Origin of the sequence: Thalassovita taeanensis, from assembly GCF_900110775.1 — a bacterium.
Lineage (GTDB): Bacteria > Pseudomonadota > Alphaproteobacteria > Rhodobacterales > Rhodobacteraceae > Litorimicrobium > Litorimicrobium taeanense.
In genome coordinates this window covers 1-115343 of sequence record NZ_FOEP01000003.1, presented here as the reverse complement: position 1 = coordinate 115343, position 115343 = coordinate 1, and the positions used below count along the sequence as shown (strand labels likewise).

At 60.0% G+C, this 115343-nt stretch carries 103 protein-coding genes; 62 read left to right on the top strand and 41 right to left on the bottom strand.

The window, feature by feature from the left end:
* Positions 1 to 55 precede the first annotated feature (55 nt).
* The 3 genes from BSF79_RS05315 to BSF79_RS05305 are packed head-to-tail and all read left to right on the top strand — an operon-like array spanning position 56 to position 5523.
* Positions 56 to 1438 (top strand): hypothetical protein, encoded by a 1383-nt coding sequence (locus tag BSF79_RS05315; RefSeq protein ID WP_090268825.1) that lies wholly within the window; start codon positions 56 to 58, stop codon positions 1436 to 1438.
* 3 nt (positions 1439 to 1441) lie between these two features.
* Entirely contained in the window at positions 1442 to 2773 is a 1332-nt protein-coding gene (locus tag BSF79_RS05310) for a glycosyltransferase family 4 protein (protein ID WP_090268824.1), read from the top strand.
* On the top strand, positions 2770 to 5523 hold the full coding sequence (locus tag BSF79_RS05305; protein WP_175545265.1) for a calcium-binding protein: 2754 nt from the start codon (positions 2770 to 2772) through the stop codon (positions 5521 to 5523). The genes BSF79_RS05310 and BSF79_RS05305 overlap by 4 nt, the downstream gene beginning before the upstream one ends.
* Here the strand turns inward: BSF79_RS05305 and epsE are convergent.
* Positions 5520 to 6713: an exopolysaccharide biosynthesis GT4 family glycosyltransferase EpsE gene (gene epsE, locus BSF79_RS05300; RefSeq protein WP_245776325.1), complete on the bottom strand. Its 1194-nt coding sequence runs from the start codon at positions 6711 to 6713 to the stop codon at positions 5520 to 5522. The genes BSF79_RS05305 and epsE overlap by 4 nt on opposite strands.
* Before the next feature lie 221 nt (positions 6714 to 6934).
* Between epsE and BSF79_RS05295 the strand changes: the two genes are divergently transcribed.
* The 7 genes from BSF79_RS05295 (at position 6935) to BSF79_RS05265 (ending at position 23680) form a co-directional block, all read left to right on the top strand.
* The gene (locus BSF79_RS05295; RefSeq protein ID WP_090268823.1) at positions 6935 to 7759 is read left to right on the top strand and encodes a glycosyltransferase; all 825 of its coding nucleotides are present in this window, start codon (positions 6935 to 6937) and stop codon (positions 7757 to 7759) included.
* On the top strand, positions 7756 to 9132 hold the full coding sequence (locus BSF79_RS05290; RefSeq protein WP_090268822.1) for an oligosaccharide flippase family protein: 1377 nt from the start codon (positions 7756 to 7758) through the stop codon (positions 9130 to 9132). Before BSF79_RS05295 ends, BSF79_RS05290 begins: the two co-directional genes overlap by 4 nt.
* Before the next feature lie 127 nt (positions 9133 to 9259).
* On the top strand, positions 9260 to 15685 hold the full coding sequence (locus BSF79_RS05285) for a type I polyketide synthase (RefSeq protein WP_090268821.1): 6426 nt from the start codon (positions 9260 to 9262) through the stop codon (positions 15683 to 15685).
* A 2-nt stretch (positions 15686 to 15687) separates the two neighbouring features.
* The gene (locus BSF79_RS05280) at positions 15688 to 16701 is read left to right on the top strand and encodes a glycosyltransferase family 2 protein (RefSeq protein ID WP_090268820.1); all 1014 of its coding nucleotides are present in this window, start codon (positions 15688 to 15690) and stop codon (positions 16699 to 16701) included.
* A 21-nt stretch (positions 16702 to 16722) separates the two neighbouring features.
* Positions 16723 to 21336 carry a MupA/Atu3671 family FMN-dependent luciferase-like monooxygenase gene (locus BSF79_RS05275; RefSeq protein WP_090268819.1) on the top strand — a complete coding sequence of 1538 codons (4614 nt, stop codon included), beginning with the start codon at positions 16723 to 16725 and terminating at the stop codon, positions 21334 to 21336.
* Positions 21333 to 22046, top strand: coding sequence for a 4'-phosphopantetheinyl transferase family protein (locus BSF79_RS05270; protein ID WP_090268818.1), 714 nt, complete (start codon positions 21333 to 21335; stop codon positions 22044 to 22046). The genes BSF79_RS05275 and BSF79_RS05270 overlap by 4 nt, the downstream gene beginning before the upstream one ends.
* Positions 22047 to 22363: 317 nt before the next feature.
* Positions 22364 to 23680: a Wzz/FepE/Etk N-terminal domain-containing protein gene (locus BSF79_RS05265; protein WP_090268817.1), complete on the top strand. Its 1317-nt coding sequence runs from the start codon at positions 22364 to 22366 to the stop codon at positions 23678 to 23680.
* A 9-nt stretch (positions 23681 to 23689) separates the two neighbouring features.
* On the opposite strand, the gene BSF79_RS05260 is transcribed toward BSF79_RS05265, so the two are convergent.
* The 6 genes from BSF79_RS05260 to BSF79_RS05235 all read right to left on the bottom strand — a co-directional run bounded on the left by BSF79_RS05260 (position 23690) and on the right by BSF79_RS05235 (position 31184).
* The gene (locus tag BSF79_RS05260) at positions 23690 to 24607 is read right to left on the bottom strand and encodes a CpsD/CapB family tyrosine-protein kinase (RefSeq protein WP_090268816.1); all 918 of its coding nucleotides are present in this window, start codon (positions 24605 to 24607) and stop codon (positions 23690 to 23692) included.
* Positions 24608 to 24775: 168 nt separating this feature from the next.
* Positions 24776 to 26872 (bottom strand): NAD-dependent epimerase/dehydratase family protein, encoded by a 2097-nt coding sequence (locus BSF79_RS05255; protein WP_090268815.1) that lies wholly within the window; start codon positions 26870 to 26872, stop codon positions 24776 to 24778.
* Between the two features lie 17 nt (positions 26873 to 26889).
* Positions 26890 to 27858 (bottom strand): glycosyltransferase family 2 protein, encoded by a 969-nt coding sequence (locus BSF79_RS05250; protein ID WP_090268814.1) that lies wholly within the window; start codon positions 27856 to 27858, stop codon positions 26890 to 26892.
* Positions 27855 to 29108: a glycosyltransferase family 4 protein gene (locus BSF79_RS05245; RefSeq protein ID WP_090268813.1), complete on the bottom strand. Its 1254-nt coding sequence runs from the start codon at positions 29106 to 29108 to the stop codon at positions 27855 to 27857. Before BSF79_RS05245 ends, BSF79_RS05250 begins: the two co-directional genes overlap by 4 nt.
* Positions 29101 to 30072: an NAD-dependent epimerase/dehydratase family protein gene (locus BSF79_RS05240; RefSeq protein WP_090268812.1), complete on the bottom strand. Its 972-nt coding sequence runs from the start codon at positions 30070 to 30072 to the stop codon at positions 29101 to 29103. The genes BSF79_RS05245 and BSF79_RS05240 overlap by 8 nt, the downstream gene beginning before the upstream one ends.
* Positions 30060 to 31184 carry a Gfo/Idh/MocA family protein gene (locus BSF79_RS05235; protein ID WP_090269085.1) on the bottom strand — a complete coding sequence of 375 codons (1125 nt, stop codon included), beginning with the start codon at positions 31182 to 31184 and terminating at the stop codon, positions 30060 to 30062. Before BSF79_RS05235 ends, BSF79_RS05240 begins: the two co-directional genes overlap by 13 nt.
* A gap of 197 nt (positions 31185 to 31381) precedes the next feature.
* Between BSF79_RS05235 and BSF79_RS05230 the strand changes: the two genes are divergently transcribed.
* Entirely contained in the window at positions 31382 to 32134 is a 753-nt protein-coding gene (locus BSF79_RS05230) for a WecB/TagA/CpsF family glycosyltransferase (RefSeq protein ID WP_245776324.1), read from the top strand.
* Here BSF79_RS05230 and BSF79_RS05225 read toward each other — a convergent pair.
* From BSF79_RS05225 to BSF79_RS05215, 3 genes are read right to left on the bottom strand one after another with little or no spacing between them, the layout of a single operon-like run.
* Positions 32131 to 32907 carry an SDR family oxidoreductase gene (locus BSF79_RS05225; RefSeq protein ID WP_090269083.1) on the bottom strand — a complete coding sequence of 259 codons (777 nt, stop codon included), beginning with the start codon at positions 32905 to 32907 and terminating at the stop codon, positions 32131 to 32133. The genes BSF79_RS05230 and BSF79_RS05225 overlap by 4 nt on opposite strands.
* The gene (locus tag BSF79_RS05220) at positions 32894 to 34480 is read right to left on the bottom strand and encodes a GMC oxidoreductase (protein ID WP_090268811.1); all 1587 of its coding nucleotides are present in this window, start codon (positions 34478 to 34480) and stop codon (positions 32894 to 32896) included. The genes BSF79_RS05225 and BSF79_RS05220 overlap by 14 nt, the downstream gene beginning before the upstream one ends.
* Positions 34470 to 36485 (bottom strand): acyltransferase family protein, encoded by a 2016-nt coding sequence (locus BSF79_RS05215; protein ID WP_090268810.1) that lies wholly within the window; start codon positions 36483 to 36485, stop codon positions 34470 to 34472. Before BSF79_RS05215 ends, BSF79_RS05220 begins: the two co-directional genes overlap by 11 nt.
* 279 nt (positions 36486 to 36764) lie before the next feature.
* On the opposite strand from BSF79_RS05215, the gene phnC reads away from it, so the two are divergent.
* The 5 genes from phnC to BSF79_RS05190 all read left to right on the top strand — a co-directional run bounded on the left by phnC (position 36765) and on the right by BSF79_RS05190 (position 41482).
* A complete protein-coding gene (phnC, locus tag BSF79_RS05210; protein WP_090268809.1) occupies positions 36765 to 37577 on the top strand; it encodes a phosphonate ABC transporter ATP-binding protein in 813 nt (270 codons plus the stop codon).
* 58 nt (positions 37578 to 37635) lie between these two features.
* Complete coding sequence (gene phnD / locus BSF79_RS05205) at positions 37636 to 38538, top strand: phosphonate ABC transporter substrate-binding protein (RefSeq protein WP_090268808.1); 903 nt, start codon at positions 37636 to 37638, stop codon at positions 38536 to 38538.
* A 65-nt stretch (positions 38539 to 38603) separates the two neighbouring features.
* A complete protein-coding gene (gene phnE, locus BSF79_RS05200) occupies positions 38604 to 39482 on the top strand; it encodes a phosphonate ABC transporter, permease protein PhnE (protein ID WP_090268807.1) in 879 nt (292 codons plus the stop codon).
* Complete coding sequence (phnE, locus tag BSF79_RS05195) at positions 39479 to 40786, top strand: phosphonate ABC transporter, permease protein PhnE (protein WP_090268806.1); 1308 nt, start codon at positions 39479 to 39481, stop codon at positions 40784 to 40786. Before phnE (BSF79_RS05200) ends, phnE (BSF79_RS05195) begins: the two co-directional genes overlap by 4 nt.
* 81 nt (positions 40787 to 40867) lie before the next feature.
* Positions 40868 to 41482, top strand: a complete 615-nt coding sequence (locus BSF79_RS05190) for a DapH/DapD/GlmU-related protein (RefSeq protein WP_090268805.1) — start codon at positions 40868 to 40870, stop codon at positions 41480 to 41482.
* 159 nt (positions 41483 to 41641) lie between these two features.
* Here BSF79_RS05190 and BSF79_RS05185 read toward each other — a convergent pair whose 3' ends face one another.
* The 3 genes from BSF79_RS05185 to phnF all read right to left on the bottom strand — a co-directional run bounded on the left by BSF79_RS05185 (position 41642) and on the right by phnF (position 44906).
* Positions 41642 to 42850, bottom strand: coding sequence for a glycerophosphodiester phosphodiesterase family protein (locus tag BSF79_RS05185; protein ID WP_425443228.1), 1209 nt, complete (start codon positions 42848 to 42850; stop codon positions 41642 to 41644).
* An 87-nt stretch (positions 42851 to 42937) separates the two neighbouring features.
* Positions 42938 to 44119 (bottom strand): alpha-D-ribose 1-methylphosphonate 5-triphosphate diphosphatase, encoded by a 1182-nt coding sequence (locus BSF79_RS05180; RefSeq protein WP_090268804.1) that lies wholly within the window; start codon positions 44117 to 44119, stop codon positions 42938 to 42940.
* Between the two features lie 79 nt (positions 44120 to 44198).
* Positions 44199 to 44906 (bottom strand): phosphonate metabolism transcriptional regulator PhnF, encoded by a 708-nt coding sequence (gene phnF, locus BSF79_RS05175; RefSeq protein ID WP_090268803.1) that lies wholly within the window; start codon positions 44904 to 44906, stop codon positions 44199 to 44201.
* A 97-nt stretch (positions 44907 to 45003) separates the two neighbouring features.
* On the opposite strand from phnF, the gene phnG reads away from it, so the two are divergent.
* From phnG to phnN, 7 genes are all read left to right on the top strand, one after another.
* On the top strand, positions 45004 to 45459 hold the full coding sequence (gene phnG / locus BSF79_RS05170; RefSeq protein WP_090268802.1) for a phosphonate C-P lyase system protein PhnG: 456 nt from the start codon (positions 45004 to 45006) through the stop codon (positions 45457 to 45459).
* Positions 45459 to 46028 carry a phosphonate C-P lyase system protein PhnH gene (gene phnH / locus BSF79_RS05165; RefSeq protein ID WP_090268801.1) on the top strand — a complete coding sequence of 190 codons (570 nt, stop codon included), beginning with the start codon at positions 45459 to 45461 and terminating at the stop codon, positions 46026 to 46028. The genes phnG and phnH overlap by 1 nt, the downstream gene beginning before the upstream one ends.
* On the top strand, positions 46028 to 47113 hold the full coding sequence (locus tag BSF79_RS05160) for a carbon-phosphorus lyase complex subunit (RefSeq protein WP_090268800.1): 1086 nt from the start codon (positions 46028 to 46030) through the stop codon (positions 47111 to 47113). Before phnH ends, BSF79_RS05160 begins: the two co-directional genes overlap by 1 nt.
* 79 nt (positions 47114 to 47192) lie before the next feature.
* Entirely contained in the window at positions 47193 to 48062 is an 870-nt protein-coding gene (locus BSF79_RS05155; protein WP_090268799.1) for an alpha-D-ribose 1-methylphosphonate 5-phosphate C-P-lyase PhnJ, read from the top strand.
* Positions 48059 to 48829, top strand: coding sequence for a phosphonate C-P lyase system protein PhnK (phnK, locus tag BSF79_RS05150; protein WP_090268798.1), 771 nt, complete (start codon positions 48059 to 48061; stop codon positions 48827 to 48829). The genes BSF79_RS05155 and phnK overlap by 4 nt, the downstream gene beginning before the upstream one ends.
* Positions 48830 to 48870: 41 nt before the next feature.
* Positions 48871 to 49551, top strand: a complete 681-nt coding sequence (phnL, locus tag BSF79_RS05145) for a phosphonate C-P lyase system protein PhnL (protein ID WP_090268797.1) — start codon at positions 48871 to 48873, stop codon at positions 49549 to 49551.
* Entirely contained in the window at positions 49548 to 50093 is a 546-nt protein-coding gene (gene phnN, locus BSF79_RS05140; RefSeq protein ID WP_090268796.1) for a phosphonate metabolism protein/1,5-bisphosphokinase (PRPP-forming) PhnN, read from the top strand. The genes phnL and phnN overlap by 4 nt, the downstream gene beginning before the upstream one ends.
* Here phnN and BSF79_RS05135 read toward each other — a convergent pair.
* A complete protein-coding gene (locus tag BSF79_RS05135; RefSeq protein WP_245776323.1) occupies positions 50075 to 50764 on the bottom strand; it encodes a DUF1045 domain-containing protein in 690 nt (229 codons plus the stop codon). The genes phnN and BSF79_RS05135 overlap by 19 nt on opposite strands.
* A gap of 55 nt (positions 50765 to 50819) precedes the next feature.
* Between BSF79_RS05135 and BSF79_RS05130 the strand changes: the two genes are divergently transcribed.
* The 11 genes from BSF79_RS05130 to BSF79_RS05080 all read left to right on the top strand — a co-directional run bounded on the left by BSF79_RS05130 (position 50820) and on the right by BSF79_RS05080 (position 61267).
* Positions 50820 to 51965: an alpha-D-ribose 1-methylphosphonate 5-triphosphate diphosphatase gene (locus BSF79_RS05130; protein WP_090269081.1), complete on the top strand. Its 1146-nt coding sequence runs from the start codon at positions 50820 to 50822 to the stop codon at positions 51963 to 51965.
* A gap of 89 nt (positions 51966 to 52054) precedes the next feature.
* On the top strand, positions 52055 to 52906 hold the full coding sequence (locus BSF79_RS05125; protein ID WP_090268794.1) for a flagellar motor protein MotB: 852 nt from the start codon (positions 52055 to 52057) through the stop codon (positions 52904 to 52906).
* A gap of 105 nt (positions 52907 to 53011) precedes the next feature.
* Positions 53012 to 54316: a flagellar hook protein FlgE gene (locus tag BSF79_RS05120; protein WP_245776322.1), complete on the top strand. Its 1305-nt coding sequence runs from the start codon at positions 53012 to 53014 to the stop codon at positions 54314 to 54316.
* A gap of 51 nt (positions 54317 to 54367) precedes the next feature.
* A complete protein-coding gene (gene flgK, locus BSF79_RS05115; RefSeq protein WP_090268792.1) occupies positions 54368 to 55816 on the top strand; it encodes a flagellar hook-associated protein FlgK in 1449 nt (482 codons plus the stop codon).
* Complete coding sequence (locus BSF79_RS05110; RefSeq protein ID WP_090268791.1) at positions 55813 to 56802, top strand: flagellin; 990 nt, start codon at positions 55813 to 55815, stop codon at positions 56800 to 56802. Before flgK ends, BSF79_RS05110 begins: the two co-directional genes overlap by 4 nt.
* On the top strand, positions 56799 to 57905 hold the full coding sequence (locus BSF79_RS05105) for a flagellar basal body P-ring protein FlgI (RefSeq protein WP_090268790.1): 1107 nt from the start codon (positions 56799 to 56801) through the stop codon (positions 57903 to 57905). Before BSF79_RS05110 ends, BSF79_RS05105 begins: the two co-directional genes overlap by 4 nt.
* 216 nt (positions 57906 to 58121) lie before the next feature.
* Positions 58122 to 58721 carry a TetR/AcrR family transcriptional regulator gene (locus BSF79_RS05100; protein ID WP_175545264.1) on the top strand — a complete coding sequence of 200 codons (600 nt, stop codon included), beginning with the start codon at positions 58122 to 58124 and terminating at the stop codon, positions 58719 to 58721.
* Position 58722: 1 nt separating this feature from the next.
* Positions 58723 to 59382 carry a DNA-3-methyladenine glycosylase I gene (locus BSF79_RS05095; protein ID WP_090268788.1) on the top strand — a complete coding sequence of 220 codons (660 nt, stop codon included), beginning with the start codon at positions 58723 to 58725 and terminating at the stop codon, positions 59380 to 59382.
* A gap of 362 nt (positions 59383 to 59744) precedes the next feature.
* A complete protein-coding gene (locus BSF79_RS05090) occupies positions 59745 to 60050 on the top strand; it encodes a hypothetical protein (protein WP_139246386.1) in 306 nt (101 codons plus the stop codon).
* A 20-nt stretch (positions 60051 to 60070) separates the two neighbouring features.
* Positions 60071 to 60796: an SDR family oxidoreductase gene (locus BSF79_RS05085; RefSeq protein WP_090268786.1), complete on the top strand. Its 726-nt coding sequence runs from the start codon at positions 60071 to 60073 to the stop codon at positions 60794 to 60796.
* A gap of 57 nt (positions 60797 to 60853) precedes the next feature.
* Positions 60854 to 61267: a GFA family protein gene (locus tag BSF79_RS05080; protein ID WP_090269080.1), complete on the top strand. Its 414-nt coding sequence runs from the start codon at positions 60854 to 60856 to the stop codon at positions 61265 to 61267.
* A 318-nt stretch (positions 61268 to 61585) separates the two neighbouring features.
* On the opposite strand, the gene BSF79_RS05070 is transcribed toward BSF79_RS05080, so the two are convergent.
* From BSF79_RS05070 to BSF79_RS05030, 9 genes are all read right to left on the bottom strand, one after another.
* Positions 61586 to 61978 (bottom strand): FAD-binding oxidoreductase/lyase, encoded by a 393-nt coding sequence (locus BSF79_RS05070; RefSeq protein WP_139246385.1) that lies wholly within the window; start codon positions 61976 to 61978, stop codon positions 61586 to 61588.
* Positions 61914 to 62087 carry an FAD-dependent oxidoreductase gene (locus tag BSF79_RS05065; RefSeq protein WP_090268783.1) on the bottom strand — a complete coding sequence of 58 codons (174 nt, stop codon included), beginning with the start codon at positions 62085 to 62087 and terminating at the stop codon, positions 61914 to 61916. The genes BSF79_RS05070 and BSF79_RS05065 overlap by 65 nt, the downstream gene beginning before the upstream one ends.
* A gap of 1 nt (position 62088) precedes the next feature.
* Entirely contained in the window at positions 62089 to 62934 is an 846-nt protein-coding gene (locus BSF79_RS05060; RefSeq protein ID WP_217650047.1) for an MlrC C-terminal domain-containing protein, read from the bottom strand.
* A gap of 212 nt (positions 62935 to 63146) precedes the next feature.
* Positions 63147 to 63359: an ATP-binding cassette domain-containing protein gene (locus BSF79_RS05055; RefSeq protein ID WP_090268782.1), complete on the bottom strand. Its 213-nt coding sequence runs from the start codon at positions 63357 to 63359 to the stop codon at positions 63147 to 63149.
* A 1-nt stretch (position 63360) separates the two neighbouring features.
* Positions 63361 to 63870: an ABC transporter permease gene (locus BSF79_RS05050; RefSeq protein ID WP_175545263.1), complete on the bottom strand. Its 510-nt coding sequence runs from the start codon at positions 63868 to 63870 to the stop codon at positions 63361 to 63363.
* A 10-nt stretch (positions 63871 to 63880) separates the two neighbouring features.
* The gene (locus tag BSF79_RS19720; RefSeq protein ID WP_175545262.1) at positions 63881 to 64048 is read right to left on the bottom strand and encodes a hypothetical protein; all 168 of its coding nucleotides are present in this window, start codon (positions 64046 to 64048) and stop codon (positions 63881 to 63883) included.
* Positions 64049 to 64110: 62 nt separating this feature from the next.
* Positions 64111 to 64386 (bottom strand): ABC transporter permease family protein, encoded by a 276-nt coding sequence (locus BSF79_RS05040; RefSeq protein ID WP_139246383.1) that lies wholly within the window; start codon positions 64384 to 64386, stop codon positions 64111 to 64113.
* 90 nt (positions 64387 to 64476) lie between these two features.
* Positions 64477 to 64932 (bottom strand): periplasmic substrate-binding domain-containing protein, encoded by a 456-nt coding sequence (locus BSF79_RS05035; protein ID WP_090268778.1) that lies wholly within the window; start codon positions 64930 to 64932, stop codon positions 64477 to 64479.
* A 90-nt stretch (positions 64933 to 65022) separates the two neighbouring features.
* Entirely contained in the window at positions 65023 to 65376 is a 354-nt protein-coding gene (locus BSF79_RS05030) for an ABC transporter substrate-binding protein (protein WP_090268777.1), read from the bottom strand.
* 190 nt (positions 65377 to 65566) lie between these two features.
* On the opposite strand from BSF79_RS05030, the gene BSF79_RS05025 reads away from it, so the two are divergent.
* The 3 genes from BSF79_RS05025 (at position 65567) to BSF79_RS05015 (ending at position 66944) form a co-directional block, all read left to right on the top strand.
* On the top strand, positions 65567 to 65809 hold the full coding sequence (locus BSF79_RS05025) for a hypothetical protein (RefSeq protein ID WP_217650046.1): 243 nt from the start codon (positions 65567 to 65569) through the stop codon (positions 65807 to 65809).
* 399 nt (positions 65810 to 66208) lie between these two features.
* Entirely contained in the window at positions 66209 to 66469 is a 261-nt protein-coding gene (locus tag BSF79_RS05020) for a hypothetical protein (RefSeq protein WP_090268775.1), read from the top strand.
* 22 nt (positions 66470 to 66491) lie between these two features.
* Positions 66492 to 66944: a hypothetical protein gene (locus tag BSF79_RS05015; RefSeq protein WP_090268774.1), complete on the top strand. Its 453-nt coding sequence runs from the start codon at positions 66492 to 66494 to the stop codon at positions 66942 to 66944.
* Positions 66945 to 66964: 20 nt separating this feature from the next.
* Here the strand turns inward: BSF79_RS05015 and BSF79_RS05010 are convergent, their stop codons facing one another.
* The 3 genes from BSF79_RS05010 to BSF79_RS05000 are packed head-to-tail and all read right to left on the bottom strand — an operon-like array spanning position 66965 to position 71282.
* On the bottom strand, positions 66965 to 68017 hold the full coding sequence (locus BSF79_RS05010; RefSeq protein WP_090268773.1) for an AI-2E family transporter: 1053 nt from the start codon (positions 68015 to 68017) through the stop codon (positions 66965 to 66967).
* Positions 68017 to 70272, bottom strand: a complete 2256-nt coding sequence (locus BSF79_RS05005) for a glycosyltransferase (protein ID WP_090268772.1) — start codon at positions 70270 to 70272, stop codon at positions 68017 to 68019. The genes BSF79_RS05010 and BSF79_RS05005 overlap by 1 nt, the downstream gene beginning before the upstream one ends.
* Positions 70269 to 71282, bottom strand: coding sequence for a lysylphosphatidylglycerol synthase transmembrane domain-containing protein (locus BSF79_RS05000; RefSeq protein WP_090268771.1), 1014 nt, complete (start codon positions 71280 to 71282; stop codon positions 70269 to 70271). The genes BSF79_RS05005 and BSF79_RS05000 overlap by 4 nt, the downstream gene beginning before the upstream one ends.
* A 668-nt stretch (positions 71283 to 71950) precedes the next feature.
* On the opposite strand from BSF79_RS05000, the gene BSF79_RS04995 reads away from it, so the two are divergent.
* The 7 genes from BSF79_RS04995 to kce all read left to right on the top strand — a co-directional run bounded on the left by BSF79_RS04995 (position 71951) and on the right by kce (position 79434).
* A complete protein-coding gene (locus BSF79_RS04995; RefSeq protein WP_090268770.1) occupies positions 71951 to 73384 on the top strand; it encodes a hydroxymethylglutaryl-CoA synthase family protein in 1434 nt (477 codons plus the stop codon).
* 10 nt (positions 73385 to 73394) lie between these two features.
* Positions 73395 to 74594: an acetyl-CoA acetyltransferase gene (locus tag BSF79_RS04990; RefSeq protein ID WP_090268769.1), complete on the top strand. Its 1200-nt coding sequence runs from the start codon at positions 73395 to 73397 to the stop codon at positions 74592 to 74594.
* A gap of 76 nt (positions 74595 to 74670) precedes the next feature.
* The gene (locus BSF79_RS04985; RefSeq protein ID WP_090269078.1) at positions 74671 to 75147 is read left to right on the top strand and encodes a MaoC family dehydratase; all 477 of its coding nucleotides are present in this window, start codon (positions 74671 to 74673) and stop codon (positions 75145 to 75147) included.
* Positions 75144 to 76037 carry an HpcH/HpaI aldolase/citrate lyase family protein gene (locus tag BSF79_RS04980; RefSeq protein WP_090268768.1) on the top strand — a complete coding sequence of 298 codons (894 nt, stop codon included), beginning with the start codon at positions 75144 to 75146 and terminating at the stop codon, positions 76035 to 76037. Before BSF79_RS04985 ends, BSF79_RS04980 begins: the two co-directional genes overlap by 4 nt.
* Positions 76038 to 76041: 4 nt before the next feature.
* Entirely contained in the window at positions 76042 to 77199 is a 1158-nt protein-coding gene (locus BSF79_RS04975; RefSeq protein ID WP_090268767.1) for an acyl-CoA dehydrogenase family protein, read from the top strand.
* Positions 77200 to 77235: 36 nt separating this feature from the next.
* A complete protein-coding gene (locus tag BSF79_RS04970) occupies positions 77236 to 78483 on the top strand; it encodes an acetyl-CoA hydrolase/transferase family protein (RefSeq protein ID WP_090268766.1) in 1248 nt (415 codons plus the stop codon).
* An 18-nt stretch (positions 78484 to 78501) separates the two neighbouring features.
* Complete coding sequence (gene kce / locus BSF79_RS04965) at positions 78502 to 79434, top strand: 3,5-dioxohexanoate:acetyl-CoA acetone transferase (protein ID WP_090268765.1); 933 nt, start codon at positions 78502 to 78504, stop codon at positions 79432 to 79434.
* Between the two features lie 55 nt (positions 79435 to 79489).
* Here kce and BSF79_RS04960 read toward each other — a convergent pair whose 3' ends face one another.
* On the bottom strand, positions 79490 to 80548 hold the full coding sequence (locus BSF79_RS04960; protein ID WP_090268764.1) for an NADP-dependent oxidoreductase: 1059 nt from the start codon (positions 80546 to 80548) through the stop codon (positions 79490 to 79492).
* Positions 80549 to 80672: 124 nt separating this feature from the next.
* Between BSF79_RS04960 and BSF79_RS04955 the strand changes: the two genes are divergently transcribed.
* The 7 genes from BSF79_RS04955 to BSF79_RS04925 all read left to right on the top strand — a co-directional run bounded on the left by BSF79_RS04955 (position 80673) and on the right by BSF79_RS04925 (position 88368).
* Positions 80673 to 81833: an acyl-CoA dehydrogenase family protein gene (locus tag BSF79_RS04955; RefSeq protein WP_425443231.1), complete on the top strand. Its 1161-nt coding sequence runs from the start codon at positions 80673 to 80675 to the stop codon at positions 81831 to 81833.
* A 160-nt stretch (positions 81834 to 81993) separates the two neighbouring features.
* Positions 81994 to 83559, top strand: a complete 1566-nt coding sequence (locus BSF79_RS04950) for an AMP-binding protein (protein WP_090268762.1) — start codon at positions 81994 to 81996, stop codon at positions 83557 to 83559.
* A gap of 67 nt (positions 83560 to 83626) precedes the next feature.
* On the top strand, positions 83627 to 84478 hold the full coding sequence (locus BSF79_RS04945) for a MaoC/PaaZ C-terminal domain-containing protein (protein WP_090268761.1): 852 nt from the start codon (positions 83627 to 83629) through the stop codon (positions 84476 to 84478).
* A gap of 26 nt (positions 84479 to 84504) precedes the next feature.
* A complete protein-coding gene (locus BSF79_RS04940) occupies positions 84505 to 85320 on the top strand; it encodes an enoyl-CoA hydratase/isomerase family protein (protein WP_090268760.1) in 816 nt (271 codons plus the stop codon).
* Between the two features lie 202 nt (positions 85321 to 85522).
* Positions 85523 to 86542, top strand: coding sequence for a TRAP transporter substrate-binding protein (locus tag BSF79_RS04935; protein WP_245776321.1), 1020 nt, complete (start codon positions 85523 to 85525; stop codon positions 86540 to 86542).
* Positions 86543 to 86548: 6 nt separating this feature from the next.
* Positions 86549 to 87091 (top strand): TRAP transporter small permease, encoded by a 543-nt coding sequence (locus tag BSF79_RS04930; protein WP_090268759.1) that lies wholly within the window; start codon positions 86549 to 86551, stop codon positions 87089 to 87091.
* On the top strand, positions 87088 to 88368 hold the full coding sequence (locus BSF79_RS04925) for a TRAP transporter large permease (RefSeq protein WP_090268758.1): 1281 nt from the start codon (positions 87088 to 87090) through the stop codon (positions 88366 to 88368). The genes BSF79_RS04930 and BSF79_RS04925 overlap by 4 nt, the downstream gene beginning before the upstream one ends.
* A 28-nt stretch (positions 88369 to 88396) precedes the next feature.
* Here the strand turns inward: BSF79_RS04925 and BSF79_RS04920 are convergent, their stop codons facing one another.
* Positions 88397 to 89911 (bottom strand): class I adenylate-forming enzyme family protein, encoded by a 1515-nt coding sequence (locus tag BSF79_RS04920; protein WP_175545261.1) that lies wholly within the window; start codon positions 89909 to 89911, stop codon positions 88397 to 88399.
* 149 nt (positions 89912 to 90060) lie between these two features.
* Here BSF79_RS04920 and BSF79_RS04915 point away from each other — a divergent pair, with 149 nt between their 5' ends.
* Positions 90061 to 91263, top strand: coding sequence for a CaiB/BaiF CoA transferase family protein (locus BSF79_RS04915; protein WP_090268756.1), 1203 nt, complete (start codon positions 90061 to 90063; stop codon positions 91261 to 91263).
* Here the strand turns inward: BSF79_RS04915 and BSF79_RS04910 are convergent.
* The 5 genes from BSF79_RS04910 to BSF79_RS04890 all read right to left on the bottom strand — a co-directional run bounded on the left by BSF79_RS04910 (position 91260) and on the right by BSF79_RS04890 (position 96762).
* Positions 91260 to 92675 (bottom strand): hypothetical protein, encoded by a 1416-nt coding sequence (locus tag BSF79_RS04910; RefSeq protein ID WP_139246382.1) that lies wholly within the window; start codon positions 92673 to 92675, stop codon positions 91260 to 91262. The genes BSF79_RS04915 and BSF79_RS04910 overlap by 4 nt on opposite strands.
* Positions 92676 to 92838: 163 nt before the next feature.
* Positions 92839 to 93255, bottom strand: a complete 417-nt coding sequence (locus BSF79_RS04905; RefSeq protein ID WP_245776320.1) for a MarR family winged helix-turn-helix transcriptional regulator — start codon at positions 93253 to 93255, stop codon at positions 92839 to 92841.
* A gap of 446 nt (positions 93256 to 93701) precedes the next feature.
* Complete coding sequence (locus BSF79_RS04900; protein WP_090268753.1) at positions 93702 to 95033, bottom strand: TRAP transporter large permease; 1332 nt, start codon at positions 95031 to 95033, stop codon at positions 93702 to 93704.
* Between the two features lie 33 nt (positions 95034 to 95066).
* Complete coding sequence (locus BSF79_RS04895; RefSeq protein ID WP_090268752.1) at positions 95067 to 95606, bottom strand: TRAP transporter small permease; 540 nt, start codon at positions 95604 to 95606, stop codon at positions 95067 to 95069.
* A gap of 109 nt (positions 95607 to 95715) precedes the next feature.
* Entirely contained in the window at positions 95716 to 96762 is a 1047-nt protein-coding gene (locus tag BSF79_RS04890) for a C4-dicarboxylate TRAP transporter substrate-binding protein (protein WP_090268751.1), read from the bottom strand.
* Positions 96763 to 97077: 315 nt separating this feature from the next.
* Here BSF79_RS04890 and BSF79_RS04885 point away from each other — a divergent pair, with 315 nt between their 5' ends.
* Positions 97078 to 98544, top strand: a complete 1467-nt coding sequence (locus BSF79_RS04885; RefSeq protein ID WP_090268750.1) for an AMP-binding protein — start codon at positions 97078 to 97080, stop codon at positions 98542 to 98544.
* A 168-nt stretch (positions 98545 to 98712) separates the two neighbouring features.
* Positions 98713 to 99612, top strand: coding sequence for an SDR family NAD(P)-dependent oxidoreductase (locus tag BSF79_RS04880; protein WP_090268749.1), 900 nt, complete (start codon positions 98713 to 98715; stop codon positions 99610 to 99612).
* A gap of 116 nt (positions 99613 to 99728) precedes the next feature.
* Here BSF79_RS04880 and BSF79_RS04875 read toward each other — a convergent pair whose 3' ends face one another.
* Complete coding sequence (locus tag BSF79_RS04875) at positions 99729 to 101264, bottom strand: AMP-binding protein (protein ID WP_090268748.1); 1536 nt, start codon at positions 101262 to 101264, stop codon at positions 99729 to 99731.
* Positions 101265 to 101588: 324 nt separating this feature from the next.
* Between BSF79_RS04875 and BSF79_RS04870 the strand changes: the two genes are divergently transcribed.
* Positions 101589 to 102500: an SDR family NAD(P)-dependent oxidoreductase gene (locus BSF79_RS04870; RefSeq protein ID WP_175545260.1), complete on the top strand. Its 912-nt coding sequence runs from the start codon at positions 101589 to 101591 to the stop codon at positions 102498 to 102500.
* 3 nt (positions 102501 to 102503) lie between these two features.
* Here BSF79_RS04870 and BSF79_RS04865 read toward each other — a convergent pair whose 3' ends face one another.
* Positions 102504 to 103364, bottom strand: a complete 861-nt coding sequence (locus tag BSF79_RS04865) for an SDR family oxidoreductase (protein WP_217650045.1) — start codon at positions 103362 to 103364, stop codon at positions 102504 to 102506.
* A gap of 103 nt (positions 103365 to 103467) precedes the next feature.
* Here BSF79_RS04865 and BSF79_RS04860 point away from each other — a divergent pair, with 103 nt between their 5' ends.
* The 7 genes from BSF79_RS04860 (at position 103468) to BSF79_RS04830 (ending at position 108630) form a co-directional block, all read left to right on the top strand.
* Entirely contained in the window at positions 103468 to 104616 is a 1149-nt protein-coding gene (locus BSF79_RS04860; RefSeq protein WP_090268746.1) for an acyl-CoA dehydrogenase family protein, read from the top strand.
* A 167-nt stretch (positions 104617 to 104783) separates the two neighbouring features.
* The gene (locus tag BSF79_RS04855; protein ID WP_090268745.1) at positions 104784 to 105395 is read left to right on the top strand and encodes a ribonuclease D; all 612 of its coding nucleotides are present in this window, start codon (positions 104784 to 104786) and stop codon (positions 105393 to 105395) included.
* Positions 105396 to 105443: 48 nt separating this feature from the next.
* Positions 105444 to 106040 (top strand): LPS export ABC transporter periplasmic protein LptC, encoded by a 597-nt coding sequence (gene lptC / locus BSF79_RS04850; RefSeq protein ID WP_090268744.1) that lies wholly within the window; start codon positions 105444 to 105446, stop codon positions 106038 to 106040.
* Between the two features lie 17 nt (positions 106041 to 106057).
* Positions 106058 to 106546, top strand: a complete 489-nt coding sequence (gene lptA / locus BSF79_RS04845; protein WP_090268743.1) for a lipopolysaccharide transport periplasmic protein LptA — start codon at positions 106058 to 106060, stop codon at positions 106544 to 106546.
* A gap of 3 nt (positions 106547 to 106549) precedes the next feature.
* A complete protein-coding gene (gene lptB, locus BSF79_RS04840) occupies positions 106550 to 107308 on the top strand; it encodes an LPS export ABC transporter ATP-binding protein (protein ID WP_090268742.1) in 759 nt (252 codons plus the stop codon).
* Between the two features lie 246 nt (positions 107309 to 107554).
* Positions 107555 to 108121: a ribosome hibernation-promoting factor, HPF/YfiA family gene (gene hpf / locus BSF79_RS04835; RefSeq protein ID WP_090268741.1), complete on the top strand. Its 567-nt coding sequence runs from the start codon at positions 107555 to 107557 to the stop codon at positions 108119 to 108121.
* Between the two features lie 44 nt (positions 108122 to 108165).
* A complete protein-coding gene (locus BSF79_RS04830) occupies positions 108166 to 108630 on the top strand; it encodes a PTS sugar transporter subunit IIA (RefSeq protein WP_090268740.1) in 465 nt (154 codons plus the stop codon).
* On the opposite strand, the gene BSF79_RS04825 is transcribed toward BSF79_RS04830, so the two are convergent.
* The 6 genes from BSF79_RS04825 to BSF79_RS04800 all read right to left on the bottom strand — a co-directional run.
* Entirely contained in the window at positions 108618 to 110054 is a 1437-nt protein-coding gene (locus BSF79_RS04825) for a nodulation protein NodH (protein ID WP_090268739.1), read from the bottom strand. The genes BSF79_RS04830 and BSF79_RS04825 overlap by 13 nt on opposite strands.
* Positions 110055 to 110060: 6 nt before the next feature.
* The gene (locus BSF79_RS04820; protein ID WP_090268738.1) at positions 110061 to 111758 is read right to left on the bottom strand and encodes a DUF5927 domain-containing protein; all 1698 of its coding nucleotides are present in this window, start codon (positions 111756 to 111758) and stop codon (positions 110061 to 110063) included.
* Positions 111759 to 111774: 16 nt separating this feature from the next.
* A complete protein-coding gene (locus BSF79_RS04815; RefSeq protein WP_090268737.1) occupies positions 111775 to 112761 on the bottom strand; it encodes a glycosyltransferase family 2 protein in 987 nt (328 codons plus the stop codon).
* 196 nt (positions 112762 to 112957) lie between these two features.
* Positions 112958 to 113995, bottom strand: a complete 1038-nt coding sequence (locus BSF79_RS04810) for a glycosyltransferase family 2 protein (RefSeq protein ID WP_090268736.1) — start codon at positions 113993 to 113995, stop codon at positions 112958 to 112960.
* A gap of 1 nt (position 113996) precedes the next feature.
* A complete protein-coding gene (gene galE, locus BSF79_RS04805; RefSeq protein ID WP_090268735.1) occupies positions 113997 to 114980 on the bottom strand; it encodes a UDP-glucose 4-epimerase GalE in 984 nt (327 codons plus the stop codon).
* A gap of 18 nt (positions 114981 to 114998) precedes the next feature.
* Positions 114999 to 115343 (bottom strand): sugar phosphate nucleotidyltransferase (locus tag BSF79_RS04800; protein ID WP_245776319.1); only part of this gene is annotated, 345 nt, incomplete at its 5' end.

Below are 115343 nucleotides of genomic sequence, written 5' to 3'. Positions count from 1 at the left end.
GAAAGATCCGCTCGGCCAACAAGAGCGCAGCCACGGCACGAAATACGGGCGTTGAATGCCAAACAGTTTTGCCTTTCTGGTTCTGGGGCTGTGGCCCCTGATGACGGTCGTCATCTTCATGCGGTTGCCCGTGGGGCGTGCCGTATTGACCAGCCTGATGGTGGCCTATCTGCTGCTGCCGCCGCCCCCCGCCGCCTTTGACTTTCCGCTGCTGCCACCGCTGAACAAGGAAACGCTGCCCAGCCTTGCCGCCCTGCTGGTCTGTCTGGTGCTATACCGGGACCGGATCAAGCTTCTGCCACAGCAGCCAATGGCACGAGCGCTGGTGTTGCTGTTCATCTTCTCGCCGCTGGCCACAAGCCTGACCAATACGAACCCGGTGTTCTTCGGGCATTTCGGGCTGCCCGGCCTGGGCCTCAAGGATGCCGTTTCAATCGTGGTGCAGCAGTTCATACTGGTCGTTCCGTTCCTGCTGGCGCGAAACTTCTTGAATACCGCCAATGATCAGCGCGACCTGCTGCTGGCGCTCAGCCTTGCCGGGTTGGTCTATTCCCTGCCAATGCTGATCGAGGTCCGGCTAAGCCCGCAACTGAACATCTGGATATACGGCTATTTTCAGCACAATTTCGAACAGATGATCCGTCAGGGCGGCTTCCGCCCCATCGTCTTTCTGTACCACGGGCTTTGGGTCGCGTTTCTGGCGATGATGTCACTGGTCGCCACCGCGATCCTGCTGCGCACCGAAACCGGCAAAGCGCGCGCAACAGCGATCGGTGCGGTGTTTTACATGGTCGTCGTGCTGGTGCTGTGCAAATCTCTGGGCTCGCTACTCTATGCGATGTTCCTGCTGCCGGCTGTCGTGCTGCTGCCCAAGGGGCTTCAACTGCGAATCGCACTGGTTCTGGCGCTTCTGGCTGTCGGATATCCGGTGCTGAAAGGCGCAGGGCTGGTGCCCGAACAGGCAATGCTGGAGCAAGCCACCAAGATCGATACCGAGCGCGCAGGATCATTGAAGTTCCGCTTTGATAACGAAAATACGCTACTTGATCGCGCCAATGAAAAGCCGCTATTCGGCTGGGGCAGCTGGGGCCGCAATCACATCCTCGATCCCGACAGCGGCAGAATCATGACCGTCACAGACGGGCGCTGGGTCATCCTGATCGGGATGTTTGGCTGGGTCGGGTTTCTGGCTGAATTCGGCCTGCTGGCGCTGCCAATCGTGCTGCTGTGGGCCAAGACCCGAGGGTCGCCAACCCCAGTCTGGTCGCCCTATATCGGGGGATTATCCTTGTTGCTTGCGGTCAATATGGTGGATCTGTTGCCGAATGCCACGCTGACACCACTGACTTGGCTGATCGCAGGCGCGCTTCTGGGCTATGCAGAGACAGCAAAACCGGCGGAAAAAGTGGCCAAGATGAAACTGCGCAGTATCATGTAACCGATGACAGCCCCAACCCCGCCTTTCCGCCCGCGCGTCCTGATCATCGCCGAGGCCGCGAACCCCGAATGGGTCAGTGTCCCGCTGGTCGGCTGGTCGCTGGCGCGGGCGCTGAGCGACGTGGCCGATGTTCATATCGTCACCCAGATCCGCAACCGCGAGGCATTTTTGCGCGCCGGTCTGACCGAGGGGCAGGATTTCACCGCCATCGATTCCGAGGCTCTGGCCCGCCCGCTCTGGGCCATCGGCAAGGTCCTGCGGATGGGCGAGGGCAAAGGCTGGACCGCCCTGCAACTGATCAACGCGCTGTCTTATCCGTACTTCGAACGCCTGATCTGGCGAAAATTTCGCACCCCGCTGCGGCAGGGTCAGTTTGACATCGTCCACCGCATTACCCCGCTTAGCCCGACCATCTCAAGCCCGCTGGCGGCCAAATGCGCCCGCATCGGCGTGCCCTTCGTGCTTGGGCCCCTGAATGGCGGCGTGCCGTGGCCCCGTGCCTTCGCCGCCGAACGTCGGCGCGAGCGCGAATGGCTGTCCTACTTGCGCGCGGCCTACAAGCTGCTGCCGGGCCGCCGTCGCACCCTGCGCGCCGCTGCGGCCGTGATCGTCGGTTCGCGCCACACCCAATCCGAACTGCCCGCCAAGCATCAGGCCAAGGCGGTCTATATCCCCGAAAACGCCATTGACCCGGCCCGGTTTTCCCACGTCGCCCCGCCCGCGACCACGCCCTTGCGCGCCTGCTTCATCGGGCGGATGGTGCCCTACAAAGGCCCCGACATGCTGCTCGAAGCCGCGCTGCCGCTTCTGCAAGCCGGGCGCCTGCATCTGGATCTGATCGGCGATGGCCCGCTACTGCCCGGCCTGCGCACCTTCGCCGACACCCACGGCATCACCGATGCGGTCACCTTCCACGGTTGGCTCGCCCATGATCAGGTGCCCAAGGTCGCGGCGCAGTCGCAGGTGCTGGCCTTCCCCTCAGTGCGCGAATTTGGTGGCGGTGTGGTGCTCGAGGCCATGGCTCTGGGCCTTGTGCCGCTGATCGTCGATTATGCCGGCCCCGGCGAGCTGGTGATCCCCGGCACCGGCGTCAAAGTCCCGCTTGGCACCCGCGCGCAAATCATCTCCGGTTTTCAGAAGCGCCTGACACAGATGGCCGACGACCCCGGCGCCCTGCCCCCGATGGCCGATGCCGCCCGCACCCGCATCGCCGATCTGTTCACCTGGCAGCAAAAGGCGCATCAGGTGCTTGCGGTCTATCGCTGGGTGCTTGGCCAAAGCCCCGACAAACCCGCGTTCTTCGATCCCCCCAACACCCCGCAGGACAGCTCATGATCAGCATCTGGCCCCGCATCCTCGTCCTGCTTCTGGCCCTGCTGCCCCGCGCCGCCATGGCACAAGACACCCCGTTCAAGGCGTTCTTCTTTGGCAACAGCCTCGTCCACCATCTGACCGAAACCCCGGAAACCTCGGTCCCGCACTGGCTTGACCTGCTGGCGCGCGCCAACAACCATCCCTTCGCAGCTGACGGCACATGGGGCTTTCTGCGCAACTTCGCCCAAACCCTGCCGCCTGTGCCCAACTGGTCCTTTCGCGACCTGCCCCGCGCATGGGACCCGGCGCAGGAAACCTTCGCACAGGCCGGATTCAACGCCATCGTCATCACCCCCGCCAATTTCATTCAGTATCAGGCCGCGAACGCCCCCTATGACGGCGACAACCCCACCGACCAATCCCCCCTCGGCGCCACGCTGTCCCTACTCGACTGGGCCGCACAAACTGCCCCCGACACGCAGATGTTCCTCTACGAAGGCTGGGCCGAAATGGGCGGCACCTTCCCTCCCAACGCCCAAACCCTCAGTACCTATCAGGCCCGCAACCAAGGCGCCTATCACGACTGGTATCAAACCACGCTCACCGCCCTGAACGCCGCCCGCCCCGATCAACATATCCGCCTGATCCCGGTCGCCTCGGTGCTGGCGCGGCTGCTGCGCGAAACCGACCTAAGCCGCCTCGCCGCCACCGATCTTTATACCGATGACGCCCCGCACGGCACGCCGACGCTCTATTTCCTCGCGGCCCTTGTCACCTATGCCACGCTGTTCGATCACCCGCTGCCGCCGATGCTGGACCTGCCGCAGACCATCCACCCGCTGGTGCGCGAAACCTACGCCGAAACCGCCCGCTTCATCACCGCCGCCACGCACCCGACCCCATCGCTGGGCATGGGCCTGAACGGCATCGCCGACTGGTCGACGCAATCACCCTTCATCGACGTGATGAAAACCGCCCGCCCATGGATCGGCCACCTTCCCAACCAGTGGGGCGGATGGGAGGCTGACCGCCTGCGCGCCGAAGGCTATCTTGACCCCAACGGCTGGCCCACGCACCTGCCCCCCGACGTCGACCGCCTCGAAAGCTTCATCCTCACCGATCTGCCGCCACAGGCGCGCAACTTCGCCGGGCGCTACCGGCTAAGCTATAAGGGCGAAGGCCGGATCGAGGTCACAGGCCGGGCGCAAAGCATCCGCTATGCCCCGGGCGAGGTCTGGTTTTCCTTCGATCCCGGCGAGGGGCTGGTCGCCATCACGATCCGCAAAACCGACCCCAACGGCACCGGCAACTACCTGCGTGATATCGCCGTGGTGCGCGAGGATCACATCCCGTTGTTTGAGCTGTCCGAACGCTTCAATCCCGACTGGCTGGCGCTCATCACCGACCTGCGGGTGCTGCGCTTCATGGATTGGATGAACACCAACGCCTCGCCGGTATCGCACTGGGATCAACGCCCGCAACCGTCCGATTTCACCTACGCCTGGCGCGGCGTCCCGCTCGAGGTGATGGTCGATCTTGCCAACCAAACCGCCACCGACCCGTGGTTCACCATCCCGCACATGGCCGACGATACCTTCGTGAAAAACTTCGCACTTCAGGTGAAACAGTCCCTGAATCCACGCCTGAAAGCCTATGTTGAATACTCCAACGAGCTGTGGAATTTCGGTTTCCCCCAAACCCAATGGGTTGCCGAACAGGCCACCGCGCGCTGGGGTCGCAAGGCCGGGCGTGACGGCTGGATGCAATGGGCCGGAATGCGCGCCGCCCAAGTCGCTGCCATCTGGACCGACACCTTCGGCCCCGACGCCCCCGACCGCCTGATCCGCGTCATCGCCACCCACACCGGCTGGCCGGGACTCGAGGAACCTTTGCTGACCGCCCCGCTCTGGGTGGCCGAGGATCGCCGCGCCAACCCGGCCCCCGCCACGCTGTTCGACGCCTACGCCATCACCGGCTATTTCGGCATCGAAATGGGCGGCGACGATCACGCCCCGCAGGTGCTTGACTGGATCGCCCAAGGCCACCCCGACGCGAAACTGGCCAAGGCCCTGCGCACCGGATCGCTGGCCGACCTTACCACGCGGCTGTTCCCTTATCACGCCAGCGTCGCCGCGCGTTACGGCATGGATCTGGTGATGTACGAGGGCGGAACCCATCTGGTTGGGCAGGGCGCATGGGTCAACAACCCCGCCCTGACCGATCTTTTCACCCGCTTCAGCTATGGCCCCGAAATGGCTGCGCTCTATGCCGATCTGCTGCACGGCTGGCAGGCTGCGGGCGGCACGCTGTTCAATGCCTTCGTCGATGTCGCCAAGCCGACCCAATGGGGCAGCTGGGGCGCAAAACGGTATCTTCAGGATGACAACCCGCGCTGGACCACCCTGATGACCAGCAACGCCACCCGCTCCGGCACGTGGGAACAGCGCGCGCCCGGCACCTTCGCCAACGGTGAGGTCCTGCGCGGCAGCTCTGCCGCCGATCGGATCACCGGCACCGCCCAGCGCGACGTGCTTGTCGGGCTAGAGGGCGACGATACCCTCGTCTCAAACGGTGGACCCGACGGCCTGCACGGCGGCGATGGAACAGATACGGCGGTCCTGCCCGGTCATGCCGCTGACTACAGCTTTGCCCGCCTCGGCGCGCAGCTTCTGGTCACCGGCCCGCAAGGCGTGCTGCGGCTGGTTTCAATTGAGCGGCTGAAATTTGATGCAGCCCCCGAACAGACCTATGCTGTTCCGCCCGCCAATTAACGCCCTGCCTCGTGGATCAGCGTCTGCGCCCCGACCGCCGCGTTGAATCTGCGCACCACTGTCGCGCGCCCGGCGGCGCTGAACCGCAAACAGCGCTCAGGGTCCGCCGCCAGCCCGGCAATCGTTTCGGCCAAAAGCGCCGGTTGCTGCGGGTCCAACAACAGCCCGTCAACCCCGTCGTCAATCAGCTCACCCACTCCGCCCACAGTCGTGCCGATTGTCGGAACCCCACAGCTCATCGCCTCCATATAGGCCACGCCAAGCGCCTCGCGCCAACTGGGCAACACAAACAGATGCGCCGCCTGCAACTTGTCACGAATGGCTCCGGCATCCACCGCCCCCAGCAGCGTGACCTGTTGTTGCAGGCCCAGCGCCACGACCTGCGTCTCCAGTTCCTTGCGATACCCATGCCCGCCCAGATCATCCTCGCCCGCGATCTCCAGCGCGACATTCACACCGCGATCCAGCAACAGACGCACCGCCTGCATCGTGTCCTGATGCCCCTTGGCCATGTTCAACCGCCCGCAGGAAAACAGCCTAAGCTGTTCGTCAGGGCGCGGCGGCACATAGGGCGCGTCCCGTGTCAGAATATCGGTATCCACTCCCATCGGCTGAATCACCGTCCGCTCTGGCATGTCAGCGCCGATCACCGGCATGATGTCCGCCATAAGCGCACGCGTGATCACCGTGGCAAACTTCGCCCCGCGCCACTTGAACCCCTGCCCCGGCCCGTAATCCGACAGCGCCCCATGCAGCGTCAGGCTATAGCTCAGCCCATACAGCTGATGCGCCAGCGCCACGATCAGCGCCGCCCGCCCGCACGAATGCGCATGCACATGGGTGATCCCCTGCCGGGCACAGCTTTGCGCCAACCGCCGCGCCGCAGGCGCACTGATCAACACATCGCGCCAAAACGCTCCGCCCCCAGCCTCGCGGGCAAGCTCTGCAACCGGTAGCCGAGGCAGCGTTGCCAAGGCGTTACCAAGCGTCGGCGCGCCCAGATACTCGGTCCGCGCAATCGCCTCCTTTGACCAACGATGAGAGATCAACCCCGGCGGCGGCTTCCTTGTGCTGAACAGACAGACCTCAACCCCCGCCTTTTCCATCGCAAGGATCTCTCGCCAGAAAAAAACATGGGTCTGGCCGGGGAACTGCGGCACCAGATAACCGATCTTTTCAAGCTCTGGCACGGGTGTCTCTTTCCTGAATACGGGGTGCGTTAAATTACCTTTCCCAAAGATAAGTAAGCCTGCTGTCAAATTTAAACCACAAACACATGGTTGATGGCGCGGGCATGGTCTTCGCCCGGCAGCTGTTGCAATATTGGATCAAACCAGACAGCACAAAGGCGCTCTTGGCCCGGTTGTTATGCGTTTGGTAAATGGGCTGATTGTTACTTGGACGATATTGAATGATCTCTGTCATTATCCCCGCCAGCAACGAAGCGGCCCTGATCGGCCCTTGCCTGTCCTCGATCCTTGCCTCGGATCCGCCTGCGGGTGGTGCCGAAATTCTGGTGATCGCCAACGGCTGCACCGATGCCACCGCCGACCGCGCCCGCAGCTTTGCGGATCAGGCACAGGCACGCGGCTGGCCCCTGCATGTGATCGAGCTTCAGCAGGGCGGCAAACTCAACGCGCTCAACACCGGTGACGCCGCCGCAACTGGCGATATCCGCGCCTACCTTGATGCCGATGTCACCCTCAGCCCGCCACTGCTGGCGCAGATCGCGCAAGCACTGGCCGCCCCCGGACCACTCTATGCCAGCGGTCAGGTCAACATCCCGCGCCCCGCCAGCGCCGTCAGCCGCGCCTATGCCGCGTTCTACCGCAACGTGCCGTTCCTGCGCCACGGCGTGCCCGGCTGTGGCCTGTTTGCTGTCAACGCCGAGGGCCGCGCCAAATGGAGCGCCTTCCCCGATATCATTTCCGATGACACCTATGTCCGGCTGCTGTTCACGCCCGCACAACGGATCGGCGTGCCTGCCCGCTATGACTGGCCCATCGTCGAAGGCTTCGCCAATCTGGTCCGGGTGCGCCAGCGTCAGAACATCGGCGTCGCCGAGGTGGCGCGGCGTTACCCGGACCTGATGCGAAACGATGACAAACCCCGCTTTTCACCGGGGCAGGTCCTGCGCCTTGCCCTGCGCCACCCGATCGGGTTCGCGGTCTATGGGGCCGTGACACTGGCGGTCAGACGCGCGCGCCCTGACCAAGGCTGGACCCGCGGCAGATGAGCACACAAACACCCCTCAGCGCCCGCCTGCGCGGCCTGACACTGGGCAACAGCCTGACCGCCCGCGCCGCGCGCAGTTCGGCCATCACGGTGATGGGTTTTGGCGTCTACCAGATGCTGCGCCTCGCCTCGAACCTGATCCTCACCCGCATCCTCTTCCCCGAGGCGTTCGGGATGATGGCGCTGGTGTCGGTCTTCCTGATGGGGCTGGCGATGTTCTCCGATGTCGGCGTCGGCCCCGCCATCATGCAAAGCGACCGCGGCGATGACGAGGATTTCCTCAACACCGCCTGGACCATCCAGATCCTGCGCGGCGCGGGCCTGTGGCTGGTCGCCTGCGCGCTGTCCTATCCGATGGCTCTGTTTTACGCTGAACCAGACCTCGCGCTGCTGCTGCCCGCCGCCGCCATCACCCTGCTGATCAACGGTTTCAACCCGACCCGCCTTGAAACCGCCAACCGCCACCTGCGCGCCGGTCGCGTCACCCTGATCGAGATCGCCACGCAGTTCGTCGGCCTCGTGGTCGCCGTCGCGATAGCCTGGGCCACCGGCTCGGTCTGGGCGCTGGTGATCAGCGGCATCGCCAGCGCACTGGCCCACCTGCTGTTTCTCAACCTGTTCCTGCCCGGCGCCCCGAACCGCCTGCGCTGGGAAAAACCCGCCGCGGACGAGTTGATAAACTTCGGCAAATGGATCTTCCTCAGCACCGTCTGCGGGTTTTTCATCGGTCAAAGCGATAAGGTCTTTATCGGTAAATACCTCAGCCTCGACCACTTCGGCGTCTACAATATCGGCTTTTTCCTCGCCAGCTTCCCGCTGCTGCTTGGCGGGGTCGTCACCCGCCGCGTGCTGATCCCGCTCTACCGCGAAAGCCCGCCTTCGGCCTCGGTCGAAAATTTCCTGCGCCTGCGCAAAATGCGCTGCGCGGCCACCGCTGCACTGCTGGCGATGATGATGACCGTGGCGCTCAGCGGTGTCTGGCTGGTGAACTTGATGTATGATGCGCGCTATGCCGCCGCCGGGGCGGTCGTCGTGGTGATCGCCTGCATGCAGATCCCGCAGGTTATCGTGCTCACTTACGATCAGGCCGCCCTCGCCGCAGGCGACAGTCGCCGCTTTTTCGTGCTGGCCGCCACCCGTGCGGCCCTGATGATTGCGGGGCTGCTGGTCGGGCTTGAACTGGCCGGGCTGCTCGGCGGTCTGATCGGACAGGGGGCGGCCTATCTGGCGGCCTATCCTGTGGTGGTCTGGCTGGCGCGGCGCCAGGGCGCATGGGACCCGCTGCACGATGCGCTATTTGCGGCATTGGGCACGGCGCTGGCTGCGCTTGCGCTTTGGCTGCACTGGGATCAGGTGCTAGCCCTTGCGCTGTGATCGCGCCATACTGCGACCATCCGAAACGCCGCAGCGGTCAGACTGAAACCGTGTGATCGCCGTAAAAGCACCTTATTTTATTGACAATATGCCCACGTATCTACCGGTGTGAAACGAGTTTTGATTTATGACTGATGCCCAGGACACCCCTTTGGCGCCTGCCGCCGATATCGCCATTGTTGGCATGGCCGCGCATCTGCCCGGCGCGCCAACAATCGAGAAGTATTGGGAAAACCTGAAGGCAGGCGTTCAATCAATCCGCCGTCTGAGCGAAGCTGAATTGCTCGACGCGGGCGAAGCGCCGCATCTGATCGGCCGCCCTGATTACGTGCCTGCGGCCGCCACTCTTGATGGCTTCAAAGAATTCGACGCCGAGTTTTTCGGCTTCTCCCCCAAAGAAGCCGCAATCATGGACCCGCAGCACCGTCAGTTCCTCGAAGTCGCTTGGGAGGCGCTTGAAAACGCCGGTCACCCGCCCGAAAATTTCCCCGGCCCCGTCGGCGTGTTCGGCGGCTGCGGCATGGGCAGCTATTTCTATTTCAACATCTGCTCCAACCCCGACCTGGTCGAAAACACCGGCATGTTCCTGCTGCGCCACACTGGCAACGACAAGGATTTCATGACCACCCGGCTCAGCCACATCTTCGACCTCAAAGGCCCCTCGGTAAACGTGCAGACCGCCTGTTCCACCTCGCTGGTTGCGACTCACTACGCCTGCCAGTCGCTGCTCAACGGCGAATGCGACATGGCCCTCGCCGGCGGCGTCACGATCGAGCTGCCCCACGCCCGTGGCTATCTGTTCAAAGAGGGCGAAATCCTGTCGCCCGACGGCCAATGCCACGCCTTCGACCACCGCGCCCAAGGCACCGTTTTCGGCTCCGGTGCGGGCGTCGTCGTGCTGCGCCGCCTTCAGGATGCCGTTGATGACGGCGATCACATCTGGGCCGTCATCAAAGGTTCCGCCGTCAACAACGATGGCGCCGCCAAAGCGGGCTACCTAGCCCCTTCTGTCGATGGCCAAGCCGCCGCGATTGCCGATGCCATGGCGCTGGCCGACGTGCCCGCTGACACCGTCGACTATGTCGAATGCCATGGCACCGGCACCTATCTGGGGGATCCGATCGAGGTGGCCGCCCTCACCAGCGCCTTCCGCGAAACCACCGAGGCCACGGATTTCTGCCGCATCGGCTCGGTCAAGACCAACATCGGCCACCTCGATACCGCCGCCGGCGTCGCCAGCCTGATCAAGGCCAGCCTCGCGCTGCACAATCGGCAAATGCCGCCCAGCCTTGGCTATGACAAACCCAACCCCGCCATCGACTTCGACAACAGTCCGTTCCGCGTCAATGACACCCTCACCGACTGGCCGACCCGCGCCGCGCCGCGCCGTGCCGGGGTCAACTCGCTCGGCGTCGGCGGCACCAACGCCCATGTCGTCCTCGAAGAAGCCCCCGCGCAAGCGCCCTCCGACCCAAGCGACTGGCCGTTCCAGATCCTCACCCTCTCTGGCCGCAGCAAATCCGCGCTTGATGCCAACACCGCCGCCCTCGCCAACCACCTGCGCACCCACCCCGAACAGCCCCTCGCCGATATCGCCTGGACCCTAAAACAAGGCCGCCGCGCCTTTGAACGCCGCCGCGTCGTTGTTGCCGAAACCCACGCCGAGGCCGCAGACCTTCTGAAGCAAAACGACCCCCGCCGCGTCTTCACCCACACCGCGCTTGATGCGCCCGAGGTCGTCTTCATGTTCCCCGGCGGTGGCGCGCAATACGCTGGCATGGCCCGCGACCTCTATGAAACTGAACCGGTCTTCGCCGAATGGATGGACCGTGGCCTCGACGTGTTGCAAACCAAACTCGACTACGACATTCGCGCCCTCTGGCTGCCCGATCCAGAAGATCAGGACGCCGCAAACAAGCGCCTGCAAACCCCGTCGGTGCAACTGCCCCTGATCATGATCGTCGAATACGCGCTGGCGCAACTGTGGATCTCGTGGGGCGTCAAACCGGCCGCCCTTACCGGCCATTCCATGGGCGAAAACACTGCTGCCTGCCTCGCGGGCGTGCTCAGCTTCGAGGATTGCATTGGCCTTGTGCACCTGCGCGGCCAACTGTTCGATACGGTGCCGTCTGGTTCGATGCTCAGCGTCAGCCTGCCCGCCGACGCCCTGCGCCCCCACCTTGCCCCCGACCTTGATCTTGCCGCCGTCAACGCGCCCAACCTCAGCGTTGCCACCGGGCCGCAGGCCGCCCTTGACCGCCTGCAATCCACCTTGCAGGCACAGGATATCGACTGTCAGCGCATCCCGATCGACATCGCCGCGCATTCCCGCATGCTCGACCCGATCCTCGACCGCTTCCGCGCCTACCTGAACACGATCACGCTGAACCCGCCGCAAATCCCCTTCACCTCTAACCGTACGGGGGCGTATATAACCACTGCGCAAGCCACCGATCCGGCGTACTGGGTCGACCACCTGCGCAACACTGTGCACTTCGCTGATTGCATCACCACGCTCAGCACCGACGCCGATCGCGTCTTTCTCGAGGTTGGCCCCGGCAAAGCCCTCAGCGCGCTGACCGGGCAGCACCCCGACGTCACCCCCAATCAGGTGATCGGCACCCTGCGCCACCCGCAGGACACGATCCCCGATGACACCTATTTTGCCGCCATGCTGGGCCGCATGTGGGCCGTTGGTGTGAACATCGACTGGGCGCAGATCTGGGGCGAGGCGCGGCGCAACCGCGTCACCTTGCCCTCCTATGCCTTCCAACGCGCGCCCTATTTCATCGAACCCGGCACCGCTGCCGCCGCGCCGCACTCCAACTGGCTGATGCGCAGCGATGACATCGACAGCTGGGGCTATCGCCCGGTCTGGACCCCGCATTATGCCGCCTGCGATGTCGACACCACTGGCGATCTGTCCGACAGCACGCCGCAAACCTGGCTGTTGTTCCAAGACGACGCTGGCGTCGGGGCCGCTCTCGCCACCCGCCTGCGCACCGCCGGACACGAGGTGATCACCGTCATCCCCGGCGACAGTTTTGCCAAACAGCCCGGCGGCTATACCATCGCCCCCGAGCGCGGCCGCGAAAGCTATGATCAGCTTCTGCATGATCTGTCACTGACCGGCAAACTGCCGACCCGCATCGCGCATTTCTGGCTGCTGACCGATCACGAAACCTTCCGCCCCGGCAGCAGCTTTTTCCACCGCAATCAGGAACACGGTTTCTATTCGCTGTTCTTCCTCGCTCAGGCGCTCAGCGATCAGAACGTGCCACTGCCGCTGCACGTCAGCGTCATCACCTCCGGTGCCGCGCAGGTCCGGGCCGAACCGCTGCCCTATCCCGACAAAGCCACCGTCATCGGCCCGGCAAAGGTGATCCCGCAGGAATTCCCTGGCCTCACCGTATCTACCCTCGACATCACGCTGCCTGCCCGGCCAAAATCGCGCCGCGCGCCGGATGCCGCACGGCTTGATCCGCTGGTCACCCAGATCCTCGACGATCTGCTCGCGACCCCTTCCAACGTGACTGCGGCCCTACGCGGCGAAAAGCGGTTCGAGCTGTCGTTCAAGCCCACCGATCTGCACCGACGTAATACCGACGTAATACCGACGCGAAACAGAGGCACATATTTGATCACCGGCGGCTTCGGTGGCATCGGTCTGACCATCGCCGAGGCGCTGATCACGCAGGCCGAGGCGAACATCGTTCTGCTCGCCCGAAACCCCCTGCCGCCGCGCCCGACATGGCCCGAGTACCTTGCCAAAACCGCGCCAAACGACCCCCTCTCGCGCCGCATTCTGGCGGTTCAGCGGTTGGAGCAGATGGGCGGCCAAGTGCTGGTTCTGCCCGCCGATGTCAGCAATATCGAAGACATGCGCAACGCCCTGTCCAAGGCGCACGAAACCTTCGGTGAAATCCACGGCGTCATCCACGCCGCCGGGGTAATTGCCGACGCGCCAATCGTGGGTAAGTCATTGACAGACATCGAAGATGTCTTCACTCCCAAGATCCACGGCACGCAGGTTCTGGACACGCTTTTCCCGGATGGAACGCTCGATTGGATGGTGCTTTTCTCCTCCAGCTCGACCGTGACCGCGCCCGCCGGGCAGGTCGATTATGTTGCCGCGAACGAGTATCTAAACGCCTTCGCCAAGGCACGTTCGGGCGGCAAAACCCGCGTTGTGGCTATCGACTGGGGCATCTGGTCCGACGTTGGCATGGCCGCCGACGCCATGGCTGCCCGCACCGGCACGCAAACGCCCGCAGCCCCACAGCCCGCCAACACCGCCCTGCTCGATCAGATGAGCTTCGCCCCCGACGGCACCCGGATCTTCACCGCCAACTATACGGTTGCGGATCGTTGGGTCCTGAACGAACACCGCACCAAAGCAGGCAACGCACTGCTCCCCGGAACCGGGTATCTTGAGCTGATCGCCGAAGCCTTGCACGCGCAGGGCGAGGCAAGTCCGTTCGAAATTCAAGACCTCTATTTTCTGTCGCCATTTCAGGTAGATGAAGAAGGCGGAAAGCATCTGAAAGTGCAGCTGCCGCGCGCGGATCAGGGCTATGACTTTGAGCTGCACAGCGCCGATTTCACAACGCCCGAACAATATGAAATCAATGCACAGGCCAGCGTGTCCCTACTGCCAGTTCCCGCGCCTGAACGGCTGGATATCGCAAAAATTACACGTCGTTGTGCGGGCAAAGTACAAATCGCCGAAGGCGAAGCCCTGCACTCGCCACAAGAAGCGCACCTAGCCTTTGGCCCGCGCTGGCGCGTGCTCCGGTCAGTCGCGTATGGCGATCAGGAAGGCATCGCAACCCTGCGCCTGCCCGCCACGTATCAAAGCGATCTCGAAAGCTACTCCCTGCACCCCGGCCTTCTGGACTTGGCGACCGGTTGGGCAATGGAGCTGATCGAGGGATATCAACCGACGCATCTGTGGGTGCCCGTCTCCTATGCACGTGTCCGCGTCCATCGTCCGCTTGGCGACGAGGTGGTCAGTTGGGTCCGCAACGCCGGGCGCAATCAGGCCGAGGGGCCGATGGCCAGCTTTGACGTCACGCTTTGCGCCCCCGATGGCACGGTCTGTGTTGAAATCGAAGGGTTCTCGATCCGCCGTCTTGACCGTGCCGACAGCTTCGCCAGCACGCCAGTGAAAACCGCGCCGCAAATCACGGGCCCCCGCCCGCTCTCGCCCGCCGAAGAGCGGCTGCAACATAACCTTTCGCAGGGCATCCGCCCGGACGAGGGAGCCGATGCATTCTTCCGTGCTCTGTCCGGCGATCAGTCGCAAATTGTGGTTTCGTCACTGAATCTTAGCGGGCTGATCCAGCAAACCGCCGCCAGCAGCGCGGTCCAAAGCAGCGCCGAACAAACCTTCCAGCGCCCCGAGCTGGATCAGGATTACGTCGCGCCAGACTCAGAGGTGGAACACCGCCTCGCCGGGTTCTGGCAGGACTTGCTGGGTGTGGATCAAGTCGGGGTCGAAGACAGTTTCTTTGACCTTGGTGGCCATTCCCTGATCGCAGTGCGGCTGTTTGCCAAGGTAAAAAAAGCGTTTGACGTCGATTTCCCGATCTCGGTCCTGTTCGAGGCGCCGACGATCCGCAAAATCGCGGCGTTGATCCCCGATCAGGGCAGCACGCCCGACGCCCCACAAACGCCAAAACAGCCCGCGCGCCGCTTCACCCATGTTGTACCGATGCACAGCGGCGAAGGTGGAACGAAAACGCCATTTTTCCTTGTCGCGGGCATGTTTGGCAATGTGCTGAACCTGCGCCATCTGGCGCATCTTCTGGGGGCAGACCGGCCGTTTTACGGGCTTCAGGCGCGGGGACTTTACGGCGACGCCACCCCGCATACCTCGCTGGCCCAAGCGGCGCGCGACTATATCGCCGAAATGCGGCAGGTGCAGCCGCACGGCCCCTATATGCTGGGCGGATTTTCGGGCGGGGGGATCACCGCCTATGAGATTGCGCAGCAGTTGAAAACCGCTGGCGAAGAGGTATCGATGCTGGTGATGCTGGATACGCCGCTACCGGTGCGCCGTCCGCTTTCCAGACGGGACCGCGCGGTGATCCAATGGCAAGAGTTGCAAAGCAAAGGTCTGGGATACGTCAGCCAATGGGCGGTCAATCGCCTCCGCTGGGAGATCGCAAAACGGCGCAGTGGCCCCTCGCCCGAGCAAAGTGCCGCGCAGTTCCACAATGCCGAGATTGAGGCCGCATTCATGCAGGCGGCAGACAGCTATGAGCTGAAGCCCTGGGCCGGGCCGCTTTGCCTGTTCCGCCCGCCTTTGGTGGGCAAGTGGCAGGTGGCACCGGATCGTCTGGTGAATTCGGAACGCGCCTATGTGTTGGCCGACAATGACTGGACCACCTGGGCGCCTGCGCTGGAGGTCTACGAGGTGCCGGGTGACCATGACTCGATGGTATTGGAACCGAATGTGCGGGTTCTGGCCGCACGGATGAAAAGCCGCATCGAGGATGCAGAGCGTCAGCAGGCGGCATCGGGCTGGGTCCGTGACAAGGCGGCGGAATGACCATGACCGCACCACTTTTACAGACGGTTATCTTGAACTACCGCACGCCGGATATGACGATGCGCTCTGTCGCCGCCGCGCTGCGCGAAATGCAAGGCATCGCGGGCGAGATTACGGTGGTCGACAACGCCTCGGGTGATGGCTCGTTCGAGGCGATGCAGACCCATGCGCAAGCGCAGGGTTGGACGCAGGGCAGCCGCGTGCGAGTGCTGCAATCCGGGCACAACGGCGGATTTGGTGCCGGAAATAACTTTGGTATTCGGGCGGGGCTAAGCACCGGTCAGCGGCCTGATTTCATCTATGTCCTGAATTCCGACGCCTTTCCCGATCCGGGATCAATCCGGGCGCTGATGGCGCATTTGCAACTCCATCCCGAAACCGGATTTGCTGGCAGTTATATTCACGGCGAGGATGGCGCGCCGCATCTGACAACCTTCCGCTTCCCCTCGATCCTCAGCGAATTTGAAGGGGCTATCAGGTTCGGTCCGGTCAGTCGCTTGTTGAAAAACCGTGCCGTGCCGCGCCCGACCCCGGATCACACCACACGCGTCGATTGGCTGGCCGGGGCCAGCATGATGATGCGCCGCGAAGTGCTGGATCAGATCGGCCTGTTTGACGAGGTGTTCTTCTTGTATTTCGAGGAAACCGATCTTTGCCTGCGCGCCCACCGCGCCGGGTTTCAGACGGTATTTGTACGCGACAGCGAGGTAACCCATATCGGTTCGGTTTCCACCGGAATGAAGGAATGGAAACGCGTGCCCGGCTACTGGTTTGACTCGCGACTACATTATTTCACCAAAAACCACGGTGCGGGCTATGCCGCCGGTGCAACGATGGCCCATGTCACGGGTGGAATATTGAACCATTTGCGGCAGCTTATCCAACGCCGCCCGCGCACCGATCCACCGCGGTTTCTACGCACGCTGCTGGCGCATAACCTTTCCGCACTTCGGCATATCCGCCGCGCGCGGCCGACCCCTCTGCCTGATCCGGCATCCAGCCGGGACAGGAGTTGATTTCGTATCGGAGTTTTCCCAATGACCCAGTTTTCCAGTGTTCTGATTGGCAATGAATCACTTCTCGTTCAGTGTGGTGAAATCCTGATGAGCCAAGGCCATACGATCCGCGCCGTGGTGACCCGCAACCCGGATATTCAGCACTGGGCGCGGGGGCGTGACCTGCGGATCGAGTTGCCGGGCAAGGATCTGGGCGCGCGGCTGTCTGGTACCCAGTTCGACTGGCTTCTCAGCATCGCCAATCTGGATATCATCCCGCAGGATGTTCTGGGCATGCCCACCAAAGGCGCGGTCAATTTCCATGACGGCCCGCTGCCGCGCTATGCCGGGTTGAACGCCCCGGTCTGGGCGCTGATAGCGGGGGAGGAACGGCACGGTATCACCTGGCATATGATCGAGGGCGGCATTGACGAGGGCGATATTCTGCAACAGCGCCTGTTCGACATTGCCCCGACCGATACCGCGCTGACCCTGAACACCAAATGCTATGCCGCCGCGATCGACAGCTTTCCGGCGCTGGCAGAGGCGCTGACTACCGGCACCCCTGCGCGGCAGGCTCAGGACCTGAGCCAGCGCAGTTATTTCGGGCTGCACACACGCCCGGATATCGCCGGTCGGCTGGATTTCACGCGCCCGGCCACCACGCTAAACGCTCATATTCGTGCGCTGGATCACGGCGATTACTGGAACCCGCTGGTACAGCCCAAGTTTGAGCTGGCCGGGCGGGTGGTCCTGACCACTAAGGCCGCGCTGGCCGAGGGGCAAGGCGCCCCCGGCACGGTCCTGTCAGTTGGCGATGGGCAGATCACCGTCGCCACCGGCGCGGGCGCGCTCAGCGTGTCGCGGATCACCGATTGCACCGGCGTGCCGGTCGCGATCGAGCGGCTGGTAAAACCGGGTGACATCCTGCCATCCGCCACGCCGGAACAGGCCGCTGCTGTCAACGCCGCAACAGCAACCGCGATCAAAGCGGAACCCTACTGGCGCAAGCTGGTGGAAACACTCAGCCCTGCAATCCTGCCGCTGTCCGGCGCGGATACAGGCGAGGTGGCGGAGCAAAACGTGGCCCTTCCCGCCGGGATCACCGCAGATCAGGCCTTTGCCGCGATGGCGCTGCTGGCGGGGCGATTGTGCGAAACCGCGAACGTGGATTGCGCGTGGCGCGATGCGAACACGGATCACGGCGCGCCTGCGGGTTATTTCGCGCCGTGGGTTCCGGTGCGGTTGAATGCCTCGGGGACCGTAAACGAGGCGATGACCGGCTTTGCCACCTCACTGGACAAAGCCCGCCGCTTTGGGGGCTATCCTGCGGACATGATCGCGCGCCTGCCGAGTAAACCCGGCCTTGCCACGCCGCATATCGGACTGACCAATCAGCCCGTGCTGGTGCCGGGCACCGTGCTGACCCTGTCGATGACCGACGGCACCGCAACGTTGCGGGCCGATACCACGCGCCTGCCGGAAACCATGCTGACGCTGATGGCAGCACGGCTGGAAAAATTGCTGTCAGAGTTTGCCACGCTGACCACGCAATCCGTCAAAACGCTGGATATTATGCCCCACGCCGAGCGCACGCTTGTCCTGCACGATTGGAACGCCACCAAAGTCGAATATAACCAAACCCTGTGCGTTCACCAGATGTTTGAACGTCAGGTCGCCAAGACCCCTGATGCCACCGCGCTGGTGTTCGAGGGCGACGCCCTCAGCTATGCCGAGCTGAACGCGCGTTCCAATCAGGTGGCCCATGTGCTGCGTGAAATGGGGGTGAAGCCGGGCACTCTGGTGGGGCTATACACTCAGCGCTCGCCCTCGTTGCTGATCGGCGCTTTGGGGATCCTCAAAGCAGGCGGTGCTTACGTACCGCTTGATCCGACCTATCCCGCCGACCGTATCGCGCTTTATATCGAAGACAGCGGTGCGCCGGTGATTGTGGCGCAACACGCAATGGTCGGCGATCTGCCCGCGCATCAAGCGCAGGTGCTACCGCTGGACAGCGATCCGCGCGTATTGTCGGCGCCGACGGATAACCTTGATAGTGGGGTAAGTGGCACCGATCTAGCCTATATGATTTATACTTCCGGCTCTACTGGGCGGCCCAAGGGGGTAATGGTCGAACACCGCAACGTGTCGAACTTCTTTACCGGCATGGATGACCGGATCAGCCATTCCCCACCCGGCGTCTGGTTGGCGGTCACCAGCCTGTCGTTCGACATCTCTGTGCTGGAACTGTTCTATACCCTCGCGCGCGGGTTCAAGCTGGTGATCAGCAGCGATGAAAACCGCGCGCTGGTGTCCAATGGCCGTCTGGCGATGACAGGCAAGGGGATGGAATTCAGCCTGTATTATTGGGGCAACGACGATGGCGTTGGCCGCGACAAATACGAGGTTCTGTTTGAGGGCGCCAAGTTCGCCGATCAAAACGGGTTCTGCGCCGTCTGGACGCCAGAGCGCCATTTCCACGCCTTCGGCGGGCCGTATCCAAACCCATCCGTCACTGGCGCTGCTGTTGCCGCGCTGACCCGGAATTTGGCCGTGCGTGCAGGCAGCTGTGTCGCCCCGCTGCACCACCCGGCCCGGATCGCCGAGGAGTGGGCGGTGATCGACAACCTGACCAACGGGCGCACCGGTCTTGGCATTGCGTCCGGCTGGCAGCCGCATGATTTTGTGTTGCGTCCCGAAAACAGCCCACCAAACAACAAGACCGCGATGCTGGATACGATCGACAAACTGCGCCGCCTGTGGGTGGGGGAAGAGGTCGAATTCCCGATGGCCAACGGTGAAATGCACGCCGTCGTGACCCAGCCGCGCCCGGTGTCGAAAAAGCTGGAAGTTTGGGTGACCACTGCGGGCAACCCCGACACTTGGAAAGAGGCGGGCAAGATCGGCGCCAACGTGCTGACCCACCTTTTGGGCCAAAGCGTGGACGAGGTCGGCGGCAAGATCAAACTCTACCATCAGGCGTTGCGCGATGCGGGCCACGACCCGGCGAATTTCACCGTCACCCTGATGCTGCATACCTTTGTGTCCGAGGACCGCGAGAAAGCCCGCGAAATTTCGCGCGAACCGATGAAGGATTATCTGCGTTCCGCTGCTGGGCTGATCAAGCAATTCGCCTGGGCCTTCCCCGCGTTCAAACGGCCTGAAGGCGTGAGCAACCCGTTTGAGCTGGACCTTGGCACGCTGGACGAGGAAGAGTTGGACGCGATCCTCGACTTCGCTTTCCTGCGTTATTTCGAGGATTCCGGGCTTTTTGGCACGGTTGAGGATTGTCTGGACCGGGTCGAACAGCTCAAACGCATCGGCGTGAACGAGGTCGCCTGCCTGATCGATTACGGCATCGCCAAGGATGAGGTCCTGAACGGGCTGACCCATCTGGCCAAGGTACTCAAACGCGCCAATACCGAGGTCGAGGTTGATGCCGATGACTTCTCGATCGCGGCCCAGATCGTGCGCCATGGCGTAACCCACCTACAATGCACCCCGTCAATGGCGCGAATGATCACCATGAACGACGAGGCCCGCCATGCCTTGGGCCGGGTCCAACACCTAATGATCGGCGGCGAGGCGTTGCCGGGTGCCTTGGTGCAGGAATTTGCCACGCTCACACAGGCGCATGTGGAAAACATGTATGGCCCAACCGAAACCACGATCTGGTCCACCACCGAAAGTGCACAGGCAAGCGAAGGCGTGGTCAACATCGGTCGCCCCATCTCCAATACGCAGGTTTATGTGCTGGACGAGGCCGGACGACCCGCGCCTGTTGGCGTGCCGGGCGAGCTTCATATCGGTGGCGACGGCGTGACGCGTGGCTATTGGCAGCGGCCCGATCTGACAGCCGAGCGTTTCCTGCCTGATCCATTTGTGAGCGCCGATGCAACCGCGCCAGCCGGGGCGCGTATGTATCGCACTGGCGATCTGGTGCGCTGGCGCGCCGATGGCAAGCTGGATTTCCTTGGCCGCACCGACCATCAGGTCAAACTGCGCGGATACAGGATCGAGCTGGGCGAGATCGAGGCCGTGATGGCCGCCCATCCCGACATCACCCAAGCCGTGGTGATCCCGCGCGAAGATACCCCCGGTGCGGTGCGTCTGGTCGGATATATGTCCTGCTCGTCCCCGGTGAACGAGGCCGCGTTGCGCGCGCGTCTGGAAGAATTCTTGCCCGACTATATGGTGCCCGCGCAATTCGTCACGTTGAATATCTTCCCGCTAACCCCCAACAAGAAAGTGGACCGCAAAGCGCTGCCCGCCCCCGAGGCGCGAATGGCCGCGGCCCCGGAGTCGGCTGTGGCCCCCGCCAACGATGTCGAGAAACAGATCGCAGCAATCTGGTCGCGTATTCTTGGGGTTCAAGCCATCGGCGCGCGCGATAATTTCTTTGAGCTGGGCGGCCATTCCCTGCTGGCAGTTCAAGCGCACCGTGAAATCCGCGAACACCTGGGCGCGGCGCGGCTGAACATCACAGATATCTTCCGCTATCCGGTGTTGTCAGTCTTGTCTGCCAAAGTACAGGAGATCACGGGAACTGCCGCACCGACACCAACCCCAGACGCTGCCCCGCAGTCCGAAGCACGCTCGGATGCCATGTCGCGCCGCAAAGAGATGCGCGCGCGAAGGATGTCGCGCACCTCATGAATCGGGTGCAAGAAGTCTGCGACACAGTCGGGCGTTTGTTTGGAACGGGCGTGGGGATCGGAGTCGAAGACCCCCGCTCGCCCTCGGGTCCACTCTGGCCAGACGAACAGACGGCTGTCGCCCGCGCAGTGCCAAAGCGGGCGCGCGAATTCACGGCTGGACGCGTCGCTGCGCGTCAGGCATTGCGCGCGCTGCAACGGCCTGAAACCGCCATTCTTCGCGCCAATGATCGCGCGCCTGTCTGGCCGGATGGTATCATCGGCACGCTGTCACATTCTGATACCCTGTGCGTGGCAGTTCTGGCGCGAACAGAACACGCGTTATCCCTTGGGCTTGACTTGGAAGAAGACACGCCCTTACCGCCCGAACTGTGGCCCGAAATCCTGAGCCCAGCCGAGATCTTGGACCTGCGTGCGTTGCCCGAACCACAGCGCGGAAGGCGCGCCAAATTCCTCTTTAGCGCCAAGGAGTGTGCCTACAAGGCGCAATACTCACTGACGCGGGCGTTGTTCGGGTTTCAAACCCTGAGGATCTGGCCAAAAATCGAAGCAGGCCGGTTTCAGGCCGAGTTTCTGACCTCGGTTCTGTCGATCCCCAAAGGTACGCTACTTGATGGCCGTTTTGCATATGAGCACGGGCATGTCATGACTGCGGTGACGCTGACCCAAGCACAACTTCAGCAGCCATGTTCCGATCCGAAAGGCATCTGAAAACCCCATAAGCCGAGCATACCCTTGCAAACCGCGCGGTGTCGCCCGGCACAGATAGAGCATCAACAAAAGGCCAGTTTTGTGAAGATTGGTATCTGAATGGCGGACTGACATGCGCAAGCGTTTTTGCCCCGCCGAAATGTGGCTGAAATATGGCCTAAAACGGAGGGCGCGAAATACACTGTTTCCCGATTTGCGCTCAAATAAAATAGAAAAATCAGGGACTTTTCTCTATATTGCAATGCAATCATGCCCTGAGTGGCCCAAGGTTTTATTGCGTGTACGTATGCCGTTTTCTGGCAAACAAGGATAGTTTTATGAGTAAGTTGCAGTCTCGTTCAAATGTGTTGAAAATGCTTCGTCGGCGCGCGCTTCTGATTGTTGCGGTGGTCGCTGCGGGCGTTTCGCTGTCTTTGGCTTACGCCATGAGCCGCCCGGCGATCTATGAAGCGACGGCCGTTATCCAAATTGAAACGCCCCAGATTGCCGCAGACCTGACACGGCCTTCCGCCAGCGTGAACAGCAACGAGAACCGCATCAAGCTGATTGAACAAAAACTGATGTCGCGCGACAGTATTGTTGCCGTGATTGAGAAATTCGATTTGTTCTCGGAAGATCCTACACTGTCGTTGGCGCAGAAAGTCGGGATGTTGCGTCAGTCGGCGCGGATCGTTGAACTTATTGATCCCGCACAAAGCTGGCGCCCCGATGTTCATCCCTCTGGCCTGATTATCACGGTTCAGATGGGCGACGCCCGACAGGCAGCAGACGTGGCAAACGAGTTTTTGTCCCTTGTTTTGGTCGAAGGCAAAGAACGCCGCGAAGGCCGGGCAACCCGCACGCTTGGATTTTTTAAAGCGGAAGAGGCGCGTGTTGGCGCTGAAATCGAGACGTTGGAGCAGGAATTCGCCCGGTTCAAGGAAGCCCATTCCGCGTCGCTGCCCGATGGCGTTACGGCGCAGCGCGATCAACTGGCGCGGCTCAAGGAATCACTGTTGGAAGTTGAAGGCCGGATCATTCAATTGGAGACCAACCGGGACCGCTTACGGGCTGATGAACAGACCCGCCAAACCGAACTGCTGCGGCAGCAGCTGATGCTGGTTCAGGACCGGATCACCGAGATTGAAACCGCACTGAATGCAGCGCCCGAAGTCGAACGCCAGTTCAGCGCCATGAGCCGTAAATTGGATCAGTTGCAGGATGAGTTTCGGGTGATAACCACCCGCCGGACCGAGGCTGCCATGGCGCAGCAACTGGAAAGCCAGAACCAGTTTGAGCGGTTCGAGGTTCTGGAAACGGCGCTTGTTCCAGAATATCCCGTGTCCGCAGGCAAAAGAAAGATCGCCATCGCCGGGGCGATCGCCTCGATTTTCGCGGGATTTGGGCTGGCTTTTGGGTTGGAGATGGTCAGCCCGGTGATGCGCACGAGCGCCCAGATGGAGCGCGAGTTGGATCTACGCCCGGTGGTGATTATCCCGAACCTGCGCAAGTCGCGGACAACGCGCCTTCGCAGATTGGGCTGGGCGGCACTGGCTCTTCTCGTACCGCTTGGCATCGTGGCGCTTCTGCGGGATCGACTGGGCGCGATCCTTGAGGGGCTGAACGTGTTTAATCGCCGCCCAGATATGGGTTAAAGCCGCGCCTCAGTAGCCATAATCGCTGTCTGATGCGTCTTCTGCCTTGTTCAGGATCACCCCCAACAAAGGCAGGTCCGTCCCCAACCGACGCATGACTTCGCGCACTTCGGCAGCACTTGTTTTGCGCCCGTCCGTGACCACAAGAACCCCGTCCAGATTTTGTCGGAAAGCGATGACGTCATCCTGCGCCAACGCCGGGGGCAGATCGAACAGGATGATATCCGGCGACAGCTCCAGCTCCATTTGGTGCAGGCGTTCTCTGGTGACCGGGTCCTGTAGCAATTCCGCGGCATAGGGTTCAATTCGGTCATTCATGGCGATGGCAAGCGACCCACCGATCTTGAGCGTGTTTTTCCCAATCCGGCGAAACTGATCGCGGGTCGAGGTGACAGCCCGCAGGTAATCACCGATGCTGCCGACATTATGTGCGCCCAAGGTATTGGCCACACTGGGGTTACGCATATCCAGATCCAGCAGAACTGTCCGGCTGTTTTCATAGCGCGACAGCGTGATCGCCAGATTGGCTGCGACAAAGGTTTTTCCACAATCACGTGTGGGCGAGGTGATGCCGACGCGCTTCCAGCCGTTCTCGGTCAGGGTCTGCACCAGACGCGCGCGCAACACGTCAAAGGCGGCATGCGCGGGGTCGTTGCGGCTGGCGGTAATCACCAGATTTCTTTCCAAAAGCGCTTCGTCCACCGGAACGGTTGGCAGCATGTCCCAGATATCAACCTGCTTCACCTCTGGCGCAGATGGGACGGCAGCGACAGTCGGCGCGCGCTCAGAGGAAACCATCGCGGCGCGTACAGCTTTCTCCTGCTTCTCGATTTCATCCGAGTAGCGGGCGACGCGTTCCAGCAATTTGGTCTTGTCCTCCCGCCCCAGGCGCTTCTGCCCGCGGCGACGTACTACATGCTCTGCCATTTTACCCTTCCCCTCGTCATCCTCGGGTCGGTTTTGTCCAATCGTTCTTTTTTCCAGACAGGACTGCGTATAATGCCTGCCGGGGCCTGAAAAAGACGACGCGAATCATTTGTTGCTTTCGATGCAGAAAACAGGAAAAAAACGGCGAAATTAAGCCAGATTAATGCCTTACAGCCCAAACAGATTTGCATCGTGTATCCCTCGGGCGATGAACCGGTTGGTGTCTGTCTCTGGGCTCCAGCCCAGAATGGCCTTGGGGTGCGCGTTGTCGAAGGGAGAAAAATGCGCCCGCGATTTCCAGTCTTTCAACGACGGGCGCACCGCCCCTTTTCGCCGCAGCACATGGGTCTTCAGCGCATATTTCACCCCATCCGCCAGATAGAAAGCATAGAGCGAGCCGGGCCGCACCTTGATCCGTGCGCCAAGGCTTTGATGGATCGCGTCGAAATAGCCCCGCGCCGACATCATAGGTGCACCGATCAGGTTGAAGGATTGGCCAACGGCGGCTTCGGTCTCGATCATACGCACCAGCGCATCCGACACATCATCGGCCAACACGAAGGGCAGCGTGTTGCGCCCATGCCCCCAGATCCGCACCGCACCGGCGCCATGCCAGCGCCCGATCCCCCAATGTTGCAGTGGCCCTCCCGCGCCAATCACGATACCCGGACGCGCGATCACCAACGGCAGTCCCCGGTCGCGGTACATCTGCATCAACTGGCGTTCACATTCCGCCTTGGACCGAGCGTAAAGGTTGCGGTCGCTCATATCGTCGCCAAAGCCGGTGTCCTCGGTGATCACGCGCGACGGGTCCGACATGTCATAGGACGCGATCGTCCCGGTATAGACCAGCCGCCTCACCCCCGCCGCCAGCGCCGCTTCTGCGACGCGCAAGGCCGTGCCAACATCGTTCTTCTGCGCATCCTCCCAAGTGGTGTCCATCGACTTGGCCAGATTGAACACCGCATCAATCCCCTGCATCGACGCGGTCAGCCCCTCAAGATCACTCATCGAGAGCGAAACGGTTTCAACGTGGTCAGCGATGTCGCCAAACGGCCCGATCCGCCCCCGGCTGACCACGCGCACGTCATACCCCCGCGCCACAAGCGTGCGCGTTAGATTGCGCCCGATAAACCCGGTGCCGCCGATCACCATCACAGTTGGGCGGGGCGTGCCCTGTGCTGGCGCCGGATCGCTGTTGCCGGGCATCTTTGCCAAGGTATCGTCAATCGCCTTCATCACCGTCACGGCCGAACGCCCGTCAAAGCGCGCATCCACTGGCGCGCCATTGCGCAGCGCGCTGTACACCCCGTTGACCGCGCCGCGAAAGCTCAGCCCATAGGGCGATTTCTGGTTCAGCGACACCAACTGCCGCGCTGCATTCACCACGCCCTCGCGCAGGTGCTGCCCCGCCAAAGACATCTGTTTCAGAAACGGGTTGAGCACCAGGTCGGCGGCGTTGTCTTGTGAAATCACCAGCGTATCGGCGGCATAGTCCAAGCGTGCTACGCCCGATGAGCCGCGCAATGTGACCGAACGGTCATCGTGCGTTTCCACCAGCGACAAGTTGATATTTACATCCACCTCGCCTGCCCGCGCCAGAACCCGCCACGACTGATGCCGCACCGCACCGCCCGGCAGAGTCACCGGTTGCCCCAACTCCAGATGCAGTACCTCCAGCGGGCCAAACAGATCGACCGCGAAGGCAAAGGGATGCGGCCCCAGTTCCAGCAGCATATTTTGCGGGTCGCGCAGCAACCACAGCCCGTAGGGCCCCGACCGCAGCGGCGCCATCGGGAAGCACCAGTTGATCTCGATCGCAGACACCCGACCCAGCCGCCCGGCATCGCGCGCCTGTTTCAGGCGGCGATAGCCGGGTATGCCCAGAAAGTTGTGCCCGGCGGCAAAGGTCACCCCCGCCGCGTCTGCGGCTTCTACCATCGCCTGTGTTTCTGCTGCCGAGAGCGCCACTGGCTTTTCCACCAGACAATGCAACCCGGCCTTTAAGCAGGTCAGCGAAATATCATGATGCAGGTTCGGCGGTGTCAGAATATGCACGGCGTCGCATACCTTTGCTGCGATCATTTCCTCGACCGAGCCAAAGGCGACCACCCCATACCCCGCCGCCAGATCCTGCGCCGCACTCAGCGACACGTCGCAAATGCAGACCAGTTCGACATCCGGCGCAGCGCGCAATGCGTCCGCGTGCCAGCTGGCGATATAGCCAGCCCCGATGATACCGACGCGAATGGGTTTACTGGTCACGACAGGTCACTCCTTGATCACTTGTATTCAATGATGCGCATGGCGCTGCCACGAGCCCGACGCAGATAATATCTGAGCATCCCGATCAGGTTGGGGAATTTTGACAGGCTCAGGAACACCGCCTGCGCGCGCGCCTGTTTGCGTGGCAACCCTTCGCGAGTCAGCCCGCCAACGGTGCGCAGATAGGACAGCCCATAAGCCAGCAAAACCAGAACGGCCACGTGCCAAACGCTTGCTAGCCCCACCAGAAGGATCAGCGGTAAAATCGCGCCAAACATCCAGACGCGCCGTTGTTCGGCAACGAAATGCTCGGGATGCAGGGCGCCGACCTGTGCAAAGCCGTGGCCACTGCGGATCGCGCGCTGCCACCATTGCGAAAACCGGGTCATCGCTGCGTCATGCCGGGTCATCGGCAGCGGTAAGCGTTCAATCTTTCGCCCTGATTTGCGCATGCGTGCGCAAAACTCGTCATCCTCGGCGGCTATCACCGTGGGGTTGAACCCGCCCACCGCATCGAACGCGGTCGCCCGCACCATCATGTCTCCGCCACAAGCCGCAATCTCGCCCGCGGGCCGGTGCCACTCAAACTCTGCCAACGCGTTGTAAATACTTGCCTCAGGGTGAATCTCTGATCGCCAGCCAGTCACGATTCCCACTTCGGGCCGCGCTTCCAGCTCGGCCACCGCAGCAGCAATCCAGCCTGGCACAAGTCCGCAATCGCCATCGACGAATTGCACCAGATCCGGCAGACCTTGCGCCTTCAGCGCCTCGAACCCGGCATTGCGCGCCCGCGCGGCTGTAAAGGGCACGGATGTATCCAGCAAGACCACCTCGGCCCCCAGTTCCCGCGCCGCCTGCACACTGCCGTCACTTGATCCGCTATCGACATAAACCACCCGCGCGACCTGATCTTTCAGGGTGCTCAGACAGCGGAGCAATCGCGCGCCTTCATTGCGCCCGATGGCAACAGCGGCAACGGTGCTCATGTCCGGTCCTCCGGTCGCTTGCCCGTCGGCGGTGTCCCAGCCAGATAAGAGCGGATCAGATGACCCAACCACGTGGCCTCGCTCTCGATATTGAACTCGGTCGTCACCTTGACCCGACCGCGCGCACCCATAGCGGCTGCCGTCGCTGGATCGGACAGCAATTGCAGCATCCCATCGCGCAGCGCACCCGCATCGCCCGGCGGCACCAGCAGGCCGGTTTTTCCATCCTCCACCAATTCCGGCACGCCCGCGATCTGCGTTGTAAGCACCGGCAACCCCGCTGCCATCGCCTCCATCAACACCACTGGCAGACCCTCGGCAAAGCTGGGAAGCACCAGCAAATCCACTTCGCCCAACGCCTGCGCCACCTCGGATTGGGATTTATAGCCAACAAAACTCAGATGAGCTGCAAGCCCCATCGCCTGCGCCTCGGCCTCCAGCCGCGCCCGTTCCGGCCCATCGCCGATCAGCGTTAGATGCAGATCGGGGCGTTGTAGCACCGCCTCGGCCAGCGCCTGAAACAGCACTGGCACGCCCTTGACCGCGGCCAACCGACCGACAAACAACATCCGGTTCCCCGCCCGCGTTCCCGCGCCCTGATAGGTTTCGGGTTGTATCCCACAATGCACGATGTGCATCCGGTCCCAATGGCTGCGATCAGCAAATATCATTCCCTGTGATCGGCAAAACTCGCTGATACAGACGGTAAAACTGGCACGCGCGATCTTTTCATCCAATCGCCAGTGCAGTGGTTCAAAGAAGATGTCCGGCCCGTGCAGGGTGAAGCTGTAGGGGATGCGGCTCAGTTCGTGGCACAGCATTGCCACGGTGCAACTTGCCTTGGCGATATGGTTATGCAGATGCTGCACCCCACGCTGCTGCAAATGCTCGGCCAGAACCACGGCTTCAAGGAAATAGAACAGCTGATACAGATGTGCGCGGACCCCATCAGGCGCGGTTTGCCACGCCAGGCGCAACGCCCGAAAATAACGCACTGGCCGACGCAGCGCCCGCAGATGCGCGCGCACCGACACCATCGGGCGCACCGCCGCAGGCAGCACGTGGAACGTGCGCGCCGCCTCTTGGCGCTGCTCTTCGCCCACCAGATGCTCGGTTCCGGTACGCCGGATCGAACAGGTATCCACGACAAAGCCCTGCTGGCGCAGCTGCGCCACCTCGCGCTGAATGAACGTATCCGTGGCGCGCGGGTATTCCCCGGTAAGATAGGCGATATGAACCGGCTCAGACATCGCCAGCCTCCGCCGCCAAAGCATCCCGCATCAGCGCCTCGAACCCGGCCTCGGGGCGCCATCCCAGCCGCGCGTGCAATCGCGCATTGTTATATTTCACCGGCATCATCCGCGCCCTGAGTGTCGGCAGACGCAGCAATCCCGGCAATCCGGGCCGTTTCCCTGCCGCCAGCGCGAACACCCGCCACGACAACGGCAGCACCACACGCGGCCATCCGCCCTTCGCCAGTGCCTTCACAAACTCACCCCGGTTCGGCAGGTCATCATCCACCACATTGATCACACATTCGTCTGCATCCACCGCCGGAGTTTCGGTGGCCAGCACCAAAACCTGCGCCACATGCCGCACATGCGCCAACGGGATCTGTCCCTCCTGCCCGAACTGCAGCAACACCGGACCGAAACCGACCCCAACATGGGAATTCCACACCCGCCCCGGCCCAAACACCGCCCCGATCCGCAGGATATGCAAAGCCAGTCCAGTCACCTCAACCGCTTCGAGACACAGGCGCTCCTGCTCGATCTTGGCGCGGCAATAAGCGTCGCGCAGCGCTGACTGGCGCTCGATCGGCGAGGTCTCGGTCACCGTGTCGCCCTCAGTCAGATCCGTGCCGGAATAGACCGAGATCGAGCTGGCCAGCACCAGCGTTGGTGACTGCCCGCTCTCGTGGATTGCCTGAAGCACATTTCGAGTAGCGGCGATTGTATCATACGCCTGAACCGTATCGTCGCCCGACAGCGATGCCGCGATATGCACCACGGCGTCAACCGCAGGCAACACGCCCGGCTCTCTCAAATCCCACTCCAGAACCTCAATCAATGGATCACCCGCCCACGCCACTGGCGCCTGATCGGCCCGACGCAGCACCGCAATCACCCGATGGCCGTGCGCGCGTGCAGCAGCAACGGTATACCGCCCGACATACCCGCCCGCGCCGGTGATCAGTAGGGTCAACGCGCCCATGGCATCGGCTCCATCGGCGAACAGGATGTGGTCATCCGCTGCGCCCCTGTATCCTCGCCCGCGTTTTGGATCGCCAGCGTGACCTCGTTCAGGTGCAACGCGAAATCCGATGACAACCGACAAGGGCGCCCCTCGGCAATCGCCTCTAGCATTTCAACCGGTCCCAGCGCAAAATTCATCGAGGCCGCGCCCCAACGCCCCACTTTGGGATGGGTCGGACCCTTCAGCCGGATGCGCCGGCCCAACGGGCTGTCGATCAACCGCCGCCTGACCCGTATCCGCCGATGAAACCGCACCGGCGCGCCATTATCCCAAGCGCGCGATACCCGAAACACGCCCTTGTCACCCACAACCTGTATCCGGTGATCGTGCGGCGCCACGATCGAACATGTCAGCCGCACCGTCGGTCCGTCCTCGAAAAACAACGTTGCCACCGATACATCCGGCGCGGCATCTGCAACGCCCAGCTTGTCAGGGATCACCCGCCCCGACGCCGCGACCACTGTACGCACTGATCCGAACATCGCGATCAGCCAGCTCAGATAATATCCGGCATGTTCCAGCGTGCAGCCGACGCGAAATTCATCGACATATGGCCAAGGCGCACCGCTTTCGCTTTTCCAATCCAGCACTGGCGCTTGCGAAACAAACCCGTCATCGAGTTCAGCATAGATCAGCCGCGGCACCCCGCCCACGCCCGACTTGACCGCATGAGCCAGCGTCTGCGCTGCCTCGCCCAGAACGCTGCACGGGGCCGAGGCCAGCAACAGCCCCCTGTCGCGCGCCAGCGCATGCAAAGCCACTGCCTGCGCCATTTCCATCGCCAGCGGCTTTTCGGAATAGGTGTGGAATCCAGCCTCAAGGCAGGCGCTGTTCACGTCGAAATGTGCATCCGGGTTGGTCAAATTCAGGATCACACCATCGCGAGGTTGCGCCGAAAACAGATCCTCCATTGAGTTGAGCTGCGGCACGTTCCAATGAGCGCAAAACGCAGCAGCGCGCTCGGGATTGCGGTCGAACGCGCCCAAAACCCGGATCGACGGGGATTGCCGAAACGAACGCATATAAAGATCGGCCACAAATCCGCAGCCTACGAGGGTGATCCCGCTCATCGCCTCATGCTCCGCTTCATTCGACACAACCACTCGATAAACCTACTTTTCAGCGAGAAAAATCATAGGAAAATGTCAACAGTTTGTCCCGGATAAAGCAAACTGAGGCATATCTGTCTGTCCAAAGCTCTGGCGGGCTGTTAACCAGATGTGAGACATTGGAACGATCATTTTTTGACCCGAAATTGGAGAACGCCGTGAAATTTCATGTCGGGGCATATGTGGTCAAGGTCGGTGTGCCGGATCGGGCCGCGCTGGAAAAACGGGTGCTGGATCGGTTTGCCCAAGGCGACGGATTCGCGCTTGCCACGCTCAACCTGGATCACCTGGTGAAGCTGCGCACTGACGCCGATTTTCGCTCCGCCTATGCCGCGCAGGATTTCATTGTCGCCGATGGCAACCCCATCGTCTGGATGTCGCGACTGGCACAACAACCGGTCACGCTGATGCCCGGCTCTGATTTGGTGCTGCCGCTGACTCAGCTTTGCGCGACCCACAATGTGCCTGTGGCCCTGCTTGGCAGCACCCAAGACAGCCTGAATCGCGCCGCCAAAGTGCTGCAAGCGAAGGTGCCGGGGCTGAGCATCGCCTGCTGCATTGCCCCGCCCTTCGGGTTTGACCCACAAGGCCCCGAGGCAGACCGCATTCTCGCACAACTTGCCGCCTCAGGCGCGCGGCTCTGCTTTCTCGCCCTTGGTGCGCCAAAACAAGAGCTGCTTGCCGCGCGTGGCCGCGAACTAACGCCCCAGATCGGCTTTGCTTCCATCGGCGCGGGGCTTGATTTCCTGTCTGGCAGCCAAACCCGCGCGCCGCGTTGGGTGCGACGGTTGGCGCTGGAGTGGCTGTGGCGGATGCTGTCCAGCCCACGCCGGATGGTTGGCCGCTATGGCAAAAGCTTTACCATTCTGCCCGGTCACATGCTGCGCGCGCTCAAGGCCCGGTGGGCCTAATCCAACATCCGGGGTTTGGTCCGCCTGCGGAACATCAACGCATCTTTGACCCGGCCTTTCAGTGATCGTGGCGGCAAAATCTCGCGACCTCTCTCGAAGATCGAGCCCGACAATGCGGGGTCGTGCCACAGCGCCAACTCGGCCCCCCACCGTGCCGCCTGTGCAGGCGGCAAGCCATCGGCAACCCCCATTTGCGTCGCCAGCATTCCGGGCATCCAGTCGTTCAGCACGATATCGGGGAACCGGTCCGCCAGATCGGCCAGCGCCGCGCGGGTATAAATCCGCGCAGCCCCCTTCGACACGGCATAGGCGGAACTCGCCGGGAGCGGCGCAATATCAGCAAAGGTCGATACAGTCATGATCCGGCCAAATCCTGTCTGCACCATTCCTTGCAACGCAGCATGAGTGCAGGCCACGACCCCGCCCAGATTGATCGCCACGCTCTGCATGAAGCTCTCTGGCGTTTCAACCAACAGATCGCGACGCGGATAAACGGCGGCATTGTTGATCAGCAGGCAAGGCGCACCATACTGAGCAGTGATCCGGTCAAACCCCTCCTGTACAGCGATGCTGTCGGCCACATCCAGTGCCATCGGCTGAAACCGCGCGCCGGCCAGCGCCCCGGTTTCCTCCAACGCGTCGGCCCGGCGACCGAACCCAACCACTTGCATCCCGCGCGCCGACAGTTCAACCGCCAGCGCCCGGCCAAGTCCGCCGCCAGCGCCCGTTATAACCGCCACGCCGCCCGTCAGTCTGGGATCAGACCGTGCCATCGCGCCGCCTTTCTGCTTCATCCGCAATCAAGTCCGCCACCCGCAACGCATTGGCCGCAATCATTAGGCTGGGGTTCACCCCAAAAGATGTCGGAAAAATTGATGCGTCGGTGACATAGAGGTTTTCCACTTCATGCGCTCGGCAGTCCGGCGTCAAAACGCTTTGCGCCGGATCATGCCCGAACCGCAGCGTGCCGCAGGGATGCCCGAAATTCAGTTCGGGCTGAAACCCCAGAAACATCCGGCGGTGCCCCGCGAACGCGCGCCGGATCAGCCGTCTAAACACCCGCCGTCGCGCCAGAACCTCGGCGCTGAACTGATATTCAATCCGGATTGTATCGGTGTAGCCCTCGCTCAGAACCACACGGTTCCCGGCATATGGCAAATCTTCCATCAACCCGACAAACACCTTGGCGCTGCCAAACAGCCGCGCCGCGACAATTGCCGGTATCCGCACCAGTTCTTGCAGCGGTTTGATCCGGCGCAGCGGAGAGCGGGCGATCAATAGCTTCAGGTAATGTACGATCTCACCGTAAGACACGTCGATACCCATCGCCTGAACCATGCCAAACCGCTGTCCCGCGACATAATAAAGATCGCGAAACCCCAGCGATTTACTGGGCCCGCTCGGCGCTGCTTTGGTGGGCCAAACCGCGATCATCTCGTTCATGTGGAACATCAGATTGCGCCCGACCAAACCGCTGTCATTGCCGCAGCCATCGGGCCAGTGCTTGGCCTTCGACGCCAACAGCACCCGAGGCGAGCTGAGCGCCCCGGCCGCCAGCACCACACACGTGCCCCGCAGCGTGATCGGCTTGCCGTTCCGCATCGCCTCGATATGCGTGACCCTGCCCGACCTGCCCCGCAAGGCGCGCACCTCGCAGCGATCCAACAGCGCGGCCTTGCCCGTGGCAAGCGCAGGGTCCACCCCGGCAGAGCGCCCATCCATCTTGCAATCACGTGGGCATTTCGCGCCGAAACACTCCCTGCACCCTTCGACATACCGTACAGCGGAATGCAGCCGGTATGGATGCAGTCCGCGCGCAGCCAACCGCTCTTTCATCGACACATCGCCCGCTGACAGCGGCGGCGGGGTGCGCAGATTGGCCGACGCCTCATCCGATAACGGATCAACCTCGCCGCAGATATGATACATCTGCTCGGCCTGCTCGAAATAGGGGCGAAAATTGTCATAGCTGACAGGCCAGCCGCCTGTGGGGTGCGGTCGCGCCGCGCAATCGTCCAGATCATGCCTTTCTGGCCGTTCGAGCGTTGCGGCATAGAACACTGACGAACCGCCAACCGCGCTGCCGAGTGGCGCGAAAAATGTTGTTTCGCGCCCGTTCACCTGGGCCTTCATCTGGCTGGGCCAGAACCCACGGATCTGTCGCGCCACCGGATCGACCATCTCAAGGTTCAGCGCTGTCTGCTCGGCCCGGTGCCCCGCCGATCCCTTTTCGACAAACAGCACCGACAGGCCCCGCTCGGCCAAACGTCGCCCCGCCGTACCGCCACCGATTCCGGTGCCAATCACGATCACATCCCAATGCCTGGCTATCAGATCATCCGCCATCTACTGGCCTTTTGCCTTGCCTGAATACCGGCAAAAACAGATCGCGCAGCGCCCTCGCTCCGGCATTGGTCAGATGATTGTTGTCGAAATATAGCACCTGATCCCCCCGTAGCACTGAACACACCACAGCATCGCACAACCGTGGCCGTGGGTCGATCAGCGAGATCGCCCCGCGCGAGGCAAGCTGATGCAACGCCACATCAGCGCTGTGGCTTCGCGCATCAATCTCGCTTAGCGGCGCTGAAAACACGGCCTCAACCCCGTCGCCTTGGCCATGCGCGAGCCTACGCGCCACCGTGCGCGACTGGTAAAATGGGATCTCGGGCACCTGCCGCAGCACAAAAACCGGTGCGACGTCCCGCGTCAATTCCCGCACCGTCGCCGACAGAGCCCCGGCAAAATCCGCCGCCTGACCGCCACTCGCGGGCAACAACGTGATCCGGTTGGCCACGTCGCGCCCGACCCCAACCCCTTCAGCATAGTAGCTCCAGCGCCCGATCAGCGCGACCGCGCGCAGGCTGCCCATCCCAGACAAAGCCGCTCGGATCGTCGCATTGGCCTGCGTGCAGGCGGTATCCTGCGCCGGGGTCGCCGCAGTTTCCACCTTCGCAATCCCAAACAGCGGCGGGCAACCCGCGTGCCAGATCAGCAAGCCCGGAACCGCCTTTTCCTGCGCCAACACCCCGATCCCGTCCATCAGCGCGCGCAGGTGGCTATCACCCCAGAAGACGACCTGCGGTGGGCCATCCGGCCCGATACCGCAAACCTCGACCCCTTGCAGCGGGCCATCTCCGGGCACCGAACAGCGGCTCCAATCCTGAATAAAGTCAGCCGAAGCATCGATATGCCGACGCACCTCAGGCCCAAACCGCCCCGGCAGCCCATTCGCCTTATATATCCAACCGCCCAGCCCCAGCGTGACCACCGACAGCGCACCCACCCCGACCAAAACCTCGCGCAGCCTAAGTGCTTGCGCATGGCGCGTTGACCGCTCAATCCAGCGCCAGGACAATACCGCCAGCCCAAACGCCAGCGCCATCCACAACAGCATCTCTACCCAACCGGAATATGCGCCACGATAATACGCGGACAGCGTCACCACCGGCCAGTGCCACAAATACAGGGAATAGGAAATCAGCCCGACAAACACGACCGGTCCGCTGGCAAGCAAATGATTGACCGGATTGCGGTTCTGCCCGTTCATCAGGATCAGCCCTGTGCCCAGTACCGGCATCACGGCCTGATACCCCGGAAACCCGGCTCCCGCGCGGGTGAACAGCACTGCATAAACCAACAGCCACAGCCCCAGCCATGACAATGCTGGATGCCACGACCACCGTGCGTCGCGCGCCTGCCGCCATATCGCCAACAACACACCCGCCAACAGCTCCCACGCGCGGAATGGAAACAGATAGAATGCCGCCGTGGGTGAACGTGGGGTGATCAGAACGCAAGCCGCTAGCGAAGCGACGAAGGCCATCACCAGCACCACCAACAGGCTGCGACGACTGGCACGGAACAGCAGAAATATCAGCGGCAAAACCACATAAAACTGTTCCTCCACTGCCAAAGACCAAGTGTGCAGCAGGATCTTTTCGTCGGCCCCGCTGTCGAAATACCCCGCCTCGCGAAAAAACTGCACATTTGACAGGTATACGGTCGCAGCAATCAGGCTTTTACCAAACGCGCGATACTCGAATGGCAACAGTACGAAATATCCCACGACTGCTGTAATTAGCGCCATCACGAAAAACGCGGGTGCCAGTCGTTTGAACCGCCGCATATAAAAGCGGCCCAACGAGAGTGTTCCGGTCCTGCCAAGCTCGGCCCACAGGATACCGCCGATCAGAAAGCCAGAGATCACAAAAAACACATCAACGCCGACAAACCCACCGCTTAAACCAGGAACACCGAAGTGATACAGAACGACCGACAGCACCGCGATAGCGCGCAGTCCGTCGATCTCGGGGCGGTACCCCGATGCTATTGGTGTGCCCGAGGGCATATTTAGGCGGCTGAAAATGGCGTAACCTGCTCTGATACTCTTTGAAACGAACTTTTGCCGACACGCCACCGGGGCGTGAGTGCAGATCTTAGGGAAAAATGCGTCAGAAATCAGAACAATCCAAGGAGATTTCGGTGCGCGCGTGCCAGGCTCTTGCCCGTACTCACGCCGAACGCGGTCCACGCCACGACATCAGGGCTGTCACAAAAGTTTAACCGTTTTGTCAAAAAACAGATTCCGCCCAGCCGTACCTCCTGCCGCAGATGAACGGGGCGAATAATGCTGAAAATTGACAAGCTGACGAAGGCTTTCGGGGCCAACAAAGCGGTGGACAGCGTTTCGCTGGACTTTGACCGGCCGATGATGATCGGCATCATCGGTGCCTCTGGTGCCGGTAAATCGACCCTGTTGCGGATGTTGAACCGGCTGGAAAATGCGACCAGCGGCAGCATCACCTTTGACGGGCGCGACGTGACCGCGCTACACGGTGCCGATAAACGCCGCTGGCAACGCGACTGCGCGATGATCTTTCAACAATTTAACCTCGTGCCGCGTATGGATGTGGTCAGCAACGTGCTGCATGGCACGCTGAACCGCCGCAGCACGCTGGCGACGATGTTCAACCTCTATCCGTCCGAGGACATTCACCGCGCCATCGACATTCTGGATCGTCTGGGCATCGCAGGCCACGCCGCCAAACGCGCCGAGGCGCTTTCCGGTGGCCAGCAACAGCGCGTGGCGATTGCACGCGCCATCATGCAAGACCCGCAGATCGTGCTGGCGGATGAACCCATCGCCAGCCTTGATCCGATGAACGCCCAAATCGTGATGGATGACCTGCGCCGCATCCACGACGAGGATGGCCGCATGGTCATTGCCAACCTGCACACGCTTGATACCGCGCGGCGCTATTGCGACCGGGTGGTCGGGATGCGTGCGGGCCGTGTCGTATTCGACGGTACACCCGAACAGCTGACAACAGGGGTCGCGCGCGACATCTACGGCGCTGACGCCAGCTTTAGCGAAGCGGCCACCAGTACCAGTATCGACGCTTTGAACGCCGCCACGAGCACCCCTGTGCCCGTCGCCTGAGACTTCATCTGCCTGCGGCAATCCTGCCCGCGGGGTTTATCAAAATCGGAGAGAGAAGATGAAAAAACTGATCGCCGCCATTCTGGCAACCACCGCCCTGACCGCTCCGGCCATGGCTGAAGACATCAAAGAATTCCGCATCGGCATTCTGGGCGGCGAAAACGCTCAGGACCGTATGAACAGCAACGAATGCCTGCGTTCGAAAACCGCAGACCTGCTGGGCGTCGAAACCAAGCTGTTCGCCCCTGCCGATTACAACGGTGTGATCCAGGGCCTGCTGGGCGGCACCATCGACATGGCATGGCTGGGCGCCTCCGGTTACGCCAAGACCTTCCTCAGCGATCCCGAGGCCGTCGAGCCGATCCTAGTCAAAGTCAACAATGATGGCGGTTACGGCTATTACTCCATCGGCTTCGCCCGTAAAGACAGCGGCATCACCGAGCTGGCGGGCATGAAGGGCAAAATCTTCGGCTTTGGCGATCCGAACTCGACGTCCGGTTTTCTGATCCCCTCGATCGAGATTCCGCAGGCCATCGGCGCGTCGATGACGTCGGGCGACTACTTCGGCGAAGTGAAGTTCTCGGGCGGCCACGAGCAGACCATCGTTGGCGTTTACAACGGTGATTTCGACGGCGGCGTGACCTGGGCCGACGGTCTGGGCAACTGGGAAGACGGCTACAGCTCGGGCGCGCTGCGCAAAGCTGTCGATGCCGGTCTGGTTGACATGAACGAACTGGTGCAGATCTGGCAGTCCAAGCCGATCCCCGAAGGCCCCGTTGTTCTGCGCAAAGACCTGCCCGAAGACGTCAAGCTGAAGATGACCGGCCTGATGGCATCGCTCAAGTCGATGGATGCGGATTGCTTCTATGGCGTGGCAGCTGGCGACGCGAAAGGCTTCATGCCGATCACCCACGACGCATACGAAGTGATCATCGAAGCACGCAAACTGAAATCCAACTGATTTCAAACCCTTCTCAGACAGGCCCCGGACCCTCGGGGCCTGTCTTTTTTGTGCATGAGGTATTCATGGCCGAGCTGAGCGTTCATTCTCCCACAAGCGATATCCGCGCTGATTATATGGACCTGACCCGTCGCAAGCGGGTCTATAATGGGGTTCTTCTGGCAATCTTTGTGGCGCTGATGGTGGCAGGCTTCATCACTGCCGATGATCGCAATGCCGGCGGGTTCTGGGACGGTCTGCATCGGTTGTTCGACTTTCCGGCCGAGGTACTGGGCGAAGCCAGCGAGAAGCTGAGCGAGCTGCCCGCCCATTTCGTCACATTCTTTCCCTCGCTGATTGAGACGGTTAACATCGCCGGGGCCGCGACTTTGTTGGGCGCACTCTGCGCCATCGTGCTGTCGATGCTCTCCACCCGCGGGCTGGCACGCTGGCCACGAATGATCCCGGTGTTCCGCCGCGCGATGGATATCATGCGCGCCTTGCCCGAAATCGTCGTGGCGCTTGTGCTGATCTTTGTCCTTGGTGGTGGCCCCGTGCCCGCAATGATCGCCATTGCCCTGCATACCAGCGGCGCACTAGGCAAAATGTTTTCCGAGGTGAACGAAAACGCCTCGTTAAAACCAGTCGAGGGCCTGCAATCGGTCGGTGCCAGCTGGAGCCAGCGGATGATCCTGGGCGTGATGCCACAGGTCGCCCCGAACTACCTCAGCTATGCCTTGCTGCGGTTTGAAATCAACATTCGTGCCTCGGCCATCCTTGGCTTCGTCGGTGCAGGCGGCATCGGATACGACCTGAAAAACGCCATGTCCTGGGGCCAGGGTCAGTATGACGAGGCTGCCGCGATCTTTCTGTTGCTGTTCGGCACTATCGTGGTGGTCGATCAGATCTCCTCGGCTCTACGCAACCGCCTGACCCACGGCGCCCGGCTGGAGGCCACCCTATGACCATGACCGACACCGCCACACTCAAGCTTCAGGCCGACACCCTGTTCACCCGTAAACGCCTGACCGCATTCGCGTTTCCCGCCGTGATCTTGGCATATTTCGCCTATATCTTCTTTGCCTTCGACATTCCGGGCCTGTCCGAGCGGGTCGATCTGGAGCATGGGAAAACCCTCGTATCCGATACCTACAGCTATAAAACCCACGTCACCCGCGACAACCGCACGGCAGAGGTCAGCATCGCGGTTGAGGGCGAGCGCAAAGGTACCTACCCCCCCGGCACCGCACCCGACTGGGTGACGCTGGGAGATGATACAGTAATCGATCTGGGCCGCGGTAATATTGTGACCTTTGGTCCCGATATCATCCGCTATAATGTCAAAGACTATGGCACGATCACGGCCCGCCCCGGCGCAAACGGTGTGCAGGCCGTGCTGCCTGACGGCCCTGTGCCCGACTGGATCAGCGCCTCGAAAAACCGGCTGTCTGTCACCACCGACGCCGGGCGCCTGACAATCACCCGCAACCGTACAGAGGTGTTTCGCTACTCGCTGGGATGGGAGCTGTTCTTCTTCACCCTCGACAGCCCCTATCACGGGATGTCGTTTCCCGACTTGGTCAGCCGCGCCTTTACCGGCGAAGCGGGTGCAATCTTCGGCGATTTCTGGCACAACAAGATGTGGCGGCACTCTGATGTGGTCTGGGCCATATTCGAAACGATCCTGATGGCTTTCCTTGGCACGATGGGGGCCGCGATCGTGGCGCTGCCACTGGCCTTTCTGGCGGCCAAGAATTTCGCGCCGCTGATGGCCATTCGCTTCGCCGCTCGCCGGTTGTTCGACTTCTTTCGCGGAGTTGATGCGCTGATCTGGACTATCATCCTGGCCCGCGCCTTTGGCCCCGGCCCGCTTACCGGCGCGCTGGCGATCTTGATCACCGATACCGGCAGTTTCGGCAAAATGTTCTCTGAGGCGTTGGAGAATGTGGACGCAAAGCAGATCGAGGGTATCCAGTCCACGGGCGCCAAACCGCTGCAACGCTATCGCTTTGGTGTGATCCCGCAAATCACGCCGGTTCTGTTGAGTCAGATTCTGTATTTTCTCGAATCCAACACCCGCAGCGCCACCATTATCGGCGCGATCACCGGCGGCGGCATCGGCCTGTTGCTGACGCAGGCGATGATCACCCAGAAGGATTGGGAAGAGGTCAGTTACTACATCATTCTGATCATTTTGATGGTAATGCTGATGGATTGGATTTCCGGTACGTTGCGCCGTCGTCTGATCAAGGGTGGCGCCGCAGACTGAAAGCCCTTGCAAACGGTGCCGTATGCCGGAGGAATGGATGCCTCCGGCGGGGATGTTTCGAAAATATGAAAGCAGGAGCGCATGGCAAAACTGTGTGAGGATGAGCCACGGGTTCACGAAGATGTGGAACTGGTTGATGTGCAAATCGGGCGCTATTGCGAGATCGGCAAGGGCAGTCGGATCGCCTATTCCCAGATCGGCGATTACTCCTATTGCGACCGCTATGCCGATATTGCCAGCGCCGAGGTGGGCAAGTTTGCCAATATCGCCAGCTTTGTGCGTATTGGGGCCACCGATCATCCGATGGAACGGGCGAGCCTGCACCATTTCCTGTATCGCAGCGATGACTACTGGGAGGACGCGGGGCGCGACGAGGCGTTTTTTGAGCGTCGGCATGCTAGGCGCGCGGTGATCGGGCATGATACCTGGATCGGGCACAACGCACAGATTAAGCCGGGCGTCACGGTCGGCCATGGGGCGGTCATTGCCTCTGGTTCGGTCGTGACCAAAGACGTGGCGCCCTATTTGATCGTGGCGGGCGTGCCCGCCGTTCCGATGCGCGAGCGATTTACGGCGCCAGTGACAGCGCGGCTGATGACGCTTGCGTGGTGGGACTGGGATCACGCGCAGTTGCGCTTGGCGCTGAATGATTTTCGTGCGCTGAGCATCGAGGCGTTTCTCGAAAAGTACGAGTGATCGGTTTTCCGCGCTGTGCGAAGCCTGACAATAAAAAGGGCGGCCCCCGAAGGGACCGCCGGTTTCGTGCTAAAAAACATTGAGGGGTTAGAGGCTTTGTGGTGGCGGACCACCTGGTTTAAATAGGAGGTGGAGCCGCGAAAGACGCGACTCTATTTTTCAGTTCATGCCCATGCAGGATGCATAGTAGCTGACAGTTGCGGGCCAGTCAGAGAAGACCCCAACCACGCCAACATCCTGTGCCAGCGTATCGACAAGCTCGTACATCTGACCGTCGTTGTTAATGTTGCCGGTCAGTGATTTGTAATACCAGCCGCCACCAGCCTTCAGCGGACCGGAGCGTTCCAGCGACCAGGTGATCAGGTTCAGACCTGCCTGTTTGGCGGCCTTCGCATAGGCAGACGCGGCGATGTCGCCTTCGACCGGCGTTACAAGCATGTTCAATGACGGCGCCAGATAGTTAACGCCCTGCGCTTTCAGTGCGGCGAAATCCTCTTTCCACGTGGCGGAATTCTGTTGATCGAAGCCATCATGCCATTCAACCAGATACACAGCCTGCTTGCCGAATTCGGGCTCGGCTTTGATCCAAAAGAGGATGTCATCAAGGTTGAACGACTGCGCAAACACGTCGGAACCTGGAACGCCTGCAGCCTTGTATTCGTCAATCATCTTCTGCGCATAGTCCTGCTGCGAGAACCCGTTGAAAGGCATATCAACCGAAGGCGATTTCAGTTCGGGCGTGAACTTGACCCCTAGAGATTTAAACAACTCAATCGATTCAGCATGTGTCATCATCTCTCCGCCATCGGCGGCATACAGATCGGTGCGCCATCCTGCTGTGGCGTTCATATAGCCCGCAACATCGGTGGCTTTCTTGTTCGCTGCATCCATCTTGCCGCTCAGGCTTTGATACTGGGCCAGCGTGATGTCACTTGTACGGCATTCGGCCTTGGCATCCGCCCCACCCGTGGCAGCGACGAACGGCGTGCTGCAGTTCGCCATCAAGTCGGTCGCCAGAATGTTGGTCGTGGTATGCAGATCGTTCTGCGCATGGCGGCAGACGAGCTCCAAGTCCTTGGTAAATGTCACGTCGCATTCCAGAACACCTGCGCCCATGCGCGCGGCGGCCCGGTAGGATTCAACGGTATGCTCGGGGAACTGCATCGGCGCGCCACGGTGGCCGATTGAAAACATGGTCCGCTTGACCGGTTGATCGGCGCATGCTTCCAGCTTGTCTTTCAGCGCGCCGTCTTGCATCTGGTCCACCAAATACAGGGGCCGGGGGCCAGCATGGATCGTTTCAGCCAGCCCGGCGCTGGCACAAAGAGACATAAACGCCGTCGTGGCCGCAAGTTTGAGAATGGGCATCTTACGTCTCCGTTTTTCTGTGTTGAACGGAGTTTTGACATCCCTCTCTAACGCTTGAGTGATCGTTTCATGACAGAATGGCAAAACCTATTCGGCGGCCATTCTCAGCGGGGCTGGCGCATCCAGAAATCGCGTGGCTGCATCCCCCGCAAGATAGGCCAACCGCCCGCCGCTGATCGTGGCCTCAATGGCATGAGTCTCTTTGTGGATCACCACCAGATCGGCGCGTTTTCCATAATCGATCACGCCGCGATCCGCCAATCGCAAAATCCGCGCCGGACCCGCCGAGATAAGCGCCCAGGCCTGCGGCAAATCCAGAACCTCACCGTCAACCAACCGGAAGGCCGCCTGCGCCAGCGCCGGATAGAAATAGTCGGACACCAGTGCGTCACACAGCCGGTCACGCACCAGTTGAACGGCGGGGATATTGCCGGATTGCGATCCTCCGCGCACGATATTAGGCGCGCCCATCAATACTGGATCACCCATCGCAAATGCGGCGGCCGCAGGGCCACGTGCAGTGGGAAACTCACAAATCCGCGCGCCAATCATGGCAAAATGTTCGCGCGTCTCGGCGCTGGTATCATCATGCGAGCCATAGCTGACGCCCAAGGTGTCGAACGCCTCGGCCAAGCGGCACAGATGGCGGGGCACTTCCGCACGGCGGGCAGCAGTTGTGTGCACCAGATCCATGTGTTCTTGCGGGCTGCGGCCATGCCGCGCCGCCCATTGCGCAATCGCCGCAGGTTTTGTCCGGGCGTGCTCGACCGCCTCGTCCAGATGGTTATTGAAAACGACGTAGTCGACACCATAGCGCCTGATCGCCGCCAACAAACGGTCGGCACTGTCGATCATATGAGTCTCATACCGGACCTGAAGCCGCAGGTCGGTCAGTGCTTGCGGCCTGTAGGTTTCCAACCCCTGCATCAGCTGCTCGGCATAGTCGGGGCCGCGCAAGCCGCCCTCCCACGACCAGCTTTGCGCCAGCCATGCGGTGGTCACACCATTCGCAGCCGCTTCGCGGTCGGTTGATCGCAGACCGGTCTGGATCGGAAATGGCGCTGACGGGCGCGGCGCAATATGGCGCTCGAACGCATCGCCATGCAGATCGATAATGCCCGGCAGGACATAATATCCGGAAAGATCTACCGCAGGTTGCGGGCCTTTGGAAATGCGGCCGTCTTCGATCACGACCGAGCGGTCCTGCATTTGCCCGTCCCGCAAGACGGTGGCGCCGGTTAGGCGCAGGGGAGAAAGCATCCGGGGCATTTTTCTGCTCTGCCTGATCAATGTTTTTCCGGTATTTAAGCGAGGTCTGTGTCGCGCGTGTGACAAATTGCCCTTATTTTTAGCTTTCGATGACCAACGTGATGCGATCTCCGACAAACCATGTGTGGCCGTATTCCACCGGCTTCCCATCGGGGTCCGCGTTCACGCTGACGGTGCGCAGGATCGGCGCGCCTTCGGCAATCCCCAGTTGCAGCGCCTGCGTGGCGCTGGCTGTTTTGGCCGTCAGCCGGGTTGAAACACGAGTGTAATCCGCCACGCCGCCTCGCTCCAGCGCCGCCGTGACCGACAGAAGCTGCTCAAGATCTGTTAGGATTGTCGGAAACCGCTGCGCTGGAAACACCGACCGAAACAGCGCCACAGGGCTGTTGTCAGCCAGTGAAAGGCCCTCGTAGACGCTCACCTGTGCGCCCACAGGCAAGGCCAGTGCCGCTGTTTCCTCGGCATCTCCGGGGCGCGTTTGCAAGGTCAGGATACGCCGGTCCGGCATTCGCCCTGCCGCCAACAGGTTCTGGTGGAACCGCACACGCTTGCCGATCGGATAATCCGTCGGATCGGCCATAACGAACACCCCGGCTCCGCGCCGCGCATGGGTCAGCCCCTGATCCGCAAGCTCTGCCAATGCGCGCCGAACGGTATGGCGGTTGACCCCGAACCGCGAGGAGAGCTCTGCTTCGGTCGGAAGCTTGTCACCGGAGCGATAATGCCCGTCGGCAATCTCGTTGGTCAGTGTCGAGGCAATTGCGCGCCACACAGGGGTTCGGGTCATTCTGTCACCAATATTTCACAAATTGCCCGCTTGCACCGTTCGGCGAGTCGCGCGTATGATTTGTCTAGTTGTATAGATAAATCGGCAAGGTGTCTAGATGAACCAAATCGACGACAGGAAAAGCTGGATGAGCCTTCTCGCCAAGGCCCCCGCTATACGCCTTACCGCGCTGTGGGCAGCGTTCGACGCCAAGCCCGCGTTCGACTGGTTGCGAGCGCCCGAAGTTGGCGGTGCCATGGTACGTGGGCGCATGGGTGGCACGGGCGGCGCCTTCAATCTCGGCGAAATGACCGTGACACGCTGCTCGCTGCGACTAACAGACGGAGCAGAAAACGGCGTGATCGGACATGCGTATGTGCAGGGGCGCGACAAAACCAAAGCCGAAATTGCCGCACTGGTTGATGCGCTGATGCAAACACCATCGGCCAATGCGGTAAAATCCGCAGTGTTAGAGCCGCTGTTGACCGAAGGTAAGGCCGCGAAAACCGACCGCGCCGCCAAAGCGGCCGCCACGAAAGTCGAATTTTTCACCATGGTAAGAGGAGAAGACTGATGCAGGTTTCTGCCCTCGAAGGCGGGTTCTCCGACGCGCCTGTTCAGGCCGCCCGTGCCTTTCGCGCGGCGATGTCGGCCATGGCCCGCCCCGGTACGATCGAAACTGTGACCGACGCGACCCCACCCGCCCCGCTCTCGGTGGCGGCGGGTGTGCTGGCGCTAACGTTGCTAGACCCGGAAACGCCAGTATATCTGGCCGGCGCGCTGGATTGCCCGCAAGTGCGCGAGTGGATCACCTTCCATACCGGCGCCCCAATCGCGGGGCGTAGCACCTGCGCCTTTGCGCTGGGACGCTGGGCGGACCTTGTGCCGCTACCCGGGTATCGGATCGGCACATCGTCCTATCCCGATCGCTCGGCCACATTGATTGCCGAAGTTGATCTGCTGGAGCCATCCGGCACCACTCTCAGCGGGCCAGGGATTATGGGCGTATCAGTGCTCAGCCTACCCGAAACAGAGACTATTCAAGCCAATCACGCCCAGTTTCCGCTTGGCGTCGATTTCTTCCTGACCTGCGGCGACCGCCTAGCCGGCCTGCCCCGCAGCACCAAAGTAGAGGCGCTCTGATGTATGTAGCAGTCAAAGGCGGCGAAAAAGCCATTGATGCCGCGCATGCCTGGCTTGCCGAACGGCGGCGCGGCGCCAAAGAGGTGCCTGAACTCAGCATCGCGCAGATCCGCGAACAGATGACGCTGGCGGTCAATCGGGTGATGGCCGAAGGTTCACTTTTCGATCCTGATCTTGCGGCATTGGCGATCAAACAGGCGCGCGGTGACCTGATCGAAGCGGTATTTCTGATCCGCGCCTATCGCACCACACTGCCGCGCTTTGGCTATACCCTGCTGGTCGAGACCGCGAAAATGGACTGCATCCGCCGGATCAGCGCGACCTTCAAAGACGCGCCGGGAGGGCAGGTTCTGGGCCCGACATTCGACTATACTCACCGGTTGCTGGATTTCAAACTGGCGGCCGAGGGCAGCCTGCCCGATGCCCCCAAGGCCGAACCGCACATTGGCCCGGTGCCGCACATCACCGAATTTCTGAACAAAGAGGATCTGATCCAGCAGGAACCGGCCAACGACAAAGAGCCACGTGACCTGACCCGCGAACCGCTGGACCTGCCCGCCGACCGGGCACTGCGCTTGCAGTCCCTGACCCGCGGCGACGAAGGGTTTGTGCTTGGCATGGCCTATTCCACGCAACGTGGATACGGCCGAAATCACGCTTTTGTTGGCGAGTTACGGATCGGGACCTGCGCGGTGGAAATGGAGATTCCCGAACTGGGTTTTGCCATCGAAATTGGCGAGGTTGAGCTGACGGAATGCGAAACGGTGAACCAGTTTACCGGTTCCAAGACCGAACCGCCGCAATTCACCCGTGGCTATGGGCTGGTCTTCGGTCAGACCGAGCGCAAGGCGATTTCCATGGCACTGGTAGATCGCGCACTGCGCTGGAAAGAGTTGGGCGAGGAAAACGTCGGCGCCCCGGCGCAGGATGAAGAATTCGTGCTGTATCACGCCGACAATATTCAGGCGACGGGGTTTCTGGAGCATATCAAACTGCCGCACTATGTCGATTTCCAATCCGAGCTGGAACTGGTGCGCAAGATGCGGGCCGAAGCCATGGGCACGATGCAGGAGGCGGCGGAATGAACCGCGAGATCTGCGCGGCCGGAAAGGGCAGATGCCTCCGGCGGGGATATTTGGGAAATGTGAAATTGGGGGCGCTGCGATGAGTGACTATAACTTCGCCTATCTGGATGAACAGACCAAGCGGATGATCCGGCGGGCCATTCTCAAGGGCTTGGCCGTGCCGGGGTATCAGGTTCCGTTTGCCTCGCGCGAAATGCCGATGCCCTATGGTTGGGGGACGGGCGGCGTGCAGGTCAGTGCCGCTGTTCTGGTGCCGGAAGACGTGATGAAGGTCATTGATCAGGGAGCTGACGACACGACAAATGCTGTGTCGATCCGAAAGTTCTTTGAAAAGACTGCCGGTGTCGCGACGACCGAACACACACGTGATGCCGACGTAATACAGACGCGACACCGCATCCCCGAAGAGCCGCTGCGCGAAGATCAGATCTTGGTCTATCAGGTACCGATCCCAGAGCCGTTGCGGTTTCTGGAACCACGCGAGACTGAGACTCGCAAAATGCACGCGCTTGAGGAATATGGGTTGATGCATGTGAAGCTGTACGAGGACATTTCACGCCACGGTGCGATTTCAACGGCTTATGCTTATCCGGTGAAGGTTGAGGGGCGGTATGTAATGGACCCGTCGCCGATCCCGAAGTTTGACAATCCCAAGCTGGAAATGGCCGCGGTTCAGCTATTTGGCGCCGGGCGAGAACAGCGGATCTATGCACTGCCGCCCTATACCCAAGTCGTCAGTCTGGACTTCGAGGATTTCCCGTTTGAGGCCAGCAAGGCCGATCACGCCTGCGATCTTTGCGGGTGCAATACCTCCTATCTGGATGAGGTAATCATGGACGATGCGGGCGGGCGGATGTTTGTGTGCTCTGACACGGACTTTTGCCGCGAACGGCGTGCGGCAGGGCATGTTGGGGCGCAGGGCGCACCATACGAGGAGGACGCGGCATGACCCCGCTGTTTCAGGTCAAAAGCCTTGGCAAATATTACGGCTCTCGGATCGGATGCGAGGACGTGTCCTTCGATCTTTATCCCGGTGAGGTTATGGGGATCGTGGGCGAAAGCGGGTCGGGAAAATCTACACTCCTGAACTGCCTCGCCGGTCATCTGGAACCCGATACCGGCGAAGTCCTTTTTGATACGCGGGTGGGCGGTCTGCGCGACACCGTAACGATGAGCGAGCCAGAGCGGCGGATGCTGGGGCGCACCGATTGGGCCTTTGTGTATCAACACGCGCGTGACGGGCTGCGGATGGGCGTAAGTGCAGGAGGCAATGTTGGTGAGCGGCTGATGGCCGTGGGTGCGCGGCACTATGGCGATATCCGCGCGCAGGCGATCGACTGGCTGGGCCGGGTCGAGATTGCCGAGGATCGGGTCGATGATCGGCCAAGCGCGTTTTCCGGCGGGATGCAGCAACGCTTGCAGATCGCGCGCAATCTGGTGACCGGACCACGGCTAGTTTTCATGGACGAGCCCACGGGGGGCTTGGATGTGTCAGTGCAGGCGCGATTGCTGGATTTGCTACGCGGGTTGGTCCGCGAGATGGGTCTGAGCGCAATCATCGTGACCCATGATCTGGCGGTGGTGCGATTGTTGGCGGACCGGCTGATGGTAATGAAGGATGGGCATGTGGTGGAAACCGGCCTGACCGATCAGGTGCTGGACGATCCGCAGCACGGCTATACCCAGCTTCTGGTCAGTTCGGTGTTGCAGGTATGACGGCGCAGTTGAATAATTTGAGCAGAGTGAAAGGGGCAGGCATGATTGAGCTGTCTGATGTCTCCAAACGGTTTGTGCTGCACAATCAGGGTGAGGCGGTCATTCCAGTAGTGGAGGGCGCTCTTCTGCACGTGGCGGCGGGCGAATGCGTGGCACTTGTCGGCGCGTCCGGGGCGGGGAAATCGACCCTGATGCGGATGATTTACGGCAATTACCTTGCCAATGCCGGGCGGATCATCGTGGGCGGCGTGGATGTGGCGCAGGCTGAGCCGCGCGAGATACTGGCACTGCGGCGCGAGATTCTGGGCTATGTCAGCCAGTTCCTGCGCGTGGTGCCGCGTGTGCCGACATTGGATGTCGTGGCCGAACCTTTGTTGCTGGTGGGTGCCGAGCCTGAGGCCGCACGAGATCGGGCGCGGGTTTTGCTTGACCGGCTGAACATCCCCGAACGGCTGTGGACACTGTCGCCGACAACGTTTTCAGGCGGCGAACAGCAGCGTGTCAATATTGCGCGCGGTTTTGCACACGCGTTCCCAGCAATGTTGCTGGATGAGCCGACCGCAAGCCTGGACGCGGCCAATCGCGAGGTTGTGCTGAGCCTGATTGAAGAGGCCAAGGCGCGCGGCGCAGCGATTGTCGGGATTTTTCATGACGAGGCAGCGCGGGATCGGGTCTGTGACCGCGAAGTGGACGTGACAAGCTTCACACCGGGTCTGACATGAGAAAGGGACGCTTCATCGCCGTGGTCGGGCCATCTGGCGCGGGTAAGGACACGTTGATGGAAGCCGCCTGTGTCGCGCGGCCTGATTTGCTGCGTGCTAAGCGGGTGATCACCCGCAGCCCCGAGGCGGCCGGTGAAGACGCCGAAGGGGTGAGCGCGTTGGAGTTTTCTCGCCGCGCGGCAGACGGGGGCTTTGCCCTGCATTGGCAAGCGCATGGGTTATCCTATGGGATTCCGGCCAATGTAGAGACTGATTTGAACGCTGGCCGCGATGTGTTGGCCAACCTGTCGCGCGCAGTTCTGCCGCAGCTGGACGACCGGTTTGAACGCTCGATGATCATTCTGGTGACCGCATCGCCCGAGGTTCTCGCACTGCGCCTGGCCGCACGCGGGCGTGAGAGCGCCGAAGATATTGCCCATCGCCTGAAACGGGCAGAGTTTGCCATTGATCCGTCCCTATTGACGGTCGTGATCGACAATGGTGGCGCCTTGGACGATGCGGTTGCGGCCTTTCTCGCAGCGCTTCAGCCAGAGAGCGTATAGCGGTGGACGAGGTGAAACATCCCCGCCGCATCCTCGCCCGCCAGACACAGCGAGCGAACGACGAAGGGGCTGGGCAGCAGCGGCTCCAGATGCGGTACAAGCGCGGCTTTGACCTGTTCAGCCTGCGCCTTGGGCATCTTACCGCTGAGGGTAATGTGGAACCGGAACTCCTCCATCACATACGGATATCCCCAACGGGTCAGCAGTGCCTCTTGCCGGTCACTCAGTCGTGCCTTGCGGCGGCGCGTCAGTTCGGCCTCGGAAGGGGGGGCGCGAAAGGCCTCCAGCCCTTCAACCATGGTGGCAGCAAGACGTTGCAGCGCACTGGTCTCTCCGGGAACCGTGAGCGCCAGAAACCCGCCCAGTCTGGTCAGTTCCAGACCATTCAGCGTGACGGGGGCCTGCCGAGCACACAGCGCCCGCGCGGTATCCTCCAATCCCAAAAGGCTGCTGCCTACGGCCAGATGAAACGGCGGTTTTATCGTTCCGTGCAGCCCGTATTTGCGGGGCGTTTCGGTAATCTGTTCGATCGGCAACGGCAGCCCACTAACCGGGCAGTGTGGCACCGTTTGGCCCGCGGCCAAGTCCCAACCCAGCCAAGCTGCGCCGAAATCCGCCAGAGGCCCAGGTTCCGGGGCGAAATACAAAGCGAAGCGTTTGAAATTGGTCACGGCTTGGTTCCTGATCATGGTTCTATGCGGCATGAAGCCGGAAGGTGACAACAGAATGACAAAAGACGTGATCCTCGCCAATGCGAATGTGGTTCTGGAGACCGAAGTGATCTGCGGTTCGGTGCATATTCGGGACGGCATAATTGTCGCGATCGACAGTGGCGGCGCGGTCCCCGTCGGGGCGGAGGATCTGGAGGGCGACCTGCTGTGCCCCGGCCTGATCGAACTGCATACGGACAACCTCGAGCGCCATATTCAACCGCGCCCGAAAGTGGATTGGCCACATGCGGCCGCGATCATCGCCCATGATGCCGAGTTGGCGGGGGTCGGGATCACGACAGTATTTGATGCGCTGCGGGTCGGGTCGATCCCGGCAGGCACGAAGACAAGTTATGGCAAATACGCCCGTGGGCTGGCGGATGAAATCCTTGCCATGCGGCAGGCTGGCGCGTTGCGGATCAGCCACTATCTGCATCTGCGCGCCGAAGTTTGCTCCGCCACGCTGATCGAGGAACTTGCCGAGTTTCGCGAAAGCGATCGGGTGGGCATCGTTAGCCTGATGGATCACATGCCCGGGCAGCGGCAGTTCCGCGACATCGAAAAATATCGGGCCTATGTCAGCGGCAAATACGGGATGCAGGATGCGGACTTTCTGGAACATATCAGCCGCCTGAAGGAACTGCATGACGCCTTGGGTGAAAAGCATGAAAAGGCCGCCGTAACCGAGGCACAGCGGCTGGGTGCCGTTCTGGCCAGCCACGATGACACGACTGCGGCGCATGTCGTCGTGTCAGCACAGCACGGCATTCGTCTGGCCGAGTTTCCCACAACAGTCGAAGCCGCACGTGCGTGCCGCGATAACGGGATCGCAGTAATGATGGGCGCCCCAAACTTGATCCGCGGCGGTTCGCATTCCGGCAACGTGGCCGCCGGAGAGCTGGCCGAGTTGGATCTATTGGATATCGTTTCATCCGATTACGTACCGGCGGCTCTGCTGTCTTCGGCTTTGGTGCTGGGCGATATGTGGGGCGACATGGCACGCGGAATCGCGACCGTGACCAAGGCACCCGCCGATGCGGCAGGCTTGACCGACCGGGGGCGGATCGCCATCGGTGAACGGGCCGATCTGATCCGCGTGGCGCGAGTGGCCGGAGCTTCGGCAGTCCGCGAGACCTGGGTGCAGGGCAAAAGGGTCGCCTGAGCAGTAATAAGTGGCGACTTTTATCTGTTAGGGTTCTGGTAACGCCTAGCCTGCTACCTCTGTCCGTGGGTGAGACAAGAGGTGGTGAGATGGGCACGCAAGCGAATGCGGCGCCAGTCATCATCAAGAGGAAAAAGGTCGTTAGCGGCGATGGGCACCACGGTGGGGCGTGGAAGGTGGCCTATGCTGATTTCGTAACTGCCATGATGGCCTTTTTCATGTTGATGTGGCTGCTAAACGCGACGACGGAAAAACAACGCAAAGGGATTGCGGATTACTTCAGTCCGACGGTGGCGATCAGCCGCGTGTCCGGCGGTGGTGATGGGATGTTCGGGGGTGACTCCGTCTTCTCTGAAATGACTTTGCCGCAGAATGGCACAGGCGCGACAAACCTGCGCCCGACAGAATCACATCAAGCGCGCGGCGAATTTGGCATGTCCGATCAAGGTGCCGATGCAGATCGCGAGGCCGAGTTGGAAAGCTTTCGCGCACTCGATTCAATGCTGATCGGCGGCGGGGGCGAAAGCATGGCGAGCATCGAATTGCAGCGCCATATCATAACGCGCGTCACTGACGAGGGGCTGGTCGTTGAACTGTTTGATCTGCCGGATGCGGCGTTATTTGAAGCAGACACTGACGAACCAACTGCATTGTTGCGCGATATGTCGGATATGATGGTTCGGGTGTTTGGTTTGGTCACGAACAACTTGTCAGTTGAAGGGCATACGCGGGCGCATCCTATCGTATTGACGAACAATCCTGTCTGGAGCCTGTCGGCTGCGCGGGCAGACCGGATGCGCGTTTTGCTTGAACATTCCGGGCTGGATCGCATGCGCGTGCGACGCGTAACAGGGCATGCGGATCGCAAACCCGCTGTACGTGATCCGATGGCTGATCGGAACAACCGGTTGGAAGTCATTCTGCTGCGCAGGATTAAATAGCGGCCCTTGGTAATTACGAAGGATTTTAGCTGTTAGCAGGCTGTTAAGCCGCGTCTTGTACTGCTGATACCGGACAAATGGTTGATGCAGCAGAAAGGCGTATCCATGACGATTTCCTCTTCCCTTAATGCCGGTGTGGCGGGGCTTGCCGCCAATGCCAACCGGCTTGCCGCCATCTCCGACAACATTGCTAATTCCTCGACCTATGGCTATCGGCGCGTCGAGGCTGATTTTCACTCGATGGTAATTTCATCCAGCGGCGGCGGCGCCTATTCCGCTGGCGGCGTCAGAGCAACGACGCAGCGTCTGGTTGACGAGCGCGGCTCTCTGGTGACGACGTCGAACGCAACGGATCTGGCGGTGCGAGGTCGCGGGTATCTGCCAGTGGCTGCTGCCTCGGATGTCGAGGTCGGCAATGGCGATCCTCAGATGCTGCTGACCACAACCGGATCATTTCGTACAGACAGCTCAGGATACCTGACAACGCAATCCGATTTGGTCCTGCTGGGCTGGCCTGCTCTGGCGGACGGATCCATTCCGACCTATCCGCGCGATACCGGTGCGGGCCTTGAACCCGTTCAGGTCAACGTGAACCAACTGACAGGAGAGCCGACAACCAAAATCTCTTTGGGGGTGAACCTGCCAGCAACGGATACCGAAGCCGGGTCAAGCGGAGATGCACAGGCGCTGTCAGTTGAATATTACGACAATCTTGGTATCTCGCAGTCGATCCAGATCGAATTCACCCCGTCCATTCCAGCAGCCGGGTCATCAAACCAGTGGACGATGGTGTTGCGCGATACGGCGCAAGCCGGTGCCGCGATTGGCGAATATGCGCTGGAATTTGATGACGGTCGCACAACGGGTGGAACTTTGGCAGCCGTGACCGCCGTTTCCGGTGGCGGGTATGATCCCGCAACGGGCTCTTTGATTGTGGATGTCGAAGGCGGGCCGGTCGAAATCAATATCGGCCAACTGGGGGATCCCGACGGGTTGACGCAGCTCTCCAGCAGTTTCGCGCCGGTTTCGATTGATAAAGACGGGTATCCGGTTGGCAACATGACTTCGGTGGAAGTCGACGCAAATGGTTTCGTGCATGCACTTTATGACACCGGCATCACCCGCACAATTTATCAGATTCCTTTGGTTGATATGCCGAACCCCAACGGGATGGTCGCGCTGGACCAACAAACCTATGCGACTTCGCCTGAAAGCGGCACCTACTTCCTGTGGAACGCTGGGGATGGCCCGACCGGCGACATCGTATCCTACGCACTTGAGGAATCTGCCACTGACGTCGCGGGCGAACTGACGGACATGATCCAGACGCAGCGGGCCTATACCTCGAATGCGAAGGTCATTCAGACTGTAGACGAGATGCTTCAGGAAACCACCAACATCAAACGCTGATAACGGTGCGCTTTTGCGCTCCTGACCTGCGTGTTTCGGAAAGGAAGCGCGATGAATCTCTCAAGTGCAATGTCAAATGCCTTGTCGGGCCTGACATCATCGGCGCGAGGTGCCAATGTTGTGTCATCCAACCTGGCCAATGCTCTCACCGAAGGATACGGGAAACGAGAGCTTTCACTCTCATCGCGCTCCGGCGGAGCCGGGGGGGGCGTCGAGGTCAACGGTATCAACCGCGAAGTTGATCACGCACTCATCGGCGACAGACGGCTTGCAGATGCTGAACTCAGCAATGCTGAAACTTCAGCCGGGTATCTGGCACGCTTGGAAAGCCTGATCGGCACTCCCGAGGATGATCATGCTCTGACGTCTCATTTGGCGGAATTTGAGACCACTTTGATCGAAGCGGCGAGCCGACCGGATTCTGAAATCCGGCTCGCCTCTGTCGTTCACAGCGCCAAACAAATCGCAACTACGCTGAATGGAATTTCGGATGGTATCCAAAAAATGCGAGGAGAAGCAGATACAAGTATTGCCCTCCAGGTCCAACGCATGAATGACGCTCTGTCCGGCGTTGAACAGCTAAACAAGGATATCATGTCCGCCAGCGGACAAGGCCGCGAAACTGCCGCGCTTGAGGACCAAAGACAAACCCTGATTGATGAGGTTTCAGCGATGGTCCCTATAAAGCAGGTTTCGCGTGATCGAGGCGCCGTCGCGCTGTTCACGCCTGGCGGTGCAATACTGCTTGAAGGTCAGGCAGCCAAGCTGGAGTTTTCAAAGAACAACGTTATTGCGCCACATATGACTCAAGCAAATGGGATGCTGTCGGGCCTAACAGTTAACGGCGTCGAAGTGTCCACAGCCGGGAGCGGAGCGGTTGGCGGCGGCTCGCTTTCGGCCCTTTTTGCGGTACGGGACGATCTGTTGGCCTCGGCGCAAGCAAAGGTGGATATCGTGGCGAAAGATCTGGCGCTAAGGTTTCAGACAGGTTTGGATGGTTCGCTACCCGCAGGCGAAGCCGGATTGTTCACCGACGTCGGCGAACCAGCAACTCAAGCCATCGGTCTCGCGGGCCGCATATCGGTCAATGCGCTGGTTGATCCTGACGAAAACGGCGCGCTATGGAAGTTGCGCGACGGATTGGGTGCGTCTACGCCCGGCGCTGTGGGCAACAGCGATTTGCTCCAATCAATGCGTGATGCGATGCGTGATGCGCGTATCCCGTCAGAGCCAGACCTTGGCACATCAGCAGTCGATATGTCCGGCCTTGCTTCCGCATTTCTGTCGGATATCGGGTCGAAACGCACCCAGAGCGATCAAAGCCTGGCTTTTGCCTCTGCTCGGCAGTTCGAGCTTAAACAGAGCGAGCTGGCTGATGGCGTGGATTCTGATCACGAGCTGCAAAAACTTATGCTGATCGAACAAGCCTATGCGGCGAATGCAAAAGTCATTCAAGCTGTAGATGAGATGTTGCAAGCACTTATGAGGATAGCATCATGACCACTGTTTCCTTGGGTGATATGGCGCAATCTTGGATGCTTCGGCGCCAGAATGTCACACTAAAAGATCAAATGTCCATTCTGACGGACGAACTTTCCAAAGGCACCACATCGGACGTCGCTGCCCACCTGTCCGGGGACTATGGTTACCTGAGCGATATTGAGCGGAATTTGCGCACGGTCGGCGGTTTCGAGACATCTGCGTCAGAGGCGAAAGGTTTCACCGCCGCGATGCAATCTGCTCTGGAAAATGTCCAATCTGTTTCATCCAGACTCTCCAGTGATTTTCTGGCGGCAGACAATAGCGTTGCGGCAGCAAGGTCTGCCATGGCGCAAAATGCAGAGCAGAATTTCGCCGTCGTTGTTTCTACGCTAAATACAACGTTTGCGGGCCGCAGTCTGTTTTCCGGGCGTGCCACGGACGGACCAGCCTTGGCCGATGCCGAAATGATGCTGTCATCAATTCGCGACCGTATTGCAGGCGAAGCGACACAAAGCGGCATCGTTGCTGCAATTGATGATTGGTTTGCCACTGATTTTCATTCGACTGGATATCAGGGATCCTTGGACCCCCTTAGCGGGTTCCGGTTGGGTGAAAGAGAAACGGTGAATTTGGATCTTCGAGCAGATAACGAAGCGTTGAAGTCCGTACTCAAAAACGTCGCTGTGGCTGCCATCGCTGGCGGTATCTCAGACCCATCTCTACAGGCAGGGCTCTTGCAGTACGCGGGCTTGGAGCTTCTGGGCGCGCAAGATGGCGTAACTGAAATCCGCTCAGATCTTGGGTATGTGGAAGAACGCATCGAGGAAATGTCGACCCGCTTGGCTGTCGAGCGCACTTCGCTGGACTATGCCCGGAACGAACTGCTTGGCATCGATGGCTTCGAAACGGCAACAAAGCTGGAAAACGTTCAACATCAACTGGAAACGCTATATGCGGTAACTGTCCGCCTTTCCAATTTGTCGCTAGTGGATTTCATGACATGAAACAGTTTCTTCTGAGTCTTTTCGTGACGGCTGTCTTATTGGCTAGTGAAGCTCACGCTGGCGCGATCCGTATCAAAGATCTGGTCGAGTTTGATGGCGTGCGAGGCAATGACCTTGTTGGATATGGTTTGGTTGTTGGTTTGAACGGGACCGGAGACGGCATCCGGAATGCGCCTTTCACCGAAGAAATTATGTCAAACATCCTCGAGCGCCTTGGTGTGAACGTGACTGGCGAGCAGTTTCGCCCAAAAAATGTTGCCGCTGTCTTTGTCACTGCCAGTCTACCGCCGTTTGCTAGGGCGGGAGGAAGAATTGATGTTACAGTATCTGCGATTGGAGACGCCAAAAGCTTGCTGGGAGGCACATTAATCATGACACCGCTCAATGCGGCGGATGGACAGATTTATGCCGTAGCGCAGGGTACGATTATTGCCGGCGGTGCCTCAGCCGAAGGAGAGGCCGCCAGCGTTGTTCAGGGCGTTCCCACTTCAGGCGTTGTGCCGTCTGGCGCGCATGTCGAGCGCGAGGTCGACTTCGATTTCTCCTCGCTTTCGTCTTTGCGTATCGCGTTGCGTGAACCGGATTTCACGACAGCAGGTCGAATCGAGCGGGCGATCAACAGCGATTTTGGCAGCAGGGTCGCCGTAATGCTCGACTCCGGCACCATCCAGCTGGATATCCCAGCAACGCGCATGCGGTCGCCGGCACATGCTTTGGGCCGGATTGAGAACATTTCGGTTCAACCGGAACGCAAGGCCCGGGTCGTTGTCGATCAGAGATCTGGCACGATCGTCATGGGTGAAGATGTGAGAATATCACGCGTCGCGGTATCCCAGGGAAACCTGACTCTCAGGATTCAAGAAGCACCACTGGCAGTACAACCCAATCCATTTTCCGAAGGTGAAACGGTGGTCGTGCCGCGCTCACGCGCGGACATAACCGAAGAAGAGGGGACGGGTTTGGCAGAAGTGTCAGGAGGGACGTCGTTGTCAGAAGTCGTAGCTGGCCTGAATGCCCTAGGCGTGTCACCGCGTGATATGATCGACATACTCAAAAGTATCAAAGCTGCGGGTGCGCTACATGCCGAATTCTTGGTACGGTAGTGTTCAACGCCAGCGCTTATCGGGCGGAGCAGAGACTATATGGCGGATAAGTGCACCTGACGAGCCCCGCCGCATAGGCACCTGTTTCGCTTGAACTAGGCGACTCCCCGAATTCTGCTTGCAGGATTCGTTTTATACACATATGGACAAAACAGATGCGGCGGGCTATGCTTTTCAATGACAACAACAAATCGGCTGCGAAGGAAAAGGATCAAAATGGCACGCCCATCCAACTTCGATCGCGACAACGCCGTCCAAACGGCGATGCAGGAAATTTGGAGCGCGGGCTTCGACGCCAGCTCGGTCAAAGCGATTTCCGAGAAGCTCGGGATCACCCGGTCAAGTTATTACAACGCCTTCGGCACCCGCGAGGCATTGTTCAAGGAAGCCTTGGCCGCCTATTTCGCGCAATCGCCTGACCGCATCTTGTATACGGATGTGTCAAACGTTCCGATCCTTACGTTACTCACTTCGACTCTTCGCGACATCTGCGCCTCGCGCGCGCAGGATCCGGAAGCGCGGGGATGTCTGGCGGTCAATTGCCTGTGCGAAAAGGCCGACACCAAAGGCGACCCCATCGGCGATCTGTTGATCGATTCAATCTTGACCAGCGCAGCGCGGCTGGAAGAACTGCTGACTATTGCTGTTTCGCGCGGCGAACTGCCCGCAGAGACCGACGTGCACGGCAAGGCGCTGGCTCTGCAGAACTTGATCATCGGGATCAGCGCCTTTTCCAAAGCGGTGCATAACAAAGCGGATCTGTGGCTGACTGCCCGCACAACCCTCGAGGGGCTGGGACTATACAGCGAGGAGTAGAATGCGTGATTACGACGAGATTTATGCCATCGCCAATGACCGTAAATCCCGCACCGTCGAGGGCTTGCTCAGCAAGCCACTGTCCCCTGACACACTTGCAGCAACGTCCGATCACCGCTGGCTTGCAACAATGGCCAAATGTATTTTTCAGGCCGGGTTCAACTGGAAGGTCGTCGAGGCGAAATGGAACGGGTTCGAGGCCGCATTCGAAGGCTTCGAACCCGCCCGGGTTGGCTTCTATTGTGATGAGGATCTGGATCGCCTGCTTTCGGACGAACGGATCGTGCGCAATGGCGCAAAAGTCGTGGCCGTCATCGACAATACCCGTTTCATCCTTGAGATCGCCCGGGACCACAGCAGCGCCGGAGCATTCTTTGCCGCGTGGCCCAACAACGACTTTATCGGGCTTTTGCGGCTGATGTCCAAACGCGGCGCGCGTCTTGGCGGTACGACTGGGCAGCGGATGCTGCGCGCTATGGGCCGCGACGGCTTTATCTTGTCTACTGACGTCGCCACCCGGCTGATCGCCGAAGGCATCGTGGCCAAGCAGCCCAGTTCGCAAAGTGACATGAAAGCTGTTCAGGCAGCGTTCAACACTAGGACCGAACAATCAGGCTGCAGTTTGACCGAAATCAGCCAGACCCTCGCCTACAGCGTTTGAATCCGGACGGGTCTGGAAGTCTTGGGCCTGCTTTCGACCGACCGCCGTGCGCCGTGGCTCTCGGGATTTGGCAGGCAGCCCCTTTCGGAGTGAGCGCCGAAGCCCTCCGCCATTTGATCTTTTGAAAGTTCTGGTAGCGCGCCGTTGATGAACACGTTGATACGCCTCACGCCAAATGCAGATCCGATGATTTGCTCCATCGCTCTCGGGTCAAATGGCCTGTGTGCTTCGGTGGAATTTTCGACACCCTGTTCGGGCACAACGGGCTGAAATCGACCGCTCACAACGAAGTGACACACAACAGTTTTGTTCATATATGGACAAAACTGACTCTCTAATTCTATACATGTATGAACAAAACAATGGAGAGCGTCATCATGTTTCAATACGACTCCCCCGCAACAGCGTCCGATGCTGCATTCGCGCTGCTGGGCCGTTCCAAGAAAAGCTACAGATTTCACCCGGCGTTCAAGGCCGTTCTGGAGGCTGGCAATACCAAGCAACAAGCCCTCGAAGGGGTCATCAGTATTGCCGCGCAAACCCGGTCAAATTTCACCAGTGCGCCCGGCCATACCAAGCTCAACGACCCGGTGAGGGGCCCTTTGCCCAGGCACCGAAGGGCTGACTACCCACCAGAGCGCAACAGCCACACTCATATCTCATACTGAATACGAAAAAGGACCATAGAATGCATCAGGATCTTACCTCACACAAAGTCATCATCACCGGCATCACGGGTGGAATTGCACGGGAAACCGCGCGGTTGCTGCTGTCGCTGGGAGCCGAAGTCATTGTCTCCGCCCGCTCACAGGACAAGCTGGATGCGGCAATCAACACGCTGGACGGGAACGTATCGGGTTACGTCATGGACCTAACCAATGCCGACGACGTCGCGGCTTTCTTTGGCAAGGTCGGTGCGTTTGACCACCTTGTGACCCCGGCAGCGACAGGAATGTTTGCTCCGGTCCGCGACATGGACTGGGATGCCGCACGCGCCCTGCTCGATAGCAAACAATGGGGTCAGATGCTTTGTGTGCACCACGGTGCCAAACACATCAAGGAAACCGGGTCTATCACCCTATTTTCAGGCACGGTAACCCAAAAGCCCCTTGCAGGCGCAACCATGTTTGCAGCAGCCGGTGCTGCGACCGAAGCAGCGGGCCGGATCTGGGCTTTTGAGCTTGCCCCGGTGCGGGTGAACACGATTGCGCCGGGCGTGATTGATACCGGCGTCTGGGCCGGGATCATGGGCGAAGAGGCCGCCGCAGGCGTTAAGGAGAGCATAGCGCAGTCCCTTCCGGTCAAGCGCATCGGGGCGCCCAAGGACATCGCGAAATCCGTGGCATTCCTGATCGACAACAGCTTTGTAAACGGCATCACTCTCGTTGTTGATGGCGGTCACCGACTTGTATGAGCAGGCGATGAACTGACCACCCCGCTCTCATCAATGACATTGCGAAAGGAGAAACTGATGACCCCACTTTCAGGCTCGTGCCTATGCGCGCAAGTTCGTTTCGAAATAACTGGACCACTGACCGGTGCATTGAATTGCCACTGTTCAATGTGCCGCAAGTCGCATGGCGCTGCGTTTCGAAGTAGAGCAGCGCTGGCTGCCGCAGACTTTCACTGGCTCAGCGGCGAGAGCCTCGTCAGCCGATATGAAAGCTCCGAAGGGGAGTTCCGATGCTTTTGCAGCATATGTGGAGCAAACCTGATCACCGAGTTTTCGGCCAAACCCAATGAACTGGGCTTAGCTCTCGGTGTCCTCGACGACGCGCCGGATGTAACGCCGCAGTTTCATATTTTCGTCGGCTCAAAAGCGCCTTGGCACAAGATCACTGATGATCTTCCGCAATGGGACGGTTTTCCTGATCCAGACGCTTGAATAACAAGGGGCGGCCTTCCAAGGAGGCCACCCTATATGTGGGTGCCTGTCCGTCCATGCGCCCAAAAAGATGGAGTCCCTAGGATTGAGCCGCCCGCAAAAGCGCCATTGCCGCCGCCACGTCTTCTTGTCCCAACCCGACAGAGCGGAAAAACACCGGGGTGCTGCGATCTGGAAGCGGGGCCCTTCCAGCGAACAGCGCGGCCAAATCCCCGCGCACCTCCTCTGCCGACCATTGTCCGGTCTCAATCGCCAAACGCATTTCCCCAGCCGCCAACGGACATGTCGGGGCATAGTCGCAATAGACCTGCGCCATATTCAGGAAACGGGGGGCACCTCGTGGGCGACAGCAACATTTGTGCTTGTCGAAGTGACAAGCGATCCAGCATCAACCCATGTGGGATCATAGAACGCGCTGCCGACATAGTCGCGGCGCCGAAACGGCACCCTTATCGCTGCCTCGTCCACGCTTACACGGCGGGCCTCAGGGGCATCGTCATGGGCCATCTCAAACGCCTGCTCAAGAATGTCGCGACGCACGGCCCCCGCAACCACCAGATTGCCGCGTGGTTGCAACAAGGGCGCATCGCCGAACCCCTCGGGCGGGGCGTTGAAAAAAGCGCGCGCCGTCGACCAGACGCTTGTTTCAGTCGTCGTGATATTGCCGCGTAAACTCGGCTGCTGAGCGGCCAGTGGAATGGTACCCCGCATGCGGTTCTTCTTCGAACAAAACCGCCCGGGCGCGTTCGGCAATGCGACAGGCAAAAGACGCACCTGCGATTCCCCCGCCGATAATGGCGACATCATATGTAGTGGTCATATTACTGGGCGTCCAACGCCATGCCGCGATCCAGGGGAAAGATCGGACGCGGCACTTTTTTGTACGGCAGTCGGTTATGATCAAGTGTACACAGGACGTCCTTGTCACAGATGACAATCTTGCCCGCAATGTCCTCAAAGGCAGCCCGGAAATGCTGCATGGATGTCAGGCCGACGATGGTCTTGGCGGTGGGATCAATGCCAAAGGCGCGGAACTGTTGTTGATCCCAAATCTGGATGGCCAGTGTGATGATCAAAAACTCGGTCCCGTAGACCAAGATCACCGCCGTCGGCCCATAAGAATGAGTCAACCCGCCAATGATCGGGCCGCCGACGGGGTTGTCGGCGTAGTCCGCAATAATCAAAGGCCCGTCCGTGGCCACGTAGTCAGCAACAAGAGCCGCAACCTCTTCAACGGTGTAAAACGTATTCAAAACCTCGAAACGCCGGTCCCAAATGTCATCGGCCAAAGCGTCAGCCAAGGCCTGATGCGGCGCAGGATCGCCATAATACATTCCCAAAACCGTCGGTCCGACCTCTTCTATATCGGCCTCGAGGAACGCCCCATTGACCGAAACCGCCAGTGTGCCGGGCGCGGACGCCTCCCAATCGCAGGCGCGGATATAGGGGTGGCGCCGCGTGCCGAAGACATCGCGCGCAGCTCCGGTTTCAACCACCCCGCTGCAATACATCACGCAGGCGCGGTCACAGCTGTGCGCGACCATACCCATGTCATGGGTCATCAGCAAAAGCCCCACGCCTTTGCCGCGCACCAAACCAAGCAACAGATCAACGATCTGAGCCTGCACGGTGACATCCAGCGCGGTCGTGAGCTCATCCGCAACCAACAGATCGGGCTGACCAGTCAGAGCAATTGCAATCGCAATCCCTGTTTCAACCCGCCCGACAGCTCATGCGGATCAGAGCGGTACACGCGCTCTGCGCCCGGAATGCCCATTGCTCCATCAAAGACACAGCCTCGGCCCACGCGGCCTTGCGGGCAGCCCCATATGCGCACAAACGGCATCGACGGTGCTGCGCGCCCACAGCCACAACCGGATCAAGAGAGGTCATCGGGTTTTGTGGCACCATCGCGATGCGGCCCCCCGCAATAGGCACGCATTTTACGTTCCGGCAGAGCCGTCAGCGACTTTCCAGACCCGGATTCCCCGACCAGCCCCAACACTTCGCCACGACTCAGATGCAGGCTTGGATCGCGCAGCGGAGGCACCGCGCCAAAAGCCACGCCGATGTGTTGAACCTCTAACAACATCTCAGACCTTGCTTGCCCGGTGCCGCACATCCAACCCGCGCAACAGACCGCCGCCCAACAGGTTGATGGCAATGACCGACAGCGCACTGCCAGCTCCGGGACAGATGATGACCCAAGGCACGGTAAACATTTGTACAGAGTCCGCATTCATCATGCCGCCCCAACTGGGCACAGGCGGCTGCGCGCCCATGCCGAAAAAGCCCAGCGTCGCCTCTAGCAAAATCGCATTGCCAACGGTCAATATGGCGACGATCACGATCGGCGCGATGGCATTGGGCCGCAACCGCCGCAGCCAGATATGGGTCGGCCCCGCTCCCATACTGCGTGAAGCCTCTACAAAAGTGGCGCCGCGCAATCTGGCGATCTGCGTGCGGGTCAAACGGGCAAACTGCGCCAGATAGGCAATCGCAATCGCCAACATGGTGCTGATCGATCCAGGGCCCATCATCACCACCAGCAGCAACGCCAACAGGATTTCGGGAAAGCACCATGTCAGATCAATCGCCGCCATCACACTGCCGTCAATCCAGCCCCCCCACATAGCCACAGATCAGGCCAAGCCCGGTGCCGACAATCATCGACGCTGCAACCGCCAGCAACCAACAGGCCGATCCGCTGGCCAGGATGGTCATGAGCGGCAACTCGCGTGCCCCCAGCACATGTTTCAACCCGATGCGTGCAGGCGCCATGCCGCGCGCGTGCAGAAACAAAACGAAATCCTATTTTTCAACCTCAAGGACCGAGGCCCGCATCACCCGTGCGACAAGACCCGCCGCCGCGCCAACCACGGCGGATAAGATCTGCGTATTACAATCGCCGCGCCCAGATTGCCATGGAAACGATTGCCCAGCCACGTCAGATATTGCGCGGCAAGGCTGCGATCCAGACCATAGCGTGCCACAATCTCGGCCCGCTGTGCTTCGCTGGCGCCGACCTTCATCAGGCTGTCGATCGGGTCGCCCGGCACAACACGCACCATCATAAAGACGACCAGCGCAAGTAAACGGCGAATAAGATATTGAAACACGACTATGATCCTGATTGCGGGATTATTTGAACTCAATGTCCAGAACTGATTGTGATTCAAACACCGGGCCGTCTATTTTTTCCTGCAGGATCAGATGATCCGCGGTGAGCACGATATCCTGAGTAGGCCATATATCGGCGACATGGTCCACAGGCTCATGATGTACTCGTGGTAGGCGCAGAAACTTTCGATCCGCTCGTCGCCAGTGCGCGACCAGATCATCGCCTTGATCCGCAGGGCTTCGGCCGTTTCGTCAGCAAACATCGAGATATTGGTAAAGCCCATGCGCTCGCCAGTGAAGAACCAGTCAAGAACGTCAGTGTTGTTCCAGCCATAGCGGCGCAGCATCAGCTGATGCTCGCACTTGCGCAGTTCCGATTTGATCGCCGCAGAATCCTGCACGATCAAATTGGCCTTCATGCCAATGTCGCGCAGCTGCGCCTGAATAACTTCGGCCATTTTGCGGAAATCGCTATCGCTTTGCAGCCAGAACGGCACCTCAAGGGACGTGCCATCTTTGACCCGCACCCCATCGTCACCGGCCACTCATCCAAAAGCACCTTGGCCACTTCCAGATCAAAATGAACCTCACTTTCCGGGCTGATATCAGCCTCGGGCAACTGCGTGATCAGAACGTTATGCACCGGGGTGCCCTGCCCGCGAACAGGTTGCCGATGGTGGCCTGACGGTTCCCCGCCATCGCGTCGCCTTGCGCACCGCGATGTCATCAAACGGGGCTTGGGTGACGTGCTTCGGCATATAATAAATGCCGTACCCTTCAAGCAGACGCTGTTCGGCGTTTTTCAACGCCTTGTATTGGCCCAACAGATTGGTCGGCACGTCCGACACCAGATCCACACCGCCGGTGCGCAGTTCAAGGAAGGCGACCGAAGCATCGCCGATCTGCACAAAGCGCAGGTCGTCAATTTTAGCCGGATCTTTGTTTTTCGGCTGCGGGCTGCCCCAAGTATAGTCCTCGTTGGCGTTCAGCTTGGTTGCGCCCGCTTCCGAGGACGGAACGACAAAAACCGCCTCTGTGGTTCAGCCTGCAATTATGGTGCAAAAGGAAAGCCCTGCCGCCAATGCGGCAGAGGAAAACGTCATATTCATTTTAGAGTTCCCTATTGTTGATCGTGTGGTTCAGTGAGTTGAACATCTTCGGGGTTCACTGACCCCGATGGTGGCCTTTGTGCAGCTGTCGCTCAATGCGGCTTTCACCCGACTTGATGCCGCGAAGGCCGAGGCGCGACTGCAGCAATTTTACAGATTGCATCTTATGGTCTCCATGGCAGCGATCGGGATCATATCAAAAGATGGAAAACCATCACAATTTTCAAAATTGACGACTTTACTATCCTCTTGGGAGGCGCGGCAGCGTTTTGCCTTTTTTGCACACCTCCAAGCCGAAGGGATCAGTTATTGATCTGGAAACGCACATCTCTTCCGAAAGGCTCCGTATCAAAAGCACGGTTGGGGTCTCCGCATACAACTCCGAAATCGCGCGGGAAGTCATTCTGAAACTCCTGACGACAGGCGATGCATTCGACGTCTTCTCATTGCTGGACGGAAAGCCGCGCGGCAAGCCCTGCGTCCAATCATCCTGACTATGCTGGCGCATCCCATTGACCTTCGGAACAGTCGTCTCAACGGCCTTCACGATCTTCGTGGTTCCGTTAATCTGTAGCAAGGATGCGCAGATGCGGATGAAAAAGGCCTGAGACCCAATGCGCCCTCGATCCGCGAATGGATCGGGGGCATAGTTCACATAGACTCAGCAAGAGGCTGACTGAGGGCGCCGCAGCGCACAGATAAGGAGACACCGATGAGCCTGATGAGTGAAATAATGGCCCTGCAGGCCGAGATAGAGGCGAGTGCCCGCAAGACACCGACGGCGAAGGCGGCTCCGGAACCGGACCTCGAAAACGCGGAAGAAATGCCCGAACTCGAAACCTTTATGAAAACAATGCACGAAACCATGGATGAGTTTTCCGAGGACATCGCTAGATATCCGCAACTCACGGCGCTTGCCGCCCTCGGCATCGGCTTTGCCGCCGGGATCATCATCGGTCGCCAGTTCCGCTAACCGCCTTTGTGAAAGGTTTCCCATGTCTGCTCTCAATTCTGCAAAACTCTACGGCCATGTCGCGCTGCTGCGCCGCCAGGTTCTCCTCCGGCAAATGATCCGGCGCGTTATCGCCGGGGCGCTTGCTGTCGCGGCGATGATCGTCGCCGCGGGGCTTTCGACCTATGCGCTTTACCTGTGGATCCGCGTACCACTCGGAGATATTGGCGCGTGCCTGACGATCGCCGCACTTTATCTTGCCGTCGCCATCATCCTGCTGATCTTTACCCTCCGGGAAACGAAATCGCCCGAGCTTGACGCGCTTGCGGAAATGGAAGCCGCCGCGCTTGAGACGATCACGGCAGAGGCGCAAGGCGCTGTGCAAATGGCGAATGCCGCAGGACAGAGCATCGAAAACCTCGGCAGCTCGCTCTCCCTTGGCATCGGCGTGCTGTCCGTGCTGCGCAAACTTCTGGCGTCACGCAAACCGACATGACCCTGCGTGGGATCTTCGACTCAGCCTTGCGACCTGTCTTCAGTGAACAATGACCACACGGCAACAAAAAGCGCGGCAATCAGCGGTCCCAGGACGAAGCCGTTCATGCCGATCAGCATGATGCCACCCAGAGTAGAGATGAGAATAACGTAATCTGGCAGCCGGGTCCCTTTTCCAACCAGAGGAGGCCGGATCAGGTTGTCGACCATGCTGATAACCAATGTCCCGGCGGCAAGCATCGCGATACCCCTAATGTAATCTCCTGACGCCAAAAGATAGATTGCAGCCGGCACCCAGACCAAGGGTGCGCCGATTGCAGGCAAAAGCGATACGGCAGCCATGAGCACCCCCCACAACAGAGGGGCCTCGAGTCCGAGCGCCCAGAAGGTGATGCCGCCGAGTGCCCCTTGGATCATGGCGATGACGATGTTTCCCTTGACTGTCGCCTTCATCACAGAGGTGAATCTGTTCAGGATCTGATCGGTGTGGTGCTCGCTAAGCGGACTGACCTGTCTGATCTGTGCAGTCAGGTCCATGCCATCGCGAAACAGGAAGAACAGCAAATACAGCATAACGCCCAGACTGGCGACAAGTTGCACCGCGTTGTGCCCGATGGTTATGGCTTTTGTGGCAAACGCCTGACTGGCCTGCAAAAGGAAGGCCGTCAGGCGGGTCTGAATCTCGTCGAAACTCCCTAGATTCAGGGCTGACATAATCTTGAGAACGAAAGGCGGCAGCACACCTTGAATGCGCTCTAGAAGGCCTCCGATATCGAGTTCCTGTGTGTCGAGGCGGACATAAAGGTTCGCGGCTTCCTGCGCCAGCGCGGCAAGCAGGATCATCCCGGGGATCACTACAATACAGATGCAGATCAACACGCTAAGGATTGCCGCGAGGTTGGAATGGCCGTTCAACCATATATCCAGGCGCCGCTTCAGCGGATCAAACAGAATCGCCAAAATGGCCCCCCACAGGATCGCACCGTAAAATGGCAGGATCAGCCAGATAAACGCCGTCGTCACCAAGATGATAACAGCAAAGAAGCTCATTTCCTGGATCGTTACTTTCGACATCAGGCCCCACCCTCGTCATCATTGTTCAGGCTTTTATCTATACGATGTTTCGAACGAGACAGAGAACTCTGCACCAACCCCTCATAGTGTAAAGCGACGGATGCTGCGAATTTGTCCGTCGAATACCCGTGTGCGACGGCTTTTGCATTCTCACCAAGCGCTTTTCGCAGGTGCGGATCGTCAATCAGTCTGCTCAGCGCAGCCGTCCACTGCACAATATCCTCGGGCGTCCTGTAGCCCGTCGTGCCGTTGGAAACAAAGGCATCCACACCGCTGGAATCAACGGCGACGACAGGCAAACCGGCGGCCATGGCTTCAAGCACGACCATCCCCTGCGTCTCGGAGCGCGAGGCAAATACGAAGACATCCGAAATCGCAAGATACTGCGGCACGATCGATCCGTCGATGTTTCCCAGAAACGTGACATCCCCCTCCAGATCTCGGGCTTTGACCATTTTTTCAAGCGGCGCGCGTTCATCGCCGTCGCCGAGAACAAGCAAACGAAAGGGCGCGGTATCGCGGCTTTTCAAGCGCTCCATGGCCGCGATGATAAAATGGATGTTCTTTTCCGGCGACAACCGGGAAACGGTGACAAACACCAGCCTTCCGTCTGGGTTAACCTCTTGACGCAGCTCCGAAAGGCGCGGTCCGTTCGGGGGCTCGAACTTCTCAAGATCAAGCCCCGTCGGCTGCACATGCACGGGGCGGTCCACCCCGATTAACCGCATGTAATCCCGCGCCACCGGGGTCGGCACAATGACCGCGTCGCATTTATTGGCAAACCTGCGGATCAGCCAGTGGGCGATAACATTGCGAAACAACCGGCCCGGCACCGGAATCTGATGTGCATAATACTCAAGCCGCGTGTGATAGGTGTAGATCACCGGAATGTTCAGGCGCCGGGCCATGATCCGCCCGAGTGAACCAAGCCAGAACGGATGATGCACATGAATGATGTCCGGGTTGAACGTCTTGATCGCCCGCCGCGTCCGTCTGAGGAACGGGTTGGCGATACGAATCCAGCCGCGGGTTGGCAACAGCACTGGCACGCGCTCGACGGTCGGGTCGGGGGCGTCAGAGCCGTAGCTGGGGCACACGACCATGACCTGATGGCCATGCGCCTCAAGCCCGCGTTTCAACAACTCGACTGAAATGGGCACGCCGCCGACGAACGGAAGATAGTTGTTTGTGACCATCGCGACGCGCAAGGGGCGGCCCAAATGCGTCAGCGGCGGGGCGTCATATGATGGGTAATAGTCGCGCTCGCGGAACAGATGATTGAACAGATAGATACCAGTTAGCGCAAGAGCCGAGAAGATCAGAAGAAAACTTAGAAATCGAACGTAGAACAACGAATAGATGAACGACCAAAGGCTTTCGAACCACCGCATCGCAAGCGTGGGGGCGGTTTCGATACGAACGACGTCCACAGACATTTCGTGCCCGCCCGCAGTCACGTCGAGATAGTGATAAAAGCTCTGGTCATTGTTCAGGATCAGACCGCCACCCCCACCGGTCGTGATGTGGCGAACGCCGTCGACCATCTGATCAGAGAACACCGAAGCCCCGGCCGAGATCACCGCGTCGACATCCAGTACCTGTAGCAGCGCCTGCATCCGGGTCTGATCCTCGGGGGCAGACCAGATCCCCTGATCCGGCTCAAACAGAAGATCGCCCAACGGCGGCACCAGCGGCTGACCAACAAAGACGATAATCTGCCGGTTCTGTTCACCCCCCAGCAGATCTGCCAGCCATCGCTCCTGCCACGCGGCAGAGCTACGTCCGGTCCCGTCAAGGAATACCAATCGAACATCGCCAAGCGACACCGAATAGAAGTGCGGCCCGAACTTCTTATAGAATCGGCTGCTGCCGAACTCGGTGAACTCGTGATCGCCAAAGGTCAGAAGAAACGGCTTTTTCAGCAGCGACAACGAGCCCAGAAGAGAGCGATAGTTGTCCTCCCCGCCACCGCTGACGGCATTGCCCGCTGACACGACGAAATCGATGTCTGAGGCGTTGAGGTCCTCGACGATCTGTCTTTCAAAAATCCCGATGGAGTTATTCGCCTCGCCGATGACGGCGAAACGAATCTTCTCGTGACCTTGGGTGGCCGTTTCGATCTGTTCGATCTGCCCGGTGTGCAGCGCATTCGTATCCGGTGCGTCGAAAAGCAGATAGATTTTGTACCCCAGCAGGGCGAGCAGAACGGCAAGGTTCAGGTAAAAAGTAACGGACAGAAGTGTTTTCTGTTTCATGGCTGGAAAGCTCTGGATTTGACGGCTCTCATCATGAAAACTGCTCCAATCCCCATGCCCAGATAGATGGTCAGCACCCGCCAGACAAGTACGATGAACACCAGATGTTCGGGCGCGATTTGCCCCGCCATCAGCCCTGCAAAGGCAAGTTCGGAAAAGCCTGCCCCGCCCGGGCTCGGTGCGAAATACATCAGGAAGGTGACGACCGAAAGCGTCCCCATCACCGCCAGCCAATCGACATCATAATCCAGCAGCGCCATCAGCAGGGCCGGAAACGAGAACAACGCCAAGAGAAAGACGATAGTGAACAACGCGGACAAGGCAGCATACCGGCGCGATCCGGTCAAAAATGTCCGAAACCCGTCGGAAAACCCGGTCATCACCTCGCGGACACGGATGCGCCACCGGTCCCGGCGCTCGGTCCCAAGCAACCCGAGGCGGGAGGCGCCCCGCAGCATTCGTTCGATGAAAGCCGCGATTAGCATGGGTCGAAGCAGGACAATGAGAAACCCAACCAGATAGAACACAATGACGATGGATAGCGAATTCGTGAGCCTCTCGGAGAGATGCTCCGCCGCGCGTCCTTTGGCGAATAGAAATTGAAACGTTGGCGCTGCCGTGAATATCACAAGCATTGCCAGAACGGTCCTGATCGTGGTCGCCGCCGCCGCAGAACCAACCGAAACGCCGCTTCTGCCCAAATACCAGATCTGGGCGAAACCGCCACCGGTCGCCATCGGCGTGATATTCGAGAAGAGAATATTGATAAAAACCAGCGGAACGAGGTCCTTCAGCGACACCCGTTCACCCAGCGTGCGAAGCACGAAATAAAGCCTCAATCCATCCGAAGCAAAATAGATGACAAGCAAACCCGCAATCGCAAGTAGCGCGGAAAGATCGAAAAGGCGCGGATCTATCTGGGGCGCGGCACCCCCCGAAAGCGCATGAATTGTTGCTAGGCCTGCAAGCGACAGTCCGATGAACAGCAGTGCAGAGACAACTCGAATCACAAAATGCCTCTATCTGTTTCTAGACCGGCCAGATGCCCTTTCAGTCTGAGTTGAAAGGGCATCGCCCAAGGATGATACTCAGTTGTTCTGACGATCAGAATAGCTGCAAGCAGCCCAAGGGTCCTTTTCTTCACAAGTGTCATCGTCGCTGTATTCCCAGCCCCGAAAGGCGCCGCCCTCTACGTGGAAAGGCGTGTCAGATTGTGCCCCAAATTATGTCGGCCCCCAAGCTCTTGCGTCAACAAAAGTTACTTCTTTGATCGGGGGCCTACTCGTTTCCACCCTAGCAGAAGCGGATCCAAACCGCGACAAGTCCAGCAGGCCTTGAAAGGCAAGCATACCGTATCGGCGCTGGCCGCTGGCGATGTTCACGCATGGAAAACACTGCTGGACGGCTTGCTTGTAGGGGCTTTTTTCATCTCTCCCAAGAAATGTAGGGGAATCGCGCGCCCCAAGCCGATGCCGCCACGAGTCAAAAATTCTTAATTGTTTTCAACGCCATGAAAGCGGTCCATCTCAGTTTTCAGCCGACAACACTGCGGCTGCGCGACCCCACGCAAGCGCCGCCACTAGCATATTTTACGCTTGCGTATCAAAGGGGCGCCGAATAGCATCCCGCCAACTCGGGCGAATTACGCGCCCCGCACCAAACGACAGCAGGAGTTGAGATGGATTTTGGCATTACTTCATTCGGGGCATACGTCCCGCGGATGCGGCTTGAGCGTGCAGCTATTGCCAAGGCTCACAAATGGATGGCCCCCGGCCTTGCAGGCGCCGCCAAAGGCAGCCGCGCCTTTTGCAGCTGGGATGAAGATGCCCTGACAATGGCTGTCGAGGCCGGGCGCGATGCCCTTGGCGCTACGCGTGATGGCGTCAACGCAATCATCGTTGCCTCCACGACCCTGCCCTACAGTGATCTGTCGAATGCCGCGATCATTGCTGGTGCGCTGAACATTCCCCAATCGGCCGCGTCCTCCGAAAGCACCGGCTCGCAACGTGCCGCCACCTCTGCGCTGGTTCAGGCGCTTGAGGCAGGCAAAGACGGCACATTGGTCATCGGCTCGGACAAACCGCCGTCGAAACCCGCCAGCGCGCAAGAAATGAGCAATGGCGCAGGCGCCGCCGCCGTGCTGCTGGGAACCAGCAATGTGGTTGCCAAATACATTGGCTCAGCCAGCGTTACCGTGAATTTTGCCGACCACTTCCGCGCGTCGGACGAAAGCCACGACTACATGTGGGAAGAGCGCTGGATCCGCGACGAAGGCTTAGCCAAAATCATCCCCCGCGCGGTCAATGCAGCGTTGGAAAAAACCGGCCTCTCCATTGGCGACTTTACGTATTTCGTGATGCCCTCGATGACCCGCAAAGCGGCTGACAGCGTGGCCAAGAAACTGGGCTTTGGCGGCAAGGTCGCGGATGGTCTTGAACTTGACTGTGGCCTTGCAGGCGCGGCGCACCCGCTACTGATGCTGGCCAACGTACTGGAAACCGCCAAAAAGGGCGAACGTATTTTGCTGGTCGGCTTCGGTCAGGGCGCAGACGCCGTGGTCCTCGAAGCCACCGGCGCCGGGGCGCGTCCGGGTCGCGGTGTCAGCGGATCGCTGGCCGACAAATACATGACCGACGATTACCTTCGCATGGCCTCGTTTTACGACGAGATCGAACTGGAGTGGGGTATGCGCGCCGAAAAGCCCGGCAAAGCAGCCCTGACCGAGGCCTATCGCTCGTCGTTCCAGTTGTCGGCTTTCATGGCTGGCAAGTGCCCGCATTGCAGCACGATCCAGTTCCCGCAACTGGCCTATTGCGTCAATCCCGACTGCGGCAAGCCTGCCGATAGCTTCGAGCAGGTCTCGCTGGCTGATCAGCCCGCGAAAATCCTGACCTACACCGCGGATTGGCTGTCTTACTATCCGGCCCCGCCACTGTTTGTCGGCTTCGTGCAATTCGACAACGGCGCGCGCCTGCTGATGGAAACCGTCGATGCCCCCACCAATGTGGTCGAGGTGGGCGTGCCGGTCCGCATGGTGTTCCGCATCAAGGAACGCGACAAAATCCGCGGCTACAACCGCTATTTTTGGAAATCAACCCCACTCACCGTTTAGGAGAATACTTATGGCTAGCGGAATTAGAGACAAAGTTGCCATCATCGGAATGGGGTGTTCGCAGTTTGGCGAACGGTGGGACACAGGCACCGACGGCCTGCTCGCCGAAGCCTTCAACGAGGCACTCGCCGACGCCGGCATCGAGCGATCGCAAATCGGCGCGGCTTGGTACGGCTCATGCATGGACAACGCCAATGTAGGCAACTCGGCCATCCCGGCCTCTGTCGCTCTGCGCCTTGACGGAATTCCCGTCACACGCGTCGAAAACATGTGCGCCACCGGCACCGAAGCCCTGCGCGGCGCGGCCTATGCCGTGGCCTCTGGCGCGGTGGACATCGCCATCGCCGTGGGCGCGGAAAAGCTGAAAGACACCGGATACGGCGGCCTTCCCACTGGCTTCAAGGGCACCCTGAACGACCTGTGGATGCCAATCGGATCGGCTCCGGCGGGCTTTGCACAGCTGGCGGCGGGCTATCGCACCAAGCACCAGATCACCAAGGAAGACCTCAAGCGCGGTCTGGCCCACGTCAGCTGGAAAAGCCACCAGAACGGGGTCAAAAGCCCCAAGGCGCACCTGAAAAAGGCCGTCTCGATGGAAACCATCCTGAACGCGCCGATGATCGCAGAACCTCTGGGACTCTATGATTGCTGCGGGGTCAGCGATGGCGCAGCCGCCGCAATTGTGACCACCCCAGAGATCGCCCGCGCACTGGGCAAAAAAGACATGGTGACGATCAAGGCGATCCAGCTTTCAATCAGTTCGGGCGTGGAATCGACCACCAACAAATGGGACGGTAGCCACGTCATCAATACCCGCAACGCCGCCAAGCTGGCCTATGCCGAGGCCGGTATCACCGACCCTCGCAAACAGATCAGCCTGATGGAGGTGCATGATTGCTTCTCGATCACCGAACTGGTGACCATGGAAGATCTGTTCGTCTCCGAAGAGGGCCGCGCCGTGCATGATGTCCTCGACGGCGTATTCGACGCTGACGGGATTGTCCCGTGTCAGGTCGACGGCGGGTTGAAATGTTTTGGCCATCCAATTGGCGCCTCGGGTCTTCGCATGGCCTACGAAAACTACAATCAACTGCTGGGCCGCGCTGGCGAGCGTCAGCTTGAAAGCCCGTCTATCGGGCTTTCCCATAACCTCGGCGGCGTGCCGTACCAGGGGATCGCGGCAATCTCGATTCTTGGCCTGCACAGCTAGGCTTCGGAAATATCAACTGCGGGCTCCGGGCTTGGGCGTTCCTCAAGACCGGTCCCTGCGCGACATGGAGTATACGATGGCGGGCAAGTATTTTGACGAGCTGGAAGTCGGTCAGATTTTCACGCACGCGCTGCGGCGCACCCTGACAGAAACAGATAATGTTCTGTTCACCGCAATGACCCACAATCCCGCCCAGCTGCATCTGGATGCCGAATATTGCCGCACCGAGACTGAATTCGGTCAGCGGCTGGTCAACTCGGCCTTCACACTGGCGCTGATGACGGGTGTTTCCGTGGGCGACACCACACTTGGAACAGCCATTGCCAATATCGGCTGGGACGAAGTGCGTTTTCCTGCCCCCGTGTTCCACGGTGATACCCTGCATTTCGAAACTGAAATTCACGCACTGCGGGAAAGCAAATCGCGCCCCAACGCTGGCATCGTCACCTTCATTCACCGCGCGTTCAACCAACGCGATGAATTGGTGGCCATCTGCAAACGCACCGGCCTGCAATTGAAAAGCCCCGCCGCGATCGAAGGGGCCGCCGGATGAACCTGCGTTCGTGGCAATTTATTCCCGGTGACAGCGAAAAGAAGATGGGTAAAGCCGATGGCTCGCCCGCCGATGCGCTGATCCTGGATATCGAAGATTCCGTGGCCCCCGCACGCAAGGGCGCGGCGCGCGGCATGATCCGCGATCACCTTGCCGCTCGCCCCAAAGCGGCGCGCCCAAGCCAGCTTTGGGTGCGGATTAATCCGCTGGATGACTGCGCACTCGAGGACCTTTCCGCCATCATGCCCGGTGCACCAGACGGCATCATGATCCCAAAAACCAATGGCCCCGAAGACGTCTATCAACTGGGGTGTTATCTGGACGCGCTCGAAACCCGTGACGGGCTTGAACTGGGCAGCACCAAAATTCTGCCTGTCGCCACCGAAACCGCCGTCGCCCCTCTGCGCATCGCCGAATTTGCCCAGGCCGATCTACCCCGCCTGATCGGTCTGACATGGGGTGCCGAAGACCTGAGTGCCGCCGTTGGCGCCAGCACCAATCTGGACGAAACCGGGCAATGGGCGCTGACCTATCGCTTTGCGCGGGTGCAGATGCTTCTGGCCGCCAAGGCCTGCGGCGTGCAGGCCATCGACACGCTCTTTGTCGATTTTCGTGATGACGCCGGGCTGCATGCCTCTTGCGTTGCCGCCGCCAACGAGGGTTTCACCGGTCGCATCGCCATCCATCCCGCGCAGGTCGAGACAATCAATGCCGCCTTCGCCCCCTCACCTCAGGCCGTGGCCCATGCCCAGCGCGTGATCGCCGCCTTTGCTGCTGCCGGTGACGCAGGCACGGTGGGGCTGGACGGCAAGATGATCGACATCCCGCATCTTAAACAAGCCCAGCACGTTCTGGCGCTGCATCAATCCTATCAATCACGCGGAGCCTGACACCATGCCGATCACACGCAGCCTTTTTTCGCCCGAGCACGAACAATTCCGCCATAGCATTCGCCGCTTTATCGAGGTTGAAATGGTCCCGCATCACGCGCAATGGGAAGAAGACAAAATCGTCCCGCGCGAGATTTGGCTCAAGGCCGGCGAGATGGGCATGCTCTGCCCCAACATCCCCGAAGAATACGGCGGGTTTGGTGGCGACTGGCTGTATAATGTTGTCGTGATCGAAGAACTGGCGCGCGCCGGTATGACCGGCCCGGGCTTCATGGTGCACTCCGAAATGTGCGCGCCCTATCTTCTGGCTTGGGGCTCAGAAGCGCTGAAACAAAAGATCCTGCCCAAGATGGTCACCGGCGAAATCATCGGCGCCATCGGCATGACCGAACCCAGCGCTGGGTCTGACGCCAAAGAGATCAAAATGCGCGCTGTTCGCGATGGCGACACTTATGTTTTGACTGGTCAGAAGGTCTATATTTCGAATGGCCAGAACGCCGATGTCGTGATGACCTGCTGCAAAACCGACCCCGACGCAGGCGCGCGCGGCGTCAGCCTGATCGTTGCCGAAGTCCCTTGCGAGGGGTTCACCCGTGGTCGCAACCTCGATAAAATCGGGCTAAAAGCGCAAGACACCTCCGAGCTTTTCTACGACAATGTCCGCGTGCCCGTTGGCAACCGTCTGGGCGAGGAAAATCGCGGCTTCTCGATGATGATGACCAAGCTGGCACAAGAACGCCTGACTCAGGCCGTGCGCAGCATTGTCGTGGCCGAGCAGGCGATCAAATGGACCGTGGAATACACCAAGGAACGCAAAGCCTTCGGCGGCACGATCGCCGATTTCCAGAACACCCAGTTCGTTCTGGCGGGGCTGGACGCCGAAACCACCGGCCTGCGGGTATTTGTCGATTGGTGCATCGGTGAATTCATCAAGGGCGAGCTCAGCTCGACCGATGCGGCCAAGGTCAAGCTGCTGGTCACTGACCTGCATTGCAAGGTCGTTGATCAGTGCCTGCAATTCTTCGGCGGCTACGGCTATATGTCCGAATACCCGATTGCGCGCGCCTACATTGACGCCCGGATCACCCGGATCGCCGGTGGCGCCGCCGAGGTGATGAAACAGATCATTTCGCGCGATCTGTTCACCCGCAACGATCTTTGATCACATGCCTGCGCGCGACCACACCAGGAGATAGCGATGGGCAAACCGCTCTGTTCTTTTGACGACATCGCGCGCAGCTTCGCCCCCGGCGACCACCTGTTTCTGCCCGGTTGCGGCAGCGAGGCATGCGATCTGGTCACCGCCCTGCACGGCGTGGAACAGCTTCAGATCACCACAACCTTCGTGCCGGGCATCAACCCAACACCGATCGACGATTTCGCCGCATCGACCCGCGTGACCGGGCTGTTCATGACCCCGGCTTTGTCGGCACCGCAGGCGCGCGGGCAATACCGCCACCTGCCGCTCAGCTATGCCGGCTTCGCCCGCTACGCGCAGGACAACTTCACCCCTGACGCCATCGCGCTGACCGTGTCCGAACCGAACGCCCAAGGCATGGTTTCGCTTGGCACCTCGGTCGAGTTTTCGGCCTTGGTTCTAGCGCGCGCGCCCCGAAAAATCGCGGTGATCAACCCGAACATGCCCTATGTTGCCACCTCTCATTGCCTGCCTCTGTCCACCTTCGACACCATTGCGCGCTCAGATACGCCCCTGCGCACCTACGATGTCGGCCCGCGCCAACCCGAGGCCGAACAGATCGCAACCCATTTGGCCGGGCTGATCCCCGACGGGGCCGCCCTTCAAGTGGGCTTGGGAAAAGTGCCCGACGCGCTCTTTGCGCAGCTACATGACCGCAAGGGCCTGCGGCTGCATTCCGGGATGTTTTCCGATGGCGTAATCGGCTTGAACGGTGCCGGGGCGCTGAGCCCCGATTGGCCGCATATGACCTGCGCCCTGATCGGCAGCCCCGCCTTGTATGACTGGGCAGGCCGTCAGGATCAGATATCCGTCACCGGGTGCGAGCACACGCATGACCCCGCCCGCATTGCCGCAATTGATGGCTTCATCACCGTCAACACCGCACTCGAGGTCGACTTGTTTGGCCAGTGCAACCTTGAAACCGCCAATGGCCGCGCTGTCAGCAGCCCCGGCGGCGCGCCGGATTTCGCCCGCGCCGGGCGTATGTCGCACGGTGGTCTTAGCATTGTTGCCTTGCCTTCAAGCTTTGCCAAAGGCACCCAGTCACGTATTACTGCCGCAATTCACGCGCCGGGACTTGTGTCATTGGCGCGCTATGACATCGACATGATCATTACCGAACATGGGATCGCCGATTTACGCAAAGGCTCGACCCACGACCGCGCCGAAGCGATCATCAACATTGCGGCTCCGGCCTTTCGCGCTGACCTGACGGAGCAGTGGAACGTCATCAAGAACCGCCTCTGAGATCAATGGGAGAGACACATGAGAAAAGCAGACAAAGTCATCATCAGCTGCGCGATCACCGGCTCGATTCACACGCCCAGCATGACGCCCTATTTGCCAATCAATTCCGAACAGATCGCCGAGCAGGCGATTGGCGCCGCCGAGGCAGGGGCCACAATCCTGCACCTGCACGCCCGCGAACCCGGCACCGGCGCGCCATCGCAAAAACCCGAACACTACGCGCAATTCCTGCCGACCATCAAACAAAGCACCGATGCGATCATCAACATCACCACCGGCGGTGGCCTTGGCATGACGATGGAGCAGCGCTTGGCCGCCGCCAAATGGGCCGCGCCCGAAATCGCCTCGATGAACATGGGATCGTTCAATTTCAACATCTCAGGCGCTGGCGAAAAGATTAAAGAGTTCAAATACGACTGGGAAAAACCCTATCTCGAAATGACCAAGGATTTCATCCTGTCGAACACCTTCACTCAGATCGAATATGCGATGCGCGAATTGGGCGGGTTGGGCACGCGGTTTGAATACGAATGCTACGACGTTGGCCACCTCTATAACCTCGCGCATTTTGCCGACCGCGGCATCGTCAAGCCGCCGTTCTTCGTGCAGTCGATCTTTGGCATTCTGGGCGGCATCGCGCCCCGTCCCGAACATATGCTGCACATGAAGGAAACCGCCGACCGGCTGTTTGGCGATGACTATTACCTGTCGATCCTTGCCGCTGGCCGTCACCAGATGCCGTTTGTGACCATGGGTGCGGTTCTGGGCGCGAACGTGCGCGTCGGCCTTGAAGACAGCATTTACCTTGGCAAAGGCCAGCTGGCCAAAAATAGCGCCGAGCAGGTGGCCAAGATCAAGCGTATCCTGACCGAGCTGTCGCTTGAGGTGGCCACCCCGGACGAGGCCCGCGTCATGCTGGGCACCAAAGGCGCCGACAACGTCGCCTTCTGATCGACCAGACAAGCAATCAAACTTACGGGCGGCGCGCTGGCGCTGCCCGTTTTTTCTACCCGATATAAATCAGTTTTTTGCCCCGGTTCGCCCCCGCGTACAGCGCGGCAATCGCCCCCGGTGCGTGTTCGACGCCGTCGGATATATCAGTCTCAGTCACCAGCTTGCCCTCGCGATACCACGCCGCCAGTTGCGACGCCGCCGCCTCGTATTTCGCAGCGTGATCGAAAATCACAAACCCGCTCCACACCAAACGCCGCGTCAGGATTTCGCGCTCGTTGCGCGGCCCTGTCGGCGGCGGATTCCACTGTGCGTTGGCCGCCGTGCCACATTGCACGATCCGCCCGCCCACAGCCATCTGCCGCAGTACCGTATCCAGAATGCCGCCACCGGTATTGTCGAAATACACGTTCACACCCGACGGCGCCGACTGCGCAACCGCGCGTTCCAGATCGGCGGTTTTGTAGTTATACGCCGCATCGAACCCATAACGTTCGGTGCACAAAGCCACCTTTTCGTCATCGCCCGTCAGCCCGACCGTGGTGCAACCCATCAACTTGCCAATCTGCCCGACCAACGATCCAACCGCCCCCGCTGCCGTCGACACCACCAGCGTATCGCCCGCCTCGGGCCGCCCCAGCCCCGTCAGCGCCAGATACGCCGTCAGCCCGTTGATCCCCAGCAACCCGGCGAACTGCGCCAACGGCAGGGCTTCACGCGCCCGCAGAATAACCTTAGACGGATCGACAACCGCATAATCCTGCCAGTCGAACCATCCATACAGGTACTCTCCCTCGGCGTAGTCCGCATGGCGCGACGTGATCACCACCCCAACCGCCAACCCGCGCATCGGCCCGTCAAGCGGCACCGGATCGGAGTAATTCGCCTCGGCCTGCGCCCATCCCCGTTGTGCCGGATCGACCGACAAATAAATGTTGCGGATCAAAAGTTGCCCAGCGCCGGGAACCGGCACAGGTGCCTCGTCAATGGCGAAATCCGACGGCTGCGGAACCGCCAAGGGGCGATTTTTCAACAACACCCGCGTGTTCACCGACGGACGGCTAAAATGCGGTATTTCATAGGGGCCCTGCGATGTTGTGGCTTTTTCCACCATTTATCTCTCCAAAATCAGATTTCTTCGCTTGATGACTACTGCTTCACATGCATAAAGTACACTGTAATACTATTATTTCAAAAGACGCCCATAACCCGGCGCAACAGGAGGACGCCCCGTGAATATGGACCTGTCAGAAGAGCATCAAGCAATCGATAGCGCAGTCAAACAGATCTGCGCTGATTTCGATGATGACTATTGGACAAAATGTGACTCTGACCCGCGATTTCCGGAAGAATTCTATCAGGCGATGGCCAAGGGTGGCTTTCTGGGCATTACCACCCCTGAAAACCTTGGCGGTTCAGGGCTTGGCGTCACCGAAGCTGCAATCATGATGCACGCGGTCGCCTCTGGCGGTGGGGGCCAATCGGCGGCCTCATCGCTCCATATCAACCTCTTCGGGCCTCACGCCATCATCGTGCACGGCACCGAGGCGCAAAAAGCCCGCATTCTGCCGCCGTTGATTGCTGGCGAACAAAAGGCCTGTTTCGGCGTGACCGAACCCGATGCCGGGCTGGACACCACCAGCATTTCGACCTTCGCCACCAAGGTCAAAGGCGGCTATCGCATCAAGGGCCGCAAAATGTGGACCTCGACCGGGCAGATCGCAGACAAGATCCTGATTCTTGCGCGCACCAAAAAGAAAGAAGACTGCAAACGCCCGACCGAAGGCATTTCGCTGTTCTTCACCGACCTCGACCGCAAAAAGATCGAGGTGAACCGGATCAAGAAACTTGGCCGCAACGCCGTTGATTCCAACGCCGTGTTCATTGACGATCTGTTCGTGCCCGATGATGACTTGATCGGCGAAGAAGGCCGCGGCTTTTCCTACATCCTCGACAGCCTCAACCCCGAACGGGTTCTGGTCGCCATCGAGGCGATCGGCCTGGGCCGCGATGCCCTGCGCCGTGCCTCTGACTACGCCCGCGAACGTGTTGTATTTGGTCGCCCGATCGGGATGAACCAAGGCATTCAACACCCGCTGGCCGAATGCTGGGCAAAGCTCGAATCCGCCTATTGGATGACCCTGCGCGCTGCCAATCTATACGACAATGGCAAAAGCTGCGGAGCCGAGGCGAACGCCGCGAAATTCCTCGGCGCGCGCGCGGCGTTCGATGCGGCCACGCAGGCGGTGTTGACCCACGGCGGCATGGGCTATGCCCGCGAATATCAGGTCGAACGCCTGTTCCGCGAATCCGTCTTGCCACGGATTGCGCCGGTGACTGAACAACTGATCCTGTCGTTCATCGCCGAAAAGGTCCTCGACCTGCCGAAATCCTACTGACCGAACCTCATCTAGGGGCGCTTCATCGCGCGACAAAATCCAAGTTCGGATTACCCAAAGCACCCCTAGGTTTGCTCATGTTGGCCACCCTGTATGAAATTTAATACACAAACATATTTTGTGCTAGTAACGTATTTTCGAAACACCGGGGAGGGCCACGATGAGTCTGGAAAACATAAGTCCGTGGAAAGTTGCTGAAGACACACCAGACAAAGTTGCGATCCTCTTCGAGGATACAGGTGGCAGCCAGACTTACGGTCAGATGGTTTCCAATGCCAACCGTCTGGCCAATCACCTGATTTCCAGCGGCCTCAAGCAAGGCGACTGCATTTCGATCTTCCTCGAAAACAACCTGCGCTACCTCGAGGTGGTCTGGGCCGCCAAGATCGCCGGGCTGTATTATGTATGCATCGGTCGGCAACTGAATGCCCCCGACGTCAGCTATGTCGTGCAGAACAGCCTGTCCAAGGTGCTGATCTCCTCGGCTGAAATGGCCCCCGTCGCGCTTGAGGTCGCCGCCGCACTGAATGGCAAGGTCGCGCTGCTGATGATGGACGGTGCCACAGCCCCCTATCAATCCTACGAAGACGCCGTTGCCGCGCAACCCGACACCATGCCCACAGGCCGCGTGCGCGGGGCCTCAATGCTTTACACGTCAGGCACCACGGGTCGCCCCAAAGGCGTGCGGCATGATTTGACCGACGCCTCGCCCCATACCGCGCCACCGCGCCATACCATGCTGATTCAAGAGTATGGGTATTCACCGCAAACCGTGTTCCTGAACCTTGGGCCATTTTATCACACCGGCCCGCTGCGGATCATGATGCATGCACAACGCACCGGGGCCACGGTGGTTGGGTTCAAGAAATTCAACGCCTCGCGCGCGCTGGCGGCCATTGGCAAACACCGGGTCACCTTTGGCCTGTTTGTGCCCACGATGTTTGTCCGCTTCCTTGCCCTTCCCGAGACCGAGCAGCAGGCCGCAGACACCTCCTCGCTGACGTATGCGCTGCACATCGCCGCCCCATGTTCTATCGCCGTCAAAGAGCGGATGATCGAATGGTGGGGGCCAATCATCTATGAAATGTACGGCGGCACGGAATCCATCGGCACCACCACAATAAATTCCCAAGACTGGCTGACACACAAAGGATCAGTCGGGCGCGCATCGCTGGGCACCGAGGTGCATATCGTCGGCGAAGACGGTCAGGAATGCCCCCCAAACACCCCCGGTCTGGTTTACCTAACCAACGGCAAGACGTTCGAATATTTCAATGATCCCGGAAAAACCGACGAAAGCCGCCACCCCAAAGGCTGGAACACGTTGGGGGACATCGGCAAGCTGGACGAAGATGGCTTTCTCTACCTGACTGATCGCAAATCCAACCTGATCATTTCGGGCGGCGTGAACATCTATCCGCAGGAATCCGAAAACGTGCTGACCGGCCACCCAATGGTGCGCGATGTGGCGGTTATCGGCGTGCCCAACCCCGACTTCGGCGAAGAGGTAAAAGCCCTTGTCGTGCCCAATTTCACCCTTGCGCCGGAATACGAAACCGCCTTTGCCGATGAATTGATCGACTACTGCCGGTCGCACCTCAGCAAGGTGAAATGCCCCCGCTCGGTCGATTTTGTGCCCGATCTGCCGCGCAGCGAGGCCGGCAAAATCCTCAAAGCCGAATTGCGCAAAACCTACTGGCCCGAAGGGCAGTCCCTGGTTTTGTAATCCGCGCCCTCTGCCCCGACCGTCAGCCGACACCAACAGAAATATGACCCCAAGAAAGGCCGCCATCATGGATCTAAGCGTTATCAAGGGGCTCAAGTTCGAGCCGATCAACCACTGCTATACTTTCAAAGACACCATCCTCTATGCGCTTGGGCTTGGCTATGGCAGCAACCCGGTTGACCCCGCCGAGCTGGAGTTCGTCTATGAGGAAAACCTCAAAGCCGTGCCCTCGCTCTGCGTTGTGCTGGCGCATCCCGGCTTTTGGGCGAAGGACCCGAAATACGGCATCGACTGGGTGAAAATCCTGCACGCCGAACAGGATTTCGAGATCCACAAACCTCTTCCCAAAGAGGGCACCGTGCGCGGCGAATACGAGATCGAGGCCGTGGTCGACAAAGGCGCCGATAAAGCCGCGATGCTGTACCAACTCAAGAAACTCTACGACGCCGAGGACGATCTTGTCGCCACCGTGCGCAGCGTACTTTTCATGCGCGGTGACGGCGGCTGTGGCTCGTTTGGCGCGGCGCCCGCCATGCCCGGCGCGATCGAGGCCACGACCCCCGATCAAGTCGTCGAAATTGCAACGCTGCCACAGCAGGCGCTGATCTATCGGCTGTCGGGCGATTTCAACCCGATCCACGCCGATCCCGCCCCCGCCAAAAAGGCCGGTTTCGACCGACCGATCCTGCATGGCCTGTGCTCGATGGGCATCGCCACCCGCGCACTGCTGCAAACCTATGCCCCCGGCAATCCTGACAAACTGAAATCGATGTTCGTGCGATTTTCCAAGCCGGTATTCCCCGGCGAAACCATCGTCACCGAGTTCTTCCAGAACGGAAACGAGGTGCGCTTTCGCTGCCGCTCGAAAGAGCGTGATATCGTCGTGCTTGATCGCGGCCATGCCGTGTTCCACGCTTAAGCCATCACGAAAGAGGGGATTTGACGATGTACTTTCCGACCGAAAACAACCGGGTTCTAAGTGAATTGGTCGACGGTGTTCTGTCAATCACCTTCAACCGCCCCGACTTCCGCAACGCGTTCGAAGCTGGAATGTCGGCCGAAATCGCGGGCCTTATGCGCAAAGCCCAAGACGACACCGCCGTGCGCTGCATTGTCTTCAGCGGCGCAGGCGCACATTTCACCGCCGGGGGCGACATCGCGGGTTTCAAATCGAACCTCGCCTTACCGCACGATGACCGCAGCGCCTTGTTCCGCGACTTGCTGACCGGCACGGCCAACCGGGTACAGGCCATCATGGCGTTTGACCGCCCGATCATTGCCAAGGTCCGCGGCGGCGTCGCCGGAGCCGGGTTGATGTTGCCACTGGCCGCCGATCTGGTGATTTCCGATGACACCGCGATGTTTGTCTTCGCCCACCAACGAGTCGGCCTGCCACCCGACGGCGGCGTTTCATACCTGCTGCCGCGCGTTGTCGGTTGGCGCGCCGCGCGGCGGCTGGTCCTGACCGCCAGCGTCGTCAAGGCGGACGAGGCTCAGACCCTTGGGATCGTTGATCAGATCGTCGCCAGCACCGATCTCGACAGCACTGTCGCCAAGGCCGCCACGCGCTTTACAAAAGCACCCCAAGCCGCGATGCGTCGTGCCAAGCAGATGATGGACCAATCCCTGTCCAACAGCCTGGCAGCGCAGCTGGACATGGAAACCGACGCCATCGCCGCCTGCGTTGCCAATGATGACTTCGACGAGGGCGTGACCGCCTTCATCGAAAAACGCGAAACCGCATTCCCCTCGGCGCAATGACCTGCGCCTCCCTTCGCGGGATGGGCAGTACCACGTTACCTGCCACAGCGCGCACCAAAATCTGCGCATCAATGGTTTGACTCGCTTGCTAACCTTTCGTTAACGTACCATATAGAGGCAGGAAAAACGTAGCGCCGCAATCAGCCCAACCGGGCATGCGGCCAACGCTTGTGTCTAAGTGACATATTCTGGGGAGGACAAAATGAATACATCCATCAAAGGCAAAATGCTTGCCGTAACCGTAGCGCTTGGCGCCGTGTCCACTGGCGTGCAGGCGGCGAATTTGACCGTGGTCAACGGGCTGCCGGAAAAGCATGTGATTTCCGTTCAGGGATTTGAAACCTGGATGAACTGCGTCAGCGACAAGGCGGGCGACGAGGTCAGTTTCAAATATTTTCCCGGCGGCCAGATCGCCAAAACCAAAGAGCTGCTGGACGCGATGAACAACGGCATCGCCGATGTGTCGACCGTTCTGGTCGGCTATGTCAGCGCCAAAATGCCGCTCAATGGCGTCTCGATGCTTCCAGGCCTGGGCAGCACGGCCACCGGCATCATGAAAGCCTACACTCAGGCCGTGCGCTCCGGCCCGCTGGCGGCTGAATTCACCGACAACAAAGTTCAGCCGATCTTCGTGATGGCCCTGCCCGCCTATCAGATCATCTCGACCAAAGGCGCCCTGCGCAACGAGGCTGACTTCGCAGGCAAGGTCATTCGGTCGGCAGGCGGCACCATGAACCTGACCATCGGCGCGCTTGGCGCTTCGGCCGCCGAAATCCCCAGCTCGGACATGTATGTCGCGATGGAGCGTGGCACGATCGACGCAACGCTTTCGGCCTATTCCAGCCTCAAATCCTATAGCATCGAAACCCTGATGAACGCCGCCAGCACCAATGGCGAATTCGGCGGCTTCACACTGGTGATGTCGATGAATCTGGACAAGTGGAACGCCACACCCGCCCCGGTGCAGGACATCATGATGACCTGCGGCGCCGAGACCGAAGCCAGCTATGCCGCGCATCTAGACGGTCAGACATCCGAACTGCAGGCCGAGTTCAAAGCGGCGGGCGTCGATATCTACGACTTCACCCCGGCAGAGCTTGAAGCGATCAATGGCAAGCTGTCGGCCGTGACCGCCGACTGGGTTGAACGCCTCGGCGCGCGCGGTTTGCCTGCGGCGGAGGTGCTGGAAAGCTACGCCGCCCTGATCCGCGCATCGAAATAACGCGAAATGATCCTGCACTCTGTTCATGGCCGCCTCAACCGGGCGCTTTGCCTTGCGGAAAACCTCTGTGCCATCCTCGCGGGTGGTGCAGCGGTTGCGGCCATGCTGCTTGTCTCGGTGGATGCGATCATGCGCTACGCGTTCGCCAGCCCGCTGACGTTTCAGCTGTACCTGACCGAAAATTACCTGCTGGTGATGCTATTTGTCATGGCCATGTCCTGGGGCTTTCGCACCGGCGGCTTTATCCGTATCGACGGTCCGCTGCGCCGCCTTCCCCCGGTGCTGTGCCAGATCGTGATGCGCGTGGGGCTGGCCGCCAGCGCGCTCTACATGGGCTACCTGACCCGACAGGGGTTCTACAAATTCCTCGATGTCTTCGCCTCGGGCGAGGCTGATCTGGGCGTGATCGATTGGCCTGTCTGGCTGTCGTGGGTCTGGATCCCGATCGGTTGCGGCTTGCTGACCCTGCGGCTGGCGCTGGATGCAATCGATCCCAAATCACTTGCCCTGATCACTGACCACCCCGGCGAAATGGATTCTGTCGTATGATTGCACTTTACGGACCGGCTATCCTGATCGCCCTGATCATTCTGGGCCTGCCTATCGGCTTTGCCCTTGGCATCGCTGGCGTACTCAGCCTCTCACTGATCATCCCTCCCGCCGTGATCTCGGCACAGATGAGCCAGATCGTCCTGCAAACCACCTCGCACTACGTGCTGCTGACGATCCCGATGTTTGTGCTGATGGCCGAACTGCTAAGCGCGGGCGGCATTGCACAAGACCTGATGATCGCCTGCAACCGCCTGCTGCGTCGCATTCGGGGCGGGCTGGCCATTGCCTGCGTGCTGACCGGTGCAATCCTTGCTGCCGCGTCTGGCAGCAGCACCGCCTCGGTCGCCAGCATCGCCCGCGCGGCGTACCCCACGATGGAGAAACTGGGCTACGACCGCTCCTTCTCGCTCGGGACGATCTCGATCTCGGGCACGCTGGCCATTTTGATCCCACCGTCGGTCGCCTTTGTCGTCTATGGGCTGATGACCGAAGAACCAATTGGCAAACTGTTCATCGCCGGGTTGGTCCCCGGCCTGCTGACGACGATCGGCTATCTGGTCACCATCGCCTATATGATCCGCCGCAATCCGAAACTGGTGCCGGACAACACGGTCACAGACACCCCGACGCTGGCCCAAACCGGGCGCGTCTGGCCGGTGGTCCTGCTGATCACGCTGGTGATGGTCTGCCTCTATGGCGGTATCGCCACCCCGACCGAGGTCGGCGCGCTGGGGGCCGTCGGCGCGGGCATCATCGGCATGGCCCTTGGCCGCCTGGGATGGGATGCCAGCGTTGCCGCAATCGGCAACACCCTGCGCACCAGCGCAATGATTGTCACCATCATTTTCGGCGCCAGCCTGTTCGGCTTCTTCATCTCCTATACCCAAATCACCAATGATCTGCTCACCTGGATCGCTGACAGCGGCATGTCGCGCTATGCGGTGCTGGGGCTGGTGGTGCTGATCTACTTGCTGCTCGGCATGGTGATGGACCAATTCGCCATCATCATCCTGACCGTGCCGATCTCGCACGCGCTGATCACCGGGCTGGGGTTTGACGGCATCTGGTTCGGCGTGATCGTGGTCAAAACAGCCGAAATCGGTCTGGTTTCACCGCCGCTGGGGCTGAATGTCTTTATCGCCTCTGCGGCAGCCAAAGTCAGACCAAACTATGGCTTTGCCGGTGTCATGCCCTTTGTCGTGACCGAGATGATCATTCTCGCCATCCTGCTTGCCTTCCCGGCCCTCGTGATATTCCTGCCCAACATTCTGTGACCCGAACGCGGCGTGCGCAGCGCCGCGTTTACCCGAACAAAGCCTTCAGCTTCAGCTTTTCGATCTTGCCGGAAAAACTGCGCGGAACCTCGTCGATCACCGCCATCCGCGTGGGGATTTTGTACCCGCCCAACTTGTCCCGGCAAAACCCCCGCAACGCCTCAAGCGTCAGCTTGGCACCGTCCTCAAGCACAACCGCCACCGCAACCGTTTCGCCCCACTTGGGGTCGGGCACACCCAGCACCGCCAGATCGCGCACCGCCGGATGCGACAGAACCACCGTCTTTACCTCGGCGGGATACACGTTCTCGCCCCCCGTCTTGATCAGCTCTTTGCTGCGATCCATAAAATGCGCGTAACCCGCGCCATCGCGCCACGCCAGATCGCCACTGCGCAACCAGCCGTCCTTGTACAGCGCCGCACTCGCCGCCGCATTGCGCCAATACTGCGGGATACATCCGGGCGAGCGGAACACCATTTCGCCCACCTCACCATCCGGCAACGGGATGCCTGCGTCGTCCCATATCTGCATCTCGACACCCGGCAACGGCTTGCCGCAACTGGTCGGGCGCTTGGTATACTCTGCCGCGAAAATACCGGTCACGGCCCCCGTCACCTCGGTCTGACCATAGATCCCCATATAGTCACAGCCCGCCTGCGCACAAAACGCAGCGACCCGCGCCGCATGTTCGGCGCCAAGCCCGCCCATGCCAATCACCAGCCGCAAACGCTCCAAACTCAGATTGTCGCGCGCGGCGATTTCGACCAGTTTGCTGTCATAAGGCGGCACCAGCATCGTGATGCTAACGCCCTTGTCGATCAGAAACCGCGCCACGCTGTCAGGGTCGGGTTTGTCCATCATCGCACTTTGGCCGCCACCCGACAGAACCGCTCGTGTGCGGATCAAACCCGCCTGATGGAAATACGGCATGAACGCGAAATAGATGTCGTCGGGCGTGACACCATACTGCCCGGCCGCCATGGTATCGGCATAGACCGAACCGCCATGGGTCTGACATGCCCCCTTTGGCCGCCCCGTCGTGCCGCTGGTGTAAATCAGCAGTGCCGTATCGCCCTCGGACACCCGCGCCAATGGCTCAGCCCATACGCCCGTGGCGATCAGATCCTCGCTGGCATAATCAGCCCCCGATACCGACGCAATACCGACGCTAAACTGCAAAGTTTTGCACCCTGCACGCAGCTCATCGTGCAGCGCCGCAAACCGCTCGTGAATAATCAACGCCGAGGCCTCTGCGTCATTCATCGCAAAGATCATTTCAGCGGCAACATGGCGCGTGTTCAGCACGTGCAAAATCGCCCCCAACGATGCCGTGGCATAGTGATAGGTCATATAGTCGGCGATGTTCGGCGCCAGTATCGACACCCTATCGCCATGGCGAATGCCCAACGATTGCAACGCACCTGCAGCGGCCCGCACGCGATTGGCAAAGGCCTCGAAAGAATACACGCCATCAGGCGCATCAAACGCAGTGTTGCCGGGAAACTTATCGGTAGCCCCCCAAAGAACGTCTTGTAAAAGCAATGTTTTCCCTCCCGGCACCTTCCGCACGCGACATAGAATTGCCTGTTTCAAATTCGGAACATAAGCCTATAGTATGCACGTATATCATTTTGACTTCCCGTCTGCACCGACAATATGCGCGTGCCTACGGCCTTGCTCAGGAACTGCACATGACCATGCCAAAGCCGCTCGATGGCGTTCGGGTTCTCGATTTCTCCAAGGTCCTCGCCGGTCCGCTGTGTACGCAGTACATGGCCGACATGGGCGCCGATATCATCAAGGTTGAACCGCTCGGACTTGGCGATGAAACCCGCGCTTGGCCACCGTTCGAGGCCGACATGGGCACCGTTTTCCTAAGCGCGAACCGCGGCAAGCGCAGCCTGTCCGTTGATATGAAGTCTATCGAAGGCCAAGCCCTGATCCGCCGCATTCTGCCCACCTGTGATGTGGTCATCGAAAGCTTCGGCACCGGCGTGTCCGAACGGCTTGGCATTGATTACAACAGCTTGCGCGCCATTCACCCCGACGTCATCTATTGCTCGATCTCGGGGTTCGGACGGCGTGGCCCGATGAAGAACGCGCCCGGCTATGACGTGATCCTGCAAGCATTCAGCGGCGTCATGTCCCTGACCGGCGAAGAGGGCGGATCGCCGATCCGCAGCCCGATTTCTCCGATTGACCAGACCACCGGCATCCACGCGCTGACCGGCATTCTGGCCGCGCTTTATGCCCGTAAATCCGGTCAGGGTGGCCAAATCGTCGAGGTGTCGCTGTTTGAAACGGCGATGGGCTTGCTGGCCTATAATCTGCAAAGCTTCTGGCAGCGCGGCGTACAGCCGGACAAATGCGGCTCCAGCCATGAATCGCTCTGTCCGTATCAGACCTTCGAGGCCTCAGATGGCATCGTGATGATCGGCGTGGCCAACGACAACCTATGGCGCAAATTCTGCGCGATTGCCGACCTCGACGGCATCCGCGACGATCCGCGTTTCGCCACCAACCCCAACCGCGTCGCCAACCGCGCCGAAACGCTGCGCCTGGTGCAAGACGCCATCGCCAAACAACCGGTTTCCTATTGGGACACCGAACTGGCCAAGGTCAAGGTGCCCTGCGCGCCCCTAAACACTTTGGCGCAAATGCTTGATCACCCTCATACCGCCGCCACGGGCATGGTCATGCCCTATGACCACCCCGCCGCCGGGCCGCTGAATGCCGTCGCGCAACCCGTACAGTTCGGCGGCAACCCACGCAGCGTCGTCCGGCACCCGCCGCAATTGGGCGAACACACCGCTGAAATCCTGCAAGAGGCCGGGCTGACCGAGACCGAGATTGCGTCGCTTCAGGCCTCCGGGATCGTCAAAATCCGCCCCTAGGCGGCTGCGATCAGGATCCAGACCGCGACAAGCCCCATCCATGTCAGCGCAAATTTCAGGTTCCAGCCCAGACAGATAAGGTTCACTGGCCGGTCAACACAGGCCGCCAGCAACCGCGTCACCGCCATGAATGACGAAATGCTCAAGCTGCCGGCCCACGCCATCATCAACGCCAGCGCGGTCACATAGGTCGGCACCCCGAACCCTTCGACATGAGACAACGTAGAAGCCATCAGCATCGCCGTCAGAAACGGGCTGACGCCGACGGCAGCCAATGAGAAAACCAACAGACTGACGCCCAACAAAAGCACATTGGACGGCACCCCCATGCCCAAAAGCTGCGAAATCATGCCGTCGATATCGAACAACGGCCCGATCAGCACGCTCATGACCCCTGCCGCCAGAAAGATCCCGACCTCGGGACGCATCTGTTGGCTTGTTCGCGTGAATTCTCGTTGCACGACCCCGCCGAGCGCCGCAATCGGGCGCGGCTCGCCATCAGACAGGATTTGCATCAACAGCCAGATGGCCGAACTTAACGGCACCGATATTGTCAGCGCCAGAATGTTCGAAACCCCAAGCACCTTGGTCAGAACCCACGCAAACAGCGCGATCCCGAAAATGATCGGCATCGCCCGCAAGAACACCGCTCCCAGACCCGGCGATGGCACGGCCTTGCGGGCAACAGCTTCACCCGTGCGCGCCGCGCGGTCAAAGATCCAGCCAAGACCGACAAACGCCGCCGTCGCGCCAAGCGCATAGGGCAAGAATGTATACCACGTCAGATCCGGAAAGGTTTCGATGATCACGATCAGTGTGACCGAGGTTGGCGACCAAATCGCAAGCGGGGCAAAGCCGCGCAAAATCGAAAGGGTCATTTGTTTCAACCGGGCTTGATCAACGTCGCTTTCAACCCCGTCCGGCCCCGGGTTGACTGACCGCCGCGCCGCCGTTCCCAACAGGCCGATCGCGCCGATATTCAGCAAAACCCCAAACAGCTGCGCCCCGAATGCCATCGACAAATAGCGCCGCCCTTCGGGTTGCTGCACGATCGAATTCCCAAGGTTAAGGATGATCGCCGACCGCTGGCACGGAATACGCAATGTCGTCAGGCTGATCACGAAAAACGCGATAAACGCCCCGCGCTCGAAGGCAGGCAAGAAGATATCCAGACGCGGACCAAAAACGACAAGACTGGCAATGACTGTCGCAAGCATGGCAAACATCATCATCCAGACGCTGGCCTTTATTGACCGAAGATCAAGCGCCAGATAAAGGATCAGAAAGACGAAGGCGAAGAAGACCGGCCAGTTCGCCGTCAGGAATTCGTGCAAAACGGTTAGAAAGCAAAACCCTGCCAGCAATGCCGCGCCGAAAATATCCAGCTCCGGCCTAATGTTCCGTACTTGCACGCCCACTCTCCTCATCTGACCGGCCCGCATGGCTGATCACGTCCGAGGCAAGTATGGTTCGCTATCACTCTTTATGCAAGCGCACTAAAATTCAGCGCCTTTTACAGACTGGCGCGCGGCTGTTGCAAGCCGCACCACCATAAAAACAACGCCTGATCAGGTGTCAGCCGTTCATGTCTGGCCCCAAGATAGCGCGGATATTGACCTTCATTTTCGCCAAGACACCTTCAGCCGCCCGCAGTTCTTCTGGCGAAATCCCGTTCAACGTCTGGATGTTCAGCTCATGTCCGACGCCGACCATGCGATCCAACACTTCATGGCCCTGCTTCGTGATGCTCACCCGCTTGGCGCGCCGGTCATGTGCATCCGGAACCCGCACAACAAAGCCGCTCGATTCAAGCCGGTCGATCAGCCCGCCAACGGTCACTTTCCCGACTTCCATGATCCGGGCCAGATCGCTTTGCAGGATGTCTTTGTTTTCATTCAGCGCGGTGCTGCGCGACAATTGCGCCAGCGCCCACCATTGCGACCGGGTAATGCCCAGCGGCTTCATGGCAGTGTCGAACAGCGTCCGGCGCATCCGCGAAACGTCATGAACAAGGAAGCCGATCCTGAATTCCTTTGGTCCGCTTTCACCGGTGGCCCGGGGTCGATCTGATGCTGTGTTTTTGTTTTTGCTTGGCATTTTTAGCTCCGTTCTCGTGCGGATTTCCCAAAGGCGATCACGACATGTTACCCGTAAGGATTGCATATCTAACATACTATACACACGATTAATGTAAAGATCCCGGGATATTGGCCAGATCATACCACACAAATCGGGCACGGCCTGACCAAGCGGCAGAGCGGACAAACATATTCAGCGCGTGGAAAAGTGCGAAAAAGCCTACAAAGGATCATATCCACAAGGCTTTTGGCCCTCACCCCGAACCGCAGATCGGGCGAGTGTAAACGGTACAATCGGCCATATTTCAAGCCGTCTGGCGGTGCACATTGCCGCCAGACGGGTGCATTATGCGGTGAACGTTACGTCAACCAAAGCGACAGAGCCGGGAAAGCCAGCAACAGCCCCAGCACCACCAGATCCATCGCAAAGAACGGCGTCACACCGGCAAAGATTCGACCCACCGGCACTTTCGGCTCGGTCACGCTGTTGATCACGAACACGTTCAGACCAACAGGCGGGGTGATCAGGCCGATCTCAAGCAGCTTCACCACGATCACGCCAAACCAGATCAGGTTATAGCCATTCTGCTCCATCAGCGGCAGCACGAACGGCAGGGTCAGCAACAAGATTCCCAACGGGTCAAGAAACATCCCCATGATGAGATAGATCACCGCAATGCCGATCAACAAAACGGCCGCGCTTGGGTCATAGCTTTGCACCAGAACAAGCATGGCATTGGTGACGCCGGTCAGCGACACGAAGGTCACAAATATCTTGGCCGCCCCGGCAATCAGAAAGATCGCCGCCGTCTGATATGCGGTCTCCTTGATCGCTTCGAAATACTCCTTCAGCGTAATCCGCTTCGTCACAAACGAGATGACCGTCACGACGACAAAACTGACCCCGGCCGCCTCGGTCGCCGTAAAGATACCGCCATAGATTCCGCCGATGATGATCAAAAAGATCAGCAGCGCAGGCCAGGAATTGACCAGCGCCATCATCCGCTCGCTCATGCGAAAGGTCTGGCTGCCGCTGGCCGCGTCTTGCGGGCGCACCGACGCCCAGATCGCGATTACCAACCAGTATCCCGCCATCGACAACAGGCCGGGAATGACCCCCGCGATGAACAAGGAGCTGATCGATTCCTCGGCAAACACGCCGTAAAGGATGAACAGAATGCTGGGTGGGATCAGTGACCCAAGCGTTCCGCCAGCCGCGACCGACCCAGTGGCCAGCGCGTCGCTATAGCCATGCTTTTGCATCTCTGGCACCGCAACCCGGCCCATCGTCGCCGCGCAGGCAAGGCTGGACCCCGAAATGGCCGCGAACCCCCCGCAGCCGATGACCGACGCCATCGCCAACCCGCCCGGCACCCGGTTCAACCAGGCCCGCGCCGCGAAATAGATGTCACTGGTGATCCCGGCCTTGTAACTGATGTGGCCAAGCGCCACGAACATCGGGATCGCGCTCAGGCTATAGGAATGAAACAGCTCGAACATGGTGCCGGTCGACAGCGTCAGCGTCGGTTTGATCGCACGCTGAAGGTGCATCCCGCCGGACGCGGGAAAGGCGAAAAAGATGAAAATACAGGTGATCGCCACCGCGCCCAATGCAAAGGCAATCGGGGTGCGTAGCGCGATAAGAAGCAGGGCAACGGCCAATCCGATGATGCCGACGAGAGTTGGGTCCATGAGGGTGCTCTTTGCTCTATGAGGAAGGGAGGGTCAGGCCGCGATATCGGCGTTAATGTCGGTGGATCGTTCCAGATCTGCCCCGGTTACGCGCCTCATGAAGATCATGATCAGACGCAACGACAGAACCGCAAACCCAAACAGGAAAATTGCGCGCGTCGGCCATTCGGGAAACTGCAATTCACCCGCGTAATACCGTCCGGTCCGGAACAGCTTTTCGACGTCGTGAATGGCCCAATAGGTGATCGGAACAAAGGCAATCAGACCGGCCACCACCGCGATACTGTCACAGAATCTCTGAAACCTGCGGCCAAAATGCACATAGAACAGATCAATCGCGATATGCGCATTGTTGTTCGTCACATATCCAAGCCCAAAGGCAATGCTGACCACCATCAGCTGTGCGATAATCTCGGTGTCATCCGGAATACGAAACGGCAGAATTTCACGCGACCCGATACCGATCAAAACGATGATCGCAGTCAACAGAATCGCGCCGACGGCAATTCCTAACATGAACCGCTCCAGTCGCGCCAACGCACGATCAGCGGCATTCAAAAGATTTACAAACATTGGCCCCACTCGCAGATGAACTGCCGCCTGAGTTTCAGGATCGACAGAAGAAGAATTGGGTAAAGTGGGCAATGCAAACTCCCCGCATTGCCCACGCGTTCACTCGGGATCAGTCCTTATAGATCTCAAGGTTCTTCGCCAGACGCATTTGGAACTCGTCCAGAAGCGCCTGACCGTCATACCCGTTGGCGTTCGCCTCTTCGATCCAGGCATCGACCGAGGCTTTGCTCGCCGCATGCAGCTTCACCTTGGCCTCGTCGCTCAGATAGCTGACATTGACAGAATGGCCGTCGACACCTTCCTGCAGCTTTGTGATCGCGGCTTTGTTCGCCTTGCGCGTGTCCATAGCGTTGTTTTTGGTCATCTCGGTGCCGACATCGATCAGGATCTTCTGATCGGCCGCATCAAGTGCCTCGAACGCGTCCTTGTTCATCACCATCGCGTTCGTCTGCAATGTGCCCTCGTCAAAGATCACATACTGGTTGGTCACTTCGTACAGCTTATAGGCCAGGATCAGATACCCATACGCCTGCGAACAGTCGATAAGACCGGTATCCAGTGCCTGATAGGCCTTGGAGACCGACAGCGAAACCGGGATCGCACCGAACTGAGAAAGGATATTCCCGTACTCGCCCGCATAGCGCACTTTCAGGCCATCGAAATCTTCCAGCGTTGTGATCGGGCCACTGTTGCAGATCATCTGCGCTGGTCCAACGCTATAGCTGCCCAGATACTTCAGGTTCTGACGGTCGAACTCCGCGATCAGGCTTTCGTTGTTCACCATCATTTCATGCATGGCCATCGCGCCCGCGATCTCATTCGGATTGACAATCGGCAAGTCGCCTACACGCCAACCGGTGAATTCTCCGGGATAAAGCGACCCCATCAACGTCCCAAGCGACGCAACATCAGATCCGATGCCTTCCAGCATCGCCTTGGCGCCCAGCAAAGCACCAGCCCACTGCTGGTCGACCACGATTCGGCCTTCGGTGCGTGCTTCCACTTCGCTCAGAAACCATTGCGTGCTTGCGGCACGCGTCCCGCGGTTGGGGCCATGATCAGCATAAAGCATCGCTGTTTGGGCTATCGCAGGCGTCACAAAAGCCGCCGCAGACACCGCCGCAGCCACCAGAATTCCGTTTAATTTTTGATACATTCAGTTCTCCTCCACTAAATTGCATATGTCGTTTTCTCTTCGCAGCCAGCCCCTCGGATTCTTTTGCCCGAATGATGCCCGCAGCGTGAAAATCTCACACCCTTTTCTCAACTCCTCGCAGGCACCGAACGGAAACCAAGGGCCCCGGGCGCGCCGTAAAATCCAAAAAGGGGTCTGTGCCTCCCACGTGACCGCAACGCATTCCACTATTGTTTGCCTGCTTATCATATGCAAGACTTTATTACCCGCTCATCAGGCCTCGGCCAAGTTTTGCGCTGGAGTCGAGAAAATTGGTTCGCTGGGAGGAGCCCAAAAATGCAAATCGGATCGCTCATACGGCGAAGCGCGCGCCAATACGGCGACGCGCCATGCCTGACCGAAGGAAACCGGACAATAAGCTTCCGCGAATTTGATCAAGCGACCGATCGTCTTGGCAACGCGCTGCTTGACCTCGGGCTGCGCCCCGGCGACCGGGTTGGCGTGGCGATGCCCAACACCATCCAGTGCCTGATCGCTTACTTTGCGCTTGCCAAATCCGGCCTTGTGCGGGTCTCGATCAACACCCGTGAAACAGTTCACGACCTCAATTTCAAGCTTGACCGCGCCGGGGCGCGCGCCGTCATCCACAATGGGATCAACGGGCTAAAGGCTGAATTTTCGGTTAACAGACAACAGCTTACCGATATGATCGAAAATGGCCGCACCACCCCCTGCGATGTTGATCGCGCGCTGGATGATGTGTTCCGCCTTGCCTTTACCGGCGGCACGACCGGCAAACCCAAGGCCGTCACCCTGTCCACGCGCGGCGAGCTGGTTGAAACCAATTGCATCATGTCCGAGCTGTTGCCCGACGTCCGCCAAGGCGATATTTTCTTGCACGGCGCGCCGATTGCCCATGCCTCTGGCGCGCTGTTTCTGCCAACATTCCTGCGCGGCGGGCACTCGGTTGTGATGCCCAAATTCGACACCACTGAATTTCTGCAACTGGCCGAAGAGACCGGCGCCACCCTCACTTTTCTTGTCCCCACAATGATCGCGATGATTCTGGAACATCCCGATCTGGCGTCGTTCAAGACCAAGTTCACCCGCATCACTTATGCCGCCTCCACGATCTCGCCGTCGGTTCTGGCCCGAGCCGAGGCGCACTTCGGCCGGGTCTTCGCGCAAACCTATGGTCAGGCCGAAAGCCCGATGGTCATCACTTGCCTGCAACCCGAAGATCACGACCGGATCGGATCGTGCGGGCGCCCCTATGCGGTGGTCGACGTGATGGTCTTCGACGAAAACGACAGCCCCCTGCCCCCCGGTGAAATTGGCGAAATCGTCTGCCGTGGTCCGCAAGTGATGGATCGCTACTGGGAAAACCCCGACGCCACCGCCGAAGCCTTCCGCAACGGCTGGCTGCACACGGGCGATCTTGGCAAAATGGACGACGACGGATTTTTCTACATCATCGAGCGCAAGAATGATCTGCTGGTGTCGGGCGGCTTCAACATCTACCCGCGTGAGATCGAAGATGTGTTGATGGGCTACGATGGTATCGTCGAGGCTGCCCTGATCGGCCTGCCGGATGAACGCTGGGGCCACCGGTTGCACGCGGTCGTATCCGGCCAGCCAACACTCGACGCCGAACAGATCATGACCTTCGCGCGCGAAAACCTCGCCGATTTTAAGCGGCCAAAATCGATCGAGATCTGGCCGGAACTTCCCAAAAGTGCCGCCGGGAAAATCCTGCGGCGCGCCGTGCGCGACCGGGTTCTGAACGCGACCCCAACCACATAACACCCGGCGCACTTACGGCAAAACACACGCCGGGGATTTCCACCAAGCGCTGGCAAATATTTCCACGGCGCGCCACTTGTGCTTGCTGATCATATGCAAGCACACCATAATGCACACCAAGCCCGAAATACCGGGCAGTTGGAATTGTGAACAAAGCAGGAGAACGGAATGAAACTCGTAGAAGGCCGAGTGGCCATTGTGACCGGCGCCGGTCGTGGCCTTGGCCGCGCCCACGCGCTGATGCTGGCCAAACACGGCGCCAAAGTTGTCGTCAACGATCTGGGCGCAAGTGCAGCAGGCATCGGCACCGATGCCTCGCCTGCCCAGGATGTCGTGGATGAAATCAAAGCAATGGGCGGCGAAGCCGTTGTGAACGGTGGCAATGCCGCGTCCTTCACCGATGCCAAAGGCATGGTCGAACAGGCGATGGACACCTTCGGCAATCTTGATATCGTCATCAACAACGCCGGCATTCTGCGCGACCGCATGATGGTAAACATGACCGAAGAGGAATGGGATTCGGTCGTCACCGTGCACCTGAAATCAACCTTTTCCGTCTCGCACCATGCGGCCAACATCTGGCGCAGCCAAAGCAAGGCCGGCACTCAGCCCGACGCCCGCATCATCAACACCTCGTCGCATTCGGGTCTGTATTGCAACATCGGTCAGGCCAACTATGCCGCCGCCAAAGCAGGCATTGCCAGCTTCTCGATCGTGACCGCGCGCGAATTGCAACGCTACGGCGTGACCGTCAACGCCCTGTGCCCTCGCGCTACCACCCGCATGACCGAAGGCCTGCGTGAATGGAGCGAAGAAGCGCTGAACAACCGCAAGCCCGACTGGACCGCCGCACTGGCGACCTATCTGGCCAGCCCCGACGCCAAAGACATCAGCGGCCGCGTTTTTGAGACGTGGGGCTATGGGTTCACCATTGCCGAAAGCTGGCAACACGGCGACACCGCGCCCGCATCTCTGGACCCGAACGAGATCGGCGAAGGCTTGAAAGTGGCCATCGGCAACTCCAAGAAAAACGCCGGGCTCAACTTGGGCGAATGGCTTGATCCCTAGACCACGGCGTCACCGACGACAGCCAAAAGGCCCGGAGCATCACCGCTCCGGGCCTTTCTTTTGTCCGTAAACCGATCCGGGAAAATCACCCCGAGGCGCGACGCGACAGCCAGCCGTTATTGGCCCGACGCCTGCACCGCATTGCGCAGCTCGCGCCGCAACAACTTGCCCGCAGCCGAACGCGGCAGCTCGTCCAGAACATGGAACTCCCGCGGTTGCTTTACCCGCCCCAACCGGGTCGCGCAAAATGCCTTGACCGCATCGGTTGCGCTGACCTTGTCGGCCACGCCCGACCGCAGCACCACAAAGGCCACCGGCCGTTCGCCAAAATCCTCGTCGGGAAATCCCACGACGCCGCAATCGGCAACATCGGGGTGTTCTTCCAACGCCTGCTCGATCTCCATAGGATAGATATTCACCCCGCCCGAGTTGATCGTATCGTCCTGCCGGTCGGACAGGAAAAGATATCCATCCTCGTCGATCCGCCCGATCTCGCCCAGCGTCTGAAACCCTTGCGGGCTGGTTCTGGCCGCCGTCTTTTCCGGCTCGTTGAAATACGAAAACTTCGTCGTGCCGCTGAAATACACCATGCCGGTTTCATTCGCGCCCAACTCTTCATACTCGGGCGACAGAATACGGATCACGCCCTTGTACGCCTTGCCAACCGACCCTGGCTTTTGCAGCCATTCGGCAGTGTCCAGCTTGGTCAACCCAACGCTTTCGGTCCCGGCGTAATATTCCTCAAGGATCGGCCCCCACCAATCAATCATCGCCCGCTTGATTTCGACCGAACAGGGCGCGGCGGCATGGACTGCCTTTTTATGCGCGGGCGCATGATAGGCCTCCCTCACCTCCTGCGGCAGATCAAGCATTCGCTTGAACATCGTCGGCACCCATTGCGACACCGTGATGTTTTCGGATTGGATCAGCCCAAGCGCCTCTTCGGCGTCGAACTTCTTCATGATCACCGCTGTGCCGCCTGCGGTCAGAACGCCCAGCGTCCAGCGCAGCGGCGCCGCGTGATACAGCGGAGCGGGCGACAGATAACGCGTGTCGGCCTCATAGTGGAAAATCTCGATCAGGTCGCGTGCATAGGGCGGCGCCCCGTCGCCGACCTGTTCGGCGGTGGGCAACGGGCGGCAAATCCCCTTCGGCGCGCCCGTGGTGCCCGACGAATACATCATCAACGCGCCCGGCGATTCATCGGAAATCGGCGTGCCCGGCAGGGCGGCAAGCGCAGACGGCAGATCAGAAAACCCCGCGATTTCGCCCAGCGCATACAGATGCGTCGCACCGGACGGCGCGTCACTCAGGCTTGCAACCCGATCGACATATTTCGCGTCGCTGATCACCACCTTGGCCGCGCAGTTTTCAACGACATAGGCAATCTCGGGCTCTGAAAACGTGTTGGCTACCGGCGTCAAATACGCCCCGGCGCGGTACGCTCCCAAAACCGCCGCAAGGATATGCGGCCCGTTGCCCAGAACCGTCGCCACATGGTCGCCGCGCACAACCCCACAGCGCCGAAACAGATGCGCAAACTGGTTTGCCATGACTTCCAGTTCACCAAATGTAACGGTTGGCTGATCGGTAAACTCCAACGCATGCCGCCCCGGTTCGCGTTTCGACCAGTCTCGAATTCCAAATTCCATCGTATCCCCTCCCTGCGGAAGATATCCCGCACCTCATGCAAAAACCTAGCGTAAAGTAATCTACGCTACCAGTTTATTTCCCACCCCACGCTGCCTTCTCATTTCCTCGTCTGAAAGCACCCAAAGCATCGCGTCTTGAAATCGCGAATATTATAGTACTAAAGTGAAACGTTCGCTTCAGTATCAATGCGCAAGGGGGGAAAATGCAAGACGAGAATGACCAATCACCATCAATATCTCCTACGGGGAAGCCGACAGTGAATATCGGGCGCATTGCTTGCCAACCGCTGACGCACATCACATTTCAAAACAAGGGAGAACGGCATGGGATTGCTGGATAACAAAGTTGTACTGGTCACAGGTGCAGGGCGCGGCGTTGGCCGCTGCATCGCGCTCGAGGCTGCCAAAGCCGGGGCCAAGGTTGTGGTCAACGATCTGGGCGCCAAAGAAGACGGCACCGGAGGCGAGGTCGGCCCAGCGCAATCCGTCGTGGATGAGATCATTGCCGCAGGCGGTCAAGCCGTCGCCGACACCCATTCGATCGCCGACTGGGATCAGGCGCAGGCCATCATTCAAACCGCCATCGAGACCTATGGGCAACTGGACGGCGTGATCAACAACGCCGGCGTGCTGCGCGACGGCATTTTCCACAAGATGAGCGAAGAAGACTTCGACGGCCTGCTGAAAATCAACCTCAGCGGCTATTTCTATGTCTCGCGCGCCGCCGCCCCCGTGTTCCGCGCTCAGGGGCATGGCGCCTTTGTGCATATGTCCTCTACATCCGGGCTGATCGGCAACTTCGGGCAGGCGAATTATGCGGCCGCCAAGCTGGGCGTCGTTGGCCTGTCGAAATCCATCGCCATGGATATGCAGCGTTTCAACGTGCGCTCGAACTGCATCGCCCCCTTCGCCTGGACCCGCCTTGTCGGCACCATCCCCGACGCCACCCCCGAAGAGAAAAAGCGTGTCGAGGGCCTGAAGAAACTCAAGCCCGAGCTGATCGCACCCTTCGCCGTGGCCCTGCTGGCAGACGAGGCCGCAGATGTGAACGGTCAGGTCTTCGGCACCCGCGCCAACGAGATTTTCCTGTTCTCGCAGCCACGCCCGATTCGCAGCGTACACACCGCCGACGGCTGGACCCCGCAAAGCGTGGTCGACACCGCCATTCCCGCGCTCAAGGCCTCGTTCTATCCGCTGGATCGTTCCGGCGATGTCTTCACATGGGATCCGATCTAGGGCTTAATCCGGCAGCTGATCGCGGATCGGCTCAAACTCAGGGTTGCGGATCGACCGGTTCAGCCGGTCGCCGCCATCAATCACAAACATATGCCCGGTGACAAACGCGGCATAGGGCGAACACAGATACGTCGCAGCCCAGCCCAGCTCCTGTGTCTTGCCGACGCGCCCAGCGGGAATGCGGGTCTTTTCCGCCTCATATCCATCGGGTCGACGGCTGCGCATCGCGGGGGCATGATCGTCGTGCGGAAACAGCCCCGGCGCCAGCGCATTCACTCGAATGCCATCGGGTGCCCACTCAATCGCCAGACTTTCAGTCAGATTGCGCACCCCCGCCTTGGCCGCCGCACTATGGGCATGACCCGGCGCGCCGCCATCAACATATGTCGCCAGAATATTCAGGATCGCACCGCTTTCGCCACGCGCAACCCGCCGTGCGGCAAACGCCTTGCTGCACAGAAACGTCCCCGTCAGCACAATGTCCACCACCGCGCGCCAGCCATTCGGGCTCAACTTCTCGGCGCGAACCGGGAAATTCCCCGCCGCGTTGTTGATCAGAACCTCAACCGGCCCCAGCCGTTCTTCGACCGTATCAAACGCCAGCGCCACCTGATCCGCATCGCGCACATCCAGCGCGATCCCTTCCGCGATACCGCCCTCGGCCCTGATCGCCGCGACCCCCTTGGCGCGGTGTTCTTCGCTGCGGCTGGCAATGGCAATCCGCCCACCCAGCCGGGCAAACTCGCGCCCCATCGCCAGACCAAGCCCGGTGCCGCCGCCGGTCACCATCACGGTTTTTCCGGCAAAGGTTCCATCGGGCAGCATCGCCAAACCGGCGGCAAGCGCTGGGGGTAATCCGTTCAAATCCAATCCTCCGACAGGTGCGCAAATTTCTATCTACTTTTGAATTATAGTGTATGATACACAAGCTAACAACTAATTCATCACCACAGATCGGACCTCCCAGATGACGCGCCGCACCCTGTTTGACGCCACCCACGACATGTTCCGCGAAACCGTGCGCCGCTTTATCGAAGACGAGATCGCCCCCTTCCACGATCAGTGGGAACGTGACGGCATCGTCCCCCGCGCCCTCTGGCGCAAGGCGGGCGCATTGGGCCTGCTTTGCACCAATATGCCCGAAGAATACGGCGGCGGCGGCACCGACTGGACCTTCAACGCCGTTCTGATCGAAGAGATGTGGCGCGCGGGCGTCAGCGGCCCGGCGGCAGGGTTCATGATTCAGTCGGAAATGGTGGCGCCCTATATTCTGGCCTGGGGCAGCGAAGCGATGAAACGCCGGATACTGCCCCGCATGGCCCGCGGTGAACTGGTCGGCGCGATTGCCATGACCGAACCGGGCGCCGGCAGTGACCTCAAGGCGATCACAACACGCGCCGTGCGCACCGGCGATGACTACGTCGTCAGCGGCCAAAAGGTCTATATCTCGAACGGGCAATCCTGCGATGTGATCGTCATGGCGGTGAAAACCGACGCCAGCAAAGGCGCGGCAGGGGTCAGCCTGATACTGGCCGAGGTCCCCTGCGACGGGTTCGAACGCGGGCGCAACCTCGACAAGATCGGGATGCACGCACAAGACACGTCCGAGCTGTTCTTCGACAACATGCGCGTGCCCGCCGCCAACCTGCTGGGCGACGAGGGGCAAGGCTTTGCCATGCTGATGACCAAGCTCGCACACGAACGGATGAGCCAGGCCGTGCGCAGCGTCGCAGTGGCCGAGGCAAGCCTGCGTAACACCATCGAATACACCAAAGAGCGCCGCGCCTTTGGCGGCACCATCGCCGATTTCCAGAACACCCAGTTCGTGCTGGCGCAGCTTGATGCCGAAATCACCGCAGCGCGGGTTTTCACCGATTGGGCGGTGGAACAGTTCATGCTCGATGCGCTTGACCCGCTCGATGCCGCCCGGCTGAAACTGGTGACCTGCGAATTGCAGGGCAAAGTGGTGGACCAGTGCCTGCAGTTTTTCGGCGGCTACGGCTATATGACCGAATACCCCATCGCCCGCGCCTTTGTGGACGCGCGGATATCGCGGATCGCCGGCGGCGCGGTCGAGGTGATGAAACACATCATCGCCCGCGACGTCTTCAAATAAGCACAGCCCTCGAAAAGCAACAGCAAGGCGGGGCACAGACCGCACAACACAGCGCGCCGCGCGATACGCCGTTGAAACCCCCGAAGCGTATTGCTAGGCATACGCAAACGAAGCTTGGGAGCGGATAACCTTTTCTGGGCGCCATTCTCTCCAAACCGGGGCCGGGAATGACCAATCACCTCTATCGCAACGACCTACCTGACGATCTTGACCTTGGCCCCGTCGTCGCCATCGATTGCGAAACCATGGGCCTGAACCCGCTCCGCGACCGATTGTGTGTTGTCCAACTCTCGGGCGGCGACGGCCACGCGCATTTGGTGCAGGTCGCCCCGGGCCAGGCCGAAGCCCCCAACCTGTGCCGGTTGCTGCAAGATCCCGATGTGCTGAAACTGTTCCACTTCGGCCGGTTCGACATCGCCGCAATGTACAACGCCTTCGGCGCGCTGACCGCTCCAGTCTATTGCACCAAAATCGCCTCTCGGCTGATCCGCACCTATACTGATCGCCACGGGCTAAAATTCCTGCTTCAGGAACTGCTCAGCGTCGATATCTCGAAACAGCAGCAATCCAGCGATTGGGGCGCGGACACTCTGACCAAGGCGCAGCTCGACTATGCCGCCTCCGACGTGCTTTATCTGCACAAGCTCAAGGCCGAACTGGACCGCATGCTGGACCGCGAGGGCCGGACCGAACTGGCGCAAGCGTGTTTTGATTTCCTGCCCGCTCGTGCCAAGCTGGATCTGGCCGGTTGGCCCGAAATCGACATTTTCTCGCATTGATGCCGAAACCGGGCGCCATTGACCGCGGCCCCCAACAACAGGACCCCCATGTGGCGTGACCGTTTCCATTCAAGGATCGTAGCCTGGCTGAAGATAATTCTGCCACTGGCCGCCCTTGTGCTGCTCTCCACCCTGTTCCTGCTCTCGCGCAGCCGCGATCCCTCCACCACGATCCCCTTCTCGCAAATCGACCTTCAGGAACGTGCCCGCGACGAGATCGTGACCGAACCGCAGTTTTCCGGCGCAACCGCCAACGGTGATCTGATCTCGTTCACCGCCGCCTCGGCCCGCCCCGACCCCACTGATAACAACAAAGCCCTGGCACAGACCCTCTCTGCCAAGATCGACCTGACCAGCGGTACCCGCATCACCTTCACCGCCGAAAGCGCCCGACTGGACACCAAACGCGAAATGGCCGAACTGACCGGCGGCGTTATCATCAGCAGCTCGACCGGCTATGTGGTGCGCACCGACACACTTATCACCAGCATGAGCGAAATCGGTGCCGAAACCATGGGCACTATCACTGGCGAAGGACCTGTCGGCACACTATCTGCTGGAAAGATGCTTCTGACCTCGAACCGCGATACGAATGAGGCCCAATTGCTTTTCACAAACCGTGTAAAGCTGGTATATCAGCCGTAACCCAAGGAATTTACCCCGTGCTTGCCTTTCGCCCCCTTCTTGCCTCCGCGCTTGCCGCGCTTGTGATCGTGACGACACCGGCCCTTGCCGCAGATGTGGCCTTTGGCAAATCACGTCAGGACAGCAACCTCCCGGTCGAGGTCGAGGCTGACAACCTTTCCGTCAGCCAGGAAGACGGCACCGCCACCTTCACCGGCAATGTCGTGATCACGCAGGGCGAAATGATCCTCTCCGCCACCGAAGTGCTGGTCGTCTATGCCGAAACCAACAAAAAGATCACCCGGCTTCTGGCCACCGGCGGCGTGACCATGGTCAGCGGCGTTGACGCAGCCGAGGCCGCCAGCGCCGACTACAGCATCGACGCGGGCACCGTGCTGCTGAAAGGCAACGTGCTGCTGACACAGGGCAAGAACGTCATGACCGGCGATCAGATGACCATCAACCTCGACACGGGCACCGCGCAGATCGGCGGGCGGGTCAAGACAACCCTGCAAAGCGGGGATTAGCGGATGGCAAAACCCGAACTGGAAGTCACCGACGGAGCCTCGGGGCTGCGCGTCGTCAGCCTGCGCAAAAGCTATAAATCCCGCGTCGTGATCCGCGATTTCAGCATGGACCTGAACCGGGGAGAGGTCGTGGCCCTGCTCGGCCCGAACGGTTGCGGTAAATCCACGACCTTCTATGCCATCTGCGGGCTGATCTACCCCGAAGGCGGCCATGTTCTGATCGATGGGCGCGATGTGACCGGCCTGCCAATGTATCGCCGCGCCCAGTTGGGCATCGGCTATCTGCCGCAGGAAATGTCGATCTTCCGCGGCCTCAGCGTCGAAGACAACATCGGCGCCATCCTCGACATCTCGGAACCCAACCGCCACAAACGCCGCGAACGGCTTGAGGAGCTGCTGTCCGAGTTCTCCATCGAACACCTGCGCCGCGCCCCCGCGCTGGCGCTGTCGGGCGGTGAACGCCGCCGCGTTGAAATCGCCCGCTGTCTGGCCGCTGACCCGAAATACCTGCTGCTCGATGAGCCCTTCGCCGGGGTCGATCCGATTTCCGTCGGCGATATCCGCCACCTCGTCGCCGACCTTAAAAAACGCGGCATCGGCGTGCTGATCACCGATCACAACGTGCGCGAAACCCTCGAAATCGTCGATCGCGCCTATATCCTGCATGATGGCAAAGTGCTGATGTCGGGCACGCCCGAAGACGTTGTTCAAAACGAAAACGTGCGCCGCGTCTACCTGGGCGAGAATTTCCGCTTCGGATAAACTCCGCTGGTTTTGGACAATGCCACGCAAAATATTTGCGCAGGTCGATTGACAGACCCCCACCCGCTGGCCTCAAATGGGGGCATGACATTCTTGGATTCCACCTCGCTCCCGCCCGTGGTCTTGTTGCCAAGGCCGGATCGCGAACAATCCATTGATATGTCACATTCCAGCATTCGGGCATAAACAAACTGGGGCACAGAACGCACCCGGAAAAATCCCGATTTGTCACGCAAAGGAGACAAGATGCGCTACCAGATCAGTGGAAAACAGATTGATATTGGCGAAGCCCTGCAAAAGCATGTGAAAGACGAACTTGGCGTCGTCGTTCAGAAATATGCCCAGCGACCGACCGACGCGAATATCATCTTCTCTAAGTCCGCCTATGAATACGTCTGCGAAGCGACCGTGCATCTGTCCACAGGCCTGACGGCACAGGCCAAGGCTCACGATACTGAAATCTATGCCGCCTTCGACAGCTGCAATCAGAAAATGGAAAAACAACTGCGCCGCTACAAGCGCCGCCTCAAGGACCACCATCGCGATCGTGTCGAGCCGGTTGAACTCATGGGCGGGTCCTCGTATATCCTCGCCTCTGAAACCAATGACGAGGATTCGGAGCCCGAAACCCTGCAACCGATCATCGTCGCCGAGATGGAAGCAAAGATTCAGTCGCTTTCGGTGGGCGAGGCTGTCATGCAGATGGAATTGGCCGGCGCGCCGGTTCTGGTATTCCGAAACGAAGGTAAAAACGGGTTGAACGTCGTGTATCGCCGCGAAGATGGCAATATCGGATGGATCGACCCTCAATAAACAAGTGACCGGGGTCCCCCCGCAGTCGGAGCAACGAACGCAATATGGATATTTCGAAACTCCTCAAGCCGGGAGCCGTGAAAGTAATAAGCTCGGCCTCCAGTAAGAAACGTTTGCTGCATGATCTGGGGGATCTCGCCTTTTCTGCCTATGGCATCAATGCCTCGACTGCGGTCGAGGCATTGATCGAACGCGAAAGCCTTGGCCCCACCGGTGTGGGCCACGGCGTTGCGCTGCCGCACGCGCGCCTGCCCGGCCTGGATACCGTCGTCGGCACCTTCATCCTGATGGAAAAACCGATTGATTTTGATTCCATCGACCGTCAGCCCGTCGATCTGATCTTTGCGCTCTTCGCCCCCGAAGACGCAGGTGTTGAGCACCTCAAGGCCCTGGCGCTGGTCTCACGTACCCTGCGCGACCCGGCCGCCTGCGCCAAACTGCGCGCCAACGCCGACCCGGCCACACTCTACACCATCCTCACCGAAGGTCAGAGCGCTCAGGCCGCCTGACCCGGCCAGCGGCCAAACCCAAACCCGATATAATCTTTCTGATAGATCGCGCTGACCATCTGTTCGATCTCCGCGTCATAGATCGCAGACAGCGGCACCGGCTGCTCGGGCTTTGCATCCTCCAGCGCGGGCGGCGCGTCATACCCCAGCTGCTGCGCCATCGCGGGCAGATATGCGCCCGCCTCGGTCTCGCGCAGGATGAAATCAGGCACCCCATACTCGGAAAACCCCTGAAGGATCTGCGCCTGCGAGGCCCAGCTTGCATCCACCCGCAGCCCGGTCTGCCCCGACAGGCTCGCCTTCAGAAACTCCAGAAACCCGACAAACGCCGCCCGATGCGCCACAGTATCGTAACTGCCGTCAACCTCATCCGGGATCGGCACCTTATAGGCCCGCTGCAACGTCTTGCGGATCTTGGCAAAGCTTCCCGGTCCCATCGTCAATATCCGCTCGCAAAACGCCGCGTGCACCCGTGCCACCGGGTGACGGATCACCGTAAAACTGCGATGCCCGACGTGGTCGCGCTTCCATTGCCGCAGGCTCTTTTGGGAAAACCCGCTCAGCAGCGCCTCTTCCGTCTCCGCGTCCAGCGCCGCCATCCAGCGCATGACCTCGCGCTCGGGCCCCGATCGCACCGGCATATACAGCAGCCCCGCCTTCGCCGCCGCGATGTAACTTGGCACCGCCGCCCCGCGCCGTGGCTCGAAATTCGGCGTGCGCGTCAGGTTGAACTGGTCCAGCCGCGACAGCGCCTGCTCCATCTGGTCGAAATTCCGAACCTTCTCGGAAATCGGCTCGGGGTTTTGCTTCTTCAGCTTCTTGTCCAGACTGTCCAGTTGATCGTCCTGACCCAACCAGCGCGCCAACCCGTTCATCACCGCGACGTCCTGCAAATCCTCATAGGCCACGTAAAACGCCGTCTGCCCGCTGACCTGCAACGCATTCAGCAACTGCACCTGAAACGCCTGCAACTCCGCCAGATGCGTCTCAAACTCCGCCCGGTTGAAATCCGCCAGCCCATCGCGGCGCTTTTTCACATCGGTCAGCTTCCACTGCCCCGTCGCCTTGGCAATCTTCCAACTGACATAGCTGTCCACCGGATTCCGTGTCAGAATGATCTTGGCACAGCGCGGATCGGCCAGAAAAACCTCCAGTGCCCGTGGGTCATGATCGTGGAAAAACCGGAACCCGCCCAGCCCCGGCGTGCCCGCCTTGATCGTCTCGATCAACCGCCCCGGATCGGCCTCGCGCATGGCCTGCGTGATCCCCAAAATCTCGGTCTTGTTGGGATAGCCGATGAAATGCGGATTATATGCCTCGCCGTGGCAGGTCAGCCCCGGAAAGGCATTCAAATTCGCCTCCAGAAAATTGGAGCCGGTTCGCATTTCGGCCAACACCACGAAGTAATCGAACTGCTTGTTCATGCTGACTTATCGCACCAAATAGGGTTTGCGTTTGGATTGCTGACCAGAGCTACCTTCCCGTGCAACCGGGAAATCCCCCATCAGATAGGGATGCATCCCCTGATTTTTCAAATTCTGAAGGAACTGACCAAAGCCCGTCAGATCCGCCAGTTTCGGTGCCTCGGCCAACCGCCGCTGGCTCTTGTTGCCGATCTCGTCGATGATCGTCTGCAGCGGCTCCATTGGCGCCTCGATGAATTCCGCCATCGTCCAGATCCTGATCCGCGCCTTCGAATATCCCGACCGCAGAATGTTCAGATGCTCTCGTTCGATCTTCTGCAACTGCGCCGCCTCTTTGCGGATGTCAGCGAAATTGCTGTTCGATTTGAACAACGGCACGGCCCAGGCGCCGGTAATCACCGAAATCTGCGCATTCGGATCTTTGGCCAGAAACCAGCTGATATCCTGCGTGTCATGCGGGCCGAACTGGAAACACTGCCGTTCGCCGCGCGAGTTCCAGATCAGGCTGGTCAGAAACGCCCGCGGGTTATAATCGCGCAGCGGCGCACTGTCGGACAGCGCGCCATTCATCACCGCCTGCTGGTCGGCATATTCCACCCGCTCGGGCGCAAACAGATGCCCATGTACCCGCGATCCCGTCGTGTTCGTCAGCCAGCTGTCGAAATTCTCGAACAGATCAGCAAAGCCCTCGAACACCGAATACCGCCCCGAGGTAACACCGTTTTCCCAGCCCTCATTCGGGAACCGGCTTTGCATATACAGGCCGGGCCGTCCCCGCGTCCGCCGCACCACCGCCTTGGCAAAAATCCGGTCGATCTTGCCGGGGTTCGGCTCGGTCCGCTTCATCGCGCCCTCGGTATCGGTCAGAAACGCCTTGTACAGCCGGTCCGCATGGGGCCAGATCTTACGCGCCACAAAGCAGTCCGACCGCCGTAGCAGCTGCAAATGATCGTCATAGAAAATATGCGGCTTGCCCTGAAAATCGAACTTCGACAGCGTCAGCGACCGGCTTTCGATATTCGTCGCATACAGCCGCACCCGCGTCTGGAAATAGCTCTCATCCGGGATCCAGACCTTGCGGAAATACCGATCAAACTCGGCCCGCTCCGGGTCTTGCAGGATCGCCGACAGCGTCTGCCGGGTCAGGCACCACCACTGGCTGCCCATATGCGGCACGATCCCCTTGGGGATCCGCCGCTTCACGCCCAACCGGCGTTGCACCGCGACCCAGCGATCAAACAGATACCGATGCTTTTTCCACGAGAACGGAAAACTCATGGTAAAGCGTTCTTCGTCCAGCCCGCCCACCGTCCACGGCACATCCGCCGTCGTCACGCTTTCGATGAAATCCGTGCGCGGGCGCTCTGCCAGATAGTCAATCAGCTCCTGCACCGGGCGCAGCGGCAGGCACGACCCCGACGCCAGATAGACATGGCGCACCTCGGGAAACCGCTCCAGCATCACCTCGGACGCGCCTTGCGACGCGGCCACAATGCCCCAGGTGCCCCATTCGCACCGATGACGTTTGCAAAATATCACATCCGGCAGGTCCGCCAGCGCCTTGACCAGCACATCATTGGTCCAGCGCGGCACATTGCGGTCGACATGAATCACCACCGGACAGCCCGCCGCCGCCCAGTGACGGGCGACCTGTTCGGCCCGTCCCAGTGCATTGTGCACCAGCATGACAATTCCTACCGTCACCCGCGTGCGTCCTTTCTCATGCCCAGTTGCCTTTGGACATCAGCCCCAGAATCTCCAACTGGCGCCAATTGATGTATTTTTCCGACCACTTGCACCACAGCTCCGGGTCATCCTTCAGCTGCTTGGCATAGACCTTGTATTCCGCACCGCCCGAATAATGCTGCTTGCGCTGCAATTCTTCCTCGGCCTTGGCGCCGAACGTGTCCAGAAACTTGGTATGCAACAACACACCACTGGCCTTTTCGCCGCCCCATTCATCATACACCTGATTCAACCCACGCGGCAGTATCATATGTGTCGAGCTGGAATAGGCGTATTTTCGATCCCACTTCACCAGCGGGATCTTGTTCAGCGCCGGTGCCTTCTTGGGCTTGTCGGGGAAAAACACCCGCGCCCGTGGCCCGCCCTGTATCCACAGATTTCCGAACACTTGGTTTCGCGTGATCATGTAATTGCCGGAATCGAACCAGTTCGCAATCTCCAGTGGGTCCTGCCCCTCGCGGTACGGCTGCGCATCCAGCCGCCCCTTGGGATACATATCTAGCAACATCGCGCCGAAACTGCGGATCGAGGAGTTATCAAGCCAATCCGTCAACGCCCGGATCGGCCGCGTGTCGCAGAACGGATATATGAAAAACTCGTCCGGATCGACCACCAGCGTCCAATGCCCACTGGCATATTTACGCTGCAGCCAGTTCATCCAGTCCACACCAAAAGCCGCCCGCTTGTAGCTTGCTCTGGTGTGCCAGACAGACACATCCGGCTGCCCCGCCACATAATCCAACGAGCCATCGGTGCTGTCATTGTCCACAAATAAGAAGTGATTCACCCCCATATCGCGATAATATTGCAGGAAATACGGCAGCCTGACCCGTTCATTGCGCATGGTGCAGACCAGCAGAATATCCCCTGGCCGTATCCGGTCAGTGTGATTCTGAACCACATTCAATTCGTTGGATTTTCGAATAGCGCGAATAATCCGGCGTCGACGCCGGACCCGCATTCGATAAGACTCCCAAAGGCTCACCTAGACATTCCAATCCCGCAGCGTCGCGATCCAGCGATGGCTGATCACACATGCACCAGCCTTTCGCGCAATATGTCACGTTATTCTTCTATGAATCAATGCGTTTAGATAAAGTTACAAATGGCAAACGTATATCACAGATGGCATCGGCTCAGGGTGCGCGCGCCGACACTCACCACGCGGGCGACTGCATCAGCCCAAGCTCTTCCAACTGCGCCGCCCCGGTCAGGCGCACTGATTGCGGGGCCCACAGATCGGGGCCCTGAACGATGCGGTCATAATAATCGCCAAAATCCGACGGGGTGTGGAAATGCTGCCCACGCTGTTTTTCCATTTCTGATTTGGAAACAATCTCGGGCAGAAACTTCGTGTGCAGCAACACCCCGGATGGCGCTGTGCCCCCCGGCCCGTCATATGCCGCATTCAGCGCGGGCGGCAGCATCGAATGGGTCGAGTTCACATAGACAAAGCGCCGATCCCACTTCACCAGCGGCAGCTTGTTCAACGTCGGCGAACGCTCTGGCTGATCCGCGAAAAACGCCCGCTCGCGCACGCCGCCCTGCACCCAAAGATTGCCAAGCGGCGCCTGCCGCCGCGCGCGGTACGGCCCCGCATCGAACCAGCGCAACACCTCGGTCGGGTCTTGACCCGCGGCGTAACTCTGCGCGCCCAGCGGCCCCTTTGGGTACAAGTCCAGCATCAACGCCCCAAACGCCGCGCGCCCGTTCCGGTCAAGCCACGCCGTCAGCTCGGGCAGTCCATGCGCCTCGTGCTCGGGGTAAATCAGCACCTCGTCCGCATCCACCGTCAGGCACCAATGCCCGTGCGCGTGGCGGATCTGCAACCATGTCGACCAGTCCAGCCCGAACCGCGCGTCCCGATACCCATGCGTGCTGCGCCACACCGAAACATCGTCCTGCGCGGCAAGCATCCGGTCGCTGCCGTCATCGCTGCCGTTGTCCACCACCAGAAAATGCGACACCCCAAGGCGGCGATAATGCGACAGGAAATACGGCAGGCGCGCCGCCTCGTTGCGCTGCACGATCACCGCCAGAATATCATCCGGCCGTATCTGCGCGGTGCGATCGGCCACCACCGACAATTGCCGCCGCGCCCGAAACGCCCGCCACAACAGCCGCTTGCGCTTCCACCTCAAGCGATAGGCTTCGGCCCGCGTCAGGGCCCGTATCGCGGGGGCGGGGCTGTTCATTTCACTTGTCGTAATGCCCGGTTTGATGCCACCGCCACGCGTCCGCGATCATCCGGTCCATCGTTGACCGCTCCGGCCGCCAGCCCAGCTCGTCCCTGGCCCGCACCGAGCCCGAAACCAGCTTGGTGCAATCGCCCGGCCGCCGTGGCCCCTCGTTGAAAGGCACCGCGCGCCCGGTCACAGCCGTGGACCGCGTGATCACCTCGCGCACCGAAAACCCGCTGCCGGTGCCCAGATTGAACACCCGGCTGCCCTTGCCATCCTCAAGCCATTTCAGCCCCAGAACATGCGCATCAATCAGATCGCAGACATGCACATAGTCACGAATACAGGTCCCATCCGGCGTGTCGTAATCGGTGCCGAAAATCGTCAGCGCGTCCCGCTTGCCGTCGATCGCATCCAACACCAGCGGGATCAGATGCGTCTCGGGTTGATGGAATTCGCCGACCTCAGCCGCCTCATCGGCACCCGCCACGTTGAAATAGCGAAAGATCACCGAGTTCAGCCCGTGACTGGCGCCAAAATCGCTCAGCATATCCTCGATCGCGCGCTTGCTCGCGCCATACGCGTTGATCGGCATCTGCACACTGGTTTCATCCAGAACCACATTGTCCTGTTCGCCATAGGTGGCACAGGTCGACGAGAAGACAAAGTTCAGACACCCCGCCGCCACCGCCGCCTCAATCAGATTCAGCGACCCACTGGCGTTGTTCAGCCAGTATTTGCCCGGATTAGACATGCTTTCGCCGACCTGAGACAGCGCTGCGAAATGCATCACGGCGATGGGCTGATAGGCGGCAAACACCTCGTCCAACCGGCCGCGGTCCATAAGATCGCCCCGCTCGAACGGGCCGAACTTTACCGCGTCCTCCCAGCCAGTGCACAGGTTGTCGAAAACCACGGGCACATAGCCCGCCGCCTTCAGTGCCTTACAGGCATGCGAGCCGATATAGCCCGCGCCCCCCGTCACCAGTACATTGCGCACGTTCGACTCTGCTCCTGCTTATTCTGCGGCTTTGTCCAACGAGATGATTTCGCGCAGATAGCGCGACAGCTCGTCTTTCAGCTCATCGCGTGCCAGGCCGAACGATACGGTGGCCTGAAGGAACCCGGCCTTTGATCCGCAATCGAACCGCTGCCCGCGGAAGCGGAAGCCGTATACGTCGCGGTCGTTGTTGATTTCCTCGGCAATCGCGTCGGTCAGCTGGATTTCTCCGCCGGCCCCGGATTTCATCTTGTTGAGGTTCTGCAGCACCCGTGGCGACAGGATATAGCGCCCGATCACCGCCAGATTCGACGGCGCGGTGCCCGGTGCGGGCTTCTCGACCATGCCGTTGACGGACACCAT

Coding starts and splice junctions, on each gene's coding strand:
- BSF79_RS05315 (WP_090268825.1), top strand. CDS start 56: ATGCCAAACAGTTTTGCCTTTCTGGTTCTGGGGCTGTGGCCCCTGATG.
- BSF79_RS05310 (WP_090268824.1), top strand. CDS start 1,442: ATGACAGCCCCAACCCCGCCTTTCCGCCCGCGCGTCCTGATCATCGCC.
- BSF79_RS05305 (WP_175545265.1), top strand. CDS start 2,770: ATGATCAGCATCTGGCCCCGCATCCTCGTCCTGCTTCTGGCCCTGCTG.
- BSF79_RS05295 (WP_090268823.1), top strand. CDS start 6,935: ATGATCTCTGTCATTATCCCCGCCAGCAACGAAGCGGCCCTGATCGGC.
- BSF79_RS05290 (WP_090268822.1), top strand. CDS start 7,756: ATGAGCACACAAACACCCCTCAGCGCCCGCCTGCGCGGCCTGACACTG.
- BSF79_RS05285 (WP_090268821.1), top strand. CDS start 9,260: ATGACTGATGCCCAGGACACCCCTTTGGCGCCTGCCGCCGATATCGCC.
- BSF79_RS05280 (WP_090268820.1), top strand. CDS start 15,688: ATGACCGCACCACTTTTACAGACGGTTATCTTGAACTACCGCACGCCG.
- BSF79_RS05275 (WP_090268819.1), top strand. CDS start 16,723: ATGACCCAGTTTTCCAGTGTTCTGATTGGCAATGAATCACTTCTCGTT.
- BSF79_RS05270 (WP_090268818.1), top strand. CDS start 21,333: ATGAATCGGGTGCAAGAAGTCTGCGACACAGTCGGGCGTTTGTTTGGA.
- BSF79_RS05265 (WP_090268817.1), top strand. CDS start 22,364: ATGAGTAAGTTGCAGTCTCGTTCAAATGTGTTGAAAATGCTTCGTCGG.
- BSF79_RS05260 (WP_090268816.1), bottom strand. CDS start 24,607: ATGGCAGAGCATGTAGTACGTCGCCGCGGGCAGAAGCGCCTGGGGCGG.
- BSF79_RS05250 (WP_090268814.1), bottom strand. CDS start 27,858: ATGAGCACCGTTGCCGCTGTTGCCATCGGGCGCAATGAAGGCGCGCGA.
- BSF79_RS05245 (WP_090268813.1), bottom strand. CDS start 29,108: ATGTCTGAGCCGGTTCATATCGCCTATCTTACCGGGGAATACCCGCGC.
- BSF79_RS05240 (WP_090268812.1), bottom strand. CDS start 30,072: ATGGGCGCGTTGACCCTACTGATCACCGGCGCGGGCGGGTATGTCGGG.
- BSF79_RS05235 (WP_090269085.1), bottom strand. CDS start 31,184: ATGAGCGGGATCACCCTCGTAGGCTGCGGATTTGTGGCCGATCTTTAT.
- BSF79_RS05225 (WP_090269083.1), bottom strand. CDS start 32,907: ATGGCACGGTCTGATCCCAGACTGACGGGCGGCGTGGCGGTTATAACG.
- BSF79_RS05220 (WP_090268811.1), bottom strand. CDS start 34,480: ATGGCGGATGATCTGATAGCCAGGCATTGGGATGTGATCGTGATTGGC.
- BSF79_RS05215 (WP_090268810.1), bottom strand. CDS start 36,485: ATGCCCTCGGGCACACCAATAGCATCGGGGTACCGCCCCGAGATCGAC.
- phnC (WP_090268809.1), top strand. CDS start 36,765: ATGCTGAAAATTGACAAGCTGACGAAGGCTTTCGGGGCCAACAAAGCG.
- phnD (WP_090268808.1), top strand. CDS start 37,636: ATGAAAAAACTGATCGCCGCCATTCTGGCAACCACCGCCCTGACCGCT.
- phnE (WP_090268807.1), top strand. CDS start 38,604: ATGGCCGAGCTGAGCGTTCATTCTCCCACAAGCGATATCCGCGCTGAT.
- phnE (WP_090268806.1), top strand. CDS start 39,479: ATGACCATGACCGACACCGCCACACTCAAGCTTCAGGCCGACACCCTG.
- BSF79_RS05190 (WP_090268805.1), top strand. CDS start 40,868: ATGGCAAAACTGTGTGAGGATGAGCCACGGGTTCACGAAGATGTGGAA.
- BSF79_RS05185 (WP_425443228.1), bottom strand. CDS start 42,850: ATGCCCATTCTCAAACTTGCGGCCACGACGGCGTTTATGTCTCTTTGT.
- BSF79_RS05180 (WP_090268804.1), bottom strand. CDS start 44,119: ATGCCCCGGATGCTTTCTCCCCTGCGCCTAACCGGCGCCACCGTCTTG.
- phnF (WP_090268803.1), bottom strand. CDS start 44,906: ATGACCCGAACCCCTGTGTGGCGCGCAATTGCCTCGACACTGACCAAC.
- phnG (WP_090268802.1), top strand. CDS start 45,004: ATGAACCAAATCGACGACAGGAAAAGCTGGATGAGCCTTCTCGCCAAG.
- phnH (WP_090268801.1), top strand. CDS start 45,459: ATGCAGGTTTCTGCCCTCGAAGGCGGGTTCTCCGACGCGCCTGTTCAG.
- BSF79_RS05160 (WP_090268800.1), top strand. CDS start 46,028: ATGTATGTAGCAGTCAAAGGCGGCGAAAAAGCCATTGATGCCGCGCAT.
- BSF79_RS05155 (WP_090268799.1), top strand. CDS start 47,193: ATGAGTGACTATAACTTCGCCTATCTGGATGAACAGACCAAGCGGATG.
- phnK (WP_090268798.1), top strand. CDS start 48,059: ATGACCCCGCTGTTTCAGGTCAAAAGCCTTGGCAAATATTACGGCTCT.
- phnL (WP_090268797.1), top strand. CDS start 48,871: ATGATTGAGCTGTCTGATGTCTCCAAACGGTTTGTGCTGCACAATCAG.
- phnN (WP_090268796.1), top strand. CDS start 49,548: ATGAGAAAGGGACGCTTCATCGCCGTGGTCGGGCCATCTGGCGCGGGT.
- BSF79_RS05130 (WP_090269081.1), top strand. CDS start 50,820: ATGACAAAAGACGTGATCCTCGCCAATGCGAATGTGGTTCTGGAGACC.
- BSF79_RS05125 (WP_090268794.1), top strand. CDS start 52,055: ATGGGCACGCAAGCGAATGCGGCGCCAGTCATCATCAAGAGGAAAAAG.
- BSF79_RS05120 (WP_245776322.1), top strand. CDS start 53,012: ATGACGATTTCCTCTTCCCTTAATGCCGGTGTGGCGGGGCTTGCCGCC.
- flgK (WP_090268792.1), top strand. CDS start 54,368: ATGAATCTCTCAAGTGCAATGTCAAATGCCTTGTCGGGCCTGACATCA.
- BSF79_RS05110 (WP_090268791.1), top strand. CDS start 55,813: ATGACCACTGTTTCCTTGGGTGATATGGCGCAATCTTGGATGCTTCGG.
- BSF79_RS05105 (WP_090268790.1), top strand. CDS start 56,799: ATGAAACAGTTTCTTCTGAGTCTTTTCGTGACGGCTGTCTTATTGGCT.
- BSF79_RS05100 (WP_175545264.1), top strand. CDS start 58,122: ATGGCACGCCCATCCAACTTCGATCGCGACAACGCCGTCCAAACGGCG.
- BSF79_RS05095 (WP_090268788.1), top strand. CDS start 58,723: ATGCGTGATTACGACGAGATTTATGCCATCGCCAATGACCGTAAATCC.
- BSF79_RS05090 (WP_139246386.1), top strand. CDS start 59,745: ATGGAGAGCGTCATCATGTTTCAATACGACTCCCCCGCAACAGCGTCC.
- BSF79_RS05085 (WP_090268786.1), top strand. CDS start 60,071: ATGCATCAGGATCTTACCTCACACAAAGTCATCATCACCGGCATCACG.
- BSF79_RS05080 (WP_090269080.1), top strand. CDS start 60,854: ATGACCCCACTTTCAGGCTCGTGCCTATGCGCGCAAGTTCGTTTCGAA.
- BSF79_RS05070 (WP_139246385.1), bottom strand. CDS start 61,978: ATGCGGGGTACCATTCCACTGGCCGCTCAGCAGCCGAGTTTACGCGGC.
- BSF79_RS05065 (WP_090268783.1), bottom strand. CDS start 62,087: ATGACCACTACATATGATGTCGCCATTATCGGCGGGGGAATCGCAGGT.
- BSF79_RS05055 (WP_090268782.1), bottom strand. CDS start 63,359: ATGTTGTTAGAGGTTCAACACATCGGCGTGGCTTTTGGCGCGGTGCCT.
- BSF79_RS05050 (WP_175545263.1), bottom strand. CDS start 63,870: ATGGCGGCGATTGATCTGACATGGTGCTTTCCCGAAATCCTGTTGGCG.
- BSF79_RS19720 (WP_175545262.1), bottom strand. CDS start 64,048: ATGGCGCCTGCACGCATCGGGTTGAAACATGTGCTGGGGGCACGCGAG.
- BSF79_RS05020 (WP_090268775.1), top strand. CDS start 66,209: ATGAGCCTGATGAGTGAAATAATGGCCCTGCAGGCCGAGATAGAGGCG.
- BSF79_RS05015 (WP_090268774.1), top strand. CDS start 66,492: ATGTCTGCTCTCAATTCTGCAAAACTCTACGGCCATGTCGCGCTGCTG.
- BSF79_RS05010 (WP_090268773.1), bottom strand. CDS start 68,017: ATGTCGAAAGTAACGATCCAGGAAATGAGCTTCTTTGCTGTTATCATC.
- BSF79_RS05005 (WP_090268772.1), bottom strand. CDS start 70,272: ATGAAACAGAAAACACTTCTGTCCGTTACTTTTTACCTGAACCTTGCC.
- BSF79_RS04995 (WP_090268770.1), top strand. CDS start 71,951: ATGGATTTTGGCATTACTTCATTCGGGGCATACGTCCCGCGGATGCGG.
- BSF79_RS04990 (WP_090268769.1), top strand. CDS start 73,395: ATGGCTAGCGGAATTAGAGACAAAGTTGCCATCATCGGAATGGGGTGT.
- BSF79_RS04985 (WP_090269078.1), top strand. CDS start 74,671: ATGGCGGGCAAGTATTTTGACGAGCTGGAAGTCGGTCAGATTTTCACG.
- BSF79_RS04980 (WP_090268768.1), top strand. CDS start 75,144: ATGAACCTGCGTTCGTGGCAATTTATTCCCGGTGACAGCGAAAAGAAG.
- BSF79_RS04975 (WP_090268767.1), top strand. CDS start 76,042: ATGCCGATCACACGCAGCCTTTTTTCGCCCGAGCACGAACAATTCCGC.
- BSF79_RS04970 (WP_090268766.1), top strand. CDS start 77,236: ATGGGCAAACCGCTCTGTTCTTTTGACGACATCGCGCGCAGCTTCGCC.
- kce (WP_090268765.1), top strand. CDS start 78,502: ATGAGAAAAGCAGACAAAGTCATCATCAGCTGCGCGATCACCGGCTCG.
- BSF79_RS04960 (WP_090268764.1), bottom strand. CDS start 80,548: ATGGTGGAAAAAGCCACAACATCGCAGGGCCCCTATGAAATACCGCAT.
- BSF79_RS04955 (WP_425443231.1), top strand. CDS start 80,673: ATGGACCTGTCAGAAGAGCATCAAGCAATCGATAGCGCAGTCAAACAG.
- BSF79_RS04950 (WP_090268762.1), top strand. CDS start 81,994: ATGAGTCTGGAAAACATAAGTCCGTGGAAAGTTGCTGAAGACACACCA.
- BSF79_RS04945 (WP_090268761.1), top strand. CDS start 83,627: ATGGATCTAAGCGTTATCAAGGGGCTCAAGTTCGAGCCGATCAACCAC.
- BSF79_RS04940 (WP_090268760.1), top strand. CDS start 84,505: ATGTACTTTCCGACCGAAAACAACCGGGTTCTAAGTGAATTGGTCGAC.
- BSF79_RS04935 (WP_245776321.1), top strand. CDS start 85,523: ATGAATACATCCATCAAAGGCAAAATGCTTGCCGTAACCGTAGCGCTT.
- BSF79_RS04930 (WP_090268759.1), top strand. CDS start 86,549: ATGATCCTGCACTCTGTTCATGGCCGCCTCAACCGGGCGCTTTGCCTT.
- BSF79_RS04925 (WP_090268758.1), top strand. CDS start 87,088: ATGATTGCACTTTACGGACCGGCTATCCTGATCGCCCTGATCATTCTG.
- BSF79_RS04915 (WP_090268756.1), top strand. CDS start 90,061: ATGACCATGCCAAAGCCGCTCGATGGCGTTCGGGTTCTCGATTTCTCC.
- BSF79_RS04905 (WP_245776320.1), bottom strand. CDS start 93,255: ATGCGCCGGACGCTGTTCGACACTGCCATGAAGCCGCTGGGCATTACC.
- BSF79_RS04900 (WP_090268753.1), bottom strand. CDS start 95,033: ATGGACCCAACTCTCGTCGGCATCATCGGATTGGCCGTTGCCCTGCTT.
- BSF79_RS04895 (WP_090268752.1), bottom strand. CDS start 95,606: ATGTTTGTAAATCTTTTGAATGCCGCTGATCGTGCGTTGGCGCGACTG.
- BSF79_RS04890 (WP_090268751.1), bottom strand. CDS start 96,762: ATGTATCAAAAATTAAACGGAATTCTGGTGGCTGCGGCGGTGTCTGCG.
- BSF79_RS04885 (WP_090268750.1), top strand. CDS start 97,078: ATGCAAATCGGATCGCTCATACGGCGAAGCGCGCGCCAATACGGCGAC.
- BSF79_RS04880 (WP_090268749.1), top strand. CDS start 98,713: ATGAAACTCGTAGAAGGCCGAGTGGCCATTGTGACCGGCGCCGGTCGT.
- BSF79_RS04875 (WP_090268748.1), bottom strand. CDS start 101,264: ATGGAATTTGGAATTCGAGACTGGTCGAAACGCGAACCGGGGCGGCAT.
- BSF79_RS04870 (WP_175545260.1), top strand. CDS start 101,589: ATGGGATTGCTGGATAACAAAGTTGTACTGGTCACAGGTGCAGGGCGC.
- BSF79_RS04860 (WP_090268746.1), top strand. CDS start 103,468: ATGACGCGCCGCACCCTGTTTGACGCCACCCACGACATGTTCCGCGAA.
- BSF79_RS04855 (WP_090268745.1), top strand. CDS start 104,784: ATGACCAATCACCTCTATCGCAACGACCTACCTGACGATCTTGACCTT.
- lptC (WP_090268744.1), top strand. CDS start 105,444: ATGTGGCGTGACCGTTTCCATTCAAGGATCGTAGCCTGGCTGAAGATA.
- lptB (WP_090268742.1), top strand. CDS start 106,550: ATGGCAAAACCCGAACTGGAAGTCACCGACGGAGCCTCGGGGCTGCGC.
- hpf (WP_090268741.1), top strand. CDS start 107,555: ATGCGCTACCAGATCAGTGGAAAACAGATTGATATTGGCGAAGCCCTG.
- BSF79_RS04830 (WP_090268740.1), top strand. CDS start 108,166: ATGGATATTTCGAAACTCCTCAAGCCGGGAGCCGTGAAAGTAATAAGC.
- BSF79_RS04825 (WP_090268739.1), bottom strand. CDS start 110,054: ATGAACAAGCAGTTCGATTACTTCGTGGTGTTGGCCGAAATGCGAACC.
- BSF79_RS04815 (WP_090268737.1), bottom strand. CDS start 112,761: ATGCGGGTCCGGCGTCGACGCCGGATTATTCGCGCTATTCGAAAATCC.
- BSF79_RS04810 (WP_090268736.1), bottom strand. CDS start 113,995: ATGAACAGCCCCGCCCCCGCGATACGGGCCCTGACGCGGGCCGAAGCC.